This is a genomic window from Paeniglutamicibacter terrestris (assembly GCF_012271785.1).
GTDB lineage: Bacteria > Actinomycetota > Actinomycetes > Actinomycetales > Micrococcaceae > Paeniglutamicibacter > Paeniglutamicibacter terrestris.
This window is the reverse complement of sequence record NZ_JAAWVT010000004.1, coordinates 1-110757: the sequence shown is the minus strand read 5'-3', so window position 1 is coordinate 110757 and position 110757 is coordinate 1. Positions and strand designations below refer to the sequence as shown.

118 protein-coding genes and 2 riboswitches are annotated in these 110757 nt (G+C 59.7%); of the genes, 42 read left to right on the top strand and 76 right to left on the bottom strand.

Going from position 1 to position 110757, the window contains the following annotated elements:
* Nucleotides 1–48: 48 nt before the first annotated feature.
* From HED64_RS10280 to HED64_RS10080, 42 genes are all read right to left on the bottom strand, one after another.
* A complete protein-coding gene (locus tag HED64_RS10280; protein ID WP_168151915.1) occupies nt 49–705 on the bottom strand; it encodes a hypothetical protein in 657 nt (218 codons plus the stop codon).
* Between the two features lie 127 nt (nt 706–832).
* Entirely contained in the window at nt 833–1084 is a 252-nt protein-coding gene (locus HED64_RS10275; protein ID WP_168151914.1) for a hypothetical protein, read from the bottom strand.
* On the bottom strand, nt 1077–1343 hold the full coding sequence (locus tag HED64_RS10270) for a hypothetical protein (protein ID WP_168151913.1): 267 nt from the start codon (nt 1341–1343) through the stop codon (nt 1077–1079). The genes HED64_RS10275 and HED64_RS10270 overlap by 8 nt, the downstream gene beginning before the upstream one ends.
* On the bottom strand, nt 1340–1738 hold the full coding sequence (locus tag HED64_RS10265) for a hypothetical protein (RefSeq protein ID WP_168151912.1): 399 nt from the start codon (nt 1736–1738) through the stop codon (nt 1340–1342). Before HED64_RS10265 ends, HED64_RS10270 begins: the two co-directional genes overlap by 4 nt.
* A 1-nt stretch (nt 1739) precedes the next feature.
* The gene (locus HED64_RS10260; protein ID WP_168151911.1) at nt 1740–2027 is read right to left on the bottom strand and encodes a hypothetical protein; all 288 of its coding nucleotides are present in this window, start codon (nt 2025–2027) and stop codon (nt 1740–1742) included.
* Nucleotides 2024–2239: a hypothetical protein gene (locus HED64_RS10255; protein WP_168151910.1), complete on the bottom strand. Its 216-nt coding sequence runs from the start codon at nt 2237–2239 to the stop codon at nt 2024–2026. Before HED64_RS10255 ends, HED64_RS10260 begins: the two co-directional genes overlap by 4 nt.
* Nucleotides 2236–2463 carry a hypothetical protein gene (locus HED64_RS10250; RefSeq protein ID WP_168151909.1) on the bottom strand — a complete coding sequence of 76 codons (228 nt, stop codon included), beginning with the start codon at nt 2461–2463 and terminating at the stop codon, nt 2236–2238. Before HED64_RS10250 ends, HED64_RS10255 begins: the two co-directional genes overlap by 4 nt.
* Before the next feature lie 202 nt (nt 2464–2665).
* Nucleotides 2666–3136, bottom strand: a complete 471-nt coding sequence (locus HED64_RS10245; RefSeq protein ID WP_168151908.1) for a hypothetical protein — start codon at nt 3134–3136, stop codon at nt 2666–2668.
* The gene (locus tag HED64_RS10240) at nt 3133–3549 is read right to left on the bottom strand and encodes a hypothetical protein (RefSeq protein WP_168151907.1); all 417 of its coding nucleotides are present in this window, start codon (nt 3547–3549) and stop codon (nt 3133–3135) included. Before HED64_RS10240 ends, HED64_RS10245 begins: the two co-directional genes overlap by 4 nt.
* Nucleotides 3546–3752: a hypothetical protein gene (locus tag HED64_RS10235; protein ID WP_168151906.1), complete on the bottom strand. Its 207-nt coding sequence runs from the start codon at nt 3750–3752 to the stop codon at nt 3546–3548. The genes HED64_RS10240 and HED64_RS10235 overlap by 4 nt, the downstream gene beginning before the upstream one ends.
* Nucleotides 3749–4285: a hypothetical protein gene (locus HED64_RS10230; RefSeq protein ID WP_168151905.1), complete on the bottom strand. Its 537-nt coding sequence runs from the start codon at nt 4283–4285 to the stop codon at nt 3749–3751. Before HED64_RS10230 ends, HED64_RS10235 begins: the two co-directional genes overlap by 4 nt.
* A complete protein-coding gene (locus HED64_RS10225) occupies nt 4282–4464 on the bottom strand; it encodes a hypothetical protein (RefSeq protein WP_168151904.1) in 183 nt (60 codons plus the stop codon). The genes HED64_RS10230 and HED64_RS10225 overlap by 4 nt, the downstream gene beginning before the upstream one ends.
* Nucleotides 4465–4629: 165 nt before the next feature.
* A complete protein-coding gene (locus tag HED64_RS10220) occupies nt 4630–5508 on the bottom strand; it encodes a hypothetical protein (RefSeq protein WP_168151903.1) in 879 nt (292 codons plus the stop codon).
* Nucleotides 5505–5840 carry a hypothetical protein gene (locus HED64_RS10215; protein ID WP_168151902.1) on the bottom strand — a complete coding sequence of 112 codons (336 nt, stop codon included), beginning with the start codon at nt 5838–5840 and terminating at the stop codon, nt 5505–5507. The genes HED64_RS10220 and HED64_RS10215 overlap by 4 nt, the downstream gene beginning before the upstream one ends.
* Nucleotides 5837–6064, bottom strand: a complete 228-nt coding sequence (locus HED64_RS10210; protein WP_168151901.1) for a hypothetical protein — start codon at nt 6062–6064, stop codon at nt 5837–5839. The genes HED64_RS10215 and HED64_RS10210 overlap by 4 nt, the downstream gene beginning before the upstream one ends.
* Nucleotides 6061–6378, bottom strand: a complete 318-nt coding sequence (locus HED64_RS10205; RefSeq protein ID WP_168151900.1) for a hypothetical protein — start codon at nt 6376–6378, stop codon at nt 6061–6063. Before HED64_RS10205 ends, HED64_RS10210 begins: the two co-directional genes overlap by 4 nt.
* A complete protein-coding gene (locus tag HED64_RS10200; protein ID WP_168151899.1) occupies nt 6375–6710 on the bottom strand; it encodes a hypothetical protein in 336 nt (111 codons plus the stop codon). Before HED64_RS10200 ends, HED64_RS10205 begins: the two co-directional genes overlap by 4 nt.
* On the bottom strand, nt 6707–6895 hold the full coding sequence (locus HED64_RS10195) for a hypothetical protein (RefSeq protein ID WP_168151898.1): 189 nt from the start codon (nt 6893–6895) through the stop codon (nt 6707–6709). Before HED64_RS10195 ends, HED64_RS10200 begins: the two co-directional genes overlap by 4 nt.
* 46 nt (nt 6896–6941) lie before the next feature.
* A complete protein-coding gene (locus HED64_RS10190; protein WP_168151897.1) occupies nt 6942–7364 on the bottom strand; it encodes a hypothetical protein in 423 nt (140 codons plus the stop codon).
* 219 nt (nt 7365–7583) lie between these two features.
* Nucleotides 7584–8024: a hypothetical protein gene (locus HED64_RS10185; protein ID WP_168151896.1), complete on the bottom strand. Its 441-nt coding sequence runs from the start codon at nt 8022–8024 to the stop codon at nt 7584–7586.
* A gap of 117 nt (nt 8025–8141) precedes the next feature.
* A complete protein-coding gene (locus HED64_RS10180) occupies nt 8142–8318 on the bottom strand; it encodes a hypothetical protein (protein WP_168151895.1) in 177 nt (58 codons plus the stop codon).
* Between the two features lie 79 nt (nt 8319–8397).
* Nucleotides 8398–9348 carry a dATP/dGTP diphosphohydrolase domain-containing protein gene (locus tag HED64_RS10175; protein WP_168151894.1) on the bottom strand — a complete coding sequence of 317 codons (951 nt, stop codon included), beginning with the start codon at nt 9346–9348 and terminating at the stop codon, nt 8398–8400.
* The gene (locus tag HED64_RS10170; RefSeq protein WP_168151893.1) at nt 9348–9548 is read right to left on the bottom strand and encodes a hypothetical protein; all 201 of its coding nucleotides are present in this window, start codon (nt 9546–9548) and stop codon (nt 9348–9350) included. The genes HED64_RS10175 and HED64_RS10170 overlap by 1 nt, the downstream gene beginning before the upstream one ends.
* Before the next feature lie 169 nt (nt 9549–9717).
* Nucleotides 9718–9924: a hypothetical protein gene (locus HED64_RS10165; RefSeq protein ID WP_168151892.1), complete on the bottom strand. Its 207-nt coding sequence runs from the start codon at nt 9922–9924 to the stop codon at nt 9718–9720.
* A complete protein-coding gene (locus tag HED64_RS10160; RefSeq protein WP_168151891.1) occupies nt 9921–10181 on the bottom strand; it encodes a glutaredoxin family protein in 261 nt (86 codons plus the stop codon). Before HED64_RS10160 ends, HED64_RS10165 begins: the two co-directional genes overlap by 4 nt.
* Nucleotides 10178–10462 (bottom strand): hypothetical protein, encoded by a 285-nt coding sequence (locus tag HED64_RS10155; RefSeq protein WP_168151890.1) that lies wholly within the window; start codon nt 10460–10462, stop codon nt 10178–10180. Before HED64_RS10155 ends, HED64_RS10160 begins: the two co-directional genes overlap by 4 nt.
* 224 nt (nt 10463–10686) lie before the next feature.
* The gene (locus HED64_RS10150) at nt 10687–11667 is read right to left on the bottom strand and encodes an AAA family ATPase (protein ID WP_168151889.1); all 981 of its coding nucleotides are present in this window, start codon (nt 11665–11667) and stop codon (nt 10687–10689) included.
* Between the two features lie 4 nt (nt 11668–11671).
* The gene (locus HED64_RS10145) at nt 11672–12625 is read right to left on the bottom strand and encodes a PD-(D/E)XK nuclease-like domain-containing protein (RefSeq protein ID WP_168151888.1); all 954 of its coding nucleotides are present in this window, start codon (nt 12623–12625) and stop codon (nt 11672–11674) included.
* A complete protein-coding gene (locus HED64_RS10140) occupies nt 12622–13818 on the bottom strand; it encodes an ATP-binding protein (protein ID WP_168151887.1) in 1197 nt (398 codons plus the stop codon). Before HED64_RS10140 ends, HED64_RS10145 begins: the two co-directional genes overlap by 4 nt.
* A 27-nt stretch (nt 13819–13845) precedes the next feature.
* Nucleotides 13846–14085 (bottom strand): hypothetical protein, encoded by a 240-nt coding sequence (locus tag HED64_RS10135; protein WP_168151886.1) that lies wholly within the window; start codon nt 14083–14085, stop codon nt 13846–13848.
* Nucleotides 14078–14260: a hypothetical protein gene (locus HED64_RS10130; RefSeq protein WP_168151885.1), complete on the bottom strand. Its 183-nt coding sequence runs from the start codon at nt 14258–14260 to the stop codon at nt 14078–14080. Before HED64_RS10130 ends, HED64_RS10135 begins: the two co-directional genes overlap by 8 nt.
* 139 nt (nt 14261–14399) lie before the next feature.
* Complete coding sequence (locus HED64_RS10125; RefSeq protein ID WP_168151884.1) at nt 14400–14672, bottom strand: hypothetical protein; 273 nt, start codon at nt 14670–14672, stop codon at nt 14400–14402.
* A complete protein-coding gene (locus HED64_RS10120; protein ID WP_168151883.1) occupies nt 14669–15046 on the bottom strand; it encodes a hypothetical protein in 378 nt (125 codons plus the stop codon). Before HED64_RS10120 ends, HED64_RS10125 begins: the two co-directional genes overlap by 4 nt.
* Before the next feature lie 193 nt (nt 15047–15239).
* On the bottom strand, nt 15240–15596 hold the full coding sequence (locus HED64_RS10115; protein ID WP_168151882.1) for a hypothetical protein: 357 nt from the start codon (nt 15594–15596) through the stop codon (nt 15240–15242).
* A gap of 504 nt (nt 15597–16100) precedes the next feature.
* On the bottom strand, nt 16101–16379 hold the full coding sequence (locus tag HED64_RS10110; RefSeq protein ID WP_168151881.1) for a F0F1 ATP synthase subunit delta: 279 nt from the start codon (nt 16377–16379) through the stop codon (nt 16101–16103).
* Nucleotides 16376–16591 (bottom strand): hypothetical protein, encoded by a 216-nt coding sequence (locus tag HED64_RS10105; protein WP_168151880.1) that lies wholly within the window; start codon nt 16589–16591, stop codon nt 16376–16378. Before HED64_RS10105 ends, HED64_RS10110 begins: the two co-directional genes overlap by 4 nt.
* The gene (locus HED64_RS10100; protein ID WP_168151879.1) at nt 16584–16841 is read right to left on the bottom strand and encodes a hypothetical protein; all 258 of its coding nucleotides are present in this window, start codon (nt 16839–16841) and stop codon (nt 16584–16586) included. The genes HED64_RS10105 and HED64_RS10100 overlap by 8 nt, the downstream gene beginning before the upstream one ends.
* A complete protein-coding gene (locus HED64_RS10095; protein WP_168151878.1) occupies nt 16838–17059 on the bottom strand; it encodes a hypothetical protein in 222 nt (73 codons plus the stop codon). The genes HED64_RS10100 and HED64_RS10095 overlap by 4 nt, the downstream gene beginning before the upstream one ends.
* Complete coding sequence (locus tag HED64_RS10090; protein ID WP_168151877.1) at nt 17056–17334, bottom strand: hypothetical protein; 279 nt, start codon at nt 17332–17334, stop codon at nt 17056–17058. The genes HED64_RS10095 and HED64_RS10090 overlap by 4 nt, the downstream gene beginning before the upstream one ends.
* Nucleotides 17331–17474: a hypothetical protein gene (locus HED64_RS10085; RefSeq protein WP_168151876.1), complete on the bottom strand. Its 144-nt coding sequence runs from the start codon at nt 17472–17474 to the stop codon at nt 17331–17333. The genes HED64_RS10090 and HED64_RS10085 overlap by 4 nt, the downstream gene beginning before the upstream one ends.
* A 12-nt stretch (nt 17475–17486) precedes the next feature.
* Nucleotides 17487–17609: a hypothetical protein gene (locus HED64_RS20050; RefSeq protein WP_281069226.1), complete on the bottom strand. Its 123-nt coding sequence runs from the start codon at nt 17607–17609 to the stop codon at nt 17487–17489.
* Nucleotides 17610–18406: 797 nt separating this feature from the next.
* Entirely contained in the window at nt 18407–18616 is a 210-nt protein-coding gene (locus tag HED64_RS10080) for a helix-turn-helix domain-containing protein (protein ID WP_168151875.1), read from the bottom strand.
* 182 nt (nt 18617–18798) lie between these two features.
* Between HED64_RS10080 and HED64_RS10075 the strand changes: the two genes are divergently transcribed.
* Together HED64_RS10075 and HED64_RS10070 are read left to right on the top strand one after the other, a co-directional pair.
* Nucleotides 18799–19206: a hypothetical protein gene (locus HED64_RS10075; protein WP_168151874.1), complete on the top strand. Its 408-nt coding sequence runs from the start codon at nt 18799–18801 to the stop codon at nt 19204–19206.
* A 357-nt stretch (nt 19207–19563) separates the two neighbouring features.
* Nucleotides 19564–20340 (top strand): response regulator transcription factor, encoded by a 777-nt coding sequence (locus HED64_RS10070; protein WP_342590700.1) that lies wholly within the window; start codon nt 19564–19566, stop codon nt 20338–20340.
* Here HED64_RS10070 and HED64_RS10065 read toward each other — a convergent pair.
* The 3 genes from HED64_RS10065 to HED64_RS10055 all read right to left on the bottom strand — a co-directional run bounded on the left by HED64_RS10065 (nt 20330) and on the right by HED64_RS10055 (nt 23969).
* Complete coding sequence (locus HED64_RS10065) at nt 20330–20734, bottom strand: Hpt domain-containing protein (RefSeq protein ID WP_132364339.1); 405 nt, start codon at nt 20732–20734, stop codon at nt 20330–20332. The genes HED64_RS10070 and HED64_RS10065 overlap by 11 nt on opposite strands.
* A 333-nt stretch (nt 20735–21067) precedes the next feature.
* Entirely contained in the window at nt 21068–22705 is a 1638-nt protein-coding gene (locus HED64_RS10060) for a sensor histidine kinase (protein WP_245325919.1), read from the bottom strand.
* A 238-nt stretch (nt 22706–22943) separates the two neighbouring features.
* On the bottom strand, nt 22944–23969 hold the full coding sequence (locus HED64_RS10055) for an isopenicillin N synthase family dioxygenase (RefSeq protein ID WP_168151872.1): 1026 nt from the start codon (nt 23967–23969) through the stop codon (nt 22944–22946).
* 180 nt (nt 23970–24149) lie between these two features.
* On the opposite strand from HED64_RS10055, the gene HED64_RS10050 reads away from it, so the two are divergent.
* Nucleotides 24150–24449, top strand: coding sequence for a type II toxin-antitoxin system VapB family antitoxin (locus tag HED64_RS10050; RefSeq protein ID WP_168151871.1), 300 nt, complete (start codon nt 24150–24152; stop codon nt 24447–24449).
* 7 nt (nt 24450–24456) lie between these two features.
* Nucleotides 24457–25083 (top strand): LytR C-terminal domain-containing protein, encoded by a 627-nt coding sequence (locus HED64_RS10045; protein WP_168151870.1) that lies wholly within the window; start codon nt 24457–24459, stop codon nt 25081–25083.
* A gap of 58 nt (nt 25084–25141) precedes the next feature.
* Here HED64_RS10045 and HED64_RS10040 read toward each other — a convergent pair whose 3' ends face one another.
* On the bottom strand, nt 25142–25864 hold the full coding sequence (locus HED64_RS10040) for a DsbA family oxidoreductase (RefSeq protein WP_168151869.1): 723 nt from the start codon (nt 25862–25864) through the stop codon (nt 25142–25144).
* A gap of 231 nt (nt 25865–26095) precedes the next feature.
* Nucleotides 26096–27460: an amino acid permease gene (locus tag HED64_RS10035; RefSeq protein ID WP_210149574.1), complete on the bottom strand. Its 1365-nt coding sequence runs from the start codon at nt 27458–27460 to the stop codon at nt 26096–26098.
* Nucleotides 27461–27748: 288 nt separating this feature from the next.
* Between HED64_RS10035 and HED64_RS10030 the strand changes: the two genes are divergently transcribed.
* Complete coding sequence (locus tag HED64_RS10030) at nt 27749–28399, top strand: YoaK family protein (RefSeq protein WP_245325903.1); 651 nt, start codon at nt 27749–27751, stop codon at nt 28397–28399.
* Here the strand turns inward: HED64_RS10030 and HED64_RS10025 are convergent.
* From HED64_RS10025 to HED64_RS10010, 4 genes are all read right to left on the bottom strand, one after another.
* Nucleotides 28396–29607, bottom strand: coding sequence for an MFS transporter (locus HED64_RS10025; RefSeq protein ID WP_168151867.1), 1212 nt, complete (start codon nt 29605–29607; stop codon nt 28396–28398). The genes HED64_RS10030 and HED64_RS10025 overlap by 4 nt on opposite strands.
* A 302-nt stretch (nt 29608–29909) precedes the next feature.
* Nucleotides 29910–31547: a malate synthase A gene (gene aceB / locus HED64_RS10020; RefSeq protein ID WP_168151866.1), complete on the bottom strand. Its 1638-nt coding sequence runs from the start codon at nt 31545–31547 to the stop codon at nt 29910–29912.
* A 142-nt stretch (nt 31548–31689) separates the two neighbouring features.
* Entirely contained in the window at nt 31690–32991 is a 1302-nt protein-coding gene (gene aceA / locus HED64_RS10015; RefSeq protein ID WP_132364365.1) for an isocitrate lyase, read from the bottom strand.
* A 385-nt stretch (nt 32992–33376) separates the two neighbouring features.
* Nucleotides 33377–34030 (bottom strand): dTMP kinase, encoded by a 654-nt coding sequence (locus tag HED64_RS10010; protein WP_168151865.1) that lies wholly within the window; start codon nt 34028–34030, stop codon nt 33377–33379.
* Between the two features lie 423 nt (nt 34031–34453).
* On the opposite strand from HED64_RS10010, the gene HED64_RS10005 reads away from it, so the two are divergent.
* The 3 genes from HED64_RS10005 (at nt 34454) to cycA (ending at nt 37033) form a co-directional block, all read left to right on the top strand.
* A complete protein-coding gene (locus HED64_RS10005; protein WP_168151864.1) occupies nt 34454–34855 on the top strand; it encodes a DUF5956 family protein in 402 nt (133 codons plus the stop codon).
* 190 nt (nt 34856–35045) lie between these two features.
* Nucleotides 35046–35143: riboswitch (glycine riboswitch) on the top strand.
* Nucleotides 35144–35303: 160 nt separating this feature from the next.
* Nucleotides 35304–35498: a hypothetical protein gene (locus HED64_RS10000; RefSeq protein ID WP_168151863.1), complete on the top strand. Its 195-nt coding sequence runs from the start codon at nt 35304–35306 to the stop codon at nt 35496–35498.
* A 65-nt stretch (nt 35499–35563) separates the two neighbouring features.
* Complete coding sequence (gene cycA / locus HED64_RS09995) at nt 35564–37033, top strand: D-serine/D-alanine/glycine transporter (protein WP_168151862.1); 1470 nt, start codon at nt 35564–35566, stop codon at nt 37031–37033.
* Nucleotides 37034–37146: 113 nt separating this feature from the next.
* On the opposite strand, the gene HED64_RS09990 is transcribed toward cycA, so the two are convergent.
* From HED64_RS09990 to HED64_RS09980, 3 genes are all read right to left on the bottom strand, one after another.
* Nucleotides 37147–37521: a PH domain-containing protein gene (locus tag HED64_RS09990; RefSeq protein ID WP_168151861.1), complete on the bottom strand. Its 375-nt coding sequence runs from the start codon at nt 37519–37521 to the stop codon at nt 37147–37149.
* A gap of 219 nt (nt 37522–37740) precedes the next feature.
* Entirely contained in the window at nt 37741–38763 is a 1023-nt protein-coding gene (locus HED64_RS09985; RefSeq protein WP_168152110.1) for an LLM class flavin-dependent oxidoreductase, read from the bottom strand.
* A 29-nt stretch (nt 38764–38792) separates the two neighbouring features.
* Nucleotides 38793–40067: an MFS transporter gene (locus HED64_RS09980; RefSeq protein WP_342590699.1), complete on the bottom strand. Its 1275-nt coding sequence runs from the start codon at nt 40065–40067 to the stop codon at nt 38793–38795.
* Between the two features lie 104 nt (nt 40068–40171).
* Here HED64_RS09980 and HED64_RS09975 point away from each other — a divergent pair, with 104 nt between their 5' ends.
* A complete protein-coding gene (locus tag HED64_RS09975) occupies nt 40172–41485 on the top strand; it encodes an MFS transporter (RefSeq protein ID WP_168151860.1) in 1314 nt (437 codons plus the stop codon).
* On the top strand, nt 41482–42162 hold the full coding sequence (locus HED64_RS09970) for a FadR/GntR family transcriptional regulator (protein WP_168151859.1): 681 nt from the start codon (nt 41482–41484) through the stop codon (nt 42160–42162). The genes HED64_RS09975 and HED64_RS09970 overlap by 4 nt, the downstream gene beginning before the upstream one ends.
* 62 nt (nt 42163–42224) lie before the next feature.
* Here HED64_RS09970 and HED64_RS09965 read toward each other — a convergent pair whose 3' ends face one another.
* Nucleotides 42225–43682 carry a benzaldehyde dehydrogenase gene (locus tag HED64_RS09965; protein ID WP_168151858.1) on the bottom strand — a complete coding sequence of 486 codons (1458 nt, stop codon included), beginning with the start codon at nt 43680–43682 and terminating at the stop codon, nt 42225–42227.
* A gap of 26 nt (nt 43683–43708) precedes the next feature.
* A complete protein-coding gene (locus HED64_RS09960; protein WP_168151857.1) occupies nt 43709–44809 on the bottom strand; it encodes an NAD(P)-dependent alcohol dehydrogenase in 1101 nt (366 codons plus the stop codon).
* A 113-nt stretch (nt 44810–44922) separates the two neighbouring features.
* Between HED64_RS09960 and HED64_RS09955 the strand changes: the two genes are divergently transcribed.
* Both HED64_RS09955 and HED64_RS09950 read left to right on the top strand, forming a co-directional pair.
* The gene (locus HED64_RS09955) at nt 44923–45894 is read left to right on the top strand and encodes an AraC-like ligand-binding domain-containing protein (RefSeq protein ID WP_168151856.1); all 972 of its coding nucleotides are present in this window, start codon (nt 44923–44925) and stop codon (nt 45892–45894) included.
* A gap of 122 nt (nt 45895–46016) precedes the next feature.
* Entirely contained in the window at nt 46017–46844 is an 828-nt protein-coding gene (locus HED64_RS09950) for a shikimate 5-dehydrogenase (protein WP_168151855.1), read from the top strand.
* Between the two features lie 244 nt (nt 46845–47088).
* Here the strand turns inward: HED64_RS09950 and HED64_RS09945 are convergent, their stop codons facing one another.
* Together HED64_RS09945 and HED64_RS09940 are read right to left on the bottom strand one after the other, a co-directional pair.
* Entirely contained in the window at nt 47089–48915 is a 1827-nt protein-coding gene (locus HED64_RS09945) for a calcineurin-like phosphoesterase C-terminal domain-containing protein (RefSeq protein WP_342590698.1), read from the bottom strand.
* A 522-nt stretch (nt 48916–49437) separates the two neighbouring features.
* Nucleotides 49438–49698 (bottom strand): hypothetical protein, encoded by a 261-nt coding sequence (locus HED64_RS09940; RefSeq protein WP_168151854.1) that lies wholly within the window; start codon nt 49696–49698, stop codon nt 49438–49440.
* 423 nt (nt 49699–50121) lie between these two features.
* Nucleotides 50122–50217, top strand: a riboswitch (SAM riboswitch).
* Nucleotides 50218–50311: 94 nt separating this feature from the next.
* On the opposite strand from HED64_RS09940, the gene HED64_RS09935 reads away from it, so the two are divergent.
* Genes HED64_RS09935 through HED64_RS09910 form a run of 6 tightly spaced genes read left to right on the top strand, consistent with a single transcriptional unit; the run spans nt 50312 to nt 57760 of the window.
* Nucleotides 50312–51406 carry a substrate-binding domain-containing protein gene (locus HED64_RS09935; protein ID WP_168151853.1) on the top strand — a complete coding sequence of 365 codons (1095 nt, stop codon included), beginning with the start codon at nt 50312–50314 and terminating at the stop codon, nt 51404–51406.
* Nucleotides 51390–52955, top strand: coding sequence for a sugar ABC transporter ATP-binding protein (locus HED64_RS09930; RefSeq protein ID WP_168151852.1), 1566 nt, complete (start codon nt 51390–51392; stop codon nt 52953–52955). Before HED64_RS09935 ends, HED64_RS09930 begins: the two co-directional genes overlap by 17 nt.
* Nucleotides 52952–53959: an ABC transporter permease gene (locus tag HED64_RS09925; RefSeq protein ID WP_168151851.1), complete on the top strand. Its 1008-nt coding sequence runs from the start codon at nt 52952–52954 to the stop codon at nt 53957–53959. The genes HED64_RS09930 and HED64_RS09925 overlap by 4 nt, the downstream gene beginning before the upstream one ends.
* On the top strand, nt 53956–55056 hold the full coding sequence (locus HED64_RS09920; RefSeq protein ID WP_168151850.1) for an ABC transporter permease: 1101 nt from the start codon (nt 53956–53958) through the stop codon (nt 55054–55056). The genes HED64_RS09925 and HED64_RS09920 overlap by 4 nt, the downstream gene beginning before the upstream one ends.
* 19 nt (nt 55057–55075) lie before the next feature.
* Nucleotides 55076–56518, top strand: a complete 1443-nt coding sequence (locus HED64_RS09915; RefSeq protein WP_168151849.1) for an LLM class flavin-dependent oxidoreductase — start codon at nt 55076–55078, stop codon at nt 56516–56518.
* Nucleotides 56519–56533: 15 nt separating this feature from the next.
* Nucleotides 56534–57760: an acyl-CoA dehydrogenase family protein gene (locus HED64_RS09910; protein ID WP_168151848.1), complete on the top strand. Its 1227-nt coding sequence runs from the start codon at nt 56534–56536 to the stop codon at nt 57758–57760.
* 174 nt (nt 57761–57934) lie between these two features.
* Here HED64_RS09910 and HED64_RS09905 read toward each other — a convergent pair whose 3' ends face one another.
* Nucleotides 57935–58723, bottom strand: coding sequence for a GNAT family N-acetyltransferase (locus HED64_RS09905; RefSeq protein ID WP_168151847.1), 789 nt, complete (start codon nt 58721–58723; stop codon nt 57935–57937).
* 209 nt (nt 58724–58932) lie between these two features.
* Here HED64_RS09905 and HED64_RS09900 point away from each other — a divergent pair, with 209 nt between their 5' ends.
* The 4 genes from HED64_RS09900 to HED64_RS09885 all read left to right on the top strand — a co-directional run bounded on the left by HED64_RS09900 (nt 58933) and on the right by HED64_RS09885 (nt 64040).
* Complete coding sequence (locus tag HED64_RS09900) at nt 58933–60432, top strand: helix-turn-helix transcriptional regulator (RefSeq protein WP_168151846.1); 1500 nt, start codon at nt 58933–58935, stop codon at nt 60430–60432.
* Between the two features lie 117 nt (nt 60433–60549).
* Nucleotides 60550–61623 (top strand): YeiH family protein, encoded by a 1074-nt coding sequence (locus tag HED64_RS09895; protein ID WP_168151845.1) that lies wholly within the window; start codon nt 60550–60552, stop codon nt 61621–61623.
* Nucleotides 61624–61771: 148 nt separating this feature from the next.
* Nucleotides 61772–63364: a sialidase family protein gene (locus HED64_RS09890; RefSeq protein WP_168151844.1), complete on the top strand. Its 1593-nt coding sequence runs from the start codon at nt 61772–61774 to the stop codon at nt 63362–63364.
* Between the two features lie 106 nt (nt 63365–63470).
* Nucleotides 63471–64040, top strand: a complete 570-nt coding sequence (locus HED64_RS09885; protein ID WP_168151843.1) for a histidine phosphatase family protein — start codon at nt 63471–63473, stop codon at nt 64038–64040.
* A gap of 16 nt (nt 64041–64056) precedes the next feature.
* Here HED64_RS09885 and HED64_RS09880 read toward each other — a convergent pair whose 3' ends face one another.
* Nucleotides 64057–65076, bottom strand: a complete 1020-nt coding sequence (locus HED64_RS09880; protein WP_168151842.1) for a hypothetical protein — start codon at nt 65074–65076, stop codon at nt 64057–64059.
* 350 nt (nt 65077–65426) lie between these two features.
* A complete protein-coding gene (locus tag HED64_RS09875) occupies nt 65427–66671 on the bottom strand; it encodes an exonuclease domain-containing protein (protein WP_168151841.1) in 1245 nt (414 codons plus the stop codon).
* Between the two features lie 178 nt (nt 66672–66849).
* Here HED64_RS09875 and HED64_RS09870 point away from each other — a divergent pair, with 178 nt between their 5' ends.
* Nucleotides 66850–68103, top strand: a complete 1254-nt coding sequence (locus HED64_RS09870; protein WP_168151840.1) for an APC family permease — start codon at nt 66850–66852, stop codon at nt 68101–68103.
* A 9-nt stretch (nt 68104–68112) separates the two neighbouring features.
* Here HED64_RS09870 and HED64_RS09865 read toward each other — a convergent pair whose 3' ends face one another.
* On the bottom strand, nt 68113–68784 hold the full coding sequence (locus HED64_RS09865; protein ID WP_168151839.1) for a response regulator: 672 nt from the start codon (nt 68782–68784) through the stop codon (nt 68113–68115).
* A gap of 110 nt (nt 68785–68894) precedes the next feature.
* Between HED64_RS09865 and HED64_RS09860 the strand changes: the two genes are divergently transcribed.
* The 3 genes from HED64_RS09860 to HED64_RS09850 all read left to right on the top strand — a co-directional run bounded on the left by HED64_RS09860 (nt 68895) and on the right by HED64_RS09850 (nt 71446).
* On the top strand, nt 68895–69077 hold the full coding sequence (locus HED64_RS09860) for a hypothetical protein (protein ID WP_168151838.1): 183 nt from the start codon (nt 68895–68897) through the stop codon (nt 69075–69077).
* Between the two features lie 58 nt (nt 69078–69135).
* Nucleotides 69136–70392, top strand: a complete 1257-nt coding sequence (locus HED64_RS09855) for a histidine kinase (RefSeq protein WP_168151837.1) — start codon at nt 69136–69138, stop codon at nt 70390–70392.
* Nucleotides 70393–70822: 430 nt separating this feature from the next.
* Nucleotides 70823–71446, top strand: a complete 624-nt coding sequence (locus HED64_RS09850) for a malonic semialdehyde reductase (RefSeq protein ID WP_168151836.1) — start codon at nt 70823–70825, stop codon at nt 71444–71446.
* A gap of 76 nt (nt 71447–71522) precedes the next feature.
* Here HED64_RS09850 and HED64_RS09845 read toward each other — a convergent pair whose 3' ends face one another.
* Together HED64_RS09845 and HED64_RS09840 are read right to left on the bottom strand one after the other, a co-directional pair.
* Entirely contained in the window at nt 71523–72689 is a 1167-nt protein-coding gene (locus HED64_RS09845) for a hypothetical protein (protein ID WP_168151835.1), read from the bottom strand.
* A 70-nt stretch (nt 72690–72759) separates the two neighbouring features.
* Complete coding sequence (locus HED64_RS09840) at nt 72760–76140, bottom strand: DEAD/DEAH box helicase (protein ID WP_168151834.1); 3381 nt, start codon at nt 76138–76140, stop codon at nt 72760–72762.
* A 391-nt stretch (nt 76141–76531) separates the two neighbouring features.
* On the opposite strand from HED64_RS09840, the gene HED64_RS09835 reads away from it, so the two are divergent.
* Both HED64_RS09835 and HED64_RS09830 read left to right on the top strand, forming a co-directional pair.
* Nucleotides 76532–77809, top strand: a complete 1278-nt coding sequence (locus HED64_RS09835) for an NAD(P)/FAD-dependent oxidoreductase (RefSeq protein ID WP_168151833.1) — start codon at nt 76532–76534, stop codon at nt 77807–77809.
* 387 nt (nt 77810–78196) lie between these two features.
* Nucleotides 78197–78982 carry an SDR family oxidoreductase gene (locus HED64_RS09830; protein WP_168152107.1) on the top strand — a complete coding sequence of 262 codons (786 nt, stop codon included), beginning with the start codon at nt 78197–78199 and terminating at the stop codon, nt 78980–78982.
* A 115-nt stretch (nt 78983–79097) separates the two neighbouring features.
* On the opposite strand, the gene HED64_RS09825 is transcribed toward HED64_RS09830, so the two are convergent.
* Both HED64_RS09825 and HED64_RS09820 read right to left on the bottom strand, forming a co-directional pair.
* Nucleotides 79098–79952: an SDR family oxidoreductase gene (locus HED64_RS09825; RefSeq protein ID WP_168151832.1), complete on the bottom strand. Its 855-nt coding sequence runs from the start codon at nt 79950–79952 to the stop codon at nt 79098–79100.
* Complete coding sequence (locus HED64_RS09820; protein ID WP_132364439.1) at nt 79949–80578, bottom strand: uracil-DNA glycosylase family protein; 630 nt, start codon at nt 80576–80578, stop codon at nt 79949–79951. The genes HED64_RS09825 and HED64_RS09820 overlap by 4 nt, the downstream gene beginning before the upstream one ends.
* Before the next feature lie 347 nt (nt 80579–80925).
* Here HED64_RS09820 and HED64_RS09815 point away from each other — a divergent pair, with 347 nt between their 5' ends.
* The 5 genes from HED64_RS09815 (at nt 80926) to HED64_RS09795 (ending at nt 86297) form a co-directional block, all read left to right on the top strand.
* On the top strand, nt 80926–82557 hold the full coding sequence (locus HED64_RS09815) for an AMP-binding protein (protein ID WP_245325900.1): 1632 nt from the start codon (nt 80926–80928) through the stop codon (nt 82555–82557).
* 177 nt (nt 82558–82734) lie between these two features.
* Nucleotides 82735–83244 carry an SH3 domain-containing protein gene (locus HED64_RS09810; RefSeq protein ID WP_168151831.1) on the top strand — a complete coding sequence of 170 codons (510 nt, stop codon included), beginning with the start codon at nt 82735–82737 and terminating at the stop codon, nt 83242–83244.
* Complete coding sequence (locus tag HED64_RS20045; RefSeq protein WP_342590697.1) at nt 83199–84146, top strand: SH3 domain-containing protein; 948 nt, start codon at nt 83199–83201, stop codon at nt 84144–84146. The genes HED64_RS09810 and HED64_RS20045 overlap by 46 nt, the downstream gene beginning before the upstream one ends.
* 390 nt (nt 84147–84536) lie before the next feature.
* A complete protein-coding gene (locus HED64_RS09800) occupies nt 84537–84884 on the top strand; it encodes a LexA family protein (protein WP_168152105.1) in 348 nt (115 codons plus the stop codon).
* Nucleotides 84885–85022: 138 nt separating this feature from the next.
* Nucleotides 85023–86297 (top strand): Y-family DNA polymerase, encoded by a 1275-nt coding sequence (locus tag HED64_RS09795; RefSeq protein WP_168151829.1) that lies wholly within the window; start codon nt 85023–85025, stop codon nt 86295–86297.
* Here HED64_RS09795 and HED64_RS09790 read toward each other — a convergent pair.
* Nucleotides 86294–86728, bottom strand: a complete 435-nt coding sequence (locus HED64_RS09790) for a hypothetical protein (RefSeq protein ID WP_168151828.1) — start codon at nt 86726–86728, stop codon at nt 86294–86296. The genes HED64_RS09795 and HED64_RS09790 overlap by 4 nt on opposite strands.
* 227 nt (nt 86729–86955) lie before the next feature.
* Here HED64_RS09790 and HED64_RS09785 point away from each other — a divergent pair, with 227 nt between their 5' ends.
* Nucleotides 86956–88239, top strand: coding sequence for a glycoside hydrolase family 3 N-terminal domain-containing protein (locus HED64_RS09785; RefSeq protein ID WP_245325897.1), 1284 nt, complete (start codon nt 86956–86958; stop codon nt 88237–88239).
* On the opposite strand, the gene HED64_RS09780 is transcribed toward HED64_RS09785, so the two are convergent.
* The 5 genes from HED64_RS09780 to HED64_RS09760 all read right to left on the bottom strand — a co-directional run bounded on the left by HED64_RS09780 (nt 88236) and on the right by HED64_RS09760 (nt 95652).
* Nucleotides 88236–89414: a serine hydrolase domain-containing protein gene (locus HED64_RS09780; RefSeq protein ID WP_168151826.1), complete on the bottom strand. Its 1179-nt coding sequence runs from the start codon at nt 89412–89414 to the stop codon at nt 88236–88238. The two genes, HED64_RS09785 and HED64_RS09780, sit on opposite strands and share 4 nt — an antisense overlap.
* Nucleotides 89415–89554: 140 nt before the next feature.
* Nucleotides 89555–92842, bottom strand: coding sequence for a S8 family peptidase (locus HED64_RS09775; RefSeq protein ID WP_168151825.1), 3288 nt, complete (start codon nt 92840–92842; stop codon nt 89555–89557).
* Between the two features lie 422 nt (nt 92843–93264).
* Nucleotides 93265–94089, bottom strand: a complete 825-nt coding sequence (gene thiD / locus HED64_RS09770) for a bifunctional hydroxymethylpyrimidine kinase/phosphomethylpyrimidine kinase (protein WP_168151824.1) — start codon at nt 94087–94089, stop codon at nt 93265–93267.
* Nucleotides 94090–94170: 81 nt separating this feature from the next.
* Nucleotides 94171–94827 (bottom strand): hypothetical protein, encoded by a 657-nt coding sequence (locus HED64_RS09765; RefSeq protein ID WP_168151823.1) that lies wholly within the window; start codon nt 94825–94827, stop codon nt 94171–94173.
* A 174-nt stretch (nt 94828–95001) separates the two neighbouring features.
* Nucleotides 95002–95652, bottom strand: coding sequence for a TetR/AcrR family transcriptional regulator (locus tag HED64_RS09760; protein WP_168151822.1), 651 nt, complete (start codon nt 95650–95652; stop codon nt 95002–95004).
* A gap of 473 nt (nt 95653–96125) precedes the next feature.
* On the opposite strand from HED64_RS09760, the gene HED64_RS09755 reads away from it, so the two are divergent.
* The 4 genes from HED64_RS09755 to HED64_RS09740 all read left to right on the top strand — a co-directional run bounded on the left by HED64_RS09755 (nt 96126) and on the right by HED64_RS09740 (nt 100028).
* Nucleotides 96126–96851: a queuosine precursor transporter gene (locus HED64_RS09755; RefSeq protein WP_168151821.1), complete on the top strand. Its 726-nt coding sequence runs from the start codon at nt 96126–96128 to the stop codon at nt 96849–96851.
* A gap of 144 nt (nt 96852–96995) precedes the next feature.
* Nucleotides 96996–97688, top strand: coding sequence for an ABC transporter ATP-binding protein (locus tag HED64_RS09750; RefSeq protein ID WP_168151820.1), 693 nt, complete (start codon nt 96996–96998; stop codon nt 97686–97688).
* The gene (locus HED64_RS09745) at nt 97675–99378 is read left to right on the top strand and encodes a DUF6297 family protein (RefSeq protein ID WP_168151819.1); all 1704 of its coding nucleotides are present in this window, start codon (nt 97675–97677) and stop codon (nt 99376–99378) included. The genes HED64_RS09750 and HED64_RS09745 overlap by 14 nt, the downstream gene beginning before the upstream one ends.
* Nucleotides 99379–99437: 59 nt before the next feature.
* Nucleotides 99438–100028 carry a DUF4126 domain-containing protein gene (locus HED64_RS09740; protein WP_168151818.1) on the top strand — a complete coding sequence of 197 codons (591 nt, stop codon included), beginning with the start codon at nt 99438–99440 and terminating at the stop codon, nt 100026–100028.
* Nucleotides 100029–100181: 153 nt separating this feature from the next.
* Here HED64_RS09740 and HED64_RS09735 read toward each other — a convergent pair whose 3' ends face one another.
* Entirely contained in the window at nt 100182–101603 is a 1422-nt protein-coding gene (locus HED64_RS09735) for an amino acid permease (RefSeq protein ID WP_210149546.1), read from the bottom strand.
* Between the two features lie 349 nt (nt 101604–101952).
* Nucleotides 101953–103239, bottom strand: a complete 1287-nt coding sequence (tgt, locus tag HED64_RS09730) for a tRNA guanosine(34) transglycosylase Tgt (RefSeq protein WP_168151817.1) — start codon at nt 103237–103239, stop codon at nt 101953–101955.
* 175 nt (nt 103240–103414) lie between these two features.
* Between tgt and HED64_RS09725 the strand changes: the two genes are divergently transcribed.
* A complete protein-coding gene (locus HED64_RS09725) occupies nt 103415–104485 on the top strand; it encodes an FUSC family protein (RefSeq protein ID WP_168151816.1) in 1071 nt (356 codons plus the stop codon).
* 168 nt (nt 104486–104653) lie between these two features.
* Here the strand turns inward: HED64_RS09725 and HED64_RS09720 are convergent, their stop codons facing one another.
* Nucleotides 104654–105193 carry an NUDIX hydrolase family protein gene (locus HED64_RS09720; RefSeq protein WP_132364504.1) on the bottom strand — a complete coding sequence of 180 codons (540 nt, stop codon included), beginning with the start codon at nt 105191–105193 and terminating at the stop codon, nt 104654–104656.
* Between the two features lie 161 nt (nt 105194–105354).
* Here HED64_RS09720 and HED64_RS09715 point away from each other — a divergent pair, with 161 nt between their 5' ends.
* Nucleotides 105355–106791, top strand: coding sequence for a DHA2 family efflux MFS transporter permease subunit (locus HED64_RS09715; protein ID WP_342590695.1), 1437 nt, complete (start codon nt 105355–105357; stop codon nt 106789–106791).
* A 112-nt stretch (nt 106792–106903) separates the two neighbouring features.
* Here HED64_RS09715 and HED64_RS09710 read toward each other — a convergent pair whose 3' ends face one another.
* On the bottom strand, nt 106904–107890 hold the full coding sequence (locus HED64_RS09710; RefSeq protein ID WP_168151814.1) for an Lrp/AsnC family transcriptional regulator: 987 nt from the start codon (nt 107888–107890) through the stop codon (nt 106904–106906).
* A 159-nt stretch (nt 107891–108049) separates the two neighbouring features.
* Between HED64_RS09710 and HED64_RS09705 the strand changes: the two genes are divergently transcribed.
* Both HED64_RS09705 and HED64_RS09700 read left to right on the top strand, forming a co-directional pair.
* The gene (locus HED64_RS09705; RefSeq protein ID WP_168151813.1) at nt 108050–109285 is read left to right on the top strand and encodes a M20 metallopeptidase family protein; all 1236 of its coding nucleotides are present in this window, start codon (nt 108050–108052) and stop codon (nt 109283–109285) included.
* A gap of 47 nt (nt 109286–109332) precedes the next feature.
* Nucleotides 109333–110697 (top strand): MFS transporter, encoded by a 1365-nt coding sequence (locus HED64_RS09700; RefSeq protein WP_168151812.1) that lies wholly within the window; start codon nt 109333–109335, stop codon nt 110695–110697.
* The last annotated feature ends 60 nt before the right edge of the window (nt 110698–110757 follow it).

The following is a 110757-nucleotide window of genomic DNA, read 5'->3' as shown; positions in this document are numbered from 1 at the left end:
AGATTGAGGCTTAGGCGCATCTTCGGGCACAGTGATTGTGCCGTACTGTCACACTTTACTCTTCTTTGAATGCCTTTGCAATAGATCCTTTCGTGCGTATATGAGTGTTGCGGCGGGGGAATACGTGGGGCGTCCGTCCACGTTGGTGCGGGTGATGTGCCCACGTTCCGCCCATTTGCGGATCCGGAATGGGTAGACGGTCATGTGGTGAACATTCTTGAGCCACAACGACAGGTCTTTGCCAGATAGAGCTTCGGGCACTTGCTCGCGGATGTCGATTGCGGCCTGTTGGATCCTCGCCGGCGTCGGCGCGTCACCTTCGGGACCACTGATGACCTTTTCCGCTTTCGTCACCCATTCTTGAATGAGCCATGCGATACCCGCGGCATTCTGGTCTTCCGCGTAATAGTCGGCGCTGGATGCCAGATTTTGAAGGTGCCATTTCAGCAGCATCGCATCGACATTCAGTGGTGCGGATGACCCGGCGCTCTTGGTGCCGTTATTGCCCTCATTGCTCGCGGGGCGCACTACGTCGAGTCTGGCGATTGTCACCTCCAGATCGGGTAGTAGGATGCGCGCCTTGACCAGCCAGGCGTCGAGGTCTTGCACGCATTGGGGGCATAGGTAGAGCACCCCCGATTCGGCCCCGCAATCATTGGTCGTACAGATCATCGGCGGTCCCTTCGGTTTCGTTTTTCGTTCCACTTGCTGATCCAATCGAGCACGGCGAAGAATCCGACGACTCCGAGCGTGGTTCCGATAAGATTCGAGATTAGAAGGATGCCCAGCACCACCCAGTGCGTGCCGATCGGTACTCCGATAATGTCTTCGATCACAAGCCCAGCCTTTCTCCGATTTTGCGCATGGCCTCTTCGTAGATGAGGTCTTTGAGGTACTGGTCTTCCACGTAGTCGATTTCGCCGACTGCGACGCGAGCTACCTGCACGGATCCGAGCAGCCCGAAGAGTTTGCGACGCCGCAGGTCTAGGACCGGGAAGCCGCGCTTATTCCATGCAGTCGGTACGCGGTGCGGATCCCAGAAGTACCCAAACGGCAGATCGGGGATGTCTGCGCGGTCAGTCATTGTCGCCCTCCCAGATGTCATCCAGCATCTTGAGTGCCGAGTGGTGCAGGCCGATGGATTCGTGGATGGATGGTGAGCTGTCGAGCATCCTGTATGCGGTCATGTTGTCGTCTGGATGTGTCATGGCCGTGATGAGCGACCAGTCCGTGATGAGTCGTGCGTCGTCGGGCGCTCGTCCTGCGTTCACATATTCTTGTAGGGCAGCACTCACTTTTTCGGCGGCTTCTGCCCGCGCTTTCATAGCGGTATCGTCGCTCATCTGCTGGCTCCGTGGGTGTAGTGGCGGTAGTTAGTCAGGGCGGTGATTGCGGTGTCTATGGCCTCTACGTTGTTCTTGTCCTGTTCCCATGCGCGTATAGCTCCGATGGTTCGGGAAAAGATTTGGTTGTCGGCCTGCACCCTTTGTGCTCTGACTACTGCCGGGTCGTCCAGGGGCAGAAGGTGGGGAGTTGGCGACCATGCGCCTCTGTCCCCGATTTCTCTGTGGTCGGCTTTGCGGAAGCGTCGGGCGCGGTCAGGGGTGCCGGGTCCACCTGTGATGAGTTGGGTATTGGTTTCCCGTGTGATGGTGACGGTTTCGGCGGTAGCTTCGCCGTAGTGGTTGATGTAGATCGCTACTTTCTGGCCGGGCTTGAGTTCGGGCTGGTCGCTCATTTCAGATCCTTTCAAAAGTTGTGAGCGCGGCGGGGTAGGAGATTTTGCACCGCATGCAGTAGAGCTTGCCGTCTTTGCGTGCTAGGTCGCGTACCCAGTCGCGCCATTTGGGGCAGACGAAGAGTGACGCGATATTCGGGCAAAGGCATCCGGCGTTGTACTGGATCCATTCGCTGTCGCCCTTGTGACGGTCGGCGGCGGCGCGGTGCTGCGAGTGCTCACATGGAAGCGGGACGTTCACGATGGTGGATAGGTCAACCATGTCGAGCACGCCCACATCGGCGCTCACTGTTCCTCGATGGTTTGTACCAGGCTGGCATTCACCGCGTACGTGAGCCGGTCGGTGGGTCCATCGGTTGCGACCCAGAAGGCGACGATCTGACCGGATACGTTGATCGAATGAGCCTCGACGGTGAACGTGTCGTCATCGACCATTAGTAGGTCGAATTTCCGTAGCGGTCGGGGCGGTTTCGGTTCGTCAGGTTTGCCGGGGAAGCTCATAACCAGATCCTTAGTTTCAGGTCGTGCGGTTTGCATGTGATCTGCGTTCCGTTGGCGAAGATCACGGTGCGTTGGATGAGCGTTTGTGATCCGTCTGGGTTGGTGCGGGTGACGGATTCAAACGTTTTCAGGCGGAACGGGACCGACCAGACCCCACGCCATGACGCGGATGCTTGTTTGTCTAGGTGATCGCTGGACAATTCGGCGGCGGTAATCTCGATCATTGGTCCGCGTCCTTCCGTGCCTGCTCTTGCGCATATGCAATGGCATCGGAATGTTCATCGAATCGGGCTAGCCAGTCGCCGCGTGGAAAAATTCGGCCCCGGTCATCGCAAACGCACCAGCCCCAAAATCCGGGGATGCGGTAAACGCCGATGCGACCGGATGATTCAAAGCTCCATTCAAGCGAGCCAATATGCCGAGGGCTCATGGCGTGCCATCCAGTGCCTCGCGTAGGGAGCTGGTCTGGATACTGTTTCGATATTCGATTGGGGCATCTTCTGCTGTGACAACGAGCGCGTTCACTGCTGCCACTTGCGCTTCTGCCCGTACGGCGCGGGCTTGCCAGTCGGTCACATCCGTACCGTTTTCGGTACGGTTTTGGCTTTCGTTGGGCACGGCCATGATTGCTGTCTGGTATGCCCGACTGAGCGCCGCCCGATCCGCCTCGCTCATGCCGGGGATCGCTACGGGTGCGGCAACCAATGCGGATTGATCTTCGAGGGTGGGAAGGTCGGCGGATCGGAGCCGATGATCCTCCACGAAGGCGAACGTGCCGTGGTCCCACTGCACGCCGAAACGCGTCGGCTCACCCTTTGTCACAGACCATTGATTGGTGACGGTGCCTAACCCCGTCCCGCCCGCAATCCGCACGCGGTCGTCTTCTTTGAACCTCATGACGCATCCGGATGGCTCAGAAGGATCGGCTTCATGTGCGGCCACAACGTCACGATTCCATCCGGGGTCACGAGCATGGTCCACCCCTTATCGATCACAGCGATGTCCCCGTTCTCACGGGATAGCACCTCGTGGACGGCGAGTGATCCAACGCGAGCGGCTGCGCGAAGTGCGCTTTCTTGTGTCGGTGTCATAACAGTTCCCGCAATCTTCTCTTCCAGCACGGTGCCCGCGTCGAGGTCATCAAGCAGCACTGAAAGCCGGTTGAATTCTCGGTATCGGGCCGGCGTGCGTGGCTTGGTGGTCAGTGTTCCGATTTGGGCGGCGGTGCGATCTGCCGCCACACGCAAACGGCGGGCCGCATTTGCGGTCCGCCGTAGTTCTGAACGTTCTTCAAACGATTTCGCGCTCACGGTGCCTCCTGAGCTTGTAGTGATTCCTCACGGTCTAGATACGCCTGGGCAGCTTCGGACACGGCACCGGGCAGGTTTAGCCCGGCAAGGTCGCGCGCCTGCTCGGCGTCGTGAATGAGTGCGTGGCCTAATGCGCTTTCGGTGCGCCAGGTCACGAGTGTGGAGCCGTCATTGTCACGGTCGTGGAAGTTGAATGTGATCATCGTCGCCCTTGGTGGTATTGGGTGCGTCCCAGCGCTCGGGTTTGCGGGCGCTGGTGGTTGAGCTGCTGCCGGGAAAGTGGTGGGTTGACCCAGACGGGCGGCTTGGGTGGTATCTGGAAGACGGCCTGTAGGTGTGCGAAGCTCTTGTGATCGAACTGCGCCCAGGCTTTCTTCGCTTGGTCGATGATCGCCTGCGCGCTCGCAACATCCATGTGCGCATTCCGGGCCAGCTCCCATGCCGCGTGATCGTACTCAGCCACCTCATCGATCACCGCGTAATATGCCGACAGCTTGCCGTTTCGACGTGGGTGCGACACGAAGTGGTGGGGTGTGTCATCCGCGCCGATCGCATCATTCGCCGCCCGCATCACAAAGGCGGACGGCATGATGCTGGACTTGAAGGCGTCCGCCAAGTCGCGCGACATGGCGTTGAATACCTCTCGCACGCGCCGATACGACTCATTCAGCCGCGCCATGAATTCGCGGGACGAGTATTCCCAACGGAGTTGATCGTAAATCGGTGTCTCATTCATCGCTTGGCCTGCTGATCGTCGTAGATGACGAACGGGGTAATTGCTACCAACACGCTCAGGATCCAGCCGACACAGAACCACGCGGCACTTCCGAATCGGTCAAGCAGGAAAACGCCAACCCACACGTAACCTATGGTGACGATGAGCACCCAAATGGTGCCTAGGATCGTATTTTTCATAATTCCTCCTGTGGGTCGAGTTGGATAAAGTAGCGGTCTTTGGATCCCCAGCAACGACTCTCCGCAGTCTCACGTGCCGGGGGAAGCGGTGACCATTCGAGGCCCGCAATCATCGCCGCATGACGCTGAGACACGTCATCGATGAGGTAGCTCGCGATTATCAGATCAGCGCGGGTACGATCCACGAGTAGATCGAATATCGGTGTGCTCATCCTTGATTCCTTCCATAAGTTGTTTGAGTGTCCGCCACGAGTGCGACTTACCAAGCTCGGCGATGCAATCCTCCATATTGCGGAGACGCGACGAAGCCTCACTACGAAAAGCGGTCCGAATCTGGTCCATGTCGTGCGCATCGTAGATAGCGCGCGCAATCACCTCGGCGTCGATCGCCCGTAGATGATCACCGAAGCCGCGGTTAGGGCGACGGTCAGAACGCCGAAGCTTTTCGTAGGCTTCCCCCACCTCCGTGAACTTCTGTTCCAGTGGGTTAGCCTGCCGACGCAAATATTCGACCTGGGCCGCGTCCCGCTCATCTCGCTGCTGAACCATCCGGTCGTAACTGGACTCAGCATTGGTTACCCGCCGCTGTAGCTCAATCGACTTATAAGCCTGATGAGAAATCAGCTTCCCCAACACCGGCCCCTTATCCGCAGGAGTCAACACCGGCGCTTCCTTGAGCACCGTCATCATGCGACGATTCGGATTCGTCGGCGGCGTACACACACCCCAGTCCTCGGGTATGCGATCCATCAACCCATCCACAATCGACGCATCACCGACCGCCAACCACCACCGGTCGCAATACTTCAACCACGGCTCACACTTCGTAGGATCCCGAAGCTCAGACAGCAGATCCGACCGGGTGACTTTGATTTCGTAGCCGACCATGTGCGCGGTGCGGGCAACCATCCATATGGCGTCTGCACGCCGGTCAGAATTGGGTGCCTGCACTTCGGGGATCAGTAGCCCGGACGGACGGAATTCGTCACGTATCAGGTCATTCTCTAGCGCCTTCAAGACGGCCATTGCGTCTAGCTTGCTCATTCGTAACCCGCCTCGCTCGCATGGGGAAGAGTGGCGAACCGGTGGATCGCTAAGAGGCGGGCTTTGATCCATTGCACGTGCGGGTCGATCTCTTCCGGCACCCCAGCCTCGAACGCCGCCGCACACTCCATCTCGTACAGTCCGCGTGCCCGCTGATACTCTGCGGCCAGCTCGGCGTCGCCCAGATGTTTCTCTCGCGCCCACCGATTCACATGCGCAAGCGTGACCCGCGTATCCCGCGGCAACCGGTAGCCAATCGGAAACGACATATCCAGCGGATAGACCGTCAGCACTAGCTTCGGGCGGTCATCCTCATTTCGTGGCGCGCTCATAGCATCGTCCCGCCGCTAGACTTCCGAGCCATCCGCACCGCATACCGCATAGCCTTCGGATGGCGCTTGAAATACTTCTCTTTGCCGAACAGATGATCGGGCGACTTGACGATCCACGGTCTCTTCCTTTTCGCAATCCGCACGCCCGTCACCCCATAATCCCGATTACCAACACGCCACCGCGCATCATCAGCCCAAATCGAATCCGCAAATGCCTTGATCATGGTTTCCACGCTTCCCAGCCCGACGCCGGGCCTGCATTGACAATCGAATACTTAATCCCGCGCATAGACTGCGCAATCACCGGCAACGCTGAACACAACACCGCCGCCTCCAAAAACCGCGCCCTGGCAGCCGGCCCAAGCGTCTTGTTATCCGTACCGACCTGCACCAGCGCCAACCCATATTCCGGGTGAGCCATAGCGAGGTCAGCCGGCCCCTTAGATGCAGCCGCCCGCATGATCAATACCCAGTTATGGGCGATCATGTGATCACGCACCTTGTACTCACGAGCGCGCCCCTGTGAAGCTGTACTCATCGGTCCTCCTTATGTTTGGCCCTCGATTGGCGGTCTTCCCGGCAGTGATCACAAATGCAATCGGGGAATAAATGCACCCTGCAATCCGGGCACAATCTGCGTCGGTCGTCGCCGCGGCTGTGGAAGTGGGTCTTCATGAGCACGAGATGGGTCGGCGTCTCCAGCGCCAGGCACTCTTCGCATTGCAGCGTGTAGACGTTCCGCCCTTTGGCATTCGTGGTCATGCCGACGATTCCGCGGACGCATCCGGGTAGGTCTGGCAGTCGCTCGGGTGGCAGCGCGTCGAGCACGTCTAGCTGGCCCGGCAGGACTGGAATCGGATCATCGGTCATGTGCTTGCCTTGTCGATGGCGGCGAGGGTTCGGTCGATGGTCGCGGGCTTGAGGTCGAAGCGGTACACCGCACCCGACCTAGTGCGAATCGTGACATCGCGCAAGACGGTGCTTGTGGGGTGTGGTGCATCGGTCAGCGATTCGATTTGTGACGGATCAAGCCATATGTCGGCAATGTTGATCACGGGGTGTCCTTTCGGGCATGAAAATAGCCACCGGGTGAACGGTGGCTTAGGTGTCTAGTGGTGGGTGGGTGTCGCGCCATGTCCGCCAGTTGGGCGGTGGTGGGTGTGGTTTGCCTGGTCGTTGCTGCCCCTTGCCGACTGCATCAGGTTCGCGGTCGCCGGCGATCACATCAGCGAGGCAGGCCCGGCAATGGTGTGCGTCCTCTTCGGGATGCTCTGGGCATTTCGGGGATGGCGGCAATTTCGCTTTCGCGGCTTCGGGCCAGAACCGGGGATCCGTGAAGATCAGGCCCGGCGTGAGTACCGTCGCGTCTCGTGCTGCGGCGATGGCTGCGGCGGCAACATCCCCAAACGGTGCGGGGATCCCATGATTCTTTTGAAGGATGGTCATCATGGATGCCGTAGACCATCGCGGGCGTATTTGATTCAGCAGGGTGGCGAGTGCTTGGGCTTGGGTTTGGTTGATCAAAATTTATCCATCCCTCAATCAAGCGTCCGCAGCCCTCGCGTTAAGTACTTGACGATTGATTGATTTGTCTTAGATTTCTTTTTTAGAAGATGAGTAGAGACTTAGGTTCTTGTCGCACCTACTTAAGTAGGTATCTATAATCTGCACTGGCTCTTGCTACGTTTTAGGGCGGCAAAAATAGCGGCAAATGCTACTTTTTTGCCACTATTTGCCACTTCCCTAAACACCCTTTTCGACCACATTCGGGTCTTTGATCCAGTCCAAATTACCCACCGCATCATCTTGACAATAGGCACACGATTCGTCGTAGATAAGCCTGTTGACGTGATTCGTCGTGTGTCCACCGCGCGCGCCTGCTGTCTTCCTTTTGGCAATGACATCGGGGGATGATTGGTGCTTTTCGTAGTCGTGCACCCGATAGGTGCCGGAATCGACCTTAATTAGCAGCCCTTCCGCCACCAGCTCGCGGAAGGGTCCATCGCCACGAATTTTGCAGGCGCGCGCGGTCACGGTCCCGCTCTTTTTCTGTTTGAAGCTGCGCATGATCAAACCGATGTGGAGTAGCTGCGCCGAATCGGTCAAATTGTCGATCTTCGGGTTATCGAAATAATCGACTGACAGCTTGATCCAGAGCCTACGATCTACCTCCGGTTCCGCCATCCGTATTCCACTCCCTCCGCAGCTTGTCCCAGCGGTTGAGGATTGCGGCGACGCCCCCCAGGATGATGATTGCCGCGACGTCCACGACTGCCTGTGTGATGACGCTGGTGGTCTGCATCATTCGGTGCATGGTGCGTCCTGCGCTTCGAGGTATTTCACGGCGTCTTCGCGCTCAAAGAAGCTGAGTGCGTGGGTGCGTGATGCGACTGTGACGATGCGCCATTTGTAGCCGTCGAACATGATGCGTGGATCGGTGACGGGTTCGGCGGCTGGTGCAGGCTTCGGCTTGCTCATGCGTTGATTCCGAAACTTGCGCAGACCATCAAAGCGATCCAGAAAATTGTGCATGCCCAGATGAAATGCTTGAACGTGCTCATGATTCTTCCTTTTTGTAGCGGTCGTCGTGGTTGGGGTGCTCATCCATGAAGGCGAGTAGCGTTAGTGCGTGGAATGCGACTGCGGCCATGTGTGGGGATTGTGTTTCGGCGTCGATGTCTTCGCCGCCCCAGAAGGCTTGTGCGTGGCGTTGTAGGGCGTCGAATGATTTGGACCATTCGTAGCCTTGACGCCATTGGTGCTTGTCGTATTTCTCGGCTCCAATTCCGTAGTGGCGTGCGACCTGCGCAAGTGGCTTGGTGGGGATGAGTGAGTGCATTTCAGGCTTGACGCCTTTTTGCCCTCCGGTGGAGGATGTCGTGCGCACCTCGCCCGTCAGGTGACTGTCTGCCGCGAACCTCATCTGCTCGGCGGTCAACGGGCGAACCCGTGGCGTTCCATCCCCCCAGTGTGTTGCGGAGATGCTTGCGTTGGTCTCGCCGGTGCCTGGCCTGTCGCGTCTCGGTAGGTATCCGACCTGCCGTTTGGCGGGGGCCACGAAGACCGGTGTGTCTTTGTCGGGCGGCGGGTATGCCGCGCTGTGCATCTGCCCGCCTCCGAATGCACCGGTGTGCCCGGATTGCCCGATGGTTCCAATCCTGTCGCCCGCCTTGACGGTGCCGGGTGTCTCGAAGTGGATGTGCGCGCCCTCGGGTTGCTTGAGGTATTCGGCGTTGACGATGCACGCGCCGACAGGGCGACCATCCGCGTGTGCGAATTCAGCGCAATCCAGCCCACGCCCTTCCTCGGGTCCGTGGTCGTGAACCTTACGCAAGTCGGACTCGGGTGCGGCGTGCTTGAGTAGTCGAATAAGCTCTCTATCACGCTTGCCGTCCGGCCATTGCACGATTACGCACCCTGCGGCACCATCGGCGCGCACGACCGTGCCGACGAAGCCGTGTGCGCGATCTTCGTACTCCACACGGTCGCCCTTTTTGAATACGCTCATTAGAATTCCCCCTCATTGGGTGCCAGGACTAGTGCGGCGGCTGCGAAGTACGCGGTCAGGCCGGACGGGAATTTCACCCGGTAGCAGACAACAAACTCCGGGTCGCGGTCGGTGACGATTCCCACTTCATCAAAGTGGTGTTCGTTTGGATCGATGACGCGCACCGGATCTTTTAGCTTGAATTTGCACATGGTGTTCATCGGGCCTTTCTCATGCCGCGTGGGTGGTGTGGGGAGTTGAAGTTGAATGCTGGTTTGGTGTCGGGCTTTTCGGCTTTGTGGTGGTCGCATTCGTGGTGGAAGTAGCAGACGCCGAGCGCGCGGTTGCAACAATTCCCGCGGCATTCTTGAAGTGCTTTTTCGTAGGGCGTCACGGTGTTATCTCCGTAGCGTGGGTCGCCGCATGGTCTGCATGATCGCGCCGGAACTGTTCTAGCGTGTCCTTGGCGACGTTGGCCCGATTGCGTGCCGGTTGACTGGTGGGGTATCGGTCCAGTTGGCGGACGGCCATGCGCATCTCGTGACGCGCACCGTTCAAGGCTTCGGCGGTGGACTTGCAGTAATTGCACGCGCTCATGGCGTTCCTTTCGTGAATTCTTCGAGCTTGTCTGGGTTGAATCCGTACCAATGGGCGACCAGTACGCCGTCGATATGGACGGTCACAACGGGCGCTTGCGAGTAGTTCCATGCATGGAATTGAGCCATCAATGCCGGATCGACATCGGCAAGCGAGATTGCCGTGTAGGGGATCTTGCGGCTGTCTAGCCAGAACTTCGTCGCCATGCACTGTCCGCACCCGATTGGCCTGGTGTAGACGGTGATCGTGCGGCTCATTCGGTGTCCACTACGTGCACCAAGACCAGCTCGGCACCGGCAAAGGCGTATGGCCTTTTTTCGATGTCGCCGAACTTGAGTACGGCGGCGTATTGGCCGTCGCCGTCATCGTCTTGATATTTGACCTCGGCACCGTACTGCGTCACCGCGTTGACCCATGACTGCACGGAATCGAAGAGAAGTTTCACCTCGTAGGGCTGGTCGGGATGCGTGAGGCCTGCGGGCGGTGAGGCCACTAAATCGGCGGCAAGCGCAAGAATGCCGACATCATGTTTCTGCATTTCAAACCTTTCGGGCACGAAAAAAGCCACCCGACTGGATGGCTTGGAAGTGGGGGTTGTATTGGCAAATACAATGCTGTGACGCTGTATATCTCTATTCCTGATACCAGCGGAACGGGTGCAGGCATTGACCGCACACCCGCCAATCGCAATCCGCGACCTTGCAATGCGGTTTGCCGTTGATGGCGGCAATCGCCTTGCAGTTGGGGCAGCGGATCGTTTCGCTAGCCATTGTCTTGCGGTGGTGTCGGGGTGCCAACTCCAGCGGCGGCTTTGATGCGGTTCAGTTGGTCTGGTCCCGCGCCTGCTGCCTCGTATTCGTCGTATAGCGCCTTTAGCTCAGCACGGCTCTTGCACTGCGCAATTTCTGCGCCCAGCGCGTCACCGGGGCCGGTCGTGGGAGCCTCAGATGGTGCCGGGGCGGTCTCTGGTGCCGGGGTCGGTTCTAGTTCCTCCACGGGCTGCGTAGCGGAATGTTGACGCGGTGCCGTGTTGCCTGGCTCCACGTATCCGAACGCCTCCCATAGTGCCGCGAGTGTGAAGTTGGGGAACGGTTTGTGTTCACCCAACGGCACATCGTGGCGCAGCGAACGCGCGCCCGTGATCCGGGCGGCGCGCGGTGCCTCAAATTCCACAATCACACCGACATCGAACGGTAGCGACTTGTGCCCCTCGTGCTTCCACGTTTTTTCCGTGGTCGGTTGGCCGCGCTTCATGACCGTGACCTCATTCATGCGCGCCGTGATGATCACCGGCCCGTTGTGCCGGTTGAGCTGCGACATGACCGCTTTCCAGTGGCTTGCGGCCTTGTTCCAAAGGTCCATTGTGATTTGACCCTTGTTCTTTTCGCGACGGTCGGCGATGAGCTGCACGTTATCTACGATGAGCTGCCACAGCATTGACCCTGAATCGAGCACGATCATATTGGGTCGCGCGGGGTTGGATGGCTCATTCACCGCGTCGGTGACTGATTGCAGAATCTCTTGATAGGTGCCGTTGTGCACACCAATCTCGAAGCGCGCACCGGGAATGTTCCGATATTCGTCGGGGTCATCCTCGCCAACACCGATCCACAAAGTGCGGTCGATGTGCTGTGACGCGGACGCCTCGGCGGCTGAGAATGACTTGCCGGTTTTCTGAATGCCAGCCACCAGGATGATCGGCCACGGCGGCTTGCCGGTTGGTTGCCTAGATTTGAAGGCCATGTCTCTACTCCACTATTTCGTGAACGGTTGCCTCGGTCCAAGGCGGGAGGTCGATTTTTTCGCGGCGCGTGTATCCGGGCCAGATGCCGGTCTCTCGGCATCGGTTCCAGACGTTTATCGCGTGGTCATTCATGCGCCGGCCCAGATCGCGGGCGTACTCGGTGTGCCGGTAGACGCCCACACGGTAGGGCGGGTGTGACTCCACGACGATGAAGGGGAAATCGAATTCGGCTCCGGTGATCAGGTGTCCGATGTCGTTGTACCAAGGGTCTTGCGCGAAGTATCCGAAGTTTCCGGATGACTTGCGGAACCCGTCACGGGACGCGTCGGCGGCTGTCTTCACATCGGGCATGAGCTTGTTTTTGACAGACATTGCATCGGGGCGTGCCCGAAGTGCGGTTCCCATGTGGTCGGCGAATAAGGACACCTCGCGCTGCTCGCAGGCTTCGAGGATTTCGCGGGCCTCGGGGTCTTCGTAGATCGCATCTCGCATTTCGTAGATGCCGTCAAGCTCCGAAGTCTTCATGGGAATCTTGCCAGCGGCTAGGGCGTCGTCTCGCTCAGCCTTTGCGATCGCGGTTGTGTAGGCCGGGTGTTTGATTTCTACGACATCACCCAGTGTTCCCTCAAGCACGAGTGAGTGCACGACAGTGCCCAGCTCGAATACTTTCTTGCGATCCCGCGGGTGTTTGGTGAAGTAGTGATATTCGGCTGGGCCTCCGTCCTCCACCAGCTTGCGGGCGGTGGACGACGAAAGCACGTCCGTATGCGCGTGGTATTCGGCGTTGGTCATGTCAGGGTAAATGCCTGGCTTGGTTGGTTCGCGGGGGACAAAGACCACCTCGGGGATCACGCCCTTTGCGGGGGCCGCAGCCTTGGGCGGGGTGTATGTCTTGGAAATAGAAACGGGCGGCGTCTCCACCTTCGGAGTTGCCGCCCGTGCACCTGTTCTGATCATGCGTCCAGCTCGCCTTCTACGAAGAAGTATTCTTCCTCGCCCTTGGTTTCCCGAACAATTTCGATGAACACTTGGAAGTCGGTTGCCTCTGCCATGTCTTGCAGGATCGCCAGATTTTCCATGTCCAAAACGTTCCCGTCACGAATGACGATGACGCGTATCTCGGGATCGGTTGCCATGATCATGGCGGCGGATAGGATGAGCTGCTTCGCTCCCGATGCGCGGCTGAACGGTACGCCCTGATACAGCACGCCCTCTTCATCGAAGCTCATGCCCTCGATGGGCATCTCGGCGTTGGCGAGGCCGTCAGCCTTGCGCTTGTCGATGGCTTTGATTTCATCGGTCAGTGCTTCGTATGCTGCTCGAAGGCTTGCCTTTTCCTCGACGGCGCTGCGTGCGTTTTCGTTTGCGCGAATCGCGGCGTTGGTTTCCTCGATGGTGGAAAGTTGGGCGTCGAGTGCGGCGGTGTCGATGCGTCCCGGCGCGCTTGCCAGCGTATCTTTGACGGCGACTAGGTTGCGTTCAGCTATTTCGAGTGATGCTTTGAGGTGTTCCACTTCGTTGGCCCAGTGCTGCACCGAGTGTTCGGCGATGTCGATCTGCTCGTTGGAAGCGTGACCCGCGCGGATGGCGGCAATCAGGTCCACGGCGCTGGTCTGTTCGGTGGGTAGGCTTGGATCCACGGTGAAGTCACCGATCGCCTTGCCAGCCTGCCCAATCTGGAGCCGCTTGGATTCGAGGGCTTTGCGCTCGGCGTCCAGCTCGGCGGGCTTGAACGGTAGATCCACGATTGACAGGAGCGCGGCGAGTTGGTCCTTTTCGCCCATGCTGATGAACTTGCGCCCGTCGATGCCCAGGCTGCTCAATCGGGCGTCAATCTCGCGTTGCCCGAACTTCTCACCCGCAGCATCAATGCCCCGAAGTGTGGATCCCGAAGGCGTATACCCACGGATTAGCGTGGATCCATCGGTAAGCTTGAGTTCTATCGACGCCTTACCGTGCCCGTCTTTTATGGGCCGCTTGATGTCGCGGCTGCTATGTCCGCAGATGGCGGCTTGTAGTCCGTCGAGCTTGGATGTTTTGCCGGATTCGTTTTTGCCGCATATGGCAATCAGGTTGCCGGATGGGTGTATTTTGGCGTAGCTGACGCGCTGGAAGTTGACCAGTGTCGCTTCTGAGATTGTGGTTCCCAAGGGGTGTCCTTTGGTCGGTGTGGGTGGTTAGTCTTCGGGGATGCCGCGGATTGAGGCCATGACCATGAGCATGGTCATGTCTTGGCGTGCGAGCAGTTGGCGGTATAGCGGGCGCGTTTGGCCCTGGAGGTTTTCTAGTGCTTTCAATGCGTAGAAGCCGTGACCCTCGGGGTAGGTGGCGACTACATGGACGGGGATCGTGATGCCGTTTTCTGACGTTGACGTGAGGTGGAAGCTGAGTGTGTCGGTTGCTGGCTGGTCAGTCATCGTCGTTTTCCTCTTCGGGGTCGGGTGGCTTGTGTCCGAAGATCGCCCATAGGAGACGTTCGCCGGGGGTTAGGTCATCGGGCATATCGTCGGGGTATCCGTCGTCTTCCTCGGTGTCGGTGTGACAGCCGCAGCCTTGTGAGCATCGGGCGTAGTCGTCATCCGGGCGGGTCATGGCTTCTCCGTGTCGGGGTTGTGTCCGCAGCGCATGATCCAGTGCCCGCCGTGTGATCGGCTGGAGAATCTGCCGCAGTGCGGGCAATTGGATTGTGGATAGTCCGGGCGCGCCCAGTCGGAAGGCAGCGGGGTCGCAATCACGGCCCCTTCTTCCATTCGCGGCGCATCGCGTTTTCCACGATCTGCCAATCGGTGACGGCCTGCATTGCCTTGAGGGTTTCCTTTCGGGCGTTATCTGGATGCCATGAGCCGGTCGCGTACAGGAGCGGACCGCCTGGGCTGGTGTTGATTCCCCCGGCCATTACCTGCGACCACGGGGCGTTCTGCGTGGTCGTCAGGCCCACGCGTCGAGCTGCTGCCCATTCCTCGGGGCTGTACTCGCGCCCCAATGGGTTGAATTGATCGCTCATTCGGTTTCCCTTCGCGTGGTGCTCCCCATCTCGGAAGGCACCGTGTAGCCAAGCGACTGGGCCAATTGACGCCGAGCCGCCGCGTGCCCCTGCCAGCGGTTGTAGTCCCCTTGGTTATCAGTGCCGCGAGTCTGCCTAAGCGCCTCGACGTACTCAGTGCGCGCGTTGATGAAGGCGGCAACTATCGGGTCAAGTTCGGCAACCTCGGGGGTGACCTTGGCCTTGTCTTCGGCGGCAATGACGGCGGCTCCCAGATGCATGCACCACCGCACACGCTCATCCTCGGGGGCCATGTAGACCCAATCGAGTGCCTTATGACCGGTTGCGGCCCAGACGGCTATTGCTGCCCGCTCAGTGCGCAGGTCGGTGCTCATGACTTGCCGCCGACGCGAAGGGTGGTTATCGGTGCATACTTTGCGAGCTGGTAGGAGTCAAGCGGCGCGCATTCGTAGCTGCACCACACGCCACCCCGTAACTGGAATATGTCATCGGAAGCGTCGGCTACAACGCTCCTGTCCGGCAACTTCTCAAGTGCTGCGGCGACCATATAGCGCGCTTCTGCGGTGCTCATGGCTTGACCCCGTGCCGTTCGCGGGCTTTGCGAGCGACGCGCAGCCAAGCTTCGGCAAGATGTCCGGGCATGCGCCCGAATGCGGGGTAGGGGTGGTCGTCGGGGAATGCTGCGGTGTACAGCTCCCACGCATCAGCTTCGAGTGCCGCGCGGTCGGCGGCTGCCTGGGCCGTAGCCTCGACGGCACGGGATGCTTTATGCAGGTACTCCACGGCTACCGCTATGAACGCTTCGGGCGATCCGGACAACACATACTTTCCGTTGGCGGGCGTCGCTTCGAGGAATGCCAGCGCGATGGCCGTCCTGTCTTCTGCCTTAAGCTCGATAACCCTAGCCTCAGTTTCCGAATCCACGATCCATACGTCAACGTTGGATTGGGGACCGCTCTGCACTTCCAACTGCCGATTGCTCGACCGACTATTGAATATCTTTCTCATAATTCCTCTTTCTGGGCATAGAAAAGGGCGGTGGTCATTTGACCCCGCCCGATGACTGTTCTTTAGGTACGTCCACCATTACGGCTCCAGCGCAACCTTCGCGCCGGTTCCGGTGGTGGTAGACGCCACCACGCGGCACTTCCCTGCCGCACGCCTGGCACATGACCCGCTCGGCCATATATTGCCGCCGACATTCCCAGCAACGACCGCGCTTACTCTTGGTGACATCATGACCAGCGGGGCAGTGGGTGCGCAGTGATAGGGCGAACGGCACATGGGTGACCGTTGGTGATTTGAAGGCCGCGCAAGAGTCACACAGTGGCGTACCTAGCCGCGTGTGCTCCAGAAGGCCGGCGTGTGTCCCGTGATCTAATCCATCGCGGGAAATCGGCTGACTCCCTCGATACACATAGCCGGGCATTAGTCGATCGCCCCCGGCGTCTGCTTGAGCGCTTCGATTTCATCGTCGGTCAGTGGCGGTGCAAAGATCGTCATCGCGTCTATGATCGCGGCCTTCTGGTCCGCAAGTTCTGCAAACCGTTGATCATTCGCTGCGAGGTCGGCAATGTATTTAGCACGGGCGACCATGAGTGATGCGCGGGCGGTCTGCGCGGACGTTAGTTCACGCGTGTTCTGATTCAGCGCGTTCACGAGCATCTGGTTTACGTGCGCGTTTGGGTGCGGCTCGTGGTTGGTCATGATTCCGGCTCCTGTCGAAATGCTTTGAGGTGCGCATCGTTGAGCAGGCACGCGATCGCCAACGCGCGACCCGGCAGCATGCTGAGGTGCGCGATGGACATTTGATCGACCTCGCTAGTCATGATGCCCAGATCCAGCCGCACCATCCCGTCGCGTACTGTGACCACGGCATCGTCTACCGGGATTGATTCGTCAATAATCGAGTCACACATAATGGTTATCCTTCGTGAGCATGTCGCCCAGGGTTGTATCGATTTCGGAATTGAGGAACGCCACCCACGAATCGGATTCGTCGGCGCATTCAGACAGTTGCACGGTCAAAGCCCAAAGCTGCCCCAGCAGATAGGGGTCGGTTGGGCCTACCTCCGCTTCAACCCGTGCGTGTAGCTCGGGGAATGTGGTGCCGTCAGCCTCGAAGGTGACGACCGCGGATAGTAGCGACAGGCGGGGATTGTCGGTCATGACGTTGCCTTGTGCATCGCTGTCACAATTTCTTTGCGAAAATCGCCCAGCATCTCGAAGGACTGCCCACTGAGAAGCCGAACGCGCGTGGTGTGCTCTTTATACACAAGCGAGTACGTGACGACGATGGACTCGATTTGCGAGGCCCGAATACTCAGCCCATCCAAATCCTTCGCCGCCTTGCCGAAATCGATCATGCCCGCATGCTCATTCATCACGACACCACCAATCGACCGTCGAGCGGCGCGCGGTGCATATACAGGTATTTCTTCACGCGGATGTTAGCGGCGCGTACGGCGGCGTCGAAGTCGCGGTGCCTGGCATACCGCGTGTCGCTCGGAACGCGCACCGTCTGGAATGGTGCCTTGTCCAGATTGCTCGGCACGACAGCGACGGTGAATGGTCGCCCGGCGTTGGGTGTGCCGGTTACCTTGTAGCTCGGTGCGCCGTCGATCACGTTGTGATCGCCGTCCATCTGCCCCCACACGTTCACGACGCCACTTCCTTTTCAATCAGCGCCGCGGCCTTCGCCAGTAGCGCTTCGGCCTCAGCCCACCGCCCGTAGAGCATGGCGGCGAAAGCATGATGGCAATAGGTGCTTATGGTGCACGGATTTCCTTGGACCCTAGACATGACATTGATTCCTTATTCGGTTGGTGTGAGTAGGTTGATAAGTTCGGCCTGGACCTGAGTCTCAGCATCACGCCGCGAAACACCCGCAGCGATCAAACGGAAAACCCTAACTTCGCGGGAAGACTTAGCACTCATGGCGATTAGCTCCTGATTTTGGGTACGAAAAAGGGGGCCAGCAACATTGCTGGCCCCCTCGTGGGGTATTTGCTTAGTTCGCAGTTACGGGTGCCGGCCATTGACCGGTGATTCGGGCCTCTGCAAGCGCCGCGCGTTCTTTCTCTTCCGTCTCCATCGTGATGATGGATGCCCGGTGATGATGCATTGGAATAGTGCTGTCGATCATCTTTTCATTCCCCCAGAATGAGCGTTTAGGTGTTTGGGTACTGCATGTGCCCCGTTGAGGAATCGAACCTCAACTGCGATAAAAATCGCTGAAACCATCCGGGCCGCACCCCATACCGCCTTGCGGCGTACTGTCGTCCAATTGAGTTAGGAAAATAGGGATGCTACATTGTGCACACGCCGATACATGTTTGGCGACTGATCGGTGTGTAAGTAATCAAAACGATACATCGTGTGACCTAATTCGTAGCGATTAGATCCATCCCACCCCGTTGGGTGAGTGCTCCACCGACTAACTCGGTGATGTGGTCGATAGGCCGCTCGCACTCCCCACGGGCCGGGCTTACCCCCGGCGCAGACATTCCGCGGCTGTCTGCCAGTGCACCGTGATCACGCCACTTACGCGACCAGCGACCCGAACTAGGGTGTAACCCCTGTACTGTTCGGAGCGGAACCTTGCCTTAGCCCAGGCCCGCCGTCCAACTTTCCCTATGTGGCCCCGCCATCGCTATCCCCGCTATGCCAGCCGGTTTATGATTCACGATCTAACGGGACGTTATGAGGTCCAAAACATCTTCCAAGTGGAAGACTTATATTGCCTGACGCTTACCACGTTTCTCAACGCTCACGGGCTTGGCCCGCATCTGCTCTTGAATTTCGCGGATGTCCTCGGCAGTAAACCGATACGATCGACCGAGACGGTGGTGCGGCCACTGCTTGTCGCGGCACTTCCGCCAGACGGTGGTGATAGTGAATTCGGTGAGGTCGGCTACTGCATCGGCCTTGAAAAACTGTTCCATCACTGCCATCCCTAGTCGGTTGATAGTTGGTTGATACGGATAGCTTGCACCAGTTTCAACCGAATTACAACCATGTAATTATTCAACAACCGTTTCATATGCGGTTTTGGCGCGTGATTCCGCGGAAAAATTGCTCAAAAAAAGATGCAAAACCAACCCACAAAGGGGCTAGAATTGCGAACATGAGTAAACTCGACACAACCCAAAGTCGCATAGCCGAGCTAGCCCGCCTTGAGCGCGGGCGACGTTCCCGCGACACTATGGTTGCCGGCGAGGACTTGCACCGATCCGTTTACCAAGATTTTGAAGCGGGCAACCGCTGGCCCCGATCCGCCACCCTGACCAAGATTGAATCCGTACTTGGCTGGCCCGATGGAATCATCGAGGCGGTGTGCAAGTCCGGCATCCCCGCCGACCGACTATCTTTGGGGCACATGCGTGGCGAGCTGGCACTCACGCCGGGCGCAAATAAGCTCAGCGGGTTCACGACGCCCGAGCTATTGCAGGAGCTAGCCGTGCGTGCTGCCCTGGACTCGCAGGGCGGGCAGGCGGCGCGTGATCTATTTGAGCGCCTTGAGGGTGAGGCGTGATATGCGTAACTCAAATCAAGTGCGACTAACTGGGCACCCTATTTTCAACCTAGTTGGTGGCTCGCTGATAAAGTCAGTGTTTTTCGTAAGTGGAGTACACCCAACCGAATCCAAGTGCCCCCGTGATCACTGGATATACCAACTCATAACCGACATTCCGGCAAGTTCGATAGGGGTTCAAATCCCCTATCCTCCGCGGATACGGTATCGGTCTTGACTTGAGAAATCTCGTCAAGGCCGATTTCGTTTTAAGAAGTGACTCGCATGCTGATCTTGAGGCCATAATCGTTAGACTAACGATTATGGCATTGCGAATCCTCTGATTCGTCGACCGGAATCAGCGGAAAGGTGAGCGTAGTGAATGAGAGTCGAATCGCAGTGGTCATAGAGGACGACGCGGATATTCGTGGATTGCTTGACATCGTTCTAAGTCAATCAGGATTTGATGTTCACTCTACGGATTCCGGAGTCACGGGCATTGAGCTGGTGAAGTCTCATGAACCCGATTTGGTGACGCTGGATATTGGGTTGCCCGATATCGACGGTTTTGAAACCGCTCGTCGTATTCGGACGATTTCCGATGCGCACATTCTGATGCTGACGGCCCGCACAGATGAAATCGATACCGTGCTAGGTCTTGAATCGGGAGCCGATGAGTATGTCACTAAACCGTTTCGCCCTCGCGAACTTCGTGCACGAGTCGATGCGATCATGCGCCGACGGGCTCATTTTCCGAGCCCGCTGAACCTCGAGGTTCCGATGTCTGCCACCGCGGCTGAGGAGACTCCTGCCGCTTCGTCTGACACACCGGCACGTACGCTCAACGGCTTGGTGCTGAATGTAGAAACGTTTTCGGTCCACGTTGAGGGCGAAATTAGGAGTGTTACTCCCACGGAATTTGTTCTGTTGGATGCGCTGCTCAGCGCCAGAGGACGAATCCGAACTAAAGCCGATCTGGTTCGACGTTTGCGAGACGAAGACCGTGATGCGGGCACCTATGTGTCGACAGCCGATGAAAGATCCGTGGAAGTCCATGTGGGAAACTTGCGCCGTAAACTCGGCGACTCGGTCGTAGAACCACGCTGGATAGAAACGGTGCGCGGAGTGGGCTATCGATCGGTGGCTAGTCGCTAGAATCCTGGAGATAGGATTTTAAGGCTTGCTCGGCAAAGCCCGGTTTGGTCAGGATCTGAAGGACACCGAATCCAGCTTGTTTGATTTGCTCGATCAGTTCACACTGCATAGTCACATTTTCATGTCTGAACGCGGAATGAAGAAGTAGCGCTAGCTGGGCCAGCTCCTTGGCTCCAGCCATGGTGGCTGCGGTTCTTAGCGAAAGTGCGGCATCCTCTCCCGCGTGGACATCTCTAGTGGCGAGCGCACTAATGAGTCTCGAAACGCGTGTTGGCCACATCGACTCGAAATTGGTGATGAACGTATTTACTGAATCCGCGCCGAGCTCCGAACCCAGTTTGCCTAAAGTTTTGGAGCTTAGCGTCTCATTTGGGCAAACCGGTTGGGTTGTCATGCAACTTATCATTGCTCATGAAGCTCACGAACGGCTCCAGATGACTGCAAATCCACCTCAAGGTATGCCCATGAAATCTTGAGGTGGATTTGCGTGATTATTGCCTGTTCCAGGACGAAATATTGACGGTAATAGTGAATAGTACTGAGTGGTCGGCGTTCGTAGTTGTCTGGATTTGGCCAAGTGGCAATGGACGCGGGGTGTGATCAGTCCTTTGCGGCCAATGGTTGGTTCGTCGCTCGCTACTTGGGGGTGTGAGCGAACAACTGTGAACCAACATGCGGGGGTCCTAGACGCAAATGGGATCCCCGCTCCAGAAATGCTGGCGAGAAGCTACCGCAATCCTGGAGACGCTTGGGGGCGCTCAACGTTCTCCGCAGGAGAATGCTGATGATCGTTCGGGGACTTGCGTGGCAGCGTGACAGTCATTCTCGTCCCCGTACCAAGTTCACTTTCGGCAGTTATTTGTCCTCCGTGTGCCTCCACCAGCTCATGGCTGATTGCCAAGCCAAGCCCGACCCCGGGTAGCCCGGAGCGGCGAGCCGCGTCGGTTCTGAAGAAGCGGGTAAAAAGTCCCTTCAAGTCCTCTGCTGACATGCCGTGTCCGGTGTCCGAGACGGTCAACGAAATTTCCTTGCTGCTGCAATTCATTTCAACCATGACCGAGCCTCCTGCGTCGGTGTACTTGAGCGCGTTAGATACTAGGTTGTCCACAACCTGGCCCAACCGCAGGGCATCGCCCAGCACGGGTTCGTGGCAGAGAGATCCCTCCACCAGTTTTATGCCGGCACTCGCTGCGCGGGGCAACATTGATTGAACTTGGCTGTGGATCACTGCACCAAGGTCGATTGCGGTGATATTGACTTGTTGATGGACCGCCGCCGCGGTGAGCAGGTCGTTGACCATGCGCAACATGCGTTCTGCGTTACGCGAGAGCACTTCCACTGATTGATGCTGGGATTCACCGAGCTCGGGGTCCTCTTCCAGAAGCTCCAGATATCCCAGAATGGAAGTCAACGGAGTGCGTAATTCATGGCCCACGTTGGCCAAGAATCGGCTCTTAGTTCGCGAGGCTTCAATGAGCGGTGTGATGTTCTTGAACATCACCACTGCACCGTCATATTCTCCATCCTCGTCGAAGAAGGAGCGCGCTGAGATGGAGAGGTACATCGGATCATTAAGCGGTCCCATGGCGAAGAGTTCGTCGGTGAATTCTTCCTGTCCGATGGCGCGCTTTACCGGTCGTTCCTCGGAATCCAACAGTCTTGGAAGGGTCTCGTAGGCCATGGAGACGGCGCGGACCAATAATTGGGACTCGTTGGGGTCTTCATTTTCCGACGGTGTAGCGTGCCGATGCTGGAACCGCTGGATATCGTTCATGAACACATCGTTGCCATTGCGATCCACTACCACCACGCCGATGTTTGCCGCGTTAAGAACCGCATTAAGCAGGTGTTCTTGGTGTCGACTCGAGTCCAGCGTGGTGCGCAGCTGACTCTCCGCAAGGGCGGTGTTTTGCTCGACAATGACTGTGCTCGTGGCTAGTGCCAGGATGGACAGCGGAATCAGCAGAGGCTTGGCGAACATCCCCGGTTCCATTAACTGGTCGCTATGCCAAAGTTGCAACCACGTCGCCGCCAGCGGAACAACGAAGGATAGACACAACGTCAGCCGCGGGACGAGCCCGGACCACGCGAACCAGAAGACGGGAAAAGCAATAAGGAGGCTGACCCCGCTGAGCCACGTGTACGCACCGATGGCACACAAGGCGGCGGATAGAAGCCCGATACCCGGAACCAGCAGATATAGCTTCCGCGAAGGCAAAGACTCCCATGGAATCGTCCATGCCAATGCACTGTTGACCAACGTCACTAGGACCCCGGAGACAAAAAGCGGGTCCCCGAAAAGCTGTACTGGGGCGACGATGGCAGCCAAAAGGCAGCACATGAGCACCGCTATCAGCATCGGCATCTGCGACAAACCGACTTTTCGATTCAGAGGCAACGCAGAAAAAGGTACACCACCGGTCACGAGCCGAGGTATTCGGAGTGATAGGCACTGGTCCTTTGGCTGCTTCTGCGATGATGCGCTCATGGAATCTAGTCTAGGGAGTGTCTCTCCGCAAGCAGGGCCATGGCGCATTCAAGTGAATGGTGGTGGGAGTCCAGTTCAAAAGGAGTCCCACAACCATCTACTTGGCGCATCGGTTCTACTTCACGAGCTGCGGGTAGTGCGCCTTGGCCGTCTGCGGGTGGGCACGGAGCCAGCCCTTGAGGACGTTGGCACCGTAGGAGGCCAACATGGGGTTCTGCGGATCGTCCGAGACGCCACGAGCATCGGCTGCCAACTCGGCAGGCAGTGGCACAGGGTTGATGACGGAGTCCAAACGTGGCGAGAAGAAGAACGGCACCGAGTAGCGATCCACTCCCGCAGGCGGGGCAATAACGCGGTGGATGGTGGCCATCAGGTATCCGTTGGTTGCAACCTCAAGCATTTCGCCGATGTTGACTACCAAGGCGCCCTCGATTGGCTCTACGGAAATCCATTCGTCTTGGCCGTAGGGCTTGACCTGCAGCCCGCCGACAGCGTCCTGCAATAGCAGGGTGATGAATCCATAATCTGCGTGGGCACCCACACCCTGGTTTCCTGCCTCGGGGACGAGGCCGCCACCGACGTAATGCACCAGCTTGCCCATCCAAGCCGGGCTCTGGGCGAAGGGTTCGTCGAAGTACTCTTCCGGGAGACCGAGTCCCACGGCCAGCGCCGAAAGCAGCTCGGTGCCGACGGTGTTCATCAACTGAGACCAGTCCATTGCGGCGGTTTCCAAGCGAGGGAAATTCGTCGGCCACTGGTTCGGTCCCTGCAAGTTCAGGTAGGGCGCGTCGGCCGGGACATCGGTGAGGACCTCACGCTCGGGTCCATAATCGATTTGTTCTCGCGAATCGGCGCGGCCACGGGTGATCTCGGCACCGAGCCGAGTGTATCCGCGGAACTGGGCCGAGGTTCGGTTGTCGAGCTCAAGCTTCTGTTCGACTGGCAAGGCGAAGAAATCAGCCAAGGTCTTAAGCAGGTTCTTCGTCGTGTCCGGGCCGGCACCAAAGCCGGTGATCTGGAAGAAGCCCACCCGGTGGGCGGCATCACGCAATGCCGTAACGAAGTGTTCATCAAACGTGCCATCGGCACGACGTGCTGTAGACATATCTAGGACCGGAACGGTGGTGAGAACTGTACTCATGACTCAAGGATGCACCCGGATGACATGTTTGTGACAGCAGAAGTTACCCCACGTTCCGTACTGTGAATCCATGCGTCGTGACCCTTGACTTGGGTCACCAATTCACCTATTTACACAACGACTCGCACGAAAAACGGCTAATCGGTCTAAAATCGCACCGAAGTTTCCTAAGCTGGGTGAGTGATCTTCAAATCCGTCGGCGATTCGCGCCCGTACCCGGAACACGGCTACGAGACCCCCAAGGACTGGGCCTCCGTGGCCCCCATGCAGGTTCGCCTTGATGAGCTGGTGACGACCAAGAGTATCTTGGACCTCTCAGCGCTGCTTGCCGAAGACTCCACCTTCTTCGGTGACCTGTTCCCGCACGTCGTGCAGTGGAAGGGCACCCGCTATCTCGAGGACGGTTTGCACCGCGCTGTTCGCACGGCACTGCATCAACGTTCGATCCTGCATGCCCGAGTGCTGGTTTTGGAGGACTGAGGGGAACATGGGGCACAATCCGGACCCGAAGGAGTGGCATGGCCACCACATCATTACCGAAGACGAATTGGCCAGCCCTGAATTCACCATTGATGCGAAACATCGTCGTCGGAGAATCATCCGGCGACGGGTCATTTTGTCGCTGACGCTGCTGCTTCTGATTGCCGCGTTGGTCATGGCCTACCTCGTGAACACCCGCACGGTGGTGATCGATGCCCTCGAACCACAACCGGTGGCGCAGGCTCCCATAAAGGTGAATGAATCCTGCCCAACGCAGAAGTTCAACTACGCCGATCCGAAAAAAATGACGGTGAACGTCATGAATGGCACGCAAGTTGCTGGCCTTGCCGGGGCTACAGCAACAAAGCTCAAGAAACGTGGTTTCAAGGTTGGGAATGTGGGTAACGCCCGGCTCTCCAAGGCCGATGTGGTGGGGGCGATAACCTCCGGCCCTGACGGCTACGCGCAGGCCATGACGGTGCAACGCAATATCAAGGGCCTGACGTACGTGTATGACGCCAAGCGCAAGGGCAGCGCGGTTGATGTGGTCATCGGGACCGAATACGGGGACCTTGTCGAGGAAAAGAAGGTCAACAAGAAGCCGGGAAAGCTTGGCTGTACGCCCAAGAAATAAGCTGTGGCGGCTCCAGCGCGTGCCGGAACCGCCACAGCTTGATGACGGCTATTGACCCTTAGTTGCAACCCTCAGGGCCGCAGGTGGCACCATCTGCGGACGGTGTGCCAAGCATCTGCAGGTCCTCACCGCCGATTTCCTTCCAGACCTGGCCGAGGGCCTGCGCAAAGACCTCGGTAGGCTGGGCGCCGGAAATCCCATATTTGTTTTCCAAGACGAAGAACGGCACCCCGGTCACTCCCAGCTCACGGGCGCGAACTCCATCGGCACGTACGGCATCGGCGTACTTGTCGGTGCCGAGAACTTCGGCGGATTCTGCCGGGTCAAGTCCGACAGTGTCGGCGATGATTTGCAGCGCTTCTACGTCTCCGGTGTTTACACCCTGTTCAAAGTGTGCCGAGAGCAGTGCTTCCTTCATCTGATTTCCAAGACCGCGTTCCTTGGCCAGCGCCAGCAATCGCAAGGCGGTAAAGGAATTGGCGACGTGGAGAGATTCGAAATCATACGTCAACCCTTCGCCCGCGGCCTGGGTGGTGACGTGCTCCAGCATGCCGGCCACCTGCTCAGTTCCCATGCCCTTGATCTGCGACAGATATTGAAGTTCGCTGCCCTCAAAGTGCTCGGGCAACGAGGGGTCCAGCTGGAACGCATGCCAATTGACATCGACCTGCTGACCAAAGGGAAGTTCGGCAACGGCCTTCTCGAAGCGACGCTTGCCAATGAAGCACCACGGGCAGGCAATGTCGGAATAAATATCAACGCTCAAACGAGTTTCAGTCATGCCTGTGGCAACAGTGGGCACATGGTGCGTATTCCCGCTGCGTTCTGGCGGGCTGACACAAAACCACCACGACTTCCTCGCCTGGTCCATGCATAGGCGGTTTGGCTCGTTGATCGTATCCACCGCAGGCCTCACGCGATCATAAAACTGCCGCTTAAAAAGCGTAAGCCGAGCAGCTCGGTGAGCTGCTCGGCTTACGCTTGAAAAATGAGATGCGGTTTGGCGGACCCGTTAGTGCGCCTCGGCGGGAACCGACTCGCGCCCGGTCTCGTCGATAAGCTCGGCGCGTTCGTGTCCCTTGCCGCGCACCCACACCTTGTAGGCAACGAACAAGAACGCGATCCATACAGCGCCCACGATCAGTGCAATCCGCGTATCGGGGATGATGCCCAACAGCACAATGACAAAGCCCATGAAGGCGAGTGCCACGTAGGATGCAGCGGGCCACCAGGGGGAGGGGAACTCGGAGGCCAGTAGGCCCTCGCGCTTAACGGTCCGCTTCATGGAGATGTGTGAAAGCAGAATCATGACCCACACCCAGACGGTGGCGAAGGTGGCAATCGAGGCGATGATCAGGAACAGTGATTCGGGTAGTACCGCGTTGAGCACCACGCCGGCCAGCAGCACGATGCCCATGGTCAGTACCGTCATCCAGGGAACCCCATGACGGGAGATCTTGGAGAAGGAGGCCGGCGCGTGACCCTGCTGGGCGAGGCCAAACATCATGCGCCCGGCACCGAAGATATCGGAGTTGATCGCGGAGATTGCTGCGGTGATGACCACGGCGTTCAGGATGTGCGCGGCGGCGGGAATACCCAGGGAGTCGAAGATCTGCACAAACGGGCTACCCTCGGTGCCGACCTGGTTCCAGGGGTATATCATCATCAAGATGCCCAGCGTGCAGACGTAGAAGAGCAGAATTCGAATGGGTACGGTGTTGATGGCTTTGGGCACCACATCCTTGGGATTCTGCGCTTCACCGGCCGTGATGCCAATGGTTTCGATGCCACCGAAGGCAAACATCACGATGGAGAAGGACGCCAGCAGGCCCCAGAAGCCGTTGGGGAAGAATCCTCCGGCAGCCAACAGGGTGCCGAATCCGGGGTTCGCCTCGGCGGGCAAACCGAAGCCGAAGAGTACGATCAGCACGCCGCCGAGGATCATGGCGATGATGGCTGAGACCTTGATCAGCGACAGCCAGAACTCGGTCTCGCCGAACACCTTGACCTTCATCAGGTTCAACGCGGCAATGAAGAAGACCACGGCCAGGATCCAGATCCAGCGCGGAACATCGGGGAACCAGAACCCCATGTAAATGCCGAAGGCTGTCACATCGGCAATGGCCACGATCGCCATTTCAAAGGCAAACGTCCAGCCGGTGATGAAGCCGGCGAACGGGCCCAGATATTTGGATGCGTATTGGCCGAACGAGCCGGAAACCGGGTGTCGCACCGCCATCTCGCCCAATGCGCGCATGACCATGAAGACTGCGGCTCCACCGACCATGTAGGCCAGCAGGACCGCGGGGCCCGCTGCCTGGATAGCGGATGCGGAACCGTAAAACAGACCGGTACCGATGGCCGAACCGAGGGCCATGAACCGGACGTGGCGGACATTAAGTCCGCGGGCAAGCGCCTGGGCAAATTGGGGCACGAAAATAAACCTTAAGTTGGAGGGGCTTATCTAATGGTAAGTCGAGGGCTCTGCTCCGCCATGATCCGGTGGCAGGGATCACCCGCATGACCGCTGGTGCGAGGCCTAGACTGTGAAGAAGATCCGGCTGTTGCCAAGCGGCAACGGGATTTTCAAGAGCAGCAGGTGCCCGGCTGGGTGCACAACGTCGTGTCAGGGCACGGATGGAAGTGAGTGTAGGTGGCACGGTCTTTGGGCAGGAAAGCAATGGCCTATGCCGGTGGGTTAACCGCCATTGCAGGTTTTATTGATGGCGTGGCATTCATCCACTTCGGTGGGTACTTCGTCTCGTTCATGAGTGGCAATTCAACGCGCTCCAGCGCCGAACTGGCCCGCGGGAACTTTAGCGCGTGGGCCATGGCCATCGCCCTCGTGATCTGTTTTGTCTTCGGGGTGGCCGCAGCTACGCTGGCCAGCAATGTTCCCTCGGTACATCGGCGAGGTGCAGTGTTATCGGTGTCCAGTTTCTTCTTGCTCGCCGCGGCACTGACGGCGCTTGGACCTGCGAGTTTCTTCACGGCCCTGCTGTTGTCCACCTCGATGGGAGCAATCAATGCCACCTACACCAGACGCGGCGAGGTCAGCGTCGGGCTGACCTACATGACCGGGGCACTGGTGAAGATGGGACAGCACCTTGCCGCTGCGCTGGTGGGCGGTCCGAAGTGGGCCTGGCTACCCTACGGCGCACTCTGGATCATGATCACGATCGGATCCTTCGTCGGAGCACTGGTGTACCTGCGACTGGGGCTGTTGGGACTTTGGATCGCCGTCGCAGCATTGCTGGTGTGGACGGTCGTTGCCTTCGTGCGGGACAGCCCCGAACGTATCTTCCGCGCGAGCTAGAGCGCCTGGCGGCGAGCCCCGCTCTGGTGACGTCCATGCACCATGTAGTAGACGCCGATGCCGAAGACCACCAAGAGGGTCAGCATGCCGAACATACCGGTATATCCCAGATGCGGGATGAGCAGGCCCAGCGCAATAGGGCCAAACCCGATGCCGACATCGAGCATCAAGAAGAACGTTGAGGTGGCCACGCCCAGCTCGGCAGGTGGAGCCGCTGACACGGCAATGGCCTGGGCGCACGGCATTAATGCGCCAAAGCCGAGACCGGCGAAGGCCGCGGCAAGAGCGACAGTGAGGTTGCTGGGTTCAAACGCAAGTGCTGCCATGCCAATGACGAACACCACCAGCAAGGGGTACATGATGGCGTTATCTCCCTTGAGGTCCTGAATGCGTCCGGCAAAGAGCCGAGAGACCAACACGGTGGCCGCGTAAACAATGAAGAACCAGCTGGCTGCCGCGGTCATCGACTTGGAAAGGAGATACGGAGCGAGGAAGGACACCACGCCGGAGTAAGCGATGCCGCATACCAGAATGACCAGGGAGATGGGCAGTGCCGAGGGGCTGACGATGGAACGTAAAAAGCTGCCCTGGCGCGTTGCGGAGGCGCTCAACTGTGCCGTTCGCGGTGGTTCGGGCATACGGACTAGCAACGTGAAGACCAATGCTGCCGTCGAGAAGATGGTGCAAAAAACGAAGACCGAGGTGTAGTTGCCACTGCCAGCGAGCAATACCGCCAAAAATGGTCCTACGGCGGTAGACAAAGTGGTTGAGAGACCGAAGTAGCCGGTACCTTCACTTCGTCGCGACGCGGGAATCAGAGACTGCACGGCCGTGGCGATGGCGGTGTTGGCCATGCCAAACGCCATGCCGTGGGCGATGCGGACCATTAGCAATAGGGGGAGCGTTCCGCTGAATCCGTAGAAGACCGATACGACTGCGAAGAGGCCAAGAGCAAAGATCGCCAGTCGTTTGCGACCCATGATCTGCAACAATTTGCCGGCAAAAAGCCGGGAAATGACGGACCCAATAACAAACGCGCTGGAGGCAAGTCCCGCGGCGGTATCCGAGGCCTGAAACCTGTCCACGGCATACAGCGCCATCGAGGTCATCAACAGGTAGAAGACCATGGAAATGAAGAGGTTGGCGAGTCCCGCAAGTAAGAAATCTCGGGTGAAGAGTTTCGTTGGCGGAATGTCAGGCTGGCTCACCGGGCTCCTTCAAGAAGTGATAACGACGGATGGCCGCGCGGAGGGCCAACTCTTCATTATTGACCTGTAAGTGGGCCATTGGAGGGCAAATTCGAATTCCTGGTGGTGCTCTTGGCGACAGGGTGGAGAGTTTTTCGTCTCGTTCGCGACCCTTTGATCCGCACCGCCAAAGAATCGTCCCCACCCGGTATTGCGTGGCCGGGTGGGGACGAAAGGAGGTTATGAAGTTGTATCTTGGTGACGGAATCCAAGGGATGATCGCGTCATTGCGCTGGTCCCTTGACCCCGCCACCACAGATTTTCTAGCGTGTTGCGGCTTCCAGTGACTTGGCCTCGCGGAGGTAGCGGTTGTAGGCCTGAACGGTGAGGAAGGTTGGGAAGTCCTCCCGCAAGGCACATGCTTCAAAGATTTCGCGTGCGTCTTCGAAGCGATCTCCCTCAAAGCGTGAGAGCTTCTCGAACTCTTCCTCGGTCATGTCCTCAACCCACGATCGAGAAATCAATTCGCCGGTGTCGGTGATGGCTGCCTGCTGGATCCACTGCCAGATCTGTGAGCGTGAGATCTCCGCGGTTGCAGCATCCTCCATGAGGTTGTGGATGGCTACTGCGCCGTTGCCTCGCAACCAGGCTTCCATGTAGCGGATGCCCACCTCGATGTTGTTACGGATGCCTGCCTCGGTGATCTTGCCTTCGGTCCCGGCGATGTTCAACAGCTCCTTGTCATCCGGGGTGACGTCTTCACGGGTCCGTTCGCGCTGGTTGGGGTTTTGCCCCAGAACAGCGTCGAAGACCTCTCGAGCAACCGGAACCAGGTCGGGGTGGGCCACCCAAGAACCGTCGAAGCCGTCGTTGGCCTCGCGGGTCTTATCGGCACGCACCTTCTCCAGAGCCACGGTGTTGACTGCTTCATCCTTGCGGTTGGGGATGAAGGCAGCCATGCCGCCGATGGCCATGGCACCGCGGCGGTGGCAGGCCCTGACCAATTGCTCGGTGTAGGAGCGCATGAACGGGGCCGTCATGGTCACCAGGGAACGATCCGGGAGAACAAAGCGCGGGCCACGGGAACGGAAGTTCTTGATGATGGAGAAGATGTAGTCCCAGCGGCCGGCGTTCAGCCCCGAAGCGTGCTCGCGCAGCTCGTAGAGGATCTCTTCCATTTCGAAGGCGGCGGTGATGGTTTCGATGAGTACCGTGGCGCGGATCGTGCCCTGCGGAATGCCCACCAAATCCTGAGCCAAAACGAAGACATCATTCCAGAGGCGAGCCTCCAGGTGGTTCTCGATCTTCGGCAGGTAGAAGTACGGTCCGCGGCCCTGGGAAATCAGACGCTGAGCGTTGTGGAAGAAGTGCAGACCGAAATCGACCAATGCGCCGGAAATCGGCTTGCCGGCTACCAACAGGTTCTTCTCCGGCAGGTGCCAGCCACGCGGGCGGACCACGATGGTGGGCAGATCGGTGAGCTTCTGGCCGGTGAGCTTGTATTCCTTGCCCTCGGGGGACGTGAAATCGATGGTGCGATCCAGAACTGCACGCAGATTCAGCTGCCCGTTGATGACATTCGACCAGGTGGGGGTCGAGGAATCCTCGAGGTCCGCCAGCCAGACCTTGGCTCCGGAATTCAAGGCGTTGATGGCCATCTTGCGGTCCGTGGGGCCGGTGATTTCCACGCGGCGATCCTCCAGACCGGGTGCGATGGGGGCAACCTGCCAGCTTGCATCGTCGCGGATGAACGCAGTCTCGGGACGGAACTTCGGGTCCGAGCCGTTGGCGATACGAGCGCGGTTCAGTTGACGGGTCTGCATGAGTTCAGCGCGGCGTCCGTCGAATGCCTTGTGGAGCTGAGCCAGGAAGTCCAGCGCTTGTGGGGTGAGGATTTCTTCCTGCCGGCGGACTGGGGCAGCGACCAAAGTAATACCGTTCAGGGTGATTGGATCGTTCATGGCTGTGACTCCTTCTTGGATCAAATGTTTATGGGTGGGATGTGTGCCTGGCGGCAGGTGGGCCAAGGCGGAGTGGCCCGGTGGGGCCGACCGTGTTCGGTCGACCCCACCGATGCCGTGGGCGGGAAAACGCCCGGGGTGTTTAGTGGAACTGTCCGGCTTCGGTGGATCCGGCCAGGGCCAGGGTCGAGGCGTTCGGGTTCAGAACGGTGGCGATGTCGTCGAAGTAGCCGGTGCCGACCTCGCGCTGGTGCTTGGTGGCGGTGTAGCCGCGTACCTCGGAGGCGAATTCCGCTTCCTGAAGCTCGACGTAGGCGCTCATGCCGTCACGGGCGTAGCCGTGGGCCAAGTTGAACATCGAGTGGTTCAGGGCGTGGAAGCCGGCGAGGGTGATGAACTGGAAGGTGAAGCCCATGGCACCGAGTTCGCGCTGGAACTTGGCGATGGTTGCATCGTCTAGGTGCTTCTTCCAGTTGAAGGAAGGGGAGCAGTTGTAGGAGAGCATCTGGTCCGGGAAGTCGGCCTTGACTGCCTCGGCGAACTTGCGTGCCAGTTCCAGGTCCGGGGTGCCGGTCTCCATCCAGATGAGGTCGGAGTACGGTGCGTAGGCCTTGGCCCGGGCGATGCAGGGTTCGATGCCGTTGGTGACCTTGTAGAAGCCTTCGGCGGTGCGCTCGCCGGTGATAAACGGCTTGTCGCGCTCATCAACGTCCGAGGTGATCAGGGTTGCTGCCTCGGCGTCGGTGCGAGCGATGACGACGGACGGTGTGCCGGCGACGTCTGCTGCAAGGCGAGCGGCGTTCAGGGTGCGAACGTGCTGCTGGGTCGGGATCAGGACCTTGCCTCCCAAGTGACCACACTTCTTTTCGCTGGCGAGCTGATCTTCCCAGTGGACACCTGAGGCGCCCGAGGAAATCATCGACTTCATCAGCTCGTAAGCGTTTAGCGGGCCGCCGAAGCCGGCCTCTGCATCGGCCACGATCGGGACGAGCCAATCCTCGACTGTCTTGATGCCCTCGGCGTGCTCGATCTGGTCGGCGCGAAGCAGTGCGTTGTTGATGCGGCGCACCACCAGCGGTACCGAGTTGGCCGGGTAGAGCGACTGGTCCGGGTAGGTCTGACCGGCGAGGTTGGCATCTGCGGCAACCTGCCAGCCGGAAAGGTAGATGGCTCGAAGGCCGGCCTTGACCTGCTGTACAGCCTGGTTGCCGGTCAAGGCGCCCAGTGCGTTGGTGTATCCGCCGGTCGGTGCTTCCTCGGTGAGCTGCTTCCAGAGCTTCTGTGAACCTCGCTTGGCCAGCGTGTGCTCTTCCTGTACCGAGCCCTGGAGCTTCACGACGTCGGCTGCCGAGTAATCACGAGTAGTTCCGGTCCATCGCGGGTTGTTTGCCCAATCCTCTTCGATTGCTGCGATGCGGGTTTCGGTCGAATTTTGCTCGGTCATTGCCTTCTCCTTGCTGGATTGCCGGGTGCCGGGCCGGGATCGTCTTCGTGATCCCAGTAGGTTCTTCCGGCGTTCTTTCTGCGTAAGAACTACATTTCCGCACTTTTCCAGAGTCAGGTAGGGGGTAATCGAGGAAAGATTTGCACTTCTTCTCTTAATCGCAAAATGTGAGCTGCCACGCATCAAAGCGATGAAGAAGCATGGAATATGGTCTGGACTACACGGAAACGGCCGAAGAAGCACAGGATTTATCGGAAGCTACAGAATGCCCTGTTCATTGCGGCTCAAGTCGGCGTTCGGTTGGGGCTGACGAGGCAGCTCGGATGCGCAAGGGGAAGAGCGAGGATCCAGTTGAGCGGATATAGCACCGGTCGAGTCAATTGGCTCAGGACGCTCGAGAGACGACCCTGGCGATATTGGACAGTACCTGCTCAGGGTCCGCTGACCCGTCAATGATGTGCCAGCCCTTGTCCTGCGCAATTCGGAGGTACGCTTCGCGGGCGGACTCCAGATACAGCAGAGTTTCGCTGTCCTCGCCCCGCAAAATAATCCGGGCCTGGGCTAGCTCGGCCGGAAGGTCGAGCAGCACGATGGCTTCCGGACGCGGAAGTCGGGCGATGAGCCACGGTAATACGTGTCCCCGGGGCAGGCCGCGGACGGATTGCAAGACCAGCTGGCAGGCAATATGGCGGTCCATCACCGTGGTCCCATGAAAAGTCGTGGCCTTGAGATGCGCGCGCAAGACGTTAACGCACCGCACCACGGACTCAATACGATTGGCCCAGGACGGTGAAAGCGAAGTGCCGAAGCGTTCGGCCACGCGCGAGAGCCAACGGCGACCGGCAGGGTTACGGAGGAGCTGGGCCGGCGTGCCGGAAAGTTTCAAAACTTTAACCAGCGACTCTGCGGCAGTGGTCTTGCCCGCTCCGTCTATGCCCAGCAACACGATGGTCCGACGGCGCGACGAATCATCCGCAAAGGCACCGATATGCCGCGGATTCGGCAGGGTGCCGTTTCTCGTTCGTAAAGCGGTGGACATTAAGGCAAGGACTCCGTTGGTTGATTCGGTGAGATCTCTCTGTCAGTTCAACGAACAACGCGACGGATTCGATGCCAACCTAGACTGTGGATTTCCCGTGAACCTGACGGCTGGCATGGCCGGGTAGGGTTACTGCCCGCGCCTCGATAGCTGGTTGGGGCCATTCCGCCTTCATTGCTGTGAAACGCGTATCGTCCCTTGACCTGATGCTTGAGAAAGTGTTGGCGATAATCGTCGACGGCCGTGGGAACGTGCGTCTTTGTGCCGAACGGCTTTTTGGGTGCTGCATAAGTCCCACACACGCGCCGGAGACGTGGCGAGCACTTTTCATGCCTCTCGCCGTCCCCCTATCGCAGCCGGTGTGCGTCCACTAGGCTGGCCGCGCCGGGGTCAAGCGCCCCGTTCACTGGCCACGGAGGATGCATGAATGCAAACGACTGGGAATCTGTTCCCTTGGCTTACCCGCCGCTTGGTGCGGTTGAGGTACCGAACAGCGGATTCGGATTCCTCGCTATCGCTAGTCTCTTGAAACTGGGCGTGCCCAATGTTCTTTTTCGTCTCCCGCGCGAAGGCAGGGAAACGGAGGACCTGAACCTGGGTGTGGCGGCTAAAGAGATCGCTGCCTACTTGACCGACGCTGGCGTTCCCGGCCCGCCGAACCCGGCGGCGGACTGCTGGTTCATCGTCCCGCCGCCCTCGCTGCCCACGGAGGGATTCTGGGACGCTTTGAATGAAGCGGAGCCGCTTCGTCAGGCCATGCCGGGAGCCATGGGACGTCGGGAAGGCCTGCGTGCGGCGCTGCAAGTTCTCTATTCCAACAGCTAAGCAAGCCGTACAAATGCGTCATCAGCGAGCCATTGCGAGCTTTTTGTGCCAAATGTGAAGGGCTGCTTTTGGGTGCTAAAACCCAAGTCATCGGCCAGCCTATGGACTTGCGCGAAATAAAACATGCTGTGATTTGCACCACAGGGACTCGCCGCGTAAGTTATGACTGCAGACACAAACAACTTGCCGTTGACACGTGGCGGGAGAGTCCCGTTCACACCATGGACGGGCGCCGTAGGAGCAATTCCTCCCCAGGAAACTCTCAGGCCCCCGTACCGCCACGAAGAGGCAAATCTGGAAAGCAGCGCGGTTTAGCCCGCGCTCACCGAAGGAGCAAGTCCTTTTCCCTCACGGGGTAAGGATGGAAACTCTCAGGTACGTATACAGATTGGGGAGGATCCAAGAACAGTGCGGCATCTGCCGCGCGTGATTCAGGAGTTCCTCCAAGATGCTAACCACCCACGCCACTGCCCGGTTGCCCTTCGGCGCGCCCGCTGGCCAAACTCCGGATCCCGCTGTGCTGGATCCGGAGTTTGGCCCGCGCACCGCCGCTAGGCATTCCTGCAAGCGCACCGGCTCGGGAATGGTTGCCTCGGAGAACCACGCGGAGGACTCGATTCGGAGCCTCGCATCCACACGGTGATTCCCACTAGGGAGTCGTCCATGGCACGCCACCGAAGCACCAGCACCCATTTGGAAGGCAACAGCATGAGCAATACCACTTCCGCGCCCCACCTCGAGCGTGGGCTATCCAACAGGCACATCCAACTGATCGCGCTCGGCGGGGCCATTGGCACCGGATTGTTCATGGGCTCCGGCAAGACCATTTCGGTCGCTGGTCCCTCGGTCATTTTCGTATACATGATCATTGGTTTCATGCTCTTCTTCGTGATGCGCGCCATGGGTGAAGTGCTCCTGAGCAACACGAACTACAAGAGCTTTTCCGACTTCGCCGGAGACCTCCTGGGTCCGTGGGCTGCCTTCTTCACGGGTTGGACCTACTGGTTCTGCTGGATCGTCACCGGAATCGCCGACGTGGTGGCCATCGCCCACTACGTAGCTTTCTGGTGGGCGGATCTGGCCTTGTGGATCCCGGCCGTCGCCTGCATCCTGCTGCTCTTGGCACTAAACTTGCCGAGCGTGAAGAACTTCGGTGAAACCGAATTCTGGTTCGCACTCATCAAGATCATTGCGATTGGCGCGCTGATTGTTGTCGGTCTGGTCATGATCATCACCGGTTTCGAGAACAACGGCGCCACCGCTTCCTTCGCGAACCTTTGGAACGATGGCGGGATGTTCCCGACCGGCTTCATGGGCTTTGTTGCAGGCTTCCAGATCGCCGTGTTCGCCTTTGTGGGTATCGAGCTGGTCGGCACCACCGCCGCCGAGACCAAGGATCCGGAGAAGACGCTGCCTCGTGCCATCAACTCCATCCCGATCCGCATCCTCTTCTTCTACGTCGGTGCCCTGATCATCCTGATGGCGGTCCAGCCATGGAACCTGTTCAGCGCCGACGAATCCCCGTTTGTGGGCATGTTCGCCCTCGCTGGCCTGGCCGGAGCGGCAGGCGTGGTCAACTTCGTGGTGCTCACCTCGGCAACCTCCAGTGCCAACTCCGGCATCTACTCGACCTCCCGCATGATCCACGGACTGGCAGAGGAAGGCGACGCTCCCAAGGCGTTCAGCAAGCTCTCGCGGACCAAGGTTCCGAAGAACGCGCTGCTCTTCTCCTGCATGTTCCTGCTCGCCGGCGTGGCGCTGCTCTACGCGGAGGGCTCCGTGGCCGAGGCCTTCACCCTGGTCACCACGATCTCGGCATTGTGCTTCATGTTCGTCTGGTCGATCATCTTGATCAGCTACATCGTCTTCCGCCGTCGTCGCCCGCAGCTGCATGCTGAGAGTAAATTCAAGATGCCTGGCGGGGCGTTCATGCCCTACGTGGTGCTGGCCTTCTTCGGCTTCATCATCTGGGCACTAACCACCCAGGCCGACACACTGATGGCGCTGATCTTCACCCCGATCTGGTTCGTTGCCCTGGGAATCGGCTACCTGATGCTGCGCCGTAACCCTGCGCACGAAAGGCTGCGCAGCGCCCACGAGGCAAAGGTCGCCTCCGAACGCCAGAGCGCCGCGGCGTTCAACGCCGGCCTTGACCTCCGTGAGATGGTCTCGAAGTAACAAGCAGGGCAGAGCAAAACCGCTTCACACACTACAACGGCGGGGCCACCCCAGCAGGGGCGACCCCGCCGTTGTCTTGCGGCTAGGGGGCTGACTCGTCGGTCAATAACCGACTACAGGACGTGGGAAGCGATGAGCTGGGAGAGTGCCCGCACATCAACCTTGCCCTTAAACTCGAGGCGGACCTTGCCCAGGGAACTGAACCACAAATCCAGCTCGGCATCGAGGTCAAAAGTGCCTGCGGTCTCCACGGAAAACGCCTGGACCTTGGAATAGGGCAGCGACGTGTAGTCGCGCTTTTTGCCCGTGAGGCCCTGAATGTTCACCGCTATGAGCCGTTTGTTGGTGAAGACCACGTAGTCGCGCGCACCCTTGAAGGCGGCGAGCAGCTCCTCGCCCTGAACAAAGAGGGGAGTGATTTCGCCCGCCACATCGCCGGGATTGCACGGGCTGAGCTTAAACACTGAGGCATTGTTAAAATCGATCATGCCCCGACCCTACCCAGTGGCAGGGAAGGTTGGGGGAGGACCGCGGTGTACCAGAGCCGCGCCGAGTCGAGAGTGAGGTCTCGCTGCACAAAGCTCATGGGTGAGGCGATGAAAATGCCAGTCATGAGCCAGCGGCAATCGAGGTGCCAAGCGCGCTTTTGGCCCCCAGCGTGCTTGGCTACGACAATCAGCTCGTGGAGATGGAGGCCGTGGCCCCCATTAGCGCCAGCCGAGCCCCGGTGCCACATGCGTCAGAATCGAGGAAATGACGTGAGTGTTGTACTCGACGCCGAGCTGGTTGGGCACGGTGAGCAGTAGGGTGTCCGCCGCAGCGATCGCCTCGTCCTGCGCCAACTTCTCAATCAGCTCATCCGGGGCGCCAGCGTAAGACTTACCAAAGACCGCGCGCGTTGTTGGATCGATGTTGCCCACCGAATCCGAGCTGTGCCGGTCGCGGCCGAAGTATTGCCAGTCGCGCTCTTCCGTCAGGGCAAAAATGCTGCGACTGACCGAGACCCGCGGTTCCCGCTGGTGCCCGGCCTCCTTCCAAGCCTCCCGGTAGAGAGCGATCTGCTCGGCCTGCTGGACATGGAAGGGCTTGCCGCTCTCGTCGTCCTTGAGCGTGGAGCTCTGCAGATTCATGCCCAGTTTTGCTGCCCACACCGCGGTGGCATTGGATCCCGAACCCCACCAGATGCGCTCGAGTAGACCTGGCGAATGTGGCTCCACGCGCAGTAATCCCGGCGGGTTAGGGAACATCGGGTTGGGGCTCGGTTCCGCGAAGCCCTCGCCGGTGAGCACCTGGAGTAGGCGTTCGGTATGCCGCCGGCCCATGTCTGCGTCCGACTCACCCGCGGCCGGGGAGAAGCCGAAGTGACGCCACCCATCGATGACCTGTTCGGGTGAACCACGGCTGATGCCCAGCTGCAGTCGGCCGCCGGAGATGAGGTCTGCGGCGCCGGCATCCTCCGCCATGTACAGCGGGTTCTCGTAGCGCATGTCGATGACGCCGGTGCCGATCTCGATGCGGCTGGTCTTCGCCCCGATCGCGGCGAGCAGCGGGAATGGGGAGGCGTGCTGCTGGGCGAAGTGGTGGACGCGGAAATGGGCGCCGTCCGCCCCGAGCTCCTCCGCCGCAACCGCGAGATCGATGGCTTGGAGCAACGCGTCCGACGCGCTGCGCGTGCCAGACTGCGGGTGGTCGGTCCAATGACCGAATGATAGGAATCCGATGTTCTTCACAATGGAGGCCAACACCGCGTTGGCGATTCCTATTCCGGACGGATCCGCGGCCCCGTCGGCCGTTCGGCGAGCCGCGCCGCCAAGAGGCCGCCGATGGAGAAGGCGAGCGTCGCCGCAAGCACCAGGGCTAGCGGCATGGTCCAGGAACCGGTGGCGCCATTGAGCCATCCGGCCAGCGGTGGGGCGCAGGTCGCGGCAAGATAACCGCCGGTTTGGATGCGGGCCGACGCGCTGGCGGTGTCGGCGTTATTGTGTGCGACGCGCGGGATGATTGAGAAGATGGCGGTGAACCCGCCACCCTGGGCCACTCCGCCGATGATGGCCCAGAGCACAAAGGCCTCGGGAGCGGCAAGTAGCCCGATCGGAAGCGCCACCCAGAACATGGCGATGACCGCCGTGGCAATCCAGAGTTTGGTACGCGAGGCCAGCAGTGGCACGCCAAACGCACCGATGACCGCGGCGATTTGGAACAGTGAGGACGCCGCGCCCGACGCTGCGGCGTCCAGTCCCCGAGTGTCGGCCAGGAGCAGCGGCAACCAAGCGGTGGTGGCGAAGTAGGCGGCGGACTGACCGCAAAAGGCCAGCACCAGCAGGGAGACAACACGTCGAAAACGTCTAGTTTCGGCGGTGCGGGCGAGCTGTGCGGTCGAGGCACCGGGTCCGTTGTGGGCACCTGGAGTGGCGGATTGCTGGAGCAAGGTGGTGTCGGGCGTATCCGCGCGGTCCTTGCGTAGCAGCCAGTAGAGCAGCCCCGCGGCCGTGACCACACCCCAGGCCGCGATCGCCCAGCGCCAGCCCAGTACTGCGGCCAGCGGCGCGGTGCCCAACAACGTGGCCATCGAACCGATGTTCATGGTGGCCGAGTACAGACCCGTGGCGGCGGAGATCCGTTTGAAGGGCACATCGCGGCGGATTAATACCGGAACCGCGATGTTCCCCAGGGTCATCGCCGCACCGATCACCATGGTTCCGGCCAGCACCACCGAGGCGGGTCCCAGCGAGCGGATGATGGTTCCGGCCAGCACTCCTGCTAGACAGAGAACGATGGTGCCTTCCGGGCCAAAGCGGCGGATGCTCCGTGTAGCCAGCGGTGTCATCAGCGCAAAGAGCAGGACCGGTAATCCGGTCAGCAGACCCGCGCCGACGGCGCTGAGTCCGGTTTCGGCCTGGATGTCGGTGATCACCGCGGTGGGCGCGATGATCGGAGCGCGCAGGCTCAACGCCACAATCACGATCCCGACGATGACCCAGGGCAAGGTTGAGCGCGTGGCTGGGTGGCGGTGCGTGGTGGGCTCCTTCTGCACTGTGGTCCTGAATTCAGCCTATCCGAGCCCGTGCCGGTGCTGCGGACTCGTGTGGGGAGACACGAAATTCGCCGTAACAAACATCAGACGTCTAATGTTTAAATATGAACTCCGAGACCACTCAGCAGCCGCCCCACCCGTCGCAGGCGGTCGAGGATGTTGCAAACGAATTAGTAGAAGTTGAAGCGGCAGTCGGGGCACCGGGAGCCAGAGTGCAGCCCGAGACGCGAAATCGCTGGGCAACAGGTGCCTTAGCGGTTGCCGCGGTGGTGCTGGTGGGACTGAACCTGCGCGCCGGAATCGCTTCGGCGGCGCCGCTGTTCCATGACTTGGAGAACCTGCTCGGCTACGGGACGCTCGTGGCCGCACTGCTGCCCACCATCCCGGTCCTGTGCTTCGCCTTCGCCGGAGCGGGAACCGCCTGGCTGGTGAAGCACACGGGTCTTGAACGCGCGATTGCGCTCGCTCTGCTGCTGCTCACTCTGGGCCTGGGCGTGCGCGCCTTTGAATCCACCTGGCTGTTGTTGGCCGGCACCGTCTTCGGCATGTCGGGCCTGGCCATCTGCAACGTGGCCATGCCCTCGTTCATTCGGGAACACCACGCGCGGCGCACCGCGGCCATGACCGCCACCTACACCGTCACGATGTCGGTGGGCGCGACCACCGCCGCGGCACTGAGCGTGCCGATCGCCGCGCAGCTCGGCTCGCCAACGCTCGGCTTAGCGGCCTGGGCCATCCCGGCGGGAATCGCACTGCTGGTCATCGTGCCGCTGGCCCTGCGCGGAAGCCGCGTCGCTGGCCCCACGGCGCCACATATCTCCCCATGGCCCATGCTTGGCACCCGCAAGGGCCTGCTGTTCACCTCTGTTTTCGGGGTGCAGGCGCTGCTGGTGTACACACTATTGAGCTGGTTGCCGCACATCCTCATCTCGCGCGGGCTTGATCCGGCCACGGCCGGCTTCATGCTCGGTCTGGTGCAGGCCGTCAGCATCCCCACCGTGGTGTTATTGCTGTGGATGGCCTCGAAGCCGCGGCTCCTGCGACCGGCCTTCATACTGACCTGTGCGTGCTCGCTCGCCGGGTTTAGCGCCCTGCTGGTACTTCCGGTGACACTCTCGATCGTGCCCGCGGTGCTGATCGGCCTGGGATTCGGGATTTTCCCCTTGGTGATGCTGATGATCAGCCGTAGCGGCGAGAGCGCCGCGGAAACCACCGCGCTATCCACTCTGGCGCAGTCCGTCGGCTACCTCATCGCAGCCACCGGGCCGTTCGGGCTCGGCTTGTTGCAGGGCGTTCTGGGTTCCTGGAGCGTCCCGCTGGTGATCCTTATCGGGTTCTCTGCGCTGCAGTTCGTTCTGGGTTACCGGCTCGGTGGCAGCGGGCGCAAAGCGAACGCCCCGGCGCAGGTGCGCTCATGAGCACCCCGGTGGTGCGGCCCCCGCTGGCCGACGAGGTTGTCGCTAGGCTGCGCGACGCCGTCACCTCGGGCCGCTGGGGAGTGGGGGAGAAGATCCCCTCCGAACCCGAGCTGGTCGCAGAATACAAAGTTTCTCGTGGGACCCTGCGCGAGGCGGTCAAGGCGCTTGCCCATGCCGGTTTGTTCGAGGTCCTGCGCGGGGACGGAACCTATGTGCGGGCTACCAGTGAGATCAGCGGCACCGCCCAGCGGGTTTATCGCGAGCACTTAGATGAAGACGTACTCCAGGTGCGCTTCGCCCTTGATACTCAGGCAGCGCGGCTCGCTGCCGGCTCGGCGGACACCGCGGTGATCGCCGAGCTGCGGGTGTTACTTGAAAAACGACGCGAAAGCTGGGTATCGGGTGATTACGAAGCGTGGTCGGCGGCCGACTGGGAATTCCACCTATTGGTGGCGCAGGCCTCGGGTAATTCACTGTTGCATGAACTCTATGAAAGCTTCGGGGATGTCTTCCACGGGACCAAGATGGTCCAGCGGCTGGAAGCAGGCTTTGACGGGGCCCTGGCCACCGGTCATGAGGAACTACTTGACGCGATCGAGGCGGGCGACGGCGAGGCCGCGGTGCATACAGTGATCGCCAACCTCGACTACTGCATGGGGTGGATGCCGGCGAAATAGCAGTGCCAGCGGCGGTGCGTGGGGCACAATGTGCCGCCGTTCACCGCCGCCGGCGTTGATTGCTAGAAGGGATAAACCGGGATCTGGGGGCTGATGGTGATCCATTGGGTTTCGGTGAAAGCCTCGATATTGGCGCCCGGACCGCCGAGCCTCGAACCGGTACCGGAGGCACCGACACCACCGAAGGGCGCGTTGGCCTCGTCCGCGACGGTCATCTCATTAATATGGATCTTGCCCGAGTGGATCCGGTCGGCTATTTTCATGGCCTCTCCCACGTCTCCAATGATGGAGACCGAGAGCCCATACTCGGAGGCGTTGGCGAGCTCGATGGCCTCTTCGATGGTGGCGACCTTCAGTACCGGGGCGACGGGACCGAAGATCTCCTGGATCCAGGCGGACATGTCCGCGGTGAGGTCGCAGAGCACGGTGGGCCGGTAGAACTGCCCCTCGTGTGTCCCGCCGGCGGCCAAGGTGGCACCTGCCCCGACGGTGCTCTCAACGATGGATCGGATGCCCTCGAGCTGGCGTGAATCGATGATCGGGCCCAGGTGCACTGGGCCGGCGGAAGGGTCTCCGACCACGAGGGCCTCGGCGCGTTCGGATAGTTTCCGGACGTACTCGTCGTGAAGGTCCGCGTGGACGATGTGGCGGCCGGTACTCATGCAGATCTGGCCCTGGTGGAAGAAGGAACCCATTGCGCCGACCCCGGCCGCAAGGTCCAGGTCTGCGCCGGGGAGCACGATCAGGACGTTATTGCCGCCGAGCTCCAGATGCGTGCGCTTTAGGTGCCTTGCCCCAGCCTCGCCAACGTGGCGGCCGGCGGCAGTGGAACCGGTGAAGGACACCACTCGCACCTCGGGCGCCTCAACGGTGGCGGCGCCGACATCTCCGCCGCCGGGCAGGTACTGCAGCACGCCGGCAGGCAGCCCGGCCTCCTCGAAGATCCGTGCGATGAGCGCTCCGCCCACCACGGAGGTGCGAGGGTCGGGCTTGAGCAACACCGCGTTGCCCAGGGCGAGCGCTGGGGCGACCGAACGCATGGCCAGCAACAGTGGGAAATTGAAGGGCGCGATCACGGAGACCACGCCGGCGGGAACCCGGCGGGAGATGGACCAGTGTGGGGCGTCAGAGGGCAGATATTCGCCGTGCGGGTGGGTGGGAAGCGCGGAGGCCTCGAAGCACTCGTTGGCTGAGTAGTAGACCTCCATAGCGGCCTTGTCGGGGATTGATCCCGTTTCCGTCACGACCCAGTTGATCAGCTCCTCGGCGTGGGCCTGGAGCAGGTCACCGGCCTTGCGGAGCACCGCTGCCCGCTCGGTGGGTTTGACCGCGGCCCACAGCTTCTGGGCCGATGCCGCCCGCTTGGCGGCATCGTGAACGTCATCGGGTGTGGAGAAGCCAATGCTGGCGATGGTTTCGCCCGTCGAAGGGTTGCTTACCTCCTGGGTTCCGCCGCGGCCCTCGCGCCACTGGTTGGAGTAGATCTTGCCGGTCCAGATTGATTTCTCGAGCACAGACATGGTGTTCCTTTCGGGTCGGTGGGGTTTCAGAAGACGAGGATTGGTTTGATGACGTCGCCGGATGCCGAGGCATCGAAGGCGTCGTTGATCTGCGAAAACGGGAAGGTCTTGGTCAGTTTCTCCAGCGGGAACTTCCCCAGCTTCCACAGCGCGATTAATTGGGGGATGAACACCTGCGGGACGGAGTCGCCTTCGATGATGGTGCGGAAATGCCACCCTTTCAACAGGGAACCGCCGACCTCGAAGGAAACTTCCGTGCCGGGGGCAGGGGCGCCGACCAGGGCGACAGTGCCCCCGATGCCCAGGATGTCGGCCGCCTGGCGGAGCACTGCCGGGATGCCGGTGGTGTCCAGCGTGTAGTCCATGCCCCGTTCCCCGGTGATGCGGGCGATTTCCGCGGCCACATCGGTGGTGCGGCTGTTGATGGTGTGGGTGGCGCCCAGCTCCTTCGCCGTGGCCAGGCGTGCGTCGATGATGTCGACGGCAACGATGGTGGTTGCACCAACGGCCGCGGCCGCCATGAGCGCGGCGGATCCCACGGCACCGGTGCCGAAGACAGCGATGGAGGAGCCCGCGCGGACCTCGAGGGAGTTGATGACGGCCCCGGCGCCGGTCTGGAGCCCGCAGCCCAGCGGACCCAGCAGTTCAAGGGGAAGATCGTTCTCGACCTTCACCACGCTGCGCACCGCGACATTGACGTGGGTCGCGAAGGATGACTGGCCGAAGAAGTGGGAGGAGACAGCCGTCCCGTGGTCGGAGAGCGCCGTGGATCCGTCGGTGCGGGTTCCGGCGAAGTTGCGGCCGAAGAAATCGATGCAGTAGGCCGGGCGCCCAGTCAAGCATTGTTCGCAGATTGCGCAGGAGCTCGCCGAGAGCACCACGGAGTCCCCGGGGCGCACGGAGGTGACCATGGAACCGACTGCTTCGACCACCCCGGAGCCTTCGTGACCGAGCACCGCCGGCAACGGCGTGGGATAGACCTGGTCGCGCACGATGGCATCGGTGTGGCAAACACCCGTCGCCACCAATTTGACCCGTACCTCGTCGGGACGCAGGTCATCGAGCTCGAGTTCGCGAAGTTCGAAGGGAGCACTTGGGGCGGTGGCGACGGCGGCGGTGATTTTCATGGACGGACTCCTAGATGCGTGTCTGCGGTGTGGAATGCCTTCGGGATCCGAAAGGTCCGTGGGCGATGAGCTTTGTATACTGTGACACAGGACATACTGGACGCGGTTGTCGAATGGCGACATCGCAATTGTCCATCCACGCCAACGCGGCCATTGGAGAGCAGGTACTGAAGATGAGCGCTGGAACGGTGGCAGAGGACTGGCACCACGACATGGCATCGAGGTTTGTGGGGCTTGAGGTCGAAGCTGTCGGGGGCTCCAGCGAGCTGGCCAGAGGGAGCGTCTCGTCCACCGACCTCGGTGGCGTGAAGATCTTCGGCATCTCGGGTTCGCCCCAGCGGCTGGTGCGCACCGCGGCCACGGCCCGCCGCTTGCCCGCAGAGTCCCTCAAGGTGTGTGCCGTGCACCGAGGCCGCGGTGTTATCGAGCAATCCGGCCGCGAGGTGGTGGTTGGGCCCGGTGAATTCACCGTGTACGACACCTCGTTGCCGTATCGAATCACGTGGCCGGACTCGTTTGAGTGCGATGTCATGACGGCGCCCGCTGCGGCCACCGGCGTTCAGGTTGCCTCGCTCACCGGTGTTGACGCTCGGACGTGGTCCACTCGAACGGGAACCGGAGCGATGTTGTTGAGGTTCATGAAGGACTGCGCCGCCATGCCGGCTCCAAGCGCCGTGGCGCGGGAACACCTGGGCTCAGCCGGGGTTTCCCTGCTCACCGGAGTGCTGCTCAGCGATTTTGAGCCGGTGGCCGAGGACGCCGGGGAGCTCTTCCACCGGCAGGTCGAGGCGTATGTCGCTCGTTTCCTCCGCGACCCCCGACTGGACCTTGCCGCTATCGCCACGGCGCATCGGGTCTCCGTGCGCACGCTTCAGCGAACGTTCGCCGGCACCGGCAGGGGCCTGAGCGGGCTCATTCGTCTCCGACGCCTCGAGGCCGTTCGCCGGGACCTGATTGACCCCCGTCTTGCACATCTCACGATCGCCGAGATCGCTGCAGCGTGGTGCCTGCACGACGCCCAATGGCTCGCCAAGGCGTTCAAGGCGGAATTCGACGTGTCTCCCTCGGAGTTCCGCCGATCCTGATCTGTCAGTCGGCTGAACCGACTCCGTCATTGGCGACGCGGAGGCCAGCAGGTCATGCCCGGCGTCGCTTTTTCTGGACGTCCAGAAATTTGGCTCCGTAACCTCCGGAATAGACTGGGAGCATGCCGATTCTGAACAAGGACACGACCCTTTGCATTTCGTTATCAGCCCGACCCAGTAACAACGGGACGCGGTTCCATAACCACCTTTACGACCAGCTGGGGCTGAACTGGATCTACAAGGCCTTCGCCCCCGCCGACCTGACGCAGGCCATCGCCGGGGTCCGCGGTCTGGGTATTCGCGGCGCGGCCGTTTCGATGCCGTACAAGGAAGCGGTCATTGCTCTGGTTGACATGCTTGCACCTTCGGCGGCCGCCATCGACTCGGTGAACACCATCGTTAATGACGGTGGAGTCCTCACCGCCCACAACACCGACTATTCGGCAGTGCTTAATCTGCTCAAAAGTCACCAGGTTTCCCCCACTCTTCGCACCGTGGTGCGGGGCGCCGGGGGCATGGCCAAGGCGGTAGTGGCCGCGCTGCGCGATGCTGGTTTCCGCGACGTGGTGGTGGTGGCCCGCAATGAAGAAGCAGGCCGTAGCTTGGCCGAGACCTATGGGTACGCATGGGCGCCGGAGGCCCAGGACGGGGCCGAACTCTTGGTGAACGTCACGCCCATCGGCATGGCAGGCGGTGCCGAAGCTCAGCAACTGTCGTTCACGCTCGAGCAGGTGGCCGCGGCCCAAATGGTGTTTGATGTTGTGGCGCTGCCGGCCGAGACACCCTTGATCGGTGCCGCGCGCAGCGCCGGTAAACAGGTCATCACGGGGGCCGATGTGGCTACGTTGCAGGCCGCCGAGCAATTTGTTCTTTACACCGGCATCACCCCAACCGACGAGCAAATCCAAGCCGCCCGCGACTTTATGCTGGAGGGCGCACCCTCGGTTTAACCTAACGGTCCGCCCATTACGGGTGCCGCACCGCGTGAAGAAGCCGCCGGGTTTGTGGACCGAATATGTCCGATACACCCCGGGCCAAACACCCCCATGTCGGTGAGCTGTCTTTGGTTTTAGCGCTCTCGACTTTTGCCGCGAGTGTGAGAGGCGGGCAGCCGGAACGTTAAACGACGGTGGTGCGCCGCGGCCGAAAGGCTGCGACGCACCACCGATGCGTTGGAACGTGTGGAGCGCGGTATTACTCGGTGACCTCGAAGCTCAGGGTCTGAGTAAATTCGCGGCCGTGCACGTCGGTCGCGGTGACCTCTGCGGTGTGCGCGCCAACGGCAAGCTCGGAGGGCAGTTCCAGGCGCCACAGGTGCATGGTGCGGTCCGCGAGGCTGCCGCCATTAACCAGCTGCTCTTGTGCGGCGACCGGGTCGGAGAACTCGGCGCCGGAGAGTTGGGCCTCGCCTTCCATCGCCTGCGTGCGTGTGGCTTCGGTGCTAGGAGCGCCGTCGATGCTGATGTTGACGGTGGAACCGGTGGAACCCATCCAGAAGTTGGTGGTCAACCACGTTTTATTGCTCAGATCCGACTTCGGAACGGTCAGCGGGTTCTCAAAGGCGGGAGCCTTGCCCTTGTTAGCGAGGTTCGCGTCGAACCATGCGCGGTAGGCAGGAGTGTTCAGCCCGAGGGCCATCTGCACCGAGTCATCTTCGCCACGAACCGTGAAGCGCTCAACCACATCGGTGTTCTTGATGTCTAGGGTCAGCACACCCGGACGTCCGCCGTCTCGCTGCAGGGCCAGCGGGTAACCGTTCTCACCCTCCCGTCCGGAGAACCAGTCACCGGAGATTGCGCCGGCGGTGATGTGAGTGAAGGGCAACCCATCAACGCCGAAGGCCTCATTCCATCCGGCAGTCTTGTCGCCTTCACGGAGGTTTTCGAGGCTGTGGGTGTGTCCGCCCAGAGCCACGACCTCGCGGCCTTCTAACATCTTGTAGATTTCGGCGACCTGAGCAACTTGGTGCTTGGGATTTGACTGGTCCGCGTAATCCAGCAGCGGGATGTGTGCGGCGATCACAATGACCTTGTTCTTGGGCACCTGAGCGATATCGTTGCGCAGCCACTGAAGCTGCTGCTCATCGAGGGCTCCGGTGTAGTCACCGTGAGCGGCGGGCTGCTTCGTTGGATATTCGACGGTGTTCAGCGCAACCACGTGGGCCTTGCCTGCATCAAAGGAGTAGTACTCCGGACCGAGGTTGGCCTTGAAGGTGTCGAACGCATGCTCACTGGTGGTCGCGTCGTAATCCAGATCGTGGTTTCCGGGCAAGAAGCGTGCCGGGCCGTTTAGAACGTTGGTTAGCTCGCGTGTCTGCGGGTACAAGGAAAGATCGTCGCCGACCACGTCCCCAATAAACAGTGCCCCGCAGCCCTCGTAGTCGGTGCGCTGGGCCAGATCGGCGAAGGCACCATGGCGGGCGTATTCGACCTCGTCCTGGTCGTAGGTCTGAACGTCGCCGCCGATGAGGCAGTGCTGCTCAGTGGACTTGGTCAGCTTGCTCTTGGCCAAGGGGAAGTTCACGGCCTGAGGCAGGGCACCGGTCGGGTCCAGACCGCCGAATTTCAGTTCCGGGGAACCTTCGGAAAGGTGGTGGTAGGAGAACTGGGCGACGTTGTTGTGATCAACGGGGACCTGGTAGCCGCGCGGCTGGGTGACAAAAACGCTCATGTTATCGAAGGCTGGCAGCTCGTAGCGACCCTGTGAATCTGTGGTGGTGACCTCACGGCCGTTGGACACACTCACGCTCTTGAGGCCAGGTTCGTTGGTGTCCTGTGTGGAGTTCTTGTTCTCATCTTCGAAGACGATGCCATCGATGAGCTGCTCGCCGGTGATTCCTGTCGATTTTACGACGTCGACGGTGCCGCGGTAGGCGTCTGCATCCCAGTTGCTGGGAGCTGGGTCGGCACTGGCGGCGGGGGAGAGCAAGGCGACTGCGGTCAGCATGCTGGCTAGGGTGGCGGCTGTGACGGCGATCGGTCGGGCTTGGCGTTTTTTGGACGAATGGGCAAACGACTGCACGATGTACCTCCGGGTTTGAGTGAAACCTGCCAACTAATAGGTCGACCCAACAAACGTTCCAAGCGCAGATGAATGGGGAACCCGGATCGAGATCCGGGGAGGAGGCATGCAGGTGAAGAATTGCCGACCTATGGTGCGAGGTTCAAGCGCTGCGTTAGGGGATGCAAGGTAGTGGTAGCAAGCGACCCGCCCGGGCGCTTCGAGGCGGCCCAGCGCTGACACAACGAGGGGGAGTCCCGTAGCTTCGGGGCTCGCGGCCCTAGTGATTGGAGTCTGGCTGGTGGAGCGCCTGCACGATGGACGCCAGCGCACTGAGCAATCCGCACCAGATGGTATTTATGTCAAGGTATGAGCCTCGTTGAGCCTTGTAGGTTCAGTCATCGATTGACCCAATGGGTTGGCGCTTCCTGAACTGTTGGGAACGTGATCGGCGAAGGGCCAGAAGCCACGTGGGTAGCCTCCAGCCCTTCGCCGATCCTTCGCACCATGTGAATCGATTGACGTGGATTCCGTGCGGAATCCTCAGCGTCCAAAGATTTTGCGCATGAAAAGCCGCAGTCCGCCGTGCGAACCCAAATGGCCTTCGAGCTCCCAGGGGTCGGCGGCAGCGTCGGATAGACGGCCATCTTCGCCGTATAGGAGATGCTTGGTACCGGGCCCGGGGATCTGAGCACCGGCCAGATGCGGAAGCCCGAGGCTTGACGCTGAACCATGCAGGGCGCTGGGCCCCATTTTCGAAGTCTTGCTCGCCGAGTTATTCGGGTGGCGGATGGTTTTCTTCATATTGATCACTGGGTCCTCTGTCCGTATCTCAATTCTAGATTTCCTCGACTCATCGGAGCATGTAATCGGTGAACCTCTTTGGCTGCCGCCCGGCGTGTAGGTCCGATGGATCCACATTTTGATTCGGCCGGTTCGCGGTTCACAGCAGCAGGAAGGGAAAACAATGCTGACAATGCTTGGTATGAATCTGACGGCTAAGCACCACGGGAACTGACTGGACTGGCCATACGATCGCGACTTGCGCGAAATTGACGACGAAGAGAGACGAATCCTTGCGACATATGACGTGCTGGCGATGACCGGTGGTCGTTTATGACTGCATCAAGAGGTGAAGAAGACGCCCAATGACGTCACGAGGAGTTGCTTCCTCGCCATGTTACGACCGTATTTATTCGAATGAACTCGAGTGCTTAAATCGAGGAGTACCCATCCAGAGCGGCCGAGAGACCTGGCTTGTTGACGCCGCAGCAAGTTCACGAAGCAATCCGTGAATAGTGCTTCAGCCAGGTCCGATGGAGATCTCGCGATTCCGCCCATGGCACGCACGCACCAACTTTGGGACGGTTTGTTTACCGATTTCTTCTCCGCCTAGATTGTTGAAGGAACTCGATTTATGGAAATTCTCCAGACCCACAGTGCGCGGTCTAGCAATGCGTTGCATCGCGCCATGCTGAAGGGCGCAGCCATCGCGGCCGCCATGACACTGCTTGTCACCGGCTGCTCGCTCAAAGAACCCGTGGCCGCTTCCGCGCCAATCTCCACCGGTGGGGGAACCGCGGTAGCTGGCGCCCCGTCGGCTGCCGCCGACCCGCTGGCTGGAGTTCCGTCCTTGGCAGGCAAGACGGTTGGCATCGCTGCCAAGGACATCGTCCACGACTTCAGTCGCGTCGTTTATGAGGAACTTCAGACGAAGATCAAGGGCCTTGGTGGCACGGTCATTGCTACTCAGGCTGAGGCCAAGGACGACAAACATGTCAGCAATGTGGAGAACCTGCTCACCCAGAAACCCGATGCGATCATCGTGATCCTCGGTGACGCACAGACGTTGAGTCCTGCTCTGAAAAAGATCAACGAGGCTGGTGTTGCCCTGTTCACCGTCGATTTTCAGTCCGAATACAGCGCCAATAACGTCACCAGCGACAATTGGAACATCGGTTCCACCGTTGCGCGAACGCTTGCTGAAGATATCGGCGGTAAGGGCAAGATTCTCGTCTTTAATGGTTTCCCCGGGGTGACTCCCTGCCGCATTCGGTACAGCGAACTCAAAGTGGTGCTTGAGGACTACCCAGGAATCGAAATCTTGGATCCGGAGCTGCAGGACAAGTATGAGGGCACTATCGAAGATGCCAAGAAGCAGATCCAAGACCAGCTGCGCCGCCTTCCCGCCGGAGAGGTCGACGCCATCTGGAGCTGCTGGGATATCCCGCTGATTGGCGCCGCCCAAGCCATCGACCCCACATTGGGCAATGACATCAAGCTGTACGGCGTTGACGCCGAACCGGGCGCCTTGGACCTGATTGCTGACCCTGAAAGCTCCTACACCGGCACGGTGGCACAACAGACCAAGGGCATGGCTGCCGCATCTGTGGCAAACGTCGCGCTCTTCCTTGGCGATCGTGCCGATGAGGTCCCCACCACCAGCTACCTAGACCCCGTATTCGTTAACAAAACCAACGTGAACCAGGTGCGGCATGACCTCGGTATCTAACGATCGACTGCTCTCGATGAGCGGCATCACCAAGTCCTTCGGATCGGCCCAGGTGCTCTCCGAGGTTTCCCTCGAGCTGGCCTCTGGACAGATCCTAGGACTGGTGGGTGAGAATGGTGCCGGGAAGTCCACCCTGATCAAGATTCTCACGGGGCTCCACACCGCCGATTCGGGCAGCATCCTGCTCGACGGCAAGCCCGTGGTGATAACCTGCCCCGCCGATGCCGAGGCCCTAGGGATCCACGTGATTCACCAGGAACGGTATCTGGCCCCACAATTGAGCGTCGCCGAACAGCTTTACCTGGGCCTTGGAAAACTGGGTGGGGCTTGGGTCCGGCGCGGCCGGCTCGAGGAACGGGCCAGCGCAGACATTAAACGGGTCACCGGGCAGAACATCGATGCCGCGCTCCTGGTAGGGCAACTCACCGTTGCCCAACAGCAGCTGATCCAGATCACCCGGGCGGTGCTTTCCGAACCGCGCGTCTTGATTCTCGACGAGCCCACAGCACCATTAGCGGCCGGCGAGGTCGAGCAACTCTTCGGCACGTTGCGCCGTCTGCAGGAGGTGGGTGTGGGCATCATCTACATTTCCCACTACCTGCAGGAACTGAACACCATCACCGACAGAATTACCGTGCTGCGCAATGGCCGAAACGCCGGTGAGGTGTCGCTGGGATCCGGGGACACCCTTGATGACGTGGTGGAGTTGATGGTTGGACGCAAGGTCGTGGAGTTCGACCATGGACGCACCCCTCGTAGCCCCCAGACGGAGGACGCCGCGCTGAAAGTTACCGGGCTTGGTGTGCCACGAGCCTTGAACGGATTGGATTTTCAGGTCTTGCCCGGCGAGGTCTTGGCTGTCACTGGTCTGGTGGGCTCCGGAATTGAGATTTTGGCCGATGCCCTCACCGGCATCACCAAGCGGCATGGAACCGTCGAGGTGAAAGGTGGGCGCGTACGTGACGTGGCGGATTTTGTCGCTCGCGGAGGAGCCTACGTGCCCTCCAACCGACGCCGCGATGGAATCTTCCTGCGCAACACCGTGGCCGAGAACATCTCCGTGACCGCTCTAAGTAAGATTACCCGGTCACTGGGCGTGATCGCCCCGGCGCTGGAAAACAAACTTGCACAACGATTGATCAACAAACTTGATGTGCGCCCGGCCAACGGCTCTGCGATTGCCGGAAGTCTGTCCGGCGGCAACCAGCAAAAGGTGGTGCTGGCCAAGTGGCTGGCGAGCGATGCCTCGGTGCTAGTCCTGGATCAGCCGACCTCCGGCGTCGATGTTGGCAGCCGCGCCCAAATCTACGCCCAGATCAATGAACTGGTGGATGGCGGCGCGGCCGTGTTGCTGATCAGCGTGGACCTCGAGGAACTGGTCGGCATCGCCGATCGGACCCTGGTGCTCTACCGCGGGAACATCGCCGCCGAACTCTCCGGCAACGCTGTCACCACCGAAAAACTCCTGGCCATCGCCTCTGGAACCAACGGCGCCGCAGAGCTTTCTGCCAAAGCCACTAACCCCATCAACGTCAGGCAGGACGCATGAGCACCGCAATTCTTGAAATCCCTGGGGATACCGGTGCGCCGACGCCGACGCGGAAACGCCCGTCGCTGCTCGCGTGGGCTGGCTATGGCGTTGTCGTTCTGGTCCTAGGGATCTTTGCCCTCGGATCGCCATACTTCCTGCAGTGGGAGAACCTGTCCTCGGTGCTAAACCAGGCAGCGGTATTCGGCATCGCCGGCATCGGATTGGCCGTGGTGATCATCACCGGGGGTGACGATGTCTTGGAGGGCGGTATCGACCTGTCCGTCGGCGCCACAGCAGGTTTGGCCGGGAGCGTTACCGCGGTTGCAGCTGCAGCCGGTGCGGGAAGCCTGCGCGCGGTGTTGACCGGTCTGGCTGTGGCCGCAGCTCTGGGTGCGCTTAACGGTGCGGCAGTGATTCTGGGTCTGCGGCCGCTCCTTGCGACGTTGGCCACGATGGGCATCGCTACATCTCTGGATCTAGTGGTCAGCGACAATATCAAGGTCGCGCTCGATGGGGGTGTCTTCCTTTGGCTGCGCCAGGGTAGCATCGCCGGGTTACCTGCCTCCGTGCTGGTCTTGGCCGTCGCCGCGTTGGTGTCGTGGTGGGCAGTGGCCAGGACATCGTGGGGTGTACATAGCTATGCGGTGGGACAGAATTCCATTGCTGCCTCAATTGCCGGCCTGTCCGTTGCCCGTCACCGCTTTATGAGCTACGTGATCAGCGGCGTCCTCGGCGGCATCGCCGGGGTTCTGCTGGCTTCCCGGCTCTCCGCAGCAGTCCCCGGAATCGGCGGACAAATCCTGCTGGACATCATCCTGGTTGCCTACATGTCTACCGTCTTCTCGCGTCGACTGGTGGTGAATATCCCCGGCACAGTAGTTGCCGCGATCTTTGTGGCAGGGCTGGCCAATGGGCTGACGCTGCTGGGAGTCGCCAGCCAGTGGGTCGGTGCCGCCAAGGGCGTGTTGATCCTGTTGGTACTCGCCGTCGTGGTTGTTCGCGGAAGGAACACTGCCAAATGACTATCACCCAACAACCCCAAAAAAATCTCCCCGCTCCGCGGTCAGAGACGCGTGAACTATCTCCGGTCACCGTTCCCCGCCGTTGGCGATCCCTTGCTCCGCGATTGATCGCGCCGGTGGCATTGGCAGCCATTCTGCTGGGCTTCTCGTTGCTCTCCCCAGTCTTTCTGAGCGTTGGGAATCTGGTAGGGGTGCTGGGTCAAATGGCGATCCTTGCGTTGGTGGCTACGGGTTTGACCGTGGTGGTCAGGGCCGGCGGCATCGACCTCTCCATCGGTGTTGCCGTGGACCTTGCCGCACTGGCGTCGGCTGCGCTGATCGCAGACGGCTATAGGGCGTGGGTTGCCATTGTCGTGGGATTGTTCTTCGGACTATTGGTCGGAGTCGTTAATGCGGCATTGATCGTTGGCCTACGCATTCCGCCCTTCTTGGCAACACTGAGCGTTTGGTTCATCGGCAGCAGCGTCCAGCAACTGCTCACCGGTGGTGGGGCGCCCATCTATCTCTCGAAGCCGCGAGTACCGATCGAATTCGCGCTGCTAGGCCGCGGCTACCTGCTCGATGTGGACGGCGTCATCGTCAGTGCTGCATTGGTCGCACTGTTCATCGGAGCGTTGCTTGGAACGACACGTTGGGGACGTTCGGTCACTGTCACCGGGGAACAGCCCACCGCTGCACGGATCTCCGGGTTGCGCATCAACCGGATCACTGTTTCGGCGTACCTGCTCTGTTCTCTTGTTGGCGGGTTTGCCGGGGTCATTCTGGCCTCCCGGACCAACGGCTTTGTTCCCGGTTCCGGCCAGGCCTACCTGATGGACGCTATCGGCGCGGTCTTCATCGGCGCCACGCTCTCACGCTTCTCCCGAGTCTCGGTGCCCGGAACCCTTATGGGCGTGCTGATCTTCGGATTGCTGAGCAACGGGATGAACCTGGTCGGACTCTCCTTCTTCTGGCAGGGGTTGGGCCGCGGTGTGGTGTTGCTGGCCATTCTGTTGCTCGGGGTTCTACTTTCCCGGAACCTTCCGTCTGGCACAGGAATCTTGACTCGGCTGTTCACTCGACCGGCAGCGCGCTCCACCGCGAGAACAACTACCTAAAGACAGGGCTCGAGCACCCATGGCACAACGTATCTCCCTCAACGCCTTCGACATGACTACCCCGACGCACCAGAGTCCAGGGCTCTGGCGCCATCCGGAGAACCGCGCTGACGGCTACAACACCCTCGAATATTGGACATCCCTCGCCAAGACCCTCGAATCTGGTGGCTTCGACGCTCTCTTCCTTGCGGATGTGTTGGGCATCTACGATGTTTATCAAAACTCCAGCGCTCCGGCATTGTTGGATGCCGACCAGGTCCCGCTCAATGACCCATTTATGCAGGTCTCCGCGATGGCGGCTGTCACCAAGAATCTCGGGTTCGCGGTGACTAGCGCGCTGACCTACGAACAGCCCTACGCCTTGGCGCGCAAGTTCTCCACCCTTGACCACCTCACCGGAGGCCGGATCGGTTGGAACGTGGTGACCAGTTACCTTGAGTCAGCGGCCCGAAATCTGGGATACACCCGCCAGCTGGATCACGACGAGCGCTACGATCTGGCTGACGAATTCATGGAAGTTGTGTACAAGCTCTGGGAAGGATCATGGGAAGACGGGGCTGTCGTCAAGGACAGGGAACGCGGGATCTATACCGACCCTGCCAAGGTCCACCCGATCAACCACGACGGCACCTACTACAAGGTGCCAGGCATCCACCTCTCAGAGCCGTCCATTCAGCGCACCCCCGCCATCTTCCAAGCCGGGGCCTCGTCCCGCGGCCGTCGTTTCGGAGCGACACACGCCGAAGGGATCTTCCTCAACTCGATCAACACCACTGTCACCCGCCGGCAGACCGAGGCGATCCGCGACGAATTTGAACTGGTGGGGCGCCCGCGCGATGCCGCCAAGCTCTACGCGTTGGTCACCACCGTGGTGGCCGACTCCGATGCCAAGGCCGAAGCGCTGTACCGCGAGTACCAGTCATATTCCTCCCGCGAAGGTGCCATGACCTTCTATGGTGGATGGTCGGGTTTGGATTTGAGCAAGTACGCAGGTGACGAGGAACTGAAGTACATCGATACCAACGCCGCGCGCTCGGCACTGTCCATATTCACCACCGCGGATCCCACTAGGTCATGGACCCCCAATGCGATTGCCGACTATCTCGGCATTGGCGGGATTGGACCGGTCTTTGTCGGGTCCGCCGAGACCGTCGCCGATGAGGTGGAGCGTTGGGTTGACGAGTCGGGACTCGACGGCATCAACCTGGCCTACGCGGTGACTCCTGGATCCTTCGAGCAGTTCAGTGATCTGGTGGTCCCAGAACTGCGTAAGCGCGGGCGGGTGTGGGAAAACTATGAGGGTTCAACCCTCCGCGAATACGTCGCTGGAGAGGGCAACACCAAGGTGGCAGACACTCACCCGGCCGCCGTCTACCGCGGCGCCTACGCCAATAAGTCTTCCGCTGCCGATGCCGCGGCAAGCGCCACTCCCGAAGCCGTCTTGGCTGAAAACCAAGCCTAGGAAAGAAGCAGAACCATGATTGCCCAACCCCAAACCCTGCGCCGAACCCCCTGGACCTCTCAGGCTGATGAAGCGGAGATCTCCCACTGGAGCACCATCGCTCAGTCGGTCGCCGAGACCCTTGCCGCCAACGCGCTGGAGCGCGACCGCGCCAACGCGACACCGCGCGCCGAAGCCGAATTGTTGCGTTCCTCGGGTCTGCTGAACCTACTAGTGCCCGCGGAATTCGGTGGCGGCGGGGGACACTTCGAATCCGCCTTCCACACCGTGCGCATCCTGGCCACTGCCGACGGATCGATCTCGCAACTGTTGGCTTACCACTACTTTAATCAGGCAGGCATCGGCTTTTATGCTGCCCCGGCAAACCAAGCAACCTGGTGGCGTCGGACCGTGGAGGGCGGCTGGCTCTGGGGCGACTCGGTGAACCCCGTGGACCCGACTTTGGTGCTCACCGAAGATGGCGAGGGTTACCGACTTAACGGGCTGAAGCGCTTCTCCACCGGCTCCGGTGTTGGCGAGGTCATCATCGTCAACGCGGTCATCGATGGCGGGGCAAACCACGGCAAGGTGTTGGCTTTTGTGCTGGATACCGGGCGAGAAGGATTGGAGCTACTGGGGGATTGGGATCACCTAGGACAGCGGCTGACGGCTTCTGGTTCGGTGAAGTACACCGATGTTGCGGTGCACCCGCAAGATATCCTTGGCGAAGTCACCGACGAGCCCATCGCCTCGCTGTTGACACCCGGTGTGCAGTTGGGCTTCGGCAACTTTTACCTCGGTGTCGCTCAGGGCGCACTGGCCAAGGGACGTGAACTACTGCTGGCGCGCAAAAACGCCTGGTTCCTCTCTGATGCCGAAAGCTACGCGCACGACGTGATTTTCCAGCGCACTATCGGGGAGCTCAAGGCGCGAACTGCAGCAGTGGAGGCGCTTGCGGAGAAATTGAACCGTCGCTTTGATACCGAGGTCGCCCGCTCGCACGAGCTCACCGCGCAGCAGCGCGGTGAGTATGCCATTGCCATTGCCGAGCTCAAAGTTGTGGCCACCGAAACCGGCATTGAGGTCGCGAACCGCATTTATGAGGTCACCGGCGCCAGCTCAACAGCCAATTCCGTAGGGTTGGACCTATTCTGGCGAAATGTACGCACGCATACCCTGCATGACCCCGTCGACTACAAGAAGATCGAAGTTGGGGCCCACTTCTTGCATGGCGAGTTGCAGCCACTATCGCTCTATACCTAAACCCTCCGCCGGACCGGTGGCCGCCGACTTAGTCTCGGTGCCCGAGTCGGTGGCCGGGGCGACTCGATCTAGTCTTTTGGAGCGACTGGAGGACGTTGTTGTCGCCACGGATCCGAACGTTGACCCGGAGTTCATTGTCCACCCAGTGGTGGCTAACGCTGACCTTCGAGGGGGTTAGCGCGACCAGTTGTAGGGCGTGGTGGTGGAAACCTTGATCAGTCCGGAACGTTCCAGAATAGGCCGGGAGTACTCCGTCGAATCGCTGTGGACCAATTTTTTGCCCGAAGCCATGGCCGAACGCGCACGCTCAGCAGTTAGCGCGCGGTATATCCCGCGACCACGGTAAGCCTCCAGAGTGGCTCCTCCCCAAATGCCGACGAAGTCGGTGTTCGGAACGGGTTCGAGCCTGCCCGCGCTGACCATGCGACCATCGGTCTCGGCCACCCATAATTCCATGCCGTCGTTGCGTGCCAGACGCCCGATGAGGGCATCGGCAAGGCGGGTGCTGGCGGGATCGCCGAATGCCTCCTCGACCATTTCACTCATGGCGCGAATATCGCTATCACCGGTGACGCGTCGCAGGAGAACCCCCTGAGGGGTTTGAACCCCGCGACATAACCCCTCCAGAGCGCCGATCATGATCGATTCTGGTTCATCTGGCCGGAATCCGTGATCCAGTAGTGCTTCGTGTAGACCCGGGGCTCGGTCGTGCCCACGGGTTTTCCACTCGACCTGGGTAATGGCCGGATCGGCGCGGTAGTAATTCAACGCCCGATTCACGAGCTGGTTGATTCCACCGGCGTCGAGCGTTCCAAGATCTCTGTAGGTGACGAAACCGCGCCCACCGGCGAATGTCACCAGCCGGACGGGGCCTTCGACCTCCACCCGGATAGCGCTGGGTGTTTCAGCATCTGTGCGTAGTTGCTCATCGTAGGCCGCGAGGTATTTCAGCTGGTCAGTCATCGGTTTCATGCTTGCAGGGCGAATGTCCGGGCGCAACCCCGGGTTTCCTGCCGAATAGATGTCCACCGAACCTCGTGAGGTTTACGCACCAACGCGGGAGCCAGGACAACTCTGCCTTCTTTGCTAAAAACGCATACTTCGGTGTTCTATTAACGACTTACTCGCCGCTTTGCTGGAAAGGTCTTCACTTCTTCGCGTACTCTAAAAATGTGAGCACCCCCACATGGAACCGGCCAGCAACACCGGAGAAGAGCGTCCTGTCGCCGGAAGATGCCGAGCAACTGGACATCATTTCTCTGGGCCGGCGAATTCGTCATCTGCGCAAGGCCAAGTCAATGACGCTTGATGATCTCTCCGCAGCGGTGGGCACCGCGCCCAGCCAGCTGTCGCTGATGGAAAATGGGAAGCGCGAACCAAAGCTCAGCATGCTCAAGGCACTGGCGACGATCTTCGGCGTAGGTCTGGATGAGCTACTCGGCGCCGCGCCACCCACCCGGCGCGCTGCTCTGGAAATCGAGTTGGAGCGCGCCCAACGCGGTCCGCTCTACCAATCCCTTGACTTGCCCAAGGTGAGGATCTCTTCGAGACTGCCCATGGACGTGCTTGAATCCCTCGTCGGGTTGCAGGGAGAACTCGAGCGTCGACTCAACGAGCAGTCGGCCACGCCCGAGGAAGCCAGACGCGCCAATGCCGAACTGCGCGGAGAAATGAAGGAACGCAACAACTACTTCCCAGCGATCGAGAAGGAAGCAGCGGGGCTGCTCAAAGCCATCGGCCACACCTCCGGACCGCTCTCGCATCACCAAGTTGCCGACATCGCATCGCACCTGGGCTTTTCCCTCCACAATGTTTCAGATCTGCCGCACTCCACTCGGTCGGTCACGGATCTCAAGAACATGCGCGTGTATCTCACGCAGTCCCAGCGCTCCGAGCATTCCACCCGCTCGGTGCTTTTGCAGGCGTTCGGGCACCACGTATTGGGCCATGCTCCGCCCACCGACTACGCCGATTTTCTGCGCCAACGCGTAGCTACCAACTACTTTGCCGCGTCGCTGATGATGCCGGAGAAGGCAACGGTGGACTTCTTGCAGAAGGCCAAGAATGCACGCGAGCTGGCCGTCGAGGACATCCGTGACGCCTTCTCGGTGTCCTATGAGACGGCAGCCCATCGCTTTACCAACCTAGCCACCGAACACCTAGGCATCACCGTGCACTTCCAGAAGGTCCACGAATCGGGCATCATTCACAAGGCGTATGAAAACGACGGAGTGAACTTCCCGATGGATCACACCGGATCGATCGAGGGGCAGGCGGTATGCCGCCACTGGACCAGCCGCGAAGTCTTTGACGTGGCCGACCAATTCAGCGCCTACAACCAGTACACCGACACCACTGCGGGTACCTTCTGGTGCACCGCGCGGACCGAACGATCAACGGCAGGAAAGTTCTCGCTCAGCATCGGCGTGCCCTATGTGCACGTGAAGTGGTTCCGTGGCCGCGACACCACCGAACGATCCATATCCACCTGCCCGGATGAATCCTGCTGCCGCCGTCCGCCACTTGATCTGCAGAAGCAGTGGGCTGGCCAAGCCTGGCCCAGCGCACGCGCCCAGACCCACCTCTTGGCGGCCATGCCACAGGGTGCCTTCCCGGGTGTAGACGAGACAGAAGTGTATTCATTCCTCGCACATCACGCCGGGGACAAGTAGCCCGAATCGTACCCGTGGCCGACGTCTATCTCGGATGCGGTGCGTCGACGCAAACACGGCAGAATGGGTGAAGCCCCGCAACGTAGCGGGGAATGAACGTTTGGAAGGAACGCCGTGATGGGCGATCGAACACGGGACGAGAACGCACCCGAGTTTCATGGGGAAGGCACGGTCCGCCCGGGTACAAGAGCATGGCTGCACACCCGTTGGCCGGGTTTGGCCGCCTGTGCCGTGGCGGTGGTGCTCGCCTTCGTGGTGCATCGGTTGCTACCCTCCGTTCCGGTGATGACCACCGCGGTGGCCCTTGGTGTTCTAGCAGCTAACCTTCCCGGCACCGGATCATTGGTCGCTGGACCATGGCGTTTGGGCCTGAAATTCGCGTCCAAGAAGCTCATGCACACCGGGATTGTGCTGCTTGGCCTGAAACTGAGCATCATAGATGTACTGGACCTAGGCTGGGCGACCTTTGGGGTGGTGGCGGCCATTGTGCTGCTGGCCTTCGGCGGAACCTACCTATTGGGTAAGGCCTTCCGGCTGCCGGGGGATCAGCCCCTATTGGTGGCCACCGGATTCTCTATTTGTGGCGCCTCAGCGGTCGGCGCTATGAGCGCCGTGCGTCGGTCCAAGGATTCGGACACCGTGATTCCCGTGGCCCTGGTGACACTTTGCGGAACGTTGGCGATTGCGGTTTTGCCGCTGCTGCGTGATCCATTGGGTCTGGGGCCGGTTGCCTTTGGGCAATGGGTGGGTGCCTCGGTTCATGACGTGGGTCAGGTGGTCGCCACCGCACAGACCGCGGGGGCCTCGGCCCTGGCCATTGCCATCGTCATCAAGCTCACCCGGATGCTGATGCTCGCGCCGATGGTTGCCGCAGCAGGAATCATAGGCCGCCGCGGGCAGCAAAAAATCAACGGACAAGGGCTCAAACTCCCACCCATCGTTCCGGGATTTGTTGTTGGGTTTGTTCTGCTGGTGGCCGTTCGTTCAATCTTCGATATCCCCACCGAAGTGTTGGAGGCGGTGACCCTAGTGCAGGACGTGGTGTTGGCAGCGGCGCTCTTCGGCCTAGGCTCGGCCGTGCGGATCCGCCAACTCTTTGCCTCAAAGGGCGCGGCAGTGCTCATGGCCCTTAGTGCATGGGCATTGATTGCCGGGTTGGCCTATGCCGGAGTGCTGTTGTTGCAGCTCTAATTAGGTGCTCCGTCCAGCCGGAGACCCATCAAAGGGTATCTATGTGCTCGCTTCGTGGAAGCGCGCGATGACCGGGGTGAGAAGGAAAGAACGCCGGAGCAACGACTCAAAGTTGGGTGTAGGAGAGCAAATGTTGTAGTTCTAGAGGATGTCACATGAACTTCATGAGTTCTCTCACCAAATCCTCGCAACGCGCGGAGCCGGAGGCTATCGCCAATATCGGATTCCCGCGCTTGCCGTCTCTACCGCCGGAACCGTACTGGCCGCCTACGACGGCCGACCTAACCTTGATGACCTACCCAACACCATTGATCTTTTGATCAGGCGCAGTCTCGACCATGGGCGCAGTTGGGAACCTCAGGCCAACATCCGTTCAGGGTCTGGACTCCAAGGCTTCGGCGATCCGAGTCTCCTGGTAGACAAGCTAACCTCCAGAATTTTCTGTTTTCACGCCGCCGGAACCCACGCCGGTTTCTTCGAGGCCATCGAAGGGCTTGAACCCGAGGACTCCGTTCAGCATGTGGATCTCTCGCATTCGGATGATGACGGGTTGACCTGGACTCATCGGCGGATCACCGCGCAGCTCAAGTCCGAGGGCATTACCGGTCTCTTTGCCGCTGCCGGAACGGGCATTCAGCTAGAATCCGGGCCATACGCCGGGCGCCTCGTTCAACAAATGGTGCTTTTGGCACACGGTGAGATCCGGGCCGCTTCAGCTTATTCGGATGACCATGGTGAATCTTGGACTCTGGGTGAACTCACCGCGGTAGAAGCCAATGAAAACAAGGTCGTAGAAATCAGCGGGGGAAGGGTACTGCTGAATTCGCGCGCAAAGGGCATGCGGCTTCAGGCCGTCTCGACGGATGGCGGCCACAGCTATGGGCCGCTTCAACCGGTGCCTTCACTGCCCGACCCGAGCGACAACGGCAGCATCCTGGCGACGGGCATGGGAAAAGAGCGAGCCCTCCTGATGACCAATAACCGCGACACCGAGCTGCGCCGGAACACGGTACTTAGTCTCTCCACCGACGAGGGGTTCAGCTGGCGACCCGTAGCGACGATTTGCGCGGGCAGCAGCGCCTATTCCAGCGGAGCCATACTTGCGGATGGTTCCTTGGGGGTGCTCTATGAACGCAATGGGTACTCGGAGATCGTTTTTGCGAGACTGGACCCTCAGGGGGTGTCCGCGCGGGCGCTGGAGTCAGCGGCGGCTGCGTATCGAGACAACGACGGCGGAAGCTTTGCCATGGTGTTGCGCTCGATCACCCCGGGACGACCCGAAACATGGGTCAACGTGGGTGACACCCACGTCATCTCCGCCTCGGCCGGAACTTGGGGCGTGCACACGTGGAAGGAAATTGGCCAGGGATACGGTGACGGTGAACAAGAGCTGGGCACACGCGAAGCTCAAGACGTCAACTATGGGCCGCCAGCCCCTGGGCTCCGAGCGGGAGACATTCTGGCCTTCACCGGACGTTTCAGGAACCAAGGGAAGGAGCCGATAAGGGTGAAACTGATGGGCAACTTCGACGGCGATGTCACCAAGTCATTCCCTCCGGTCGACCTTGCGTCCGGAGCCGAGACCCTGTATTTCACTCCTACCTATACGGTAACTGCCCCTGACGTCGCACTCGGCAGGGCCATCGTAGAGTGCGCGGTGGTTTCGGGATCCGATCGGTGGGAACGAACCTTTCTGGTCGACACCGCCACCGGGCTCGTGAGCGAGATGATTGAGCAATAGCGTCGAGTGTTGGGCCAGGCGGTATCTTCCGTAACATCGGCAGGAATGTGCCCTCCGCTGCCTGTCGGTGGGCGAGTGGTGGGGCCGCCCGCGAGAGAATGGAGGCATGAAAATCGGATTCATTCGTCATGGACAGACCAACTGGAACGCGCAGGACTTCCTGCAGGGCTCAACCGACATTCCGCTGAACGACGTGGGTCGACAGCAAGCTCGCGATGCGGTCGCGATTTTGGGCGCAACAACTTGGGATGCCATTGTTAGTTCACCGCTCTCACGGGCACGCGAGACGGCGCAGATTCTTGCCGATGGTTTGGGTATTGAGCTAGGCCGTACCTACGACGAGCTGATAGAACGCGATTACGGCCAGGCTGAAGGCATACGACTGGAAGAGTCGGAGAAGCTCTGGCCCAACAAAACCGGCGGTGGAATCGAGACTTTAGACTCGACTGTGGCGCGCGGCCAAGCAGCTATAGCCAAGATAGCCGCCGATTTCCCGGGCAAGAATGTCGCAGTGGTATGCCACGGAACCATCATCCGTTACACCTTGTCGGCGCTCGCCGGGTACACATTCGACACCATCTTTAATGCCTCGGTGTCGTTGATCGACAATAACGAAGGCACCTGGAAGGTACGCAGCGTCAATGGTGGAGTGATCGAGGCCGAAGCCGCCCTGTAGTCGGCGCGAAGGCACTTCAGCTCCATGACGCGGGGTGCCCGGTGAAGTCGGGATCATCATCATCGGTCTGTGCGAACTGGAACTGAACCGCAGAGGGGCCGGCAAGTTCCAACACCAACGGCTTGATCAGAGCTTTGGGAACGGAAAGCCGCGAATCAATTCGGATCAGCCCCTCGGGACGCAGCTTTTCCAAGCGCTTCCACGACGCGTTGATGGCTTCGGGATTTCCCCGTGGATCGTCGTTTTCGAGTCCGCGGATGGGGTGTTTGAGTACGGCAACGTTGATCGGTTCAACTGCCGCTTCCAAAAGAAAATAGCGGGTCAGATAGCCCGTCTCCACGCCTTGGTAGATTGATTCATCTTCCACGGAAACCGAGCGGTACATGCGTTGCGCTACGCGTCGGACAGCTATGGCGAGGTGGCGCGTGGGGTCTTCGAAGGCCAAGATAGCCTGCCTGCTCGGATAGGCGCGAGTGGTACTCAGATCGATGAGACCGGCCCCCACCATTGCGTCCCAGTACAGCGAGAGCCTCGTGACATGCCGCGCGCTGGTGAACACCGTTGGATCATCATCAGATGACCCACTCTTCGGTGACCCTACGGGGTCGTAGACGGCTTCGACATCCAGTGATTTTTCCGCCTCTTGAACAAGTTTCCGGGTCAAGACCTTCGCACCGGTAATCTCTCGCCTCGGACCGAACCATCGAAAGAACGACTGCATTCGGCGCGTCAGGGGCAGATTCGCGATGCATTCATAGACTTCCTCTTGGCTCAGCCTCGGGACCGTAACGAGCACCCCATGGAGCTGTGGGATCTCGGAATAGTCGGGTTCGAGCTTAGGGAAGCTGAAGCAATCTAAATAGGACGAGACACGCTGGAATTCTTCTGGGGTCCCGGTCCAGGAGTTCGTGTCGTGCAGGAATTGGAGGTAGGCACCCAGAACATGAGACATTTCTAGGAAATCGTTCGTGGGTTGGCCGAACATCAATTCGTCAAGCGTTAATGCGAGGGCCGGAACGTCCAAAAACGTGATCATTCGGCTGCCGCTAACTCGCCCGTAGTTTTCCAGAACCGCCGATATTCGATTCGTGAGCTCGGAACCGTGCCGATCAAAATGGGTTTTCTCGCACCAAGCTTCGAAGGCCGGCAGGACGCGTGGCAGTTCGTGCCGTAGCCGCACCTCGTCGAGGCGGACTACCGATGGACTGGAAGTATTACCTCGTGACCGCTGCGGTTTGGTGAATGATTTCGGATATTTGGGGGACATCGTCATTCCACACTGTTGAACCTCTGGATGATGCCTGGAACCAGAGCATCGCAGTTGATGGCTTGAGCATACTAGCGCGCTCCGGCCGATGGTACCGGGGGAAGAAATTTCTGGTTTCTTTAGGGAGAAATGTTGAGGATTTGGTTCCACAAGAAGTCTTCGCCGACGACTGGAATGCCGTAGGCGCGGGCTTTGCGTGCCTTGCCCGATAGGCTGTCCGGATCGGCCGCGACGAGTAGCTTGACCTTCTTCGTAACGGCCGAATGGGGGATGTATCCCGAGGATTCAAGTGCCGTCTCGATGGTGCTGCGGGGTTGGGTCATGTCCCCGGTGAGGACGATTAGGTCGCCGGGTTTGAGTACCGTCCGCGGCGAAGCTGCCACGACGGAATCGACGGCGCTGCGACGTGGTTTTGTGCGAGAAGCGACTTCGAGTTGTGCTGGGGGAATCCGAAGCAGATGGGCAATGGTTTCTAGATCCTCGAGTTCTCTTATGGTGAGAAGTCCATCGTTCCATGCGGTTGCTGCCACGGATGAGAAGTACCGGGAGTGCAGTTCGATGACGGTCGGCCGGCTAATCTGCAGCTCATCGGCCAATGCGATCAACGCTGATTGCTCATGTGCCGAGAGTTGGCGATCCAGGAGCGCCCGGTCCAACAACGCCAAATACTCCTGATGCTCAGTTGGTCCGCTGATTTCGGGAAGCCGATCAACAACTCGATCAACAAAATGAACTTCCTTGGAATCGGAGGTAGACCTATGCGTGGGTTCCAGCAGCTGCCGCGGAGGATTAGGAACCCACATGGTCTGAGCCGCTTCGTTGAGCAGAAAGTCCCAATCGCCCAGGTCGGGGTCCAATTCCATGTATCTTGCCAAGAGCACCGCGGTAGCTTCGGCATCGTCCCCGGCACTGTGAGCATGTCGCAACTCGATGCTGAAGGAATCGCAGCAGTCTTGTAGGGAGCGCCCGGCGCCCGGGAGATATTCATGGGCCATCTGCATCGTGCATAAACCGCGGGGTAAGTAGAACTCTGGAAGGGTGAGCCCAGCGCGACGGAATTCAGCGTCAAGGAAGCGGGCATCGAACCCGAGATTGTGCCCGACGACAATAGTTCCAGACAGCCGCCATTCGAGTTCTGAAGCGATATCCATAAACCGCGGAGCGCTGAGGATATCTTTGGCTCGTATGCCGTGGATAGATTGCTTGCCCAGATCGCGTTCTGGATTGATGAGGGTTTCCCAGCGGTCCAAGACTGTGCCAGAACGGTCCATGGTGATGACAGCAATTTCCGCGATGCGGTCATGATTACCAGGAAATAGTCCCGTGGTTTCGGTGTCAATAACTGCAAAGTGCCCCAAGTTCATCGATGTCCCCGTTCCATTCCAGAATTCAACAATGCCCTCTGATCATAAGTGGATTGGCACTGCCCGGGGCCGAGCGCCAGCTGGGGTGTGAACAATTCCCGAGGACTCATACCGGGCATATCAATCATTCCGTGGATCCCGTTGCCTTTCGTTAACCTAGCTCCGGTAAAAGGAGAGGATGCTCGGTAATAGTGAAGAAACTGTCGGACCCAAACTTCAACGTCGATTGGGCACCTCTGACGCGGTCATGATCGGTCTCGGCGCGATGGTCGGGGCCGGGCTGTTTTCAGCGTTTACACCAGCCGCCGCAGCGGCAGGTTCTGCGCTTCTCATCTCGCTAGTTCTTGCCGCAGCTTTGGCGTATGCCAACGCTCGCTCGAGCGCCCAGCTCGCGGCTCGTTACCCGACTTCCGGCGGCACGTATGCTTACGGGCGAGAGGTCTTGGGGCAGTGGCCGGGCTTCATCGCTGGCTGGGGATTTGTTGTCGGGAAAACAGCTTCTGCAGCAGCCATGGCGCTAACCTTTGCGACATATGTGGTTCCCGATGCGTGGGTCAAACCAGTGGCCGCAGCTGCAGTGCTGCTGCTGGTGAGCGTTAACTATCTTGGTGTCACGCGAACCGCCGTTGCCGCACGCATCATAGTTTCGTCAGTGCTGGCTCTTTTGGCTGTGATCGTGGTGATGATTCTGGCTGGCGGACATTCGGGGCCAGACTATGTACCAGGGGCCGGAACAGGAATTCTCGGAGTGTTGCAAGGAGCAGGGCTGCTGTTCTTCGCCTTTGCTGGTTACGCACGCATTGCGACACTTGGTGAGGAAGTTAGGAACCCACGAACGGCAATTCCCCGTGCCATCGGGATTGGGCTGGGAATAGTAGTGGTGCTCTATGCAGCGGTGGCCGCGGTGTTGATTAATGTCTTGGGACCCGGAGGGATCGCCCAGAGTACTCGACCGTTGGCTACTGCATTAGGTGACTCGTGGGCCTTGCCGTTGGTCCAAATCGCTGCGGCGCTGGCGTCTCTGGGTGCCCTTTTAGCGTTGATAGCCGGATTGGGGAGGACCGCGATGGCCATGGCTCGAGAGCGCGATTTGCCTCATGCGTTGTCCGCCATCCACCCTCGTTTTTCAACACCGCACCGAGCCGAACTCGCCGTTGGAGCGGCAGTACTACTGCTGATCGTCTTCTTCGATTTGGGCACGGCCATCGGGTTCTCGTCCTTTGGGGTGCTGGTGTATTACTTGATCGCCAACATTGCGGCGGTTAAGCAGCCACGCGGTGAACGTTTGAATCCAGTCTGGCTGGGGGTCGCCGGAGCTATTGGCTGTGCAGTACTTGTGGTGACGCTTCCGACGAGTGCTGTCATCGGCGGTACTGTCATGTTTGCTTGTGGCATCGGATATCGATTGATCCGCTTACGGGCCCTTGGCTGACTCGGCCGCCTAATCCATGTGCAGTTCAACAAGTCCGAGCTGGGTGGCGCGGATCAAGACTTGAACCCTGTCGCGAACGCCGAACTTCGCCATAGCGCGGCTCAGATGAGCTTTGACGGTTGCCTCGGAAAGGTGCAGCGTGGCGGCAATCTCCGGATTATTCAAACCCCTCGCTAGCAATCGTAGAACTTCTAGCTCTCGGTCCGACAGTGCCATCGTGCCATGACGATTGGAATTATTGGCCTTGACTTCATGCGCGTCACGAATCGCACGAATAAGGTCCTGTGAGACCGAAGCAGAAATGGCCGCGTTTCCATCGTGTACCGCCTGAATGGCTCCGAGGATCTCCGTTGGTTCAGCGTCTTTTACGAGATAGCCGGCTGCGCCCGCGCGCAGGGCGGGAACGAGGAATTCCTCGGAAGAGAAGGCCGTGATGGCCAAAACTCCGATGCCAGGATAATTGGTTGTAATGATCCCGGTGGCTTCCACGCCGTCCATGCGTGGCATCTGCATGTCCATCAAAATGACATCAGGGGAGTTTCCCACGCAGAAATCAACGGCCTCAATTCCATTAGTGGCTTCCCCCATCCAGTGGAATCCGGGGGCGGCCTCGATGATAATTTTCAGGGCTTGGCGCATGAGTGGTTCATTATCGACTACAAGAATCTGGATATCTGTCACGTTTTGAGTCTAATGAACTTCGCTCACCGGATAGTGGCGACGGGCCTGTCATAAAGAATTCATTGAGATTTATCTGTTGACTTTGAGAAATAGGTGCAAGAATGAGCAACATGACGCCAAAAACTCGCATTCTCGCTGCTGTAACCATGTCCTTGGCCTTGCTTCTTCCTGCTGCCATTCCCGCCCAAGCAGCGGGAGCACAAGGTCTATCGCTCCCAGTTGCCTCACCGGCCGGTGCTTCGGATGCCTTCAATGACTGGATGTGCCGCAACCTCGGGGCCCTGTGCCGCTGATTTCTTTTAGAAAGTAGAGCTCACAGACATGCGCCCTACTTTCCGACAGAATGGGGTAGTGAAACTATCTCGTTCTCCACTGACCGTAAATGAACCTTCGTCCGCGCCGCTAGGGCGGACGATTCTTCTCATCGCCAGCGGTATTGTTGCTTTGCTGCTCGTCACTGATGTGGTGAGCTTGCTCAGCGAATCTGATCCTGCCGAGCTAAGAGTTCGCGCGACGGAGGTCATGGTTAGCGGGGCTTTCACTTTGGCCTTGGGCCTGCTGTGGGTAAGGACTCGAATAGCTGTCGTAGCCTCAGTGCTGGCCATGATCTTGGCGTTGCTCGTCGGCAAGTACCTCTTTTCACTTTTGGTTGTTCCGCTTCTTTTGGGCTTGGTGACGCTGACCCAAGCCCGAAAGTTCTCTTTAAGATATTTTTGCCTGACGTTGGCTTGGTCGATTTCCATCGTTGTGGTGCGGTCGTACGATGTGGGATTCATTATTATCATGATCCCGTTGTTGTCCGCTGCTTACTTCGTTGCGCTTTTTGCACGGAAATATCAGGAGCAACGCGAAGCTGACCGGAAGCGCATCGAAGACCTGCGAATCAAGCAACAAGAAGCCGTTGATGCAGAGCGCAAGGCCATCGCGAGGGATCTTCATGACATCGTCGCGCACGACATCACCGTCATTTCCATGCAGGCCAAGGCCGCGGGATTCTCTGGTGATCCAGCGGTGGCCCAGGCGGCCCTGAAGGTTATCGGGGCAACGTCAAGGGAAGCGCTGCAGGATTTGCGGGTCATGCTCAATGTGCTGCGCAAGGACGGCCCCGCCACGCGTGTGGATGGATCGCTCGTCGATTCGGCGGGAAATGCGGCCAGCAGTCTGGAGATCCTGATTGGTGTTGAGGTTTTTGCCGAACGTTTGATGGATCTAGGGCATCCCACCGAAACCAAGGTTGACCCTAAGCTTGCATCGCTGCCGCAATCCGCGCAGACGGCGTTGTATCGTGTATTGCAGGAATCCACGACAAACATCGTCAAGCATGCGGAACCGGATGCCCCTTGCCGGATCGAAGCGTTGGTTGTCGGAAACCGCATTTGGCTGGAAATTGCCAACACGTTGCCTCGACTAAGCACAGATCAAGGCTTTGGCGACGGTGAGCACAGCTCGGGGATCGTTGGAATGGCCGACAGGATGGCAACTTTCGGGGGCACGCTTTCGGCCCAACGTGTTCGCGGTGATTGGGTTGTGCGCGCGGAACTGCCCGCAAGTACGCTGGGAATGAGCAAGGGGCACCATGCGGCACAGTCAGGTGGGCAAAGTAGTTAGTGAGGTTACCTCACCAACTATGGCCAATAGTCTAATGTGCTGTACTGCCGGTGCGGATAGTGTTGTTACTAGATCGGCGGCATAGCCGATTGGTGGAACCCGGAAATGTTTTGCGAGTGGCGTTTCTAGGTACCACCTCCAGCACGCCAGACGACGCCAGTCCCGCTGACCAAGCCCCCAAGTTGGTCAGCACTAGGGGAATCGTGTCAAATGCTTTCCCCCAAGGAGCATTTGACGCCCGAGATTCCTGGTAGTTTCTACCCCCAAGGGAAGCTACCTTCGGCGCCGTCGGGCGTGCTGACGTTTAAGCACCTTCAGCCGAATTCGGATCGAGTGATCCGGTTATCTGCTCTAGCGGGAATGAATTGGTCTTGCCAAGCGGTTAGCCATCAGGAGATGACTACCGAATCCCGCATGGAGCACAACATAAATGAGCATTGAAGCTGTCACGAACGTGTACGACCAGCTAGTTATCGACAAGGACACGGCAGACAAGCTGTTCCTTGAAGCCCGCACAGCCAATACTTTTTCGATCGACGAAGTCTCCGAAGAGACCCTTGAAGCCATTTACGAGCTCACCAAAATGGGCCCGACGATGATGAACAATCAGCCGCTGCGCATCACCTGGGTCAAGAGTGCAGAAGCCCGCGAGGCTGTTGTTGGTCAAATGATGGAAATGAATCGGCCCAAGTCCCTATCTGCACCCGCGCTGGCGGTGTTGAGCTATGACGCCGATTGGCACGAACAGTTCCCCGTGTTCTTCCCACACGCGGCCGAACGCAAAGCGATGTTCGACGGAGATGCCACGATGCGTGCCGAGATCGCCAAGAACAACGCATGGATGCAGGCCGGATACTTCATCATGTCCGTCCGCGCCGCAGGCCTGCATGCCGGCCCCATGGGCGGATTTAACGCAGCTGGAGTGGACAGCGTCATCAACGAGGGAACAGCTAACCACGCCTTCCTGATCGTCAATGTGGGCACTCCAGGCGAAAACCCCTGGTTCGACCGGTTGCCGCGCCTTGACACTGAAATGGCCACCCGCAGCATCTAGGTACCTGAACCTAACATCGTCGGGCGGAGGACGCGTATCTGCGTTTCCTCCGCCCGACGTCGTTAAGGACGAAGGGCTAGGCCAGAATCTGTTCGGCCACACGCGTCAACGCGCGTTCCAAAGAAGCTCGAAGCACGCGTGGCACTCGGATATGCTTTCCGATTCTTACCAACCCTTCAGCCTCCATGGCACGCAACAACGTCTGTGCGGCAGGAACCGTCTTTTCAAATAGTGGCTGGAGGTGTTCTTGTTCGGGTGCCAATTCACCGGGTGCGGGAATCGAGAACGCTGCTTCTGTCCGCGGCGGGTTGGCCGATCCAGCCTTTCCGAGCAGTGCCGCTGACATCTGGGTGACCATGTTCCCGTGCTTGGTCTCCACGCCGTTGAGCAGCATGTGAGCATAGATGCCTTCGGCCAAAAGATCCTTGACACCACGGGCGCTGAACCCAGAGTCGGCATTCAACGCGTCGGCGACGGCCGGGGTGGGTACAGCCTTCTCTTGCTGTTTAGTCAGCAGGCCAGCGCGCAATAGTGCATCCCAGTAGGCACCAACCTTGGGAAGCTGCTCGATGGAGGCGATGGCCGTTCCAGCTTCCGGAATCCAAACCGCTGCCTCCGTGGCCGTAGCATCCAGACTGACCTCCAGGCCAATGGCTGCGGCAGCTGCCACGAGGTCAGCTTCCAATAATCCCCCGTTGGGTTGGACTTCGCGGCCCTCGCCGACCCACTCGAGTAAGGCTCGTGCGGTGTGAACCATCGGCAACTTGGCCCAACGTTCGTCCGCGCTGGCATCGTCAAGTTCCGGAACTTGCACGGGGGATTGCCCGCCCTGGGCGGTGATGAGGTCAAAGACCGCCTGGAATTCCTCGACGGATCCGCTCCAACGCCCGCTCTCGGCGAGAAAGAGCACAAACTCGCGCAGCATGCTGGCGCAGGTCACTGCTACTTCGTCGCCGATCGACCGCAGATCCTTGAACTGAATCGCCAGCGCATCATGGTTCAGCTCGGACACCGCCACCTTTTCGCGCAGCCGAGCGTGCACCGTCAGCAAGGTGACCAGCCCCTCGATTCCCGCTTCCGTGTCGGCGGGGGAGTGCTGCTGATTGAAGTACGCGCGCAGCGCCGCCATGTAGGGCAGCATGGCCCCGCGAACTTGGTCTTCAAACTTCGAGGCCCCGGCACTGGGATTGCGGGCGGGGTGCCCTGCATGGGCCTTGTTCTTGGCAGACTTTGCTTTTGACATGTCTTTACCGTCTCCCTCTAAATGGGTGCAATCATTGGATTTATGCTGGGGGTGGTGCTGCTCGTAGGTGTTAGTCGGCGAAGAGCGAGCGCACATCATCGGCGCTGATCGCGGAGGCGAACGCCGCATCATCGTCAAGCACCGCGGTGAAGAGCTTGGCCTTTTTGTCCTTCAACGCCATGACCTTTTCTTCGATGGTGTTCTTGGAAACCATGCGGTAGACCATAACGTTGCGCTTCTGCCCAATGCGGTGGGCGCGGTCAACGGCTTGGTTCTCCGAGGCCGGGTTCCACCACGGGTCCATGAGGAAACAGTAATCAGCCTGGGTGAGGTTTAGACCGAAGCCGCCGGCCTTCAGCGAGATCAGGAACACCTGAACCTTGCCGGAGGTAAACGATTCGATAACCTTGGCACGCTTGGTGGTGGAACCATCAAGATAGGCGTGCTCGATTCCTGCCGCGTTGAGCCGATCACTGGCCTTGGTGAGGAAGGAAGTGAACTGGCTGAAGACCAGGGCATTGTGGCCCTCGGAGGTGAGATCCTCGAGTTGCTCAAGCAGGGCATCAAGTTTGCTGCTGGGCACCGAGGAGTACTCGTCGTCGATGAGTGAGGCATCCAGCGAAAGCTGGCGCAGTTTGGTGAGCGACGAGAACACGGCGAAACGGTTCTTGTCCATGTCTTCGAGCATTCCCAGCACCTTCTGGCGCTCGCGCTGCAGGTGGCGCTGGTAGATCACTCGATGTTTGGGGCTGAGATCAAGCTCAAGAACCTGCTCTTGTTTCTCCGGCAGGTCGGTAGCCACCAATTCCTTGGTGCGGCGCAGCATGAGCGGACGGATGCGGCGGCGTAGGCGCTTCAAGGCCTCGTCGTCTCCGTCCTTCTCGATGGGTTTCCGGTAAGTCTCGTCAAAGCGCTTAAGCGTGGGGAAAAGCCCCGGCGCAGCAACGGCGAACAAGGACCAAAGTTCCGATAGATTGTTCTCCATCGGAGTGCCGGTGATGGCCAGCTTGAAGGGTGTGGGGAAGTCGCGGGCCTGCTTGGCCGCCTGAGTCGCCGGGTTCTTCACGAACTGCGCCTCATCGAGGATCAACCCCGAGAACTTGGTGGCGGCGTATTCGTCCTGATCGATGCGGAACAGGCCGTAGGAGGTGATGACGATATCCACAGCTGCCGCGATATCTTGCAGCGGGACACCACCGCGGCGGACCGTTTCGGTGATGTAGATGCTGCTCAGCTCCGGGGCGAAGCGTCTGGCTTCGGCTTCCCAGTTCGAAACGACGGAGGTCGGGGCGATGACCAAGAACGGTGGCATCGGTCCCGTGGACTCGTCGTGGTTGTCCTTGGCATGTTGGATCAGGGCCAGCGTCTGCAAAGTTTTGCCCAGTCCCATGTCATCTGCGAGCACCCCGCCGAGTGAATTGTCGTAAAGGAAGGAGAGCCATTCAAAGCCCTCGCGCTGGTATGGACGCAGCGTGGCATTGATGCCAGCCGGCACCGGGGCATGCTCGACGGTCAAGATGTTCGTCAGTCCCTCGGCGGACACCTTCCACGCTTCGGAGGCCTCCACGTTGGTGGCGATGTCTTTGAGGTCCTCCCAAAGAGATGCCTGATGCTTGGAAATTCGTATGCTTCCGTCCGCGGTCGCATCCGAGAGGGTGCGCGCCTCCTCGATGAGCCGGCGCAACTGCTCGTATTCCGGGCGGTCCAGCGCAAAGTACTTCCCGTCGGGCAGCATGAGGTATTGATCCGCGTGCGCCAGGGCTTGGAACAGCTCGGTGAACGGAACATTGTTCCCATCGATGCGTACCTCCACACCAAGATCGAACCAGTCATTCGATTCGGTGTTTTCCGTGGAGATGGTGATCAATGGGTCGGCCGTGAGTTCCTCATAATCCGCGGGCACACCCTCGACGGTGACTTCCAAATTCTTGATGCGACGCAGGGCGGGCAGCGCGGTGTTGATGAAGTGTGCTGCCTCAACTCCGGTCAAGGTAACGACGGTGTTCTTGGCAACGGCATGGTGCTGCGAATTTGTGAACACCGAGTTGAAGGCGCCCGGGAAGTCGGCCATGGCGGCGCTTGCCTCGCGCTGCAGCACCATTTCGGCCTTGGTGTTTCGCTCGATGCCGGCAGTGGGCTGCGCGCGCAAGGGTAGGAGAGTGTCGCCATAGGAATAGCCCCAGTGCAACTCAAATCCGGGAACGGAGGCCTTGTCCTCCTTGCGCTTACGCGGCGTCTCGGGGCTCCACAAGACGTGCCTAAGCAGCAGCTGCATGGTGGGTTCCATCGAGGTTGGAACCTGAATGGAGTGGTCAACTGAGGAGAGCTCGGAGGCCTTGGCTAATTTAGGAAGGTATTCCTGCTCAAAGTTCTCCCGAGCGTTGGCCGGGATGAGTACCTTTTTGTCCGTGCCGAGCAGGCCGGTAAGAATCGGAGGAATACGTGCGCGGGTCGGTGCCAAATTGAGGTTCACGTGTTTCATGCCCTCGGTGGCGCTCCACCAGAAAACTCCGTGGTCAGCGACGCTGCCGATAAAGTCGGTATTGAAGTCCGCGGGAAGTATGTCAACGAGGGGACGGACGCGAAGCTTCTTGCCCTCGGTGAGAACATCGGTCCTGATGGCGACGGGCTCGTGCAGCTTAATGGTGGATTTTGCCGATGGTCCACGTAGTTCGATGCCGAGCCCGGCGGCCGAGCGCAGATGCTCCCACAACATGGGGGAGAGGAAGTCGCTGGCCGAGAGATGGGTGCCGTTCCAGGCGGTAAATGAGTTTAACTGCAATAGTGCGCAGAACCATTCAATATGGTCCGGGTCGTAGGCAAAATCGAAGGGCAAAACCGGGATGCCGCCGGTGCGGGTGTAGCGAAAATGCTGCCATGCGAGATTGCCGGAGACCCAGCGACCCTTGTCATTAAGCTGGACGGGGCGGAGCACCAACTCAAGCTTTGAGGTGTGCGGAATTTCCCCGCCCTTGATCTTCGCTATCGCTGCGGCCTGATACCGGTGCAGAGTCCTTGGGCGAAGCTCAAACTGAACCCCTAGTGTGCGTTCTTCGAGGTTTTGCTTCTCGGTGCCGTCTTCACCCATCAGTGAGAGCAGGGTTCTTTCCCAAGGGGCCCGTGGATCGACTTCCTCGACTTCGGTGGATCCGCCCCACATGTAGGCCAAGAGTGCAGCCGCAGCATGTTTGCAGTTTGAGCCCACGGGGCAGGTGCAAATGCCGTGTTGTGGCATCAGGTAGCCGTCGCGGATTTGGGAGTGCACTGCCGTCCGGTAAATGTTTCCGCCCGCTCCGAGGACGCTGGCTCGTACGATGCTCATCGGTGCGATCCAGTCAACGTCCAGAACCCGGCCCTGAGTCGCGTAAGCTGCGCCGCGATCGAGGCTGAGGGGGCCGACCAGATTTCGAATCAGGGTGGTCGACGAGATCATGGGTGCAGCAGAAGACATGCAATCAGTCTAAAGGGGTGCGCCCACGTTACAGCCCTTTGTGCCGTCGCCGTGGTGCACACCATGGTTGCGACTGTTTGGTCTGCAGCCTAGCGGGCTGGAAAACGAAAAAACACGCTGCGGGAGAACTAGCTTCAGCTCTTGCTCTTCGAGCCGAATGGATCGAGGATGAAGGTGGGATAACACCGCGGTGTAACGGGTCAGAAATCAGCGCGTTACATGTCTTATTGTAGAAACTGCGGCTAAATCAGGTATTTGTTGCAGTTATTGCAGATCGAGTGTTGTTGTGTCGTGAGTCACCGATGAAAAGTGAACTGGCGTTGCATCGCATCAACTTCCCGGCCAAAGTTGAGATTAGATATTTGAATTTTCTTGAACGGGAGAGTGGATTATGGCCAGCACAGCAACGCCAGAACATGTAGTTATTGTCGGTGCAGGCTTCGTCGGTCTGTCTGCGGCTTGGTACCTGCAAGAAGAGGGCGTTAAGGTCACCGTGGTTGACCGTGGCGGCGTGGCTTCGGGATCTTCGTGGGGCAATGCTGGTTGGCTCACCCCGGCGCTGACCTTGCCAATTGCCGAACCGTCGATCTTCACCAACGGCTTGAAGATGATGTTCGACCCGGCCTCCCCGCTCTACATTCCGCTCAAGGCCGACGCCAAGCTGCTGCGTTTCCTGGTGGGCTTCGCGTGGCACAGTACCCCGAAGAAGTGGCAGGAAGCCATGCGCGTCTACTCGGAGATCGGGACCACCGGTCTGGATGCCTTTGACGAGATCGCCGAAGGTACCGGCGCGGGCCCGGGAGTCGCTGAAAAAACCAAGTCGGCCGACCCGTTCCTGACCGGATTCAAATCATTGAAGGACCGCGAAGTCCTGTTGCACGAATTCGAGATGATTCATAAGACTGGCGGCAACGTCGAATTCGACCTCCTCACCGGAGACGAACTGCGCGCCATCGAGCCGACTCTCTCCGATGATGTAGCTGCCGGCGTCGCCATCAAGAATCAACGCTTCCTTAATCCGCCGAAGTACATGGAGTCCCTCGCCGAATCTGTGGTGGCTCGCGGTGGCGATATCGTTGGCGCCTTCAATGTCACCGATATCCGTGACAACGGCACCTCGGTGACCGTCATTGGTTCCGAGGGTCGCGCGATGACCGCGGACCACGTGGTCATGGCCACCGGAGCCTGGATGAATGACCTGACAAAGAAGTTTGGTGTCAACGTTGTGGTGCAGGCCGGCCGAGGATACTCGTTCACGGTTCAGCCCGAGGTCATGCCGACGCATCCGATCTACTTCCCGTCCCAGCGTGTTGCCTGCACCCCGTTGGGCGATCGTTTCCGCATTGCGGGCACCATGGAATTCCGCGACGTGAACCATCAGTTGGAACCCAAGCGCATCGAGGCCATCGTGGCTGCCGCGGCGCCGGTTTACAAGGGCATCAATTGGGAGAACCGCAAGGAGGAATGGGTTGGCGGTCGTCCCTGCACCGCCGATGGTCTGCCGCTGGTCGGCGCCACTCGCTCCCCACGCGTTCATGTGGGCGGCGGCCATGGCATGTGGGGCGTTGCTCTGGGTCCGCTCACTGGCAAGATGCTCGCCGCCGGGATCGTCGGCAAGGAAAAGCCGGCCGTGGCGCGACACTTCAACCCACTGCGTAAGGGCTTCTGAGCCACTCTTTTGTCAATGACGTGACGAGGAGCCCCAAAGGTTGGTGCGGAGGTGATTTCCGCGCCGTTCCTTGGGGCTCCTTTGACTTCACGACTGTTGACACAAAATCTGAATCTTAGCGGCCGTGGTTCTTCTGTCGCTCGGATCTGAAGCCTCGAGGACGGAGGGCGCTAGGGTCGATTGTGGTGCCGTCCGAACGAGGAAGAGCTCAATACCGTACGTAGCACTGGTTTCTAGAAATTCCATGCCTCGCGCTATGGGTGAAAGCGGCGGAATGCCAGGATACTGAGGAGTAACGTCGGGATCATGAAGGGATCGTCCGTTGGGGATGAGGGCGGGACAATCGGTCTCGGCCACCCATGGACTCCCGAGAAGGGTCAGCTCTCCATGAGAACGTACGTCGTCACAGGATCCGCTTCTGGCATCGGTGCTGCAACCGCCGAATTACTTCGCGAGCGCGGCCATAAAGTTATCAGCGTGGACCTTCGGAACGCCGAAGTGAACGCCGATCTTTCCACCGCAGCCGGACGTGCAAGCGCCATTGCCGACACTTTGCTTGCCAGCGCTGGAAAGATCGATGCGGTCATCGCCGCAGCAGGTGTCTCCGCACCCAAGGCGTTCACCGTCGCGGTCAACTTCTTCGGTGTAACGAGCTTCCTCGAAGGTCTGCTGCCCGCGCTCTCCGCATCGTCCGCCCCACGGGTTGCCGTCGTTTCCTCGATGGCTTCCCTGCAAGCGAATTCCGAAGCGCTGGTCGAGGCGCTGATGTCCGGTGATGAGACCGAAGCTCTCCGCATTGGTGGCGAGCTGGAAGCTGCGGGACCGCGCGCCGGCTACCTGAACTACCCATCATCGAAACGCGCGATTTCCCGCTGGGTCCGCCGCGAATGCATCACCGAGGCATGGGCGGGTGCAGGAATTCCACTTAATGCGGTGGCGCCCGGCACCGTCATTACCAATATGACCCGTGAATTGCTGGCCACCGAAGAGGGCCGCAAGATGGCGGACGACAATGTGCCGATGCCGCTGAACTACCACTCCGAGGCCGTGGTGATTGCCCGCATGCTGGCCTGGCTGACGAGCGAGGAAAATACCCACGTCACCGGTCAAACGATTTACATTGACGGCGGCGCGGACGCAACGCTGCGCGGGGACGACATCTGGTCAAAGTAGTACCCAGTAATCATGATCAACACCCGCGAGCTGTGGTGTGCACCTACCCTTGGGTGAGTACCACGGCTCCCGGGTGTTGGGCGTTAAGCCATCGGGTCATCGCTCCACTGCGAGGTTAAGGGTGGCGTACGCCGTGGCCGCCCAGCACGCTCGCATATCCTTCGCGGTAGCTCGGGAAGCTGAACTCGAAACCGGTTGCCAGCAGGCGTGCGTTGGACAAGCGTCTGTCGCCTCCCCGGTTCACCGTGGCGGCGCCGACTTGAGGTTCGGGCAGCCCGAGTTGGTGTGCCAAGAATGTCTGGACCTCGGATAATTCGGCGGGTTCATGATCTATCCCCAGGTAGAGCTGCGCCGGGGTATTCTCCATGGTGCAGAGGTGCACAACGGCGGCGGCGGCATCGTCGCGGTGGATCCTGTTGGTCCACACTGAATGTTCGGGTTTACGGGCGGCCCCGGTTTTTACCTGGTTGATCAGGTAGTTGCGCCCCGGACCGTAGATGCCAGCCAAGCGAAGGACGATGGCAGATGGGGAGAATTGATGCAGCAGCGTTTCTGCCTCGGCGAGGATCTGTGCCGTAGCGGTGCGCGGGGCAATCGGGGTGTCCTCGTTGACCCATCCGCCATTCGCATCGCCGAATACGGCGGTGGAGGAGACCATGAGCAAACGCCGGGGGGTAACTCCGTCGCGCTCCAGCGTCTGGATGAGGCGGCGCGTTGCTTCTAAATACGTGCGGCGGTAAGCTTCTTCGCTGCGTTCGGGCGCCGCGGGAGTGAAAACTATGACCTCGGTGTCGGCATCGATCCGGGGCCATGTGGCGGCATTCGTGCCCAAGTCAACCCGCGCGCTGGCAAAGGTTGAGGGGAGTACTTCGGGGCGGCGGCGCCACGCTGTGACGTGGTGGCCTGCGGCCTGAAAGCGGAGTCCGACCTCGGTGCCGAGGTCTCCGGCACCGAGGACGAGTACCTTCACTTTGCTGCTGGACGCAATCCGGCGCGCGCCATGGCGTCCGTGTAAGCGGCAACCATTTCGTCGAACCATGCCTGCTGCTTTTCTGCCGAGCCTAAGAAGGCGCGATCAGCGGTGGAGCGGACTTCGTAGATCTTGATGCCACGCTGGTTGATGACCTGCTGGCCACCTGCCTTGATCCAAGCCTGCACCAGGCGCTTGGCCTCGGTGCCATGGGCGATGATCGCTGAGGTGCGGTATGCGATGCGCATGAGCTCCTTCAGCGGTCGGATACCCGCCTTCACCTGATCGGGCGTTAGCTTGGTGCCCCCCTCGGGTAGTTCCCACGGGAAGACATTCCACGGGATACCAAAACGCGGCTCCAGCCCGGCAGCCTCATAGACTGCAGCAAGCCGTGCCGCGGTGGGATCGTCGTTGCGCAAAGACAGGAAGCCCGAAGACGTTCCGGGGCCCGGCGCGATTTGCAGGGAAATAACCCGAGCTTCATCTACGTCGTGCACTGGGTCGATGAGCGGAACCCGGGAACCGGGCTGCTGGTCCTGCAGCTTGCGACATAACGCAGTGAGTTCGGCGACGGAATCGTCCTCCACCTTGCTCAGCTGTTCTTCAAAGTATTCAGATTGGCTCATTATTCACCTTTCGCCCTCTCGTTGAGCCTACGCCGATTATGGTCGCGGCGCATTCCGGCGGGCAGTCGCGCCGATGGATCGAGATAATCTTTCTGCCGTTCACCGACCGAGATGCGAATTCGTGGCCCGGTGTCATGGGTTTTTGGCCTCTCTTTGCGAGATCCGTAGGCGGATTTTGAACGGCGAAATGGATCGAATATGGCATTTGCGGCCTAGGAAAGGCCCTCATACCACAACCAATTCGGAACTCGGTGTCCGATTGTGAAACGCAGTTTCAGCCTCTAGTCTGGAAATGACGGTTGTATCGCGCGTCACACGAAAAGCGAGTCTCCCGCAGGGGATGGATCATGATCGGAATAGAGGACTACATGGATGTGCAGCCACTGGCCAACTACTCGGAGCTGACGCCGCTGCGATTCCTGCAACGCTCCGTGGAGGTTTACCCGTCCAAGGACGCCATCGTCCATGGCGCGAGGACCTATAGCTATGCACAATTCGGTGCTGAGGTTCAAGCGTTCGCGAAGGCGCTTGCCGCTCGAATCAAACCGGGAGATCGGGTGGCGGTGCTGGCTCCCAACATTCCCGAAATGCTTTTCGCTCACTATGCTGTCCCGCTTGCGGGTGGCGTCCTCGTGGCCCTGAATACCCGGCTCTCCGCCCGAGAGCTGGGCTACATCATGGAACATTCGGGAACAAAGATACTTCTTGCCGACTCCGAGCTGCTCGCCGCAACCGTTACGCTGCGCTCGGAGATTCCAACCCTCGAGGCTCTCATTGAGATCCAGGATGCGGAGTTCACCGGCAGCCGGCCAGAGGTAGCGGTTGATGGCACCTATAGCGACTTCATATCCGCGGGTACCGGGGCGGATCTTGACTATGCGATTGCCGATGAGCGCGCTCCGATCACGCTGAACTACACCTCGGGGACCACTGGCAAACCCAAGGGTGTGCTGTACTCGCACCGCGGCAGTTACCTGAATTCTCTGGGGGAGGCCTTCCACCAGGGCTTCGATGCGCACACGCGGTATCTGTGGACGCTGCCGATGTTCCATTGCAACGGGTGGTGCACGCCCTGGGCTGTCACTGCGGCGGGCGGCACGCACCTGTGCCTGCGCGGTGTCCGCGATCAGCCGGTGTGGGACGCGATTGATGATCTCGGCGTCACCCACCTCTGCGGTGCCCCGACCGTATGCTCCATCATTGCCGACTCAACCCGGGCCCACGCGCTGGAGCGCGGCATCAAGATCACCACCGCCGGGGCGCCGCCCTCCCCAGCAATCATTCAAAAGCTGCAAAAGCTGAGCATCGACGTGGTCCACGTCTACGGTCTCACCGAGGTCTACGGTCCCTATACGATCTGTGAGTATCAGGACGCCTGGGACGATTTGGATCAAGAGGCCAAGGCGCAGAAGGTCTCCCGGCAGGGCGTGGGCATGGTTCAGGCAGAATCGGCGCGCATCGTGGATATGGATATGAAGGATGTGCCTGCCGATGGGGAAACCATGGGTGAAATCGTGCTGCGTGGCAATAACGTGATGATTGGCTATTACCGCGACGACGAAGCCACAGCCACCGCGTTCGCCGGAGGGTGGTTCCACACCGGGGATTTGGGTGTGATGCATCCCGATGGCTACATTCAGCTCAAGGACCGGGCCAAGGACATCATCATTTCCGGCGGTGAGAATATTTCGACGATTGAGGTCGAGCAGGCTATCGCGAGTCATCCGGAGGTCCTGGACGTCGCGGTGATCGGTGTGCCGGACGAAAAATGGGGCGAAACTCCGGTGGCCTACGTCATCCGGGCCAGCGGATCCGACGTTGATGCACCAACTCTGCAGGCTCATGCCCGCACCCAATTGGCGGGCTACAAGGTTCCCAAAATTATCAAGTTCCCGCAGGATTTGCCGCGTACTTCCACCGGTAAGGTGCAGAAAAACGTGCTGAGGCAAAACGCTTACGCGCCGGAACCGAGGACCTAGAAACCGCGTCAACCCAGCCGAAACCGAACATTAGGCGGGTTGACGTGGTGCTATTTCTACGCAGTCACATCCGTGACACCAGCAACATTAGCCACATAGGGTGTACCCAGCACGAGTACTTATCCGCAGGAAATAGGCGACTCCCCCGTCTCCTCCTTGGCTGAAAGAGTAGATACCATGCGTCCTCAACACGTTTCGTTGAAAATCGCGGTGGCCACCTTTGGTGCATCGATGATCGTTGGAGGCTTGCCGCTGGCAGCCGCCGAGCCGGCACCGGCGATGAAGCCCTCCCTGGAAAAGATCCGCGCGAAAATATCAATGACTCCGCGCACGCGCAGCGTCACCATCACCCAAACCACCGATAATTTGAACCTGCGCCAGAAGCCGGGTGCCCAGCACAAATCTTTGGTAGTCCTGAAGAAGGGCGCCATTGTTGCCCCGACGGGAAAAACTTCCGGACGTTGGCGGGAAGTGAAGATCGGCTCGCTGACCGGGTGGGTGAGTTCGGTCTATCTGACCTCTCGAACCAATGCAGCTCCGGCACCAGAAGCCAGCACTGGACTGCGAACCACTGTGAACCTCAATCTGCGACAAAACGCGGGTGCCCACTTCACCTCGCTGACAGTGCTCCCGAAGGCACCGTGGTCTCTCGGACGGGGGACATTAAGGGCGCTTGGTGGGAGGTAAAGGCAGGCTCGGTCACCGGGTGGGTGAGTTCTCATTACCTCACGGGCTCATCGGACAGCGCTCCAGATCCTTCTCCTGATTCGCCTCCCGATCCGGAAGCGGTCGCGGGCGCCGACCGCTGGGTGGACGGAACTCAGCCAATTTATGCGAAGGCGTCGTTGACCTCTAACCGTCTTGCGGTTCAAACAGGTGGGTCCAAGGTTCGGCTGATCAAGAGCACCGGAGCATGGTCATACATCGATACGACAGCGGGTCACGGATGGATCCCCGTTTCATCGCTAGTGGCCAATGAGCCGCAAGGGTCGGGTAATTCCACCTCGTATCGCTGGACTGCTTCAGCCGCTAACGTTCGAACCGGCCCAGCGCTCTCGTACGAGTCGCTGGGACTTGTCGCTGGGAATGAAAAAGTTTCCTATCTGCAATCTTCCGACGGCTGGTCGAAGGTGGCCACTTCGAAGGGGACCGGGTGGATTAAGAACACGTTGCTGAGCAGTGTTGAGTACCACGCGCCAAAGCAGCTGCAGCCCATGACTCGGTCGATGGTCAAGGAGGTGCAAGGTCGCTTCGACGCCAGTATCAGCGCAGTCGGCGGATCGCGCGCCGGTTCCACCGGTCATAGCTCCGGACTGGCTGCCGACTTCATGATCAAGGACTACACCTCGGCCTCGGGTATCGATGCGGGCGATGCCATTGCCGCGTACTTGGCGAAAAACCATGAGAGGTTGGGCATCAGCTATTTGATCTGGCGCGATCGACTGTGGCTGGCAGAAGATGGCCAATGGGGTCCCTACTCAACCGGAGGCTGGGGCAAAAACCTGGAATCATCACGCGGGTGGAACGCAACCACCAAACATATGGACCACATTCACGCGGAAATTTCACCTTCCCGGGCCGACAAATAATTCGCTAACCGCACGTGGCGCCGGGCCCAAGGAATCCGCGACTCAGGCGCATTAAGGTGCTGCGCCCGTGTAGATCTTCCCCGGGGCACGGCCGCCGTTCGACGGTTAGGCCGATGCTCCGGATTGCTGCTGGATGCCGGCGTAGCTCCGTGACTTAGTGGGTGACGGGGCGGCTACTTGATCTAGAATCACGTAGTGTCCGGGCACGGATATGCCGCGCATTAATCCTCACGGGATGGGGTAGCGGGGATTACCCGTGTGCGCTTCCGCTGGTAGGCTGAGTATCGAATCTTTGTTCTAGAAAAGGCGGTGCTCGTGTTCGGAACAGATTTGCCGCAGCCACAGCCGCCCTCGCCCGATTCACAAGGTCCGGTCGGTGCCGTAGAGGCCATGGGGTTTCCCTCTCCGGCGCGAGATTACTACAACGGTGGAATCGACCTGAACCGCCTCCTCATTAAGGACCGAACGTCCACTTTTCTCATGCGCGTCGCCGGCAATTCAATGGCCTCCGCGGGGATCAGCCACGGAGACGAAGTCATTGTGGATAGAGCCCTGGCGCCACGCGATGGATCAGTGGTCATTGCCATCCAAGACGGAGAACTGGTGATCCGCAGGTTGGTAGAGTACCGGGGCGCCCTCGTCCTCGTCAGTGACGAAGTGCCAGCAGAACAGGCAGAAGCCGTCGCCGAAGAGACCATCGTGTGGGGCGTCGTCACACGATGTTTGCACCATGTGTAGGAAATCAGTCATCGCGCCAACGCGTCGTGGCGTACCTGCCAGAACTTGTGCCGGCCAGCCTCATCCGAGCGACACCACCGTGGCGGCGTCGGCTACAGAGGTTCCACTTGGATTACAGCGTTCCTTGGCGAGGACATCATGAGCGAACGAATTGCGTTGGTGGACGTTAATAACTTCTATGTCTCCTGCGAGCGGGTCTTTGACCCCAAACTCGTCGGCCGACCGGTTGTTGTCCTGTCCAACAACGATGGTTGCGTTGTGGCGCGCTCGCAGGAGGCTAAGAGCCTAGGAATTACCACCGGTGCACCTTTTTTCCAGGTCAAACAGTTCATGCAAAGTCATGGCATGGTCGTGCGATCGAGCAATTATGAACTCTATGGGGACATGAGCGCCAGGGTCATGGAAGTGCTCTCGCGCTACGGGACATGGCAAGAGGTTTACTCCATCGATGAGTCGTTTATCGGTGTTCAAGGTAATCCCGACCAGCTCGGCAAATTAGCGACAACTATTCGTGCCGCCGTAGCCCGCAGCGTCGGGGTACCGGTGTGCGTGGGCGTTGCGCCCACCAAAACTCTGGCCAAGTTCGCCAACCACGTCGCCAAGCACAATGCCCATCTTGGTGGGGTATGTTCCATGGATTCCATGGACCCACAGCTTGTTGCGGACATCCAATCCAGGGTTCCGGTCACGGATCTATGGGGCGTCGGCTCGCGCACCGGAACCCGGCTCGCCGGGTTGGGCATCACCAGCATCGCTGACCTCAAGGCCGCCGATGTTACTGACATTCGCAAGAAATTCTCCGTTGTGCTTCAACGCACCGTGCTGGAACTTAACGGAACACCGTGTATCGCCCACAATGAGGAGCGAGCTGACAAGCAGCAAATCATGTACTCACGCTCGTTTTCCAGCCCGGTGCGAACCATCGAGGAGATGGTTGAGGTGATGTCCATTTATGCCCAACGCGGTGCCTCCCGATTGATGAACGACGGTCTCTGGGCCACACTGCTCACCATCACCGCTGGCACCAGCCGCTTCGCCTCCGGAGAAGCGTCATTTCCCTCGATCACCCTCAAACTTCCCGCGCCCACCCAGGACCCGATTCTGCTGACCCGGCTGGCCGTCGGGGCCATGCGGGAAATCATGCTTCCGGGCGCTTCCTACGTACGCGGAGGGGTCATTCTCTCCGGATTGCAGCCCGAACCCGAACAAGCGGTCTTTGGAATCTTTGACGCCGGATCGGATGAGAAACACGTTGGTGATGTGCTCGGAGCGGTCAAGGCCCGGTTCGGGAACAAATCAATTGGCTTAGGCTCTGGGGGACTAGCCACGGAACCCGGATGGTCGATGAAGCGAGACTATTCCTCGCCAAAGTTCACTACCGAGTGGGCTGAGATTCCGGTCGTGAAGGCCTAGTTTTCACGGTCATGAGCGGGGGAGCAGGTTTCCTCGGGGCAGCCCTGCCACGTTTTAGAAAAATGCGCCACGATCTGAAGACCGCGCTCAAAAGCGTACCTTTCGGCGGGGTGGCCATTCATGGCGGTCGCTGAATGGCGGATGGCAAGGAGGAAGAACTGGCACACAGATTCGTACTTCCATAGGTCCATCGCCGTATCAATGACTTCGTTATGGGTCATGAAATCGGGGTCATCAACCACATCGTGAGCAATCGCGGCGACGATGTCCCTATCTAGAACATGGTGCCGACCGCAATCGCACCATTCGACGCCCCGCGATGGAAGCTGCCAAATATCTGATTCGTGATCAAGCTCGGCCGGTTCTTTCGGGGAGTCGGCCGGGAACCCAGCAATGAATTTTTGGTTGTTAGACAGCGGCGAAGTTTCCACGGTTCCTCCTTAAAATGCTCTTGGGCTCAGCATAGGCGTGGCCACCCACGGGTGCCCGAGATACCGAGAAGGAGGGACACATTATCGAGCGCGGCTGGGTAGGGAATGCCAAGCGGGGGAGTACTGGTAGTGAATTTTCTTTCTAAATTCGGAGAATCCCACAAATCTCTGACAGGCTAAAAGTCGAGGGAAAGGAGCGGGCCGTCATGAACCGCAGGAGAACAGCGATGCACCAGCGTAGAAAACGCCTGCCGCTGGTGATACTCCCGGCACTGGTTTTAGTTGGTTGCACCGCAGCACCCGCGCCAAGCACGCAGACGCACAGCTCTTCCGCATCGTCCCCCAACACCCGCGCTCCCATCACGATCCCCACGCCCACCCCGGTGACCTCGAGTGCAGACACCTCACCCCGCGACCCCGGAACCACTGCCATGCCGAGCCCTAGCGCCAAGCCGTCAGCTGTCCCGCTAGATGCCGCGCATCGGCAGCTGGACACGATGAGCAGGAAAGAAAAGATTGGTCAGGTGCTCATGGTGGGAGTCCCCGCCACGGGGAGCAACTCCGCCGATTTATCAATCATCACCCGCAACGCGTTGGGGAACGTGTTCCTCAAGGGTCGAAGTAGTCGCGGGAGTGCGGCAACGGGCGAGGTCGTCGAGCGCATTAATACGGCCATCGTCAAGGGAACAGCCGCGGAGATCACGCCATATGTTGCCACCGATCAGGAAGGCGGCAACGTCCAGGTGCTGAGGGGTGCTGGCTTTTCCACCCTGCCTACGGCCTTGGTCCAAGGCAGCTGGGACGCCACGACACTGACTCACCGCGCCACCAAATGGGGCAAGGAGCTGGCCGCGGTCGGCATCAACCTCAACCTCGCCCCGGTGGCCGACACCGTATCCTCGGCGTCCTTTGCGCCATCCAACGGTCCCATTGGACAGTGGAAGCGCGAATACGGTTATACCCCCAAGGCCGTCTCGAGGGCGTCACAAGCCTTCACCAAGGGGATGGGGGCGCCGGGAGTTGATTCCGTTATTAAGCATTTTCCAGGACTGGGACGCGTCACGCAGAACACCGATATCGTCAAGAACGTTATTGACACCAAGACCACCCGCAATGATCCGTATCTTGCACCCTTCCGGGCGGGCATCGCTGCTGGTAATGAGTGGGTGATGGTCTCCAACTCCTATTACTCGAAGATCGACGCCAAGAACATTGCGCCGTTCTCTTCCACCATCATGCGGGGGATGCTGCGCGAAGACCTCGGTTTTACCGGCGTCATCATTTCCGATGACATGTGCGACGCTACGCAACTTTCGCCGTGGAGCTATGCGACGCGCGCAGTGCGCTTCTTCGAGGCGGGCGGAACGATGATGCTGTGTGTGAATGCTGGGAAGCTGGACCAGATTTCCGAAGCTCTGGCAGAGCAAGCGAAAAAGGATCCAGGATTCGCCCGCCTCATTGATGCCGCGGCGCTCAAGGTGCTCGAAGCCAAGCAAGACGAAGGTTCCTAGAGAACCAAAAGATATCCTCCGGCCCTTTCGCGCAGCGACGCCAACAGAACAAGACGCTGCGCTTCGAAGCCCAGCCGGGACTTCTTCGAAATCCAGCCATGTTGATCGCTATGGCCCGATTCCCATCCCTCAGCCCACGAGCGTAAGTCTGCGATGAGCTCAGGATCGAGCCCCAGCCGGTGCGGATCGATCTCGCGCCCCGATGCGGGGTCCCACAATGGCCAGCGCCGCCCATGCGCTGGCTCCAAATGAACCACCAACCGCTCTTGAACACCCAAATGCTTGATGAGTATGGCCTCAGGGTTCAGCGTTCCGGATGACGGACAGATGATGGAGGCGCCGACTCCTGTGGCCAGGGAGCTGAAGGCGGCAGACTGGTAGCCCGGACCGCTTCCACCATGACCCCACAAGCGCAGGGCAGGATCCACCATGATCCCCATGGCATATTTGGGTGCCCTCCACGGTGCCTGCGCATCGACAGCTACACAGCTGAAAAGGAGTTCGCGGGCCGCGACGGATAAGTAGTCGCCGCTCACGCCCGTCGTTGACTGCAGGATGGCTTGGAAGCGGAGCACGTCGCTCGGCGTGGAGAACGCCGCGCCGGCCGGGCCAGCCCACAAGGTGGAGTAGCCGGTGGGACTCAGCGAGGTTTCGGGTAGTGGATAGCGTGTTGAGACCATGCCCAGCGGCGTAAAGACTTCGCGTTCCAGCACGAGGTGCAAGGGTTCGGCCAACAAGGATTCCAACAGTGCGCCCAATAACCAGTATCCGGTGTTGCTATAGGCGAAGGATCCGGGGATCCCGGTGGATGAGATGGAGGCGATCTGTCTCAGGTCCCATGGCTGGTCCGGCTGCTCGTGGACGGCGCGAAGATAGGCCGGAGTGTGGGCATAGTCGCCGAGTCCCGCGGTGTGGTTCAGCACCGCTTTGATGCTGCCATGCCCCGGAGCTCCGGGAAGGAATTTAGCGATCTTGTCGGTGACACGCAGGGCGCCGGCATCCATCAATCGCAGTATCGCAGCGGCAATAAACATCTTGGTCAGGCTAAAGACCGGAAGCGCATCTTTGACTCCGAAAATACGCAGGACTCCGGATTCGCTGGGATCCCGCCAGGCGGCGGCCGAGCCAGCGGGTAGCTGTGCCACCAACGATTCAAAGGCCGCAGCACTACTCATGGCAATGAGCATAGGTCAGCATTCGCACGGCGCAAGCAAAAGGCGCGGCCCGGGGACACCTGCGGTGAAATATTCACCGCGCCGTCCCCGGGCCGCGCCCGTAAGGTGCCAATAGCTTCATCGGAACCAGTGCTGTAGTGCTACTTGCGAGGCTGCACGTCCAATACCTGGGCGCGCTGTCCCGAGGAATTGTGCAGGTGCAGGAGCAGTGCCTTGGCCTTGGTATCGGTGGAGGCTACCGTGGCTTTTAGCTGGCTCTTGTTGAGATCGGCGAACACCGTTCCCTCACCGGCGAAGGACAATGCCGGCTTGATCGCGTTGAAGTCGATCCAGTCGGTGGCGTCAACAGGAACGTTGGCGCCTGTCTCATCGGAGTTGTACTGCGAGTAGGAGTACACGCGGTAGGAGATCGGTGCGTCCGAGCCAGTCAAACCCAGCGCAGCGAGCGAGACCGGGAAGCCGGCTACGTTGGTGTCGAAGGTATTCGAATCAACATCTCCGCCCAGTCCGTTCAGGAGCTGCAGGTCAACCTGCTTCACGGGGTTCAGGCTGTAGGTGGCTACCAGATCGGCGTCGAGTCCGTCGGCGACGGTATTAAAGGTGACAAAGTCTGCCTCGCCGTCGCCATTGGTGTCGATCTCGATGTCGATCTCGGTACCGCCGGCCAAATGCGCCCAGTTGCCCCAGGTGCTCACACCGAAGTTCAGCAGACCATCCGCAGCTCCGGTGCTGGGGGCGGTGGTGGCCGCACCCACGTGCTGCAGATCCATTTCGCGTGCGCCCGGAACCTCATCGGCGCTTGCCGGGAGCTTGGTCGACGATGCGCCAAGTTCAAAGGCGGAGACCAGCGAGCGTACCTGAGTGGCACCGGATCCCGCCACGACGTCGTCGCCGGCAAGTTTGATGGTGCCGGTGGTGGCGCCCTTAGCGAAGGATGCCTTCTTTGCGGCCATGTCGGAAACCAGTTTTGGTGCCGCATGGACGGGAACACGCAAGGTCGGTGCGGTGGAGCTGGTGAGTTCCACTCGACCCGAAACATCGGCAACCCAAGCCCGCGGCAGACCAAGCTGCTCGGTGTCCATGGTTGGATCGATGGTCTTCGCGTACTTGTTCGCATCCACGTTCAACGTCACCTTGACGTTGGTGGTGGCGCCCGCGGCGAGCTTGACCGATTTCTGGCTCAGCGTGTAGCTGGCGCCCGGAATCTTCGTGGCCGGAAGGTAGGCCACCTTGTAGGTCTGGCTCTTATCGGACTTGTTGACCACAGTGATGGACTTGGTGGCCGAGTACTTCTTCTTGTCCACCTCGATGACACCGAAGCTCACGCTGGTGAGGTCCGGGTCCGCGGTGGCGAAGGCGTAGACGGGAGTCTCCAATGCGGCGTCGGCGATCACTCGACCGGAACCCACGCGGTTGGGGCCGTAGGCCTCGCCGTTGGCGGCCAGCACATCCGCGGTGGCGGTATTCATCATGATCGACTTGATTTGGTACGCGGTGTAGTTTCCGCTGCCGGCGACAAGTGCGGCGATGCCCGCGGCGTGCGGGGTGGCCATGGAGGTACCCGACATGACTGCCGGAGCGTTGCCGGTACCCACTCCGACGGAACCGATGAGAGTTCCGGGGGCAGCAATATCCGGCTTCACCACGCCTTCGGAGCCGTGGACACCACGCGAGGAGGACGAGTTTAATGTGTCTCCCAGCCCGGAGTCACTTGATGCGGTGCCAACGAGCGCCGGATCCAGGGTGACGTTCAGGGTGCCGGCCTGGGCTGCCGGGCGCAAGCTATCGGAGTAGGCCTTGGTGAACTGTGCGCCGGGGATGGTCGCGTTGCCGGCGATGCCGGCCTCGAAGACTGAGACCTCGGAGTCTAGGATGACTCCGGTGGCGCCGGCTGCCTCGGCATTGTTAAAGCGGGTTCCGGAGCCACAGGGGAACTCGAGGTTTTCGCTCCACTGGAGCCACACCCACTTACCGGTAAGCGAGCCCGCCTCAAAAGGATCGCAGCCGAAGGCGTTGGACTCCGGGGCCATCACCACGGCGCCGCTTAGCGCAGCGGGATCGGCAGCGGTGTAATTGAAGTTGGAGGAATACTGACCGGCCGCTGTGCCAGCGTTCTCGGCAGGAGCATTGACGGTGATGCCATCGAGCGTGACCTTGGTGGCCACGGAGTTAGCGACGGTCAGTGCGGAACGGGCATTGCCCGGGGAGCCTCCGACGTCCGTCACGTCACCGGCGTTGCCCGAAGCCACCACCGAGAGGATGCCCAAGTCGGTCAGCGAATTAACAATGTCATTTTCTGGGTCATCGGCTGGGGAATGATCCGAGCCCAGCGACATGTTCACAATCTGGGCGCGGTCATCGAAGTTGCCATCGTTGTTGGGGTCCAACACGTAGTCAAGAGCCTGACCCACCACAGAGGAAGAACCGCCACAGCCGAAGACACGAATGCCAACTAGCGCGGCTTCCGGGGCGCTGCCGGGACCGATGCGCATGGCCGCCACATCGTCGGCCGTGAGTTTGGTGTAGTCGCCGGTAAAGGTGGAGCCGTCAGCGTTAACGCCGTAACCGGCAGCCGAACCTGCGACGTGGGAGCCGTGTCCGGCGGCCGCACAGTCCAGCGGGTTGGCGTCGGGCTGCGGAACCGGCTGGTAGTCCTCGGCATCGGGGTCGGCGTTGTAGTTATCGCCCACCAGATCCCATCCGCCGATGAACTTGGCCGGATCGTAGAGTCCGGAGTCAGCAGCGGGGAGCGCTGTCGAGTCCTGTGCCTGCTTGTATCCGTCGACGGTTCCGGGTCCACCGAATCCGGCGTGGGTGTAGTCGATGCCGGTATCCAGAACGGCAATGGTGACGCCTTCGCCGGTTTCTTTTAACGCGCTCCATGCTTGCAGGGCGCGGGTGTCGATGTCGGCGTTCTTGTTCTCGGGTGACTTGGGAACAATGGCGGTGATCTTCTTGACGTCGCTGCGGGAAGCCAATGCGCGCAACGCCTCCGCGTCGCCGCGCAGGGCTACGCCTGGAATGGAGTTGGTGGTCGAGTAGATGACATCTGCCTTGGCCTGCGCTGCCGCAGACTTTCCCTTGGCCTTGATGTCGTTACGGATTTCCTTGACCTTGCCAGCGTTCTTGGTGGTCTTGCCGTGGGGCTTTTTGGCGCTGTCTGGCTGGGTGGCGGTAAACGCGCCCTGTCCCTCGAACTGCACGAATACGGAAACTTCTCCGCTGGCAGTGGACAGGGGGCCAGCTACCTTCAAGTCCTGCAACGACTTGGTGGCTAGTCCGCCGATTGATGGGGAATCGCCATTCGGGGCGACGTCGATCGTGGGAGGTGCTGCAAGAGAGGGGACGGACATGGTGACGGCCAGGGCTAGCCCGGATGCCGATGCCAAAATCGTCCGCGCAAGCTTGTGGCGACGCGGGGTAAGCATAGTTCTCCTTGAATGGGATGGGAGCGATGCGAGAAACACCCGTGAAACAGGGGATTCCCAAGCGACATCCTATGTGAGTTCAAGCACATATCAAGGGGTTGTTTGATATTTTTTACAAAAAAGACATCGTGCCGACCCAAGTGCCCATGCGTGTGAGAGTCGTTGGTGAGGAAAGCTGGGGACGAAGTGTCGGCGCTGGTTGTTAGCGTGTTTTCAGGTCGGTGGTTCTGTGAGGAACCTCAGCCGATCAGCATGAGCGCCGGAATGTATCACCGGGTTGCGGGTGGCCCTGGGCAAGGATGTCGACCGCAATTGAGGGACAAACATACGGTGTGGCTCGGCCGTTTCTTGGGGAAACGGAAAACGCTGGTCCCATGCAATGCATGGGACCAGCGTTTACTCATCGCCGAAGGTATTCAGGATTAGCGTGAACCGCCCTGCCACAATGCATCAAAGGGAGCCGCCGAGGAAACGCGGTTCTTGATGCCCTCGGTAACAAAGGCCTTTGCGTTGCGAGCAGCCTGCAAGGGTGTCTCACCCTTGGCCAGCTCTGCGGTGATCGCAGCAGCTAACGAGCAGCCAGCACCAGAGACTGCCACCTCGCCGACCTTGGGTGCGGAGAGAATCTCGAGGGTTTCACCGTCGTAGTAGACGTCCACGGCTTCGCTGCCAGCAAGGCGGATTCCGCCCTTGGCCAGTACCGTTGCCCCCGAGATGGCATGGATCTTCTTGGCGGCCTCGGTCAGGTCCTCAACGTTGTTGATCTTCATCCCGGAGAGGGACTCGGCCTCAAAGTGGTTGGGGGTAACAAAGGTGGCAAGTGGCAACAGGTTTGCTTTGAGCGCTTCGTCGGTGTCCAGCGCGTGGCCCGGCTCCTGGCCCTTGCAGATCAACACAGGGTCGAGCAGAACGTTGTCCCATTTCTGGGACTTTAGAGCCGTTGCGACGGTGTTGATGGTGGCCGGGGAGCCCATCATGCCGAGCTTTACGGTTTTTAGATCTGCGGCGTAACAGGTCTGGATGGCTTCCAGCTGATCGGCAATGACCTGTGGTTCGACGGGAACGAAGCGATGGTTCCAGTTGTCCTTCGGGTTGAAAGATACGATGCACGTCAACGCGACAATGCCGTAGGTGCCCAGTTCCTGGAAGGTCTTCAGGTCGGCCTGGGCGCCGGCGCCGCCGGTTGCTTCAGATCCGGCGATGGTCAAAGTGATGGCGGGACGGTTCCCGGTGGAGACAGAGGTCATGAATTCATTTTAGGCGCGCTTTTCCATGCTACGGCGCAGCCACGATCATCGGATGGCCAGATCGATAGTCGCTGTTAGCGTTCAGGACCGAGTGAACGTGGTCAACTGAGTGGCGTTGGACCACCCCGCGGGCCGATGTTCGCGTGTGCCCAGAGCGGTGTCGGCGCAGATCACCATAAACAACACCGCCAAGCCCTGGCCCGCAGCGGCGGCCGAGAGATTGGCCAAGATGGCCGCACGGAATTGCTCAACGTTTGCGGTGGCCGTGATGCTGGGATCGGCCAATAGCGCAAAACCGTCGCCGAAATGGACTCGACCCCGACCCGCGGTTGCATCAAAATCGGCAATTTCAACCACGTCATAGTCGTTCATGGGAGCTTCAAAGAGCGTGGCCGTTTCGGGCAACTGTGCCACCTGTTCCACATCGCTGGACAGTGCAGCCAACAACACTCGGCGGTCGGTGAGTGTCCACCCGCGTGTGGCCAGATCCCGACCAACCTCTGCATCGGGGGTACCGAGGAACGTCAAACGTGTCTGGGAATCGGGGGAGTCTGCTGTGGTTTCTTCTAACAGACCGTTGAGATCGGAAGCAGCGGGCCATCTGCTGGTGATTTCATAGTCACTACCGTCTTCGGAAACGCTGTGGAGTTGGCCGTCTTCATCTCGCAGTACCGTGCGGTCTCTAAGTACGGCAAATGCCTGAACCCAATGCGGGAGGGTGGTGGACTCGAACGACATTCAGGATGCTCCTATTTCTCATAGAGGTCATCGCAGGAACACGAAGGACGCGACGTGGCAGACCAACCGGTGGGGCTGCCGCTGACTATTCCTCCCCATTTCCTACTTCACTACCGACTCTACGCCTGCTGCGGGTGGTTCTTGGGACACTGCGAGGATCACCCGCCACGCTGATCACCGGGAGATGGAACGAACCAAGGAGAGCAAGTCATCGAGGATGCTGCGCACCACGGGTAGGCGCGAAAGGACGACCAAACGGGCGATGACCGGCGAAATGTTTTTGATGAGTCGATGGCTACGCGATGCCTCGTCCGAAGTGTCGTAGGCCCAAAAGAGGAAAATGCCACGTTGGATCAACCAGAGAAGTTCGGGAAGGTCATGACGAATGGCCAGCGGCGGCAACGGACTACTGGCAGACACCACTTGGCGCCACAGCTCAAATTCCATGCTTCGTTGCGCTTCGTTGGGTTCTGCGGGAGATTCGGCAAAAGCCGCGCGGATAAAAGCGGGGCCAAATTCGTGGAACGGCGCCAGAATTTTCAAGCCGTTGCCCAGCGCCAAGCGAATGTTGGCTTCCAAATTGTTCCCCGGGCGTAGCAACGGTCCAACGCTACTTCGGTGTTTCTGCACCAATCCACGAAATAACTCGTGGACGATCTCATCCTTTGAATCGAAGTAGTAGTACGCGTTGCCCAAAGAAAGGCCGGATTCTTGGGCGATACTGCGCATCGTGGTGCCAGCAAACCCTTGGGCAGCGAATAACTTCATGGCAGTGTCCAGCAGCAGCTGACGGGTTTCAATGCCCTTTGCTGTTTGCTGTCCCATGACTTTCCCCTTACTGGATCTTCGCTGACACTCATTATAGTCATTTTTGAACGTGTTCAAAAATGCGCTGTTTTGGTCAAAGCCCGAGTTCCCCTGCGGGTCTTTAGAGGTTTTCGGATTTCCTCGGGAAACCGCAAAGTTCATGTGCGTAGACACAGAACGCATAGGAAACGGCTGAACGATTTTCAACGGTTGACGGCACGTCCCCAGCTTTCGGGGCCCGGCCATGAGGGAGCGATGACATGACGGATGGGAGTCGACTCAACGCGGGTAATGGGGTGTGCGGACATTAGCAGTGGAGCTGTTGATTCCGGTACAGCGGCGCCGCCCACCCGACATGGGATACTTGAACCTCAAGTGCTAATACAGCGAGTGGTCCTGACCGCACATATTTTCCATCGGCGTACCTCGTCGTGGAGATCGTTGCTCTCAAAGACCAACTTGGCGAACCACTTCTTCGATTGGGTACAACCATGGGCGAAAAATCCGCCTCCATCAAACTACGTCCACAGGCTTCGCGCGCCATTTTTGCGTCCGCGGGAAGCCCCTATTTTTCCACGGTGCTGGCACTGATGGCCGTCGTGGTCATCCTGTCCAACATCGGCGCCGCGAAGGGGGTGACCTTTGGTCCGATCGTCACCGACGGCGGATTCTTCCTTTTCCCACTGGCCTACATCCTCGGCGATGTCATCTCCGAGGTTTACGGCTTCAGGGTAGCCCGCCGGGCCATCATCACCACCTTTGTGCTGGCAGCCTTCTCCACCCTCTGCTTCTGGATCATGATCGAACTGCCCGCCGCCGATTGGTATGACGGCCAGGCCGCACTCGAGCGCACATTGGGACCGGTCTGGTTGATAGTCCTAGCTTCGTTACTGGGGTTCTTGGTGGGGCAAACACTGAATTCATTTGTCTTGGTAAAGATGAAAGAACGCTTTGGAGAACGCGGGCTGGTGGGACGCCTCATGGGTTCCACGGGGGTGGGCGAATTCGCCGACACCTTGATCTTCTGCTCCATTGCTGCTTCCGTCATCGGGATAACCGACCTGAAAACGTTCCTGAACTACCTGGTGGTCGGTTTCGTTTACAAAACCGCGGTGGAGTTCCTCTTTGTCCCCGTGACGACGCTGGTCATCCGCTGGTTTAAGCGACGTGAACCTAGCTATGTCGCTACCGGCTCGGCGGCCGATAACGCCGTTTAGCCGTGCACCACTAACAAGGGGCTGCAAGCCTACCTTTCACCAATGGCACATGCTCAAGGGGAGGTTTGCGGCCCCTTGTTGTGTCCACAGTTCTCATCCGAAATGCTGAGGCTTGTTGGTGCGGAGCATTGGTAGCATCGGGGCATGGAGACCACTCACCGCGAGCTGCTACGGGCCAGCGGACTAGTCGCTGGCTATGGCGGCAACGACGTGTGCGGCCCGCTAGACCTTGTGCTCGAAGCCGGCCAAGCGCTGGGTATTGTCGGGTTTAATGCCGCAGGTAAATCCACGCTGCTGCGCACCCTGGTGGGATATCAGGAACCAGTCAGCGGAGAATCTGTCATCCTAGGATCGTTCACAGACGACTCAAGTTTCATCTACCGAAAAGCTGTTTCGGTGGTATTCGACGAAGATGCGTTCTTCCCCTCACTGAGCGTGGAAGAACATCTGCAGTTGATTGCCGGCGGCCACCAGATCGAGGAGGCACAAGCCGCAGTCGAGGCGGAATTGAAATTCTTTGACCTCACCGCGGCTCGAACCTCATATCCTCACCGCTTGTCCTCCGGACAGCGCCGCAGATTGCTGTTGGCCGCGGCACTGCTACGCCCATCCCTTTTACTGGTCCTGGACGAACCCGAACAGCGACTGGACCCGGTCATGCGCGCCGCATTAGGGCTGCGTCTACGACGTCTGGCCGATGCCGGCACTGCGCTGCTGGTCATAACGCATGACCCCGAGTTCCTCACCATGGTGGCTGACTCCGTGCTGCTCATCGTGGATGGACAGGTCATTCCCGCAAGCGTCCAAGACGGGGCGGCATCAATTGCCCACAGCTGACGCGCTGGCGGCTCTGGATAACGCGCCCGTCGACTTTGACCCATGGGCGCGAAACCGCGTGGCGGAAAAGTTAGCTCGCCGCGATGACTTCTGGGACCGTTTGGGCGATTTTTATATCACTATGCTGGGCGCAGCGATCATTTTTTCCTACGCCGCGGGTCTGGCCTTCGCCTTCGCTGACCAACTTCGATCCGCGTCCGACGGAGGATTAATCCGTGATGGCCTTGGGGTGGTGCCTGGCTCATCCGCCGCCTCGACGCTGGTCATGCTCGGCTTATTGGGTGGTTTGTCGCTGATTGCTCGGCTGGGCCCGGCCGCAGTGGATCGGGCTCAAGGGTTTTGGTGGTTGAGTTTGCCCGTGGTGCGCACCGGGTTCTTGGCTCGATTGCTGCGTCAGCGTTTGGTCAGTACCTTCGCCATTGGTGCCTTCCTTTGGTTGCCCATCGGCTATGGAAGCGTGATGGCAGGCATTTCGCCCGGCTCAGCGCTGGGAGTGTTGCTCGGCGCCGTGACTCTAGGGATGCTTTTTGTGCTGCTCTCACTACTGGCGGCGTTCTCGCAGACCCGCGGGCGGGGGTCAACCTTCCTTGCCGTGCTGAATTGGATGAGCGCAGCGGTGCTGGTGGCTTATCTGGTGGACGTGCTCTTGCGTGTGGGCGGAAGCGGCACCATGGAATGGTTCTGGTTTTCGCTGCCTTCCCGGTTGCCCGTAGTGGCTCAGGCAGGAGCGTGGTGGGTCCCCGTGGCTCTGATCGTTGCGGCTCTTGTCGGGTTCGCCGTACTGAGGGGCCAGCTTCAACGTATTCCGAGTGCGGAATTAATCTCTCGAGGGGCGTCCAGTGCGCATGCTGGTGCCGCGCTGGCACTGCTAGACGATAAGGCACTAGGTAGTGCCATCGGCGCCGCGGGCGCCGCGGGCGCCGGGGACAGCAAGCGGGTCATGCTCGTACTGGAAAGAAATAAGCAACGCGGGGGAGATCCCTTCTCACGTATGCTTCCGGCGTCATGGGTCCGGGGCCCATTTTCGGCCTTGATCCGAGCCGAATTGTTGGTACTCCTGCGCACCAAGAAGACTTGGAGCGGTCTATTGGCGGGATGGAGTGTGCCGCTGGCTGGCGTCTTTGCTGTCCAGGGCGCGAGCGCGGTGGTGCTCGGAATATTGGTGATCGTTGGAGCGATTCTGGCGGCGCGGGCAGCCTCGGCGGCGGCTGCTCAAGCCGCGGATGTACCAGCGCTGGATTCCATCATTCCGCTGAATCGCGGGGCGGTGCGCCAGACCCACGCGCTAGTCGCAGCGCTGCTGCTGGTCCCCTGGGGGATTTGCCTTGCGGCATTCCTGGGCTGGGCGGTGCACTTAGAAGGGACGGGATTTTTTCTGATGCTCGGTCTCGGTGCACTCACGGGAATCGGTTTGGCCGCGGGCGCCGTGAGAATGGCTTTCCGACCAGCACTGGATTGGGGCTCTGTTTTGCTCATGTCCGCCGTGGGAAAGGCCGCCGGGCCCATGATTCAGCATCTACTCTACGGCTACGACGTCATGGTGCTCTCGGTCATCGGACTGCTGGCAGCGTTCGTCTTAGTTCCCGTACCGCCCACCTTGGTCCTGTTAGCCGTGCTGGTTGCCGTTGTTGCTTGGGCGGCGGGAACATCGACGGCGGTGCGCTCTCACGCTCACCGTTCTCAGCTGTAGCACGAAGCAACGATCGTGAAATCTGTGGCTGATGCCGAATCTGCCCCTACGATGGGCTCATGGAACTCCTCACGGCAGCTGGGCTGAGCTCGGCAGCAGGATTAAACGCCTACATCCCTTTGCTCATATTGGGGTTGTTAAACCGCTTTACCTCATGGGTGGCTTTACCCGAGGGGTGGGGCTGGCTGTCCAACGGTTGGGCGCTGGGAATACTGGCCGTGCTCCTGGCGATTGAGGTGGTGGCGGACAAGATACCTGTCGTTGACTCGTTTAATGACGTACTGCAGACCGTGGTGCGTCCAGCCTCGGGCGGGCTAGTTTTCGCCTCCGGAGTCGGCGCGCAGACCATCGCAGTAAACAACCCCGATGACACGTTCGGAACCTCGCAATGGGTACCGTTAGTGATTGGTGCGGGGATCGCGTTGATCTTCCACCTGCTGAAGTCTGGGGCTCGACCATTGCTGAATTTGGGGAGCGCGGGAGTCGCCGCGCCGGTGGTCAGCACCGCCGAAGACGGAGCCTCACTGGGCCTGAGCGTCTTAGCCATCGCTCTGCCGGTCGTGGTGATCATTGTGGTCGTGGGCCTGGGCGTAGTGCTTCTCGTCGGGGTGGCGAAGTTGCGTCCACGACGAATGCGGAAGGAATTATAGGGCCACAGGGCGGGGGCGTTTAACACCAAATTCGCGGCCTTCCTTTCAAGGAAAACCGCGAATGTGGTGGGTGGCTACAACGCGAGTTTCTTTTGCGGGTGTAGCCTCATCGGGTCCGGAACCCGACGCTGCTGCGGCAGCGCCCTTCGGTTGTTACTGTGCCGAAACAGAATCCTCAGTCGCATCAACAGCGTTGATGTTCTCTCCGCGCTCGGGGTCTTGTGGGCCCAAATTCTTTCGGTTCCGCCATACACCGAGACCGACAACAACTCCCGCCAATGCTGTGGAAAGCAGCAAGGATTCACGAGTTGATTCAAGGATCAGCATGCCAATGACCAGCGCGACGATGCTGGCAATGGCTGTCCACGTAAGGTACGGAAAGAGCCACATTTTCAAGGGAAGATCCTTGGCTGCGGCGCCCATTCGGCGGCGCAAGATCAACTGCGAGGTGGCAATGACCAACCAAACAAATAGCGCAATGGCACCCGAGGTATTGACCAAGAAGAGGAACACCGTATCGGGGGAGATGTAATTCAGTCCGACGGTAATGAATCCAACGATGGTCGAAGCCAGGAGCGCGGGTACTGGTACGCCAGACTTGGAGGTTTTGGTCCAGGACCTGGGAGCGTCTCCTCGGCTGGAAAGGGAGAAGAGCATCCGGCTGGCCGTGTAAAGGCCGGAATTCAGGCACGAAAGCACCGAGGTGAGCACCACGATGTCCATGATGGTGCCTGCGCCCGGGATCCCAAAGAGCTCGATGACCGCGACGTAGGGACTCTTGGCGACGCTGGCCGAATTCCAAGGGAGGAGCGTTACGACGATGGCGATGGAACCGATGTAGAACACCAAGATGCGCCAGACGGTGGACTTGACGGCCTTCTTGACAGCTTCCACGGGATTCGCTGATTCACCAGCGGCGATCGTGGCGATTTCTGCACCAAAGAAGGAAAATACCACTACGAGGATGCCAGCTAATACGGCGCCGGGTCCGTTCGGGAGGAATCCGCCGTTTTCTACAAGGTTGCTCAGCCCCGGTGCAGGTACCCCGGGAACCAGACCCAAGATGGCGGCGATGCCGAACAGCAGGAATAGCACGATGGCGGCAACCTTGATGGAGGCAAACCAGAATTCGAATTCACCAAAAGATTTGACCGAACCAAGATTGGTTGCCGTCAGGACAAGCATCAGGAGTAGAGCCCATACCCATTGTTCAATGCCGGGTACCCAGCGGTGCATGATGGCTGCGCCGGCCGTGGCTTCAATGCCTAAAACGATGATCCAGAACCAGGCATAGAGCCAACCGATACTGAATCCGGCCCAGCGGCCCAGTGCCTTATCGGCGTAGGCGGAAAATGATCCTGTTTCGGGATTGGCTGCCGCCATTTCTCCGAGCATCCTCATGACGAGGATGACGACAAGTCCTGCTGCCATGTAGGCCAGCAAGATGCCGGGGCCAGCAAGTGCGATGGCTGCACCGGAACCGACGAATAAGCCAGCACCGATGACACCAGCGATGGCGATCATGGAGAGGTGTCGGGGCTTCAGCGTCTTTGAAAGCTGTGCATCCGTGTTCATGTTGGGGCTCTTTCGATTGTGGTAAAAGGACAATCGGATGTTGAACAGGACATGAACCGCATCACTTGGACGAGGTTAGTGATCGTGATCTAAGTCGGCATTGATCATATGACTAACTGCAAGACAATCGCATGTGCACTTGCATGATTGGTTGCGGTGGATCAAAAATCGAACAGGCAGTTTAGTTCGCGTAAATTTTCATCCTGACGTGGGAAAATAGACGATTTTATGCCACGTCGGGGGACGGCCGTGCTAATCGGCGAACCCTTTGGCTAACGCGTAATTTTGTACCAAAAGATTTAGGACTATTTCACTTTTCAGACATAATCGGTGCTGAGTGCGATGTAAGTTACAGTCCTTGTGGGTCCGGTGCTCCCGCGTAGTAGCGCGACATGACCAAATCCTTGAGCTCGTAGAACGTGCCCTCCTCGATAGCCAGACGGGCATCATCAACCATCTTGACCACAAAACGTTCGTTGTGGATCGAGATCAACGTATGGCTGACTAGTTCCTTGGCCTTAAAAAGGTGGTGGATGTAGGCGCGGGTGTAGTGCTGGCAGGTGTAGCAGTCGCACTCATCGGAGAGCGGAGTGAAGTCCGTCTTGTAGCGCTTGCCCGAAAGATTAAAGCGGCCGTTCGGCGTGTAGAACGCCGAGTTGCGAGCCACTCGCGTGGGGGAGACGCAGTCGAAGGTGTCAGCACCGTTTTCGATCGCGGTGAAGAGGTCATCGGGTTCGGAAATACCCAGCAGGTGGCGCGGCTTGTTCTCCGGAAGTTCTTCGGCGCACCAGCCCACGATGGTACCGAGATTTTCCTTCTCCAAGGCACCACCAATGCCGAAGCCGTCAAAAGCCATGGCCCCTAGATCTTGGCAGGCCTGACGGCGGAGATCTTCATACTGGGCGCCCTGGATGACACCAAAAAGTGCTTGGTAGTCCTTGCCAACGCGTGAATCGGTCAGGTTGAAGTGCTCGGCTACGCATCGTTCGGCCCACTGGCGGGTGCGCTCAAGGGATTCGACTTGGTAACCGCGTGAGTTCTGCAATGTGGTCAGCTCGTCGAAGGCGAACATGATGTCGGCGCCGATTTTGTGCTGCACGTTCATCGAGATCTCGGGGCTGAAGCGGTGCTTCGTGCCATCGATGTGGCTCTTGAACCAGACGCCGTCGTCGTCCACGTTGGCCAAACGTTCCTTGCCGGGGGCCACAGCGTCGTCTGGCCCCGACTGGTCCACCGACTTCATGTCGATAACCTTCTTGAAACCAGAGCCAAGGCTCATGACCTGGAATCCACCGGAGTCGGTGAATGTCGGTCCAGACCAGTTCATGAACTTGCTCAGCCCGCCGGCCGTATCAAGAATGTCTGGACCTGGCTGAAGGTAGAGGTGGTAGGCGTTAGCCAGCACCGCCTGTGCGCCGAATTCTTTAACGGATTCCGGAAGAACCGCCTTGACCGTGGCCTTGGTGCCTACAGCGATGAAAGCCGGGGTTTTGATCGTCCCGTTCGGGGTGGTGATCACACCCGTACGGCCTTTTGACACCGAGCCATCGGGTTGTGTCAGCCGAGTTCCGAGTTCAAAGGTGAACTCGCTCTGGCGCGAGTGGGGCACTGAGGCGTCAAAAGAATCATTGGGCACCTACCTAGTGTGCCGCATGGTCCCGGTGAGAAGGCAAAATGTGGGCGTGCATTGGCTCACCTCGGGGTATTTCTTCGCTCACATCATCGACTATCAGCACTGTGTTCGGCGTAGCGTTGGAATGAGACCTGGCAGGATCCAAGACAGCGCAACAGAGAGCGGCTACCAAGCAAACATGGGCAAAAATTACGGCAGTCTGTTGACCCTTGGACCAGCACGCAACGATCACTGGATTGCTCTACGCACCGGAATCGGTGTTTTTGTCCCGCTTTTTGGCCTTCTTGCCGTTGGCCGGCTGGATCTGATGATCTTCGTGATTTTTGGTGCCTTCACCGGTGTGTATGGACGAGTTCCTGGATATCTGAACCGGCTGGTGGCTCAATCGAAGGCCGGTGCATTGTTTCTCGCGGTCATCCTTGTAGCTGTGCTTTCCTCTGAATTCTTGGTTGACCATGAGGACCTGGTGCGTGGAGCCTGGACGATCGTCATTTTGACAACGGTCGTTTCGGGTGTTTGTAACGTTGTCACCTCCTACCTCCAGCTTCGGCCCGGTGGCTCGCTCTTCCATATCTTCGCTTTTGCTGCCATCGCCTCGATGCCCACTCAACCGCCGATGCTCGAATCCATGGTGGCAGCATTGGCGGCCGTGGTCTTGGCCATCATCATTGGTTTTTCCGGCAGCATGTTGCCCGGTAATCAGGGATGGGGTGAACGTGTGCAGCTCCCAGCGCTCTCCGCTAAGGTGCGTACAGCGATCTGGTGGGAATCGCTTTTCTACCTGCTGGCTGCAGGGCTGGCCGGAACCATTGCTACGCTGCTCGCGCCAGTACTCTCCACGGGGCACAGCTATTGGGCCATGGTGGCGGCAGTTGTCCCGCTGGTGGGGCACACTACGGGCCTGCGGGTGCGCCGTGGGCTGCACCGTATCTTGGGAACACTCACCGGCATCGTGGTTATGGCGGCCATTATCGCGTTCCAGCCACCGATCTGGGTGCTTTTGATCGTCATCGGGATGCTGCAGGTATGCGCCGAGCTGTTCATCGCCAGAAACTACTTCATCGCCCAGATCTTCGTGACACCGTTGGCGCTGGTGGGAGTCTCCATCGGAACCGGATTGAGTACCAAGCTGCTCTACGACAGGGTGCTGGAGACAATCATTGGCGCCGTCGTTGGTGTGATTGTGGTGTTGCTGGGTTCGCTCTTTGGCTCTTGGTACAAGCGGCGAATACTTCCGGCACAATCATAGACATCGGCCGGCGAATTACTGCGGCCGGCATCCTGTCCTACGTGTTACTCGTAGGTAAGGTCAAGCGTGTTGAAGGATAACTAAGACAACACCACAAAGGCCTAAGCCCTGTCGCATCAACATGCTGTTGCGACAGGGCTTAGGCCTTTTTATTGGCGTGGGTGGTGTTTAGCGGTTGTAGCCGACGTGGGCGAGGGCCTGTCGAACAAGATTCTCGCGACCGCCGGCGAATTCTTCTTGAATATTTGGGCTGAGCGCTTCTTCCGGCGTGAGCCAGGTGAGCTCGAGTGCATCCTGACGCGGTGAGCATTCTCCGCGAACCGGAACGATGTAGGCCAGTGCCACGGCATGCTGTCGTTCGTCGGTTAATCCCGTTTCCGAGGGAGACGGGAAGTACTCCGCCACGGTGAAGGGCGCGGGGCTCGGCGGCAATTGCGGCATGGCCAGCGGGCCAAGGTCCTTTTCGATGTGCCGAGTCAGCGCGGCCCGAATGGTTTCCCGGTACATCACCCTGCCCGAGACGAAGGTGCGCAGCATTCGCCCCTCGGGATCGGCAGTGAGCAATAGCCCGATCTCCATGACGTAGCCGAGCGGATCCAGGCGTACCGGGATCGCTTCGATGTAGAGCATGGGCAACCGGGCTCGGGCCTCGTAGAGGTCTTCATCGGACAACCAGCCGGGATAGGGATCCGGAGTGCGAACGTTCATGTTCCCATCTTGACCCATCGAACCCGTGGCTGGCCTCGCCGTGGGCCGTGTTGTGAGATTCCCAGAATGTTTTCACTTTGGGGAATGAACCGTGGACACCCAGCGCTAGAATGGAATGTTCATCAACGCCAGCCCCCCTTTTATGGAAGAGGCCACTACCCGTGACCGAGACCAGCACCAAACTCAACCCCAAGGATCTTGCCACCATCACGGTGCTGATCGTTTCCGCGTTTGTGGTGATCCTTAACGAAACCATCATGAATGTGGCACTGCCGGTGCTCATGCATGAATTCAAGGTCAGCGAAGAAGCTATTCAGTGGCTCTCGACGATCTTCATGCTCACCATGGCCGTTGTCATCCCGGCCACCGGATTCCTGCTCCAGCGCTTCAGCACCCGCGGGGTCTTTATGCTCGCGATGATCCTGTTCACCGCCGGAACTCTGTTGGCTGCTGCCGCTCCAGGCTTCGAACTGCTGCTCGCCGCCCGCGTGATTCAGGCTTCGGGTACGGCAATTATGATGCCGCTGTTGATGACCACGGTCCTTGATCTGGTGCCGGCCGAGCGACGCGGAGTCATCATGGGCAATGTGTCGATCGTCATTTCGGTGGCTCCGGCCATCGGCCCGACCATCTCCGGGTTGATCCTGCAGTTCCTGAACTGGCGCTTCATGTTCCTGATCATTGCTCCGATCGCCCTAGCGGCGCTGCTCATTGGCGCACCGCGGCTGAATAAGGTGGCCGAGGCCTCCAAGATGCCGCTGTCGATCGCCTCGGTAATCCTCTCCGTTCCGGCCTTCGGCGGTCTGGTCTTTGGACTCAGCAGGCTCTCGGCCAATGGACTGAATACCCAGACGGTGGCGATCCTCGTGATTGCGGTGCTGGCGCTGGTGTGCTTCACGATGTTGCAGCTTCGCCTGCAAAAGAAGGACCACGCGCTGCTTGACCTGCGTACCTTCAGCTACCGACCCTTCACGCTGTCGCTCTCGCTGATGATTTTGGCGATGGTGGCACTGTTCGGGGTGATCATCCTGTTGCCGATGTACCTGCAGAATGTACGTGGGCTAGACACCCTGGCCACCGGCCTGATGCTCTTGCCCGGTGGATTGTTGATGGGGCTGTTGGCCCCGTTTGTTGGGCGACTCTTTGACAAGGTGGGCCCGCGCCCGCTGGTGATCCCGGGAGCCGTTATTTTGACCCTGGTGCTCTTTGGTTACTCGCGCCTGCTCGGGGCCGAGACGGCCATCGGCATAATTATTGCCTTGCACCTGGCGATGTCATTGGCGCTCTCGCTGATCTTCACCCCGGCGTTCACCACCGCACTGAACCCGTTGCCGCATTCCCTGCACTCACATGGCTCGGCGGTACTTTCCACGCTGCAGCAGTTGGGCGGGGCCGCGGGCACTGCGCTGCTGGTTGGTGTCTTGGCATCGCGCATCGGCGCCGGAGCCGAAGCCGGAATTGATCCGATTCAGGCTCAGATTAACGGATTCTCCGCGGGCTTCATGGTCGCGGCGATCTGCTCTCTCGGAATGATCATCATTTCGCTCTTCCTCACCAAGGCAGAGACTCCTGCCACCGCACCGGTCCACGCCCACTAATCGAGGGTCAATTCTGATTCGGTCCCGCTCGCGCTGGGCCACACACCACCCCGTTATCCCTTTTGCAGGGATCACGGGGTGGTGTTTTTAACCGGCAGTCCACAGGAGCGGATCAGGTGACGACCTCTCCGGTAGGACGCCCCTCCGGATCCAGCATCCAGCCCATGCGCTTGAAAGCGTGCACGCCCACGCAGGCCTCTATGATCTCCACGCCCGGGACGCGAACGGCCAGTCTGGCCTCCACATCCGCAATGTCGGCAGGGGTACGCAGCTGCATCATGAAGGTCATGTTTGCCGCGCCGGTCGTGGAGGCGCAGAGACGAAGTGTTCGCTGTTCCATCAGGAATGCGGCCACGGTGTCGGCGGTGCCGGCCGGGACCTTGGCGAACCACTGCACCGTTAACGGGTAGCCGGTGTAGTGACTCGCCAGTTCGCAGCGCAGGGTCACCATCCCGGTTTCTAACGCCACCTTCAGGAAGCGACCAGTGGTGGAGGGATGCTGTCCGGTGGCCTGAGCGATCTCCGCGGCGGTTGCCCTGCCATCGTGCATGAGGACCCGGAGCATGGGCCAAAAGGTATCGGGGATGATGGTCGGCTGAGCCAGCGGCGGATGGGTGAGCCGTTGGAGCTGGGCCTGCTGCGCGGGAGAGAGTACGTCCAGTCGCCATGCGTTGCCAGTGGCATACAGCTTGGTGCACAGCGAGACCTTGGTGCGTTGGACGCCGCGGGTTCCGCGGATGCGAGGGAGGACCTTACGCGCCATGTCCAGCCAGTCGGCGGCCAGGCAGGTGAGCCGGAAGTCTGCCGTGCTGGTAGCGTCATCCACGGTCAGCACCTCGGTGATCGCGCAGAGATCCGCCTGCACCTCCTCGATGAGCGCCGGGTCCGCCACCACGTCGATGAAGGCGGTGCAATGCTGCTCCGGGCGCCCACTCAGATGTCCCAGAACCCAGGCCATGCGGTCTTCGCGCAAACGCGCCCAGCGGGCAGAAAGTGTTGCCGGGTGCCGCCCGAGGATCGTGCCCAACTCGGACCAGCCGGCCCGCGGAGCAATTTGCAATGCGTGCACCAACTGTAGGTCTTCGACCGGTAGTTCCATCGACACACCTTTCCTTTCATTGCAATAAAACGTGGTTTGAAAGCTAGCTTGTGCAATTTTTCGTGAATGTAGCTCCATTATCCTGCCACGGCCCCACTCTCGATAGTGACATAGCTCACCGAATGGTGGGCGATGGAAATCAGAAGGAGGGCACGGGGCATGAGCACCGCTACCACCGCTATTGTGCAGGATGCAGTCGAACTCCTTCCGGAGATCACCCGCCTGCGCCATGCGCTGCACCGCGAACCCGAAACCGGGTTGCAGCTGCCACGAACCCAGGAACGAGTGTTGCAGTGGCTTGAGCCCCTCGGCTACGAGCTTTCGCTGGGAACCGACCTCACCTCGGTGACGGCAGTACTGCGCGGAGGATCCTCCACGGCCCCGGTCGGCGAGCGCCCCACGGTATTGCTGCGCGGTGACATGGATGGACTGCCACTGCAGGAAAAGTCCGGTGTCGAGTTCGCATCGCAGACCGGTGACACCATGCATGCCTGTGGGCACGACCTGCACACAGCGATGTTGGCCGGAGCCGCAACCCTATTGGCCGAACGCCGCGACTCCCTCGCAGGGGATGTGGTGTTGATGTTCCAACCCGGCGAGGAAGGCTGGGACGGTGCGAGCCATATGGTGCGCGAGGGCGTGCTGGAGGCCAGCGGAAAGAAGGTCGATGCCGCCTTTGGCTTGCATGTGATGAGCTCGATGGGATCCACCGGAGTATTTACTTCCAAGGACGGCGCGGTGATGAGCGCTTCGGATGGATTGTTCGTGACGGTGCGCGGTGCCGGCGGGCACGGCTCGGCACCCTTCGCGGCCAAGGACCCGGTGACTGCCGCCGCGGAAATGGTGACGGCCCTGCAGGTGATGGTGACCCGCCAGTTCGACATCTTTGACCCGGTGGTCATCTCCGTCGGGGTGTTGCGGGCCGGAACGGTGCGCAACATTATTCCGGACACCGCCTACTTCGAAGCGACCATTCGTTCCTTTAGTCACGCAAACCACGACAAGCTCCAGCTTGTGGTCCCCGCCTTGCTACAAGGCATCGCCCAGGCCCACGGGCTGGAGGTTGAGGTGGGATACCGCACCGAGTACCCCACCACGATTAACGCCGAAGCGGAAACGCAATTTGCGGCAGACGCGGTACGAGAACTCTTTGGGACGGATTCCTTCACCACCATGGCCAGTCCACTGGCAGGTTCCGAGGACTTCTCCCGAGTACTTCAAGAGGTCCCCGGTGCGTTTATCTTCCTCTCGGCATTGACACCCGGTGTGGACGGTCCATCTGCCGCCTACAACCACTCCCCATATGCACGTTTTGATGATTCGGTGTTGGGCCGCGGTACCGCGCTCTACACGCAGCTGGCCACCACCAAGCTCGCTTCCCTGGCAATACGCTAACCCCTCCCTTCTCCACTCACGCACTCACTCACTCGAGGATTTACGACATGAGCATCAAGGTCCAGCAGGTTCCCTCCGGTGGCCATCAGGCCCCCCAGCCCACCATCACATCCAATGGCCATTCGGTTCCCGGTCAGTCCACCGTCAAGACCCTGTTGGGCATTGGCGCGGGCAACGCGGTGGAATGGTTCGACTGGGCCATTTACGCCACGTTCGCCTCCTTTATCTCCGGCCAGCTCTTCTCCAAAGCCGACCCGACCTCTGCGTTCCTAGCCACTATGGCGATCTTCGCCGTCGGTTTCGTCGCCCGCCCCTTCGGCGGTGCCTTCTTCGGGTTGATCGGTGACAAGGTCGGCCGCAAGGCGGCCATGACCATGGCCGTGGGTCTGGCCTCGGTCGGTTCGCTGATCATCGCGATTACCCCGACCTACTCAAGCATCGGCGCCGGTGCCTCGCTGATCCTGCTGGTGGCCCGTCTGTTGCAGGGTCTTGCTCACGGCGGCGAGATGCCCAGCGCGCAGACCTACCTCGCCGAGGTGGCCCCGGCCCAGAAGCGTGGGTTCTACTCCACGCTGATGTACTTCTCCGGTACCGCAGGCATCGTAGCCGGAACACTGCTCGGTGCGATCCTGACCGTCACCTTGACCAAGGAACAGATGGGCGCCTTTGGCTGGCGCATCCCCTTCGCCGTCGGTGCGTTGATGGGCTTGTACACCTTGATCATGCGTTCACGACTTAAGGAAACCGAGCAGTTTGAGGAACAGAAGTCGGCCAAGGCTGCTGCGGGTGCCAAGGGCCCCTCGGTATTCTCGCAGATCATAGCCAATTGGCGCCAAGCTGTGCGGGTCATCGGTTTGACCGTCGGTTTGACCGTGGTCTACTACATCTGGTCCGTCTCGACCCCCGCCTACGCGATCGCCAACCTGAAGATGGATCCGGCCACCGCGCTGTGGACCGGCGTGGCCGCTAACTTGGTGTTCATGGCGGCCCTGCCGTTCTGGGGCAAGCTTTCGGACCGCATCGGTCGTCGTCCGGTCCTGCTGATCTCAGCACTGGGTGCCGCGGCCCTGCAGTTCCCGATGTCCTCCCTGGTGCGCGGTGAGGCCTGGCAGCTGTTCGTCGCAATGTCGGTGATGCTCATCTTCATCGCGGCCTCCGCCTCGATTGTTCCGGCCGTCTACGCCGAGCTGTTCCCCACCGCGATCCGCACCATCGGCGTGGCCATCCCCTACGCCATCGCGGTGGCGGGCTTCGGTGGCACCGCTGCCTTCCTGCAGGCCGGGTTCAACGCCTGGTTCGGGCTCTCCACTGGTGGCACCGTCTTTGCGATCTACTCCATCGTCCTGCTGCTGATCAGCGCGCTCACCATCTACAAGATGCCGGAGTCCGTGGGCAAGGATCTACGCGGCTAAGCACCCTCGCAAGGGCACTGCCGCAAGACATACAGAAGGTGCGGGCCATCGGAGGAAATT

What these genes read in the sequence shown, in the direction of transcription:
- HED64_RS10275 (WP_168151914.1), bottom strand. Translation starts at nt 1,084, where the DNA reads ATGACTGACCGCGCAGACATCCCCGATCTGCCGTTTGGGTACTTCTGG.
- HED64_RS10270 (WP_168151913.1), bottom strand. Translation starts at nt 1,343, where the DNA reads ATGAGCGACGATACCGCTATGAAAGCGCGGGCAGAAGCCGCCGAAAAA.
- HED64_RS10265 (WP_168151912.1), bottom strand. Translation starts at nt 1,738, where the DNA reads ATGAGCGACCAGCCCGAACTCAAGCCCGGCCAGAAAGTAGCGATCTAC.
- HED64_RS10255 (WP_168151910.1), bottom strand. Translation starts at nt 2,239, where the DNA reads ATGAGCTTCCCCGGCAAACCTGACGAACCGAAACCGCCCCGACCGCTA.
- HED64_RS10250 (WP_168151909.1), bottom strand. Translation starts at nt 2,463, where the DNA reads ATGATCGAGATTACCGCCGCCGAATTGTCCAGCGATCACCTAGACAAA.
- HED64_RS10245 (WP_168151908.1), bottom strand. Translation starts at nt 3,136, where the DNA reads ATGAGGTTCAAAGAAGACGACCGCGTGCGGATTGCGGGCGGGACGGGG.
- HED64_RS10235 (WP_168151906.1), bottom strand. Translation starts at nt 3,752, where the DNA reads ATGATCACATTCAACTTCCACGACCGTGACAATGACGGCTCCACACTC.
- HED64_RS10230 (WP_168151905.1), bottom strand. Translation starts at nt 4,285, where the DNA reads ATGAATGAGACACCGATTTACGATCAACTCCGTTGGGAATACTCGTCC.
- HED64_RS10225 (WP_168151904.1), bottom strand. Translation starts at nt 4,464, where the DNA reads ATGAAAAATACGATCCTAGGCACCATTTGGGTGCTCATCGTCACCATA.
- HED64_RS10220 (WP_168151903.1), bottom strand. Translation starts at nt 5,508, where the DNA reads ATGAGCAAGCTAGACGCAATGGCCGTCTTGAAGGCGCTAGAGAATGAC.
- HED64_RS10215 (WP_168151902.1), bottom strand. Translation starts at nt 5,840, where the DNA reads ATGAGCGCGCCACGAAATGAGGATGACCGCCCGAAGCTAGTGCTGACG.
- HED64_RS10210 (WP_168151901.1), bottom strand. Translation starts at nt 6,064, where the DNA reads ATGATCAAGGCATTTGCGGATTCGATTTGGGCTGATGATGCGCGGTGG.
- HED64_RS10205 (WP_168151900.1), bottom strand. Translation starts at nt 6,378, where the DNA reads ATGAGTACAGCTTCACAGGGGCGCGCTCGTGAGTACAAGGTGCGTGAT.
- HED64_RS10200 (WP_168151899.1), bottom strand. Translation starts at nt 6,710, where the DNA reads ATGACCGATGATCCGATTCCAGTCCTGCCGGGCCAGCTAGACGTGCTC.
- HED64_RS10185 (WP_168151896.1), bottom strand. Translation starts at nt 8,024, where the DNA reads ATGGCGGAACCGGAGGTAGATCGTAGGCTCTGGATCAAGCTGTCAGTC.
- HED64_RS10180 (WP_168151895.1), bottom strand. Translation starts at nt 8,318, where the DNA reads ATGAGCAAGCCGAAGCCTGCACCAGCCGCCGAACCCGTCACCGATCCA.
- HED64_RS10175 (WP_168151894.1), bottom strand. Translation starts at nt 9,348, where the DNA reads ATGAGCGTATTCAAAAAGGGCGACCGTGTGGAGTACGAAGATCGCGCA.
- HED64_RS10170 (WP_168151893.1), bottom strand. Translation starts at nt 9,548, where the DNA reads ATGAACACCATGTGCAAATTCAAGCTAAAAGATCCGGTGCGCGTCATC.
- HED64_RS10165 (WP_168151892.1), bottom strand. Translation starts at nt 9,924, where the DNA reads ATGAGCGCGTGCAATTACTGCAAGTCCACCGCCGAAGCCTTGAACGGT.
- HED64_RS10160 (WP_168151891.1), bottom strand. Translation starts at nt 10,181, where the DNA reads ATGAGCCGCACGATCACCGTCTACACCAGGCCAATCGGGTGCGGACAG.
- HED64_RS10155 (WP_168151890.1), bottom strand. Translation starts at nt 10,462, where the DNA reads ATGCAGAAACATGATGTCGGCATTCTTGCGCTTGCCGCCGATTTAGTG.
- HED64_RS10150 (WP_168151889.1), bottom strand. Translation starts at nt 11,667, where the DNA reads ATGGCCTTCAAATCTAGGCAACCAACCGGCAAGCCGCCGTGGCCGATC.
- HED64_RS10145 (WP_168151888.1), bottom strand. Translation starts at nt 12,625, where the DNA reads ATGATCAGAACAGGTGCACGGGCGGCAACTCCGAAGGTGGAGACGCCG.
- HED64_RS10135 (WP_168151886.1), bottom strand. Translation starts at nt 14,085, where the DNA reads ATGACTGACCAGCCAGCAACCGACACACTCAGCTTCCACCTCACGTCA.
- HED64_RS10130 (WP_168151885.1), bottom strand. Translation starts at nt 14,260, where the DNA reads ATGACCCGCCCGGATGACGACTACGCCCGATGCTCACAAGGCTGCGGC.
- HED64_RS10125 (WP_168151884.1), bottom strand. Translation starts at nt 14,672, where the DNA reads ATGAGCGATCAATTCAACCCATTGGGGCGCGAGTACAGCCCCGAGGAA.
- HED64_RS10120 (WP_168151883.1), bottom strand. Translation starts at nt 15,046, where the DNA reads ATGAGCACCGACCTGCGCACTGAGCGGGCAGCAATAGCCGTCTGGGCC.
- HED64_RS10110 (WP_168151881.1), bottom strand. Translation starts at nt 16,379, where the DNA reads ATGACCAACCACGAGCCGCACCCAAACGCGCACGTAAACCAGATGCTC.
- HED64_RS10105 (WP_168151880.1), bottom strand. Translation starts at nt 16,591, where the DNA reads ATGTGTGACTCGATTATTGACGAATCAATCCCGGTAGACGATGCCGTG.
- HED64_RS10100 (WP_168151879.1), bottom strand. Translation starts at nt 16,841, where the DNA reads ATGACCGACAATCCCCGCCTGTCGCTACTATCCGCGGTCGTCACCTTC.
- HED64_RS10085 (WP_168151876.1), bottom strand. Translation starts at nt 17,474, where the DNA reads ATGTCTAGGGTCCAAGGAAATCCGTGCACCATAAGCACCTATTGCCAT.
- HED64_RS20050 (WP_281069226.1), bottom strand. Translation starts at nt 17,609, where the DNA reads ATGAGTGCTAAGTCTTCCCGCGAAGTTAGGGTTTTCCGTTTGATCGCT.
- HED64_RS10080 (WP_168151875.1), bottom strand. Translation starts at nt 18,616, where the DNA reads ATGGAACAGTTTTTCAAGGCCGATGCAGTAGCCGACCTCACCGAATTC.
- HED64_RS10075 (WP_168151874.1), top strand. Translation starts at nt 18,799, where the DNA reads ATGAGTAAACTCGACACAACCCAAAGTCGCATAGCCGAGCTAGCCCGC.
- HED64_RS10065 (WP_132364339.1), bottom strand. Translation starts at nt 20,734, where the DNA reads ATGACAACCCAACCGGTTTGCCCAAATGAGACGCTAAGCTCCAAAACT.
- HED64_RS10060 (WP_245325919.1), bottom strand. Translation starts at nt 22,705, where the DNA reads ATGCCGATGCTGATAGCGGTGCTCATGTGCTGCCTTTTGGCTGCCATC.
- HED64_RS10055 (WP_168151872.1), bottom strand. Translation starts at nt 23,969, where the DNA reads ATGAGTACAGTTCTCACCACCGTTCCGGTCCTAGATATGTCTACAGCA.
- HED64_RS10045 (WP_168151870.1), top strand. Translation starts at nt 24,457, where the DNA reads ATGGGGCACAATCCGGACCCGAAGGAGTGGCATGGCCACCACATCATT.
- HED64_RS10040 (WP_168151869.1), bottom strand. Translation starts at nt 25,864, where the DNA reads ATGACTGAAACTCGTTTGAGCGTTGATATTTATTCCGACATTGCCTGC.
- HED64_RS10035 (WP_210149574.1), bottom strand. Translation starts at nt 27,460, where the DNA reads ATGGCCCTCGGTTCGGCCATCGGTACCGGTCTGTTTTACGGTTCCGCA.
- aceB (WP_168151866.1), bottom strand. Translation starts at nt 31,547, where the DNA reads ATGAACGATCCAATCACCCTGAACGGTATTACTTTGGTCGCTGCCCCA.
- aceA (WP_132364365.1), bottom strand. Translation starts at nt 32,991, where the DNA reads ATGACCGAGCAAAATTCGACCGAAACCCGCATCGCAGCAATCGAAGAG.
- HED64_RS10010 (WP_168151865.1), bottom strand. Translation starts at nt 34,030, where the DNA reads ATGTCCACCGCTTTACGAACGAGAAACGGCACCCTGCCGAATCCGCGG.
- HED64_RS10005 (WP_168151864.1), top strand. Translation starts at nt 34,454, where the DNA reads ATGAATGCAAACGACTGGGAATCTGTTCCCTTGGCTTACCCGCCGCTT.
- HED64_RS10000 (WP_168151863.1), top strand. Translation starts at nt 35,304, where the DNA reads ATGCTAACCACCCACGCCACTGCCCGGTTGCCCTTCGGCGCGCCCGCT.
- cycA (WP_168151862.1), top strand. Translation starts at nt 35,564, where the DNA reads ATGAGCAATACCACTTCCGCGCCCCACCTCGAGCGTGGGCTATCCAAC.
- HED64_RS09990 (WP_168151861.1), bottom strand. Translation starts at nt 37,521, where the DNA reads ATGATCGATTTTAACAATGCCTCAGTGTTTAAGCTCAGCCCGTGCAAT.
- HED64_RS09975 (WP_168151860.1), top strand. Translation starts at nt 40,172, where the DNA reads ATGAACTCCGAGACCACTCAGCAGCCGCCCCACCCGTCGCAGGCGGTC.
- HED64_RS09970 (WP_168151859.1), top strand. Translation starts at nt 41,482, where the DNA reads ATGAGCACCCCGGTGGTGCGGCCCCCGCTGGCCGACGAGGTTGTCGCT.
- HED64_RS09965 (WP_168151858.1), bottom strand. Translation starts at nt 43,682, where the DNA reads ATGTCTGTGCTCGAGAAATCAATCTGGACCGGCAAGATCTACTCCAAC.
- HED64_RS09960 (WP_168151857.1), bottom strand. Translation starts at nt 44,809, where the DNA reads ATGAAAATCACCGCCGCCGTCGCCACCGCCCCAAGTGCTCCCTTCGAA.
- HED64_RS09955 (WP_168151856.1), top strand. Translation starts at nt 44,923, where the DNA reads ATGGCGACATCGCAATTGTCCATCCACGCCAACGCGGCCATTGGAGAG.
- HED64_RS09950 (WP_168151855.1), top strand. Translation starts at nt 46,017, where the DNA reads ATGCCGATTCTGAACAAGGACACGACCCTTTGCATTTCGTTATCAGCC.
- HED64_RS09940 (WP_168151854.1), bottom strand. Translation starts at nt 49,698, where the DNA reads ATGAAGAAAACCATCCGCCACCCGAATAACTCGGCGAGCAAGACTTCG.
- HED64_RS09935 (WP_168151853.1), top strand. Translation starts at nt 50,312, where the DNA reads ATGGAAATTCTCCAGACCCACAGTGCGCGGTCTAGCAATGCGTTGCAT.
- HED64_RS09930 (WP_168151852.1), top strand. Translation starts at nt 51,390, where the DNA reads ATGACCTCGGTATCTAACGATCGACTGCTCTCGATGAGCGGCATCACC.
- HED64_RS09925 (WP_168151851.1), top strand. Translation starts at nt 52,952, where the DNA reads ATGAGCACCGCAATTCTTGAAATCCCTGGGGATACCGGTGCGCCGACG.
- HED64_RS09920 (WP_168151850.1), top strand. Translation starts at nt 53,956, where the DNA reads ATGACTATCACCCAACAACCCCAAAAAAATCTCCCCGCTCCGCGGTCA.
- HED64_RS09915 (WP_168151849.1), top strand. Translation starts at nt 55,076, where the DNA reads ATGGCACAACGTATCTCCCTCAACGCCTTCGACATGACTACCCCGACG.
- HED64_RS09910 (WP_168151848.1), top strand. Translation starts at nt 56,534, where the DNA reads ATGATTGCCCAACCCCAAACCCTGCGCCGAACCCCCTGGACCTCTCAG.
- HED64_RS09905 (WP_168151847.1), bottom strand. Translation starts at nt 58,723, where the DNA reads ATGACTGACCAGCTGAAATACCTCGCGGCCTACGATGAGCAACTACGC.
- HED64_RS09895 (WP_168151845.1), top strand. Translation starts at nt 60,550, where the DNA reads ATGGGCGATCGAACACGGGACGAGAACGCACCCGAGTTTCATGGGGAA.
- HED64_RS09890 (WP_168151844.1), top strand. Translation starts at nt 61,772, where the DNA reads ATGTCACATGAACTTCATGAGTTCTCTCACCAAATCCTCGCAACGCGC.
- HED64_RS09885 (WP_168151843.1), top strand. Translation starts at nt 63,471, where the DNA reads ATGAAAATCGGATTCATTCGTCATGGACAGACCAACTGGAACGCGCAG.
- HED64_RS09880 (WP_168151842.1), bottom strand. Translation starts at nt 65,076, where the DNA reads ATGATCACGTTTTTGGACGTTCCGGCCCTCGCATTAACGCTTGACGAA.
- HED64_RS09875 (WP_168151841.1), bottom strand. Translation starts at nt 66,671, where the DNA reads ATGAACTTGGGGCACTTTGCAGTTATTGACACCGAAACCACGGGACTA.
- HED64_RS09870 (WP_168151840.1), top strand. Translation starts at nt 66,850, where the DNA reads ATGCTCGGTAATAGTGAAGAAACTGTCGGACCCAAACTTCAACGTCGA.
- HED64_RS09860 (WP_168151838.1), top strand. Translation starts at nt 68,895, where the DNA reads ATGACGCCAAAAACTCGCATTCTCGCTGCTGTAACCATGTCCTTGGCC.
- HED64_RS09850 (WP_168151836.1), top strand. Translation starts at nt 70,823, where the DNA reads ATGAGCATTGAAGCTGTCACGAACGTGTACGACCAGCTAGTTATCGAC.
- HED64_RS09845 (WP_168151835.1), bottom strand. Translation starts at nt 72,689, where the DNA reads ATGTCAAAAGCAAAGTCTGCCAAGAACAAGGCCCATGCAGGGCACCCC.
- HED64_RS09840 (WP_168151834.1), bottom strand. Translation starts at nt 76,140, where the DNA reads ATGTCTTCTGCTGCACCCATGATCTCGTCGACCACCCTGATTCGAAAT.
- HED64_RS09835 (WP_168151833.1), top strand. Translation starts at nt 76,532, where the DNA reads ATGGCCAGCACAGCAACGCCAGAACATGTAGTTATTGTCGGTGCAGGC.
- HED64_RS09830 (WP_168152107.1), top strand. Translation starts at nt 78,197, where the DNA reads ATGAGAACGTACGTCGTCACAGGATCCGCTTCTGGCATCGGTGCTGCA.
- HED64_RS09820 (WP_132364439.1), bottom strand. Translation starts at nt 80,578, where the DNA reads ATGAGCCAATCTGAATACTTTGAAGAACAGCTGAGCAAGGTGGAGGAC.
- HED64_RS09815 (WP_245325900.1), top strand. Translation starts at nt 80,926, where the DNA reads ATGATCGGAATAGAGGACTACATGGATGTGCAGCCACTGGCCAACTAC.
- HED64_RS09810 (WP_168151831.1), top strand. Translation starts at nt 82,735, where the DNA reads ATGCGTCCTCAACACGTTTCGTTGAAAATCGCGGTGGCCACCTTTGGT.
- HED64_RS09800 (WP_168152105.1), top strand. Translation starts at nt 84,537, where the DNA reads ATGGGGTTTCCCTCTCCGGCGCGAGATTACTACAACGGTGGAATCGAC.
- HED64_RS09795 (WP_168151829.1), top strand. Translation starts at nt 85,023, where the DNA reads ATGAGCGAACGAATTGCGTTGGTGGACGTTAATAACTTCTATGTCTCC.
- HED64_RS09785 (WP_245325897.1), top strand. Translation starts at nt 86,956, where the DNA reads ATGCACCAGCGTAGAAAACGCCTGCCGCTGGTGATACTCCCGGCACTG.
- HED64_RS09780 (WP_168151826.1), bottom strand. Translation starts at nt 89,414, where the DNA reads ATGAGTAGTGCTGCGGCCTTTGAATCGTTGGTGGCACAGCTACCCGCT.
- HED64_RS09775 (WP_168151825.1), bottom strand. Translation starts at nt 92,842, where the DNA reads ATGCTTACCCCGCGTCGCCACAAGCTTGCGCGGACGATTTTGGCATCG.
- thiD (WP_168151824.1), bottom strand. Translation starts at nt 94,089, where the DNA reads ATGACCTCTGTCTCCACCGGGAACCGTCCCGCCATCACTTTGACCATC.
- HED64_RS09765 (WP_168151823.1), bottom strand. Translation starts at nt 94,827, where the DNA reads ATGTCGTTCGAGTCCACCACCCTCCCGCATTGGGTTCAGGCATTTGCC.
- HED64_RS09760 (WP_168151822.1), bottom strand. Translation starts at nt 95,652, where the DNA reads ATGGGACAGCAAACAGCAAAGGGCATTGAAACCCGTCAGCTGCTGCTG.
- HED64_RS09755 (WP_168151821.1), top strand. Translation starts at nt 96,126, where the DNA reads ATGGGCGAAAAATCCGCCTCCATCAAACTACGTCCACAGGCTTCGCGC.
- HED64_RS09750 (WP_168151820.1), top strand. Translation starts at nt 96,996, where the DNA reads ATGGAGACCACTCACCGCGAGCTGCTACGGGCCAGCGGACTAGTCGCT.
- HED64_RS09740 (WP_168151818.1), top strand. Translation starts at nt 99,438, where the DNA reads ATGGAACTCCTCACGGCAGCTGGGCTGAGCTCGGCAGCAGGATTAAAC.
- HED64_RS09735 (WP_210149546.1), bottom strand. Translation starts at nt 101,603, where the DNA reads ATGAACACGGATGCACAGCTTTCAAAGACGCTGAAGCCCCGACACCTC.
- HED64_RS09725 (WP_168151816.1), top strand. Translation starts at nt 103,415, where the DNA reads ATGGGCAAAAATTACGGCAGTCTGTTGACCCTTGGACCAGCACGCAAC.
- HED64_RS09720 (WP_132364504.1), bottom strand. Translation starts at nt 105,193, where the DNA reads ATGAACGTTCGCACTCCGGATCCCTATCCCGGCTGGTTGTCCGATGAA.
- HED64_RS09710 (WP_168151814.1), bottom strand. Translation starts at nt 107,890, where the DNA reads ATGGAACTACCGGTCGAAGACCTACAGTTGGTGCACGCATTGCAAATT.
- HED64_RS09705 (WP_168151813.1), top strand. Translation starts at nt 108,050, where the DNA reads ATGAGCACCGCTACCACCGCTATTGTGCAGGATGCAGTCGAACTCCTT.
- HED64_RS09700 (WP_168151812.1), top strand. Translation starts at nt 109,333, where the DNA reads ATGAGCATCAAGGTCCAGCAGGTTCCCTCCGGTGGCCATCAGGCCCCC.